Origin of the sequence: Streptomyces sp. NPDC088730, from assembly GCF_044751215.1 — a bacterium.
GTDB lineage: Bacteria > Actinomycetota > Actinomycetes > Streptomycetales > Streptomycetaceae > Streptomyces.
This window is the reverse complement of the sequence record NZ_JBIVLK010000001.1, coordinates 1-115343: the sequence shown is the minus strand read 5'-3', so window position 1 is coordinate 115343 and position 115343 is coordinate 1. Positions and strand designations below refer to the sequence as shown.

86 protein-coding genes, 1 tRNA gene, 2 rRNA genes, 1 other RNA gene and 1 pseudogene (1 of these 91 running past the window's edge) are annotated in these 115343 nt (G+C 71.0%); 28 read left to right on the top strand and 63 right to left on the bottom strand.

Translation table 11 applies throughout. From position 1 onward, the window contains the following. Positions 1 to 487: the 5' portion of a glycosyltransferase family 2 protein gene (locus ACIP89_RS00455; protein WP_371772916.1), read on the bottom strand. It extends 287 nt beyond the left edge of the window; 487 of the gene's 774 nt are visible here — the first part of the coding sequence; its start codon is at positions 485 to 487; its stop codon lies off the left edge, out of view. A gap of 144 nt (positions 488 to 631) precedes the next feature. After that, the gene (gene hppD, locus ACIP89_RS00450) at positions 632 to 1777 is read right to left on the bottom strand and encodes a 4-hydroxyphenylpyruvate dioxygenase (protein WP_402112135.1); all 1146 of its coding nucleotides are present in this window, start codon (positions 1775 to 1777) and stop codon (positions 632 to 634) included. 134 nt (positions 1778 to 1911) lie between these two features. On the opposite strand from hppD, the gene ACIP89_RS00445 reads away from it, so the two are divergent. From ACIP89_RS00445 to ACIP89_RS00410, 8 genes are all read left to right on the top strand, one after another. Further along, positions 1912 to 2385 carry an Lrp/AsnC family transcriptional regulator gene (locus tag ACIP89_RS00445; RefSeq protein WP_401922376.1) on the top strand — a complete coding sequence of 158 codons (474 nt, stop codon included), beginning with the start codon at positions 1912 to 1914 and terminating at the stop codon, positions 2383 to 2385. Positions 2386 to 2401: 16 nt separating this feature from the next. Then, the gene (locus tag ACIP89_RS00440) at positions 2402 to 3049 is read left to right on the top strand and encodes an ABC transporter permease (protein WP_311305441.1); all 648 of its coding nucleotides are present in this window, start codon (positions 2402 to 2404) and stop codon (positions 3047 to 3049) included. Beyond that, a complete protein-coding gene (locus tag ACIP89_RS00435) occupies positions 3042 to 4304 on the top strand; it encodes an ABC transporter ATP-binding protein (protein WP_402112133.1) in 1263 nt (420 codons plus the stop codon). Before ACIP89_RS00440 ends, ACIP89_RS00435 begins: the two co-directional genes overlap by 8 nt. Further along, a complete protein-coding gene (locus ACIP89_RS00430) occupies positions 4301 to 5170 on the top strand; it encodes an ABC transporter permease (protein WP_401921795.1) in 870 nt (289 codons plus the stop codon). The genes ACIP89_RS00435 and ACIP89_RS00430 overlap by 4 nt, the downstream gene beginning before the upstream one ends. An 11-nt stretch (positions 5171 to 5181) precedes the next feature. After that, positions 5182 to 6147: a glycine betaine ABC transporter substrate-binding protein gene (locus ACIP89_RS00425; protein WP_402112132.1), complete on the top strand. Its 966-nt coding sequence runs from the start codon at positions 5182 to 5184 to the stop codon at positions 6145 to 6147. 112 nt (positions 6148 to 6259) lie between these two features. Continuing rightward, complete coding sequence (locus ACIP89_RS00420) at positions 6260 to 6874, top strand: ArsR/SmtB family transcription factor (protein ID WP_402112131.1); 615 nt, start codon at positions 6260 to 6262, stop codon at positions 6872 to 6874. A 68-nt stretch (positions 6875 to 6942) separates the two neighbouring features. Beyond that, entirely contained in the window at positions 6943 to 7173 is a 231-nt protein-coding gene (locus tag ACIP89_RS00415) for a hypothetical protein (protein WP_401921789.1), read from the top strand. 3 nt (positions 7174 to 7176) lie between these two features. Next, complete coding sequence (locus tag ACIP89_RS00410) at positions 7177 to 8532, top strand: MFS transporter (protein ID WP_401921787.1); 1356 nt, start codon at positions 7177 to 7179, stop codon at positions 8530 to 8532. Here the strand turns inward: ACIP89_RS00410 and ACIP89_RS00405 are convergent. The 4 genes from ACIP89_RS00405 to ACIP89_RS00390 form a co-directional block, all read right to left on the bottom strand. Then, complete coding sequence (locus ACIP89_RS00405; RefSeq protein ID WP_401921784.1) at positions 8462 to 9250, bottom strand: S16 family serine protease; 789 nt, start codon at positions 9248 to 9250, stop codon at positions 8462 to 8464. The genes ACIP89_RS00410 and ACIP89_RS00405 overlap by 71 nt on opposite strands. A 520-nt stretch (positions 9251 to 9770) precedes the next feature. After that, a complete protein-coding gene (locus ACIP89_RS00400) occupies positions 9771 to 10412 on the bottom strand; it encodes an IclR family transcriptional regulator (protein WP_024489166.1) in 642 nt (213 codons plus the stop codon). A 337-nt stretch (positions 10413 to 10749) separates the two neighbouring features. Continuing rightward, the gene (locus ACIP89_RS00395; RefSeq protein ID WP_402112128.1) at positions 10750 to 12768 is read right to left on the bottom strand and encodes a hypothetical protein; all 2019 of its coding nucleotides are present in this window, start codon (positions 12766 to 12768) and stop codon (positions 10750 to 10752) included. A gap of 145 nt (positions 12769 to 12913) precedes the next feature. Beyond that, positions 12914 to 14539, bottom strand: a complete 1626-nt coding sequence (locus tag ACIP89_RS00390; RefSeq protein ID WP_402112126.1) for a hypothetical protein — start codon at positions 14537 to 14539, stop codon at positions 12914 to 12916. Between the two features lie 274 nt (positions 14540 to 14813). Here ACIP89_RS00390 and ACIP89_RS00385 point away from each other — a divergent pair, with 274 nt between their 5' ends. After that, on the top strand, positions 14814 to 15365 hold the full coding sequence (locus ACIP89_RS00385; RefSeq protein ID WP_401921776.1) for a hypothetical protein: 552 nt from the start codon (positions 14814 to 14816) through the stop codon (positions 15363 to 15365). Positions 15366 to 15484: 119 nt separating this feature from the next. On the opposite strand, the gene ACIP89_RS00380 is transcribed toward ACIP89_RS00385, so the two are convergent. The 3 genes and pseudogenes from ACIP89_RS00380 to ACIP89_RS00370 form a co-directional block, all read right to left on the bottom strand. After that, positions 15485 to 17266, bottom strand: coding sequence for a DEAD/DEAH box helicase (locus ACIP89_RS00380; RefSeq protein ID WP_401921774.1), 1782 nt, complete (start codon positions 17264 to 17266; stop codon positions 15485 to 15487). A 151-nt stretch (positions 17267 to 17417) separates the two neighbouring features. Next, a pseudogene (locus ACIP89_RS00375) lies at positions 17418 to 17804 on the bottom strand (type II toxin-antitoxin system death-on-curing family toxin). 76 nt (positions 17805 to 17880) lie between these two features. Further along, entirely contained in the window at positions 17881 to 19359 is a 1479-nt protein-coding gene (locus tag ACIP89_RS00370; protein WP_402112125.1) for an MFS transporter, read from the bottom strand. Between the two features lie 183 nt (positions 19360 to 19542). Here ACIP89_RS00370 and ACIP89_RS00365 point away from each other — a divergent pair. Beyond that, positions 19543 to 19614, top strand: a tRNA-Cys gene (locus tag ACIP89_RS00365). Positions 19615 to 19676: 62 nt separating this feature from the next. Here the strand turns inward: ACIP89_RS00365 and ACIP89_RS00360 are convergent. The 16 genes from ACIP89_RS00360 to ACIP89_RS00285 form a co-directional block, all read right to left on the bottom strand. Next, positions 19677 to 21107 carry an amino acid permease gene (locus ACIP89_RS00360; RefSeq protein ID WP_401921769.1) on the bottom strand — a complete coding sequence of 477 codons (1431 nt, stop codon included), beginning with the start codon at positions 21105 to 21107 and terminating at the stop codon, positions 19677 to 19679. A 114-nt stretch (positions 21108 to 21221) separates the two neighbouring features. Next, complete coding sequence (locus ACIP89_RS00355) at positions 21222 to 22079, bottom strand: M55 family metallopeptidase (protein ID WP_401921766.1); 858 nt, start codon at positions 22077 to 22079, stop codon at positions 21222 to 21224. Beyond that, complete coding sequence (locus ACIP89_RS00350) at positions 22076 to 23464, bottom strand: diaminopimelate decarboxylase (RefSeq protein ID WP_402112123.1); 1389 nt, start codon at positions 23462 to 23464, stop codon at positions 22076 to 22078. The genes ACIP89_RS00355 and ACIP89_RS00350 overlap by 4 nt, the downstream gene beginning before the upstream one ends. Positions 23465 to 23609: 145 nt before the next feature. Next, positions 23610 to 25271, bottom strand: a complete 1662-nt coding sequence (locus tag ACIP89_RS00345; protein WP_402112121.1) for a PucR family transcriptional regulator — start codon at positions 25269 to 25271, stop codon at positions 23610 to 23612. A 68-nt stretch (positions 25272 to 25339) separates the two neighbouring features. Then, entirely contained in the window at positions 25340 to 25894 is a 555-nt protein-coding gene (locus tag ACIP89_RS00340) for a hypothetical protein (protein WP_402112119.1), read from the bottom strand. Between the two features lie 35 nt (positions 25895 to 25929). Next, positions 25930 to 27651: an alpha/beta hydrolase gene (locus ACIP89_RS00335; RefSeq protein WP_402112117.1), complete on the bottom strand. Its 1722-nt coding sequence runs from the start codon at positions 27649 to 27651 to the stop codon at positions 25930 to 25932. A 2-nt stretch (positions 27652 to 27653) separates the two neighbouring features. Next, positions 27654 to 28025 (bottom strand): hypothetical protein, encoded by a 372-nt coding sequence (locus ACIP89_RS00330; RefSeq protein ID WP_402112115.1) that lies wholly within the window; start codon positions 28023 to 28025, stop codon positions 27654 to 27656. Between the two features lie 158 nt (positions 28026 to 28183). Beyond that, positions 28184 to 30529: a xanthine dehydrogenase family protein molybdopterin-binding subunit gene (locus tag ACIP89_RS00325; RefSeq protein WP_401921752.1), complete on the bottom strand. Its 2346-nt coding sequence runs from the start codon at positions 30527 to 30529 to the stop codon at positions 28184 to 28186. Continuing rightward, on the bottom strand, positions 30526 to 32238 hold the full coding sequence (locus ACIP89_RS00320) for a 2Fe-2S iron-sulfur cluster-binding protein (RefSeq protein WP_402112113.1): 1713 nt from the start codon (positions 32236 to 32238) through the stop codon (positions 30526 to 30528). Before ACIP89_RS00320 ends, ACIP89_RS00325 begins: the two co-directional genes overlap by 4 nt. After that, positions 32235 to 33131 (bottom strand): FAD binding domain-containing protein, encoded by an 897-nt coding sequence (locus ACIP89_RS00315; protein WP_401921747.1) that lies wholly within the window; start codon positions 33129 to 33131, stop codon positions 32235 to 32237. Before ACIP89_RS00315 ends, ACIP89_RS00320 begins: the two co-directional genes overlap by 4 nt. Before the next feature lie 288 nt (positions 33132 to 33419). Then, entirely contained in the window at positions 33420 to 35063 is a 1644-nt protein-coding gene (locus ACIP89_RS00310) for a beta-N-acetylhexosaminidase (RefSeq protein ID WP_401922303.1), read from the bottom strand. A 4-nt stretch (positions 35064 to 35067) separates the two neighbouring features. Beyond that, positions 35068 to 35916 carry a carbohydrate ABC transporter permease gene (locus ACIP89_RS00305; RefSeq protein WP_311305420.1) on the bottom strand — a complete coding sequence of 283 codons (849 nt, stop codon included), beginning with the start codon at positions 35914 to 35916 and terminating at the stop codon, positions 35068 to 35070. After that, complete coding sequence (locus ACIP89_RS00300; RefSeq protein WP_401921742.1) at positions 35913 to 36887, bottom strand: carbohydrate ABC transporter permease; 975 nt, start codon at positions 36885 to 36887, stop codon at positions 35913 to 35915. The genes ACIP89_RS00305 and ACIP89_RS00300 overlap by 4 nt, the downstream gene beginning before the upstream one ends. Before the next feature lie 2 nt (positions 36888 to 36889). Beyond that, positions 36890 to 38194, bottom strand: coding sequence for an extracellular solute-binding protein (locus ACIP89_RS00295; protein WP_402112111.1), 1305 nt, complete (start codon positions 38192 to 38194; stop codon positions 36890 to 36892). Positions 38195 to 38422: 228 nt separating this feature from the next. Continuing rightward, positions 38423 to 38716 carry a DUF3039 domain-containing protein gene (locus ACIP89_RS00290; RefSeq protein ID WP_073723799.1) on the bottom strand — a complete coding sequence of 98 codons (294 nt, stop codon included), beginning with the start codon at positions 38714 to 38716 and terminating at the stop codon, positions 38423 to 38425. 30 nt (positions 38717 to 38746) lie between these two features. Then, positions 38747 to 39346 (bottom strand): YqgE/AlgH family protein, encoded by a 600-nt coding sequence (locus ACIP89_RS00285; RefSeq protein WP_402112109.1) that lies wholly within the window; start codon positions 39344 to 39346, stop codon positions 38747 to 38749. 274 nt (positions 39347 to 39620) lie between these two features. Here ACIP89_RS00285 and murA point away from each other — a divergent pair, with 274 nt between their 5' ends. Continuing rightward, positions 39621 to 40961, top strand: coding sequence for a UDP-N-acetylglucosamine 1-carboxyvinyltransferase (murA, locus tag ACIP89_RS00280; protein ID WP_327337128.1), 1341 nt, complete (start codon positions 39621 to 39623; stop codon positions 40959 to 40961). 84 nt (positions 40962 to 41045) lie between these two features. Here the strand turns inward: murA and ACIP89_RS00275 are convergent, their stop codons facing one another. The 16 genes from ACIP89_RS00275 to ftsE all read right to left on the bottom strand — a co-directional run bounded on the left by ACIP89_RS00275 (position 41046) and on the right by ftsE (position 59917). Beyond that, complete coding sequence (locus ACIP89_RS00275) at positions 41046 to 41555, bottom strand: hypothetical protein (protein ID WP_401933089.1); 510 nt, start codon at positions 41553 to 41555, stop codon at positions 41046 to 41048. 184 nt (positions 41556 to 41739) lie between these two features. Continuing rightward, positions 41740 to 42021, bottom strand: a complete 282-nt coding sequence (locus tag ACIP89_RS00270; protein ID WP_003968811.1) for an HU family DNA-binding protein — start codon at positions 42019 to 42021, stop codon at positions 41740 to 41742. Between the two features lie 343 nt (positions 42022 to 42364). Further along, complete coding sequence (locus tag ACIP89_RS00265; protein WP_401921733.1) at positions 42365 to 43798, bottom strand: NAD-dependent malic enzyme; 1434 nt, start codon at positions 43796 to 43798, stop codon at positions 42365 to 42367. 428 nt (positions 43799 to 44226) lie between these two features. Beyond that, positions 44227 to 46614 carry a HelD family protein gene (locus tag ACIP89_RS00260; RefSeq protein ID WP_402112107.1) on the bottom strand — a complete coding sequence of 796 codons (2388 nt, stop codon included), beginning with the start codon at positions 46612 to 46614 and terminating at the stop codon, positions 44227 to 44229. Between the two features lie 117 nt (positions 46615 to 46731). Then, positions 46732 to 47340, bottom strand: coding sequence for a CGNR zinc finger domain-containing protein (locus ACIP89_RS00255; RefSeq protein ID WP_401933086.1), 609 nt, complete (start codon positions 47338 to 47340; stop codon positions 46732 to 46734). A gap of 115 nt (positions 47341 to 47455) precedes the next feature. Beyond that, entirely contained in the window at positions 47456 to 48040 is a 585-nt protein-coding gene (locus tag ACIP89_RS00250) for a GNAT family N-acetyltransferase (RefSeq protein ID WP_401921728.1), read from the bottom strand. 611 nt (positions 48041 to 48651) lie between these two features. Beyond that, positions 48652 to 49794: a uroporphyrinogen-III synthase gene (locus tag ACIP89_RS00245; RefSeq protein ID WP_402113428.1), complete on the bottom strand. Its 1143-nt coding sequence runs from the start codon at positions 49792 to 49794 to the stop codon at positions 48652 to 48654. Between the two features lie 128 nt (positions 49795 to 49922). Further along, positions 49923 to 51254: a nitrate/nitrite transporter gene (locus tag ACIP89_RS00240; RefSeq protein WP_402112105.1), complete on the bottom strand. Its 1332-nt coding sequence runs from the start codon at positions 51252 to 51254 to the stop codon at positions 49923 to 49925. A gap of 127 nt (positions 51255 to 51381) precedes the next feature. Further along, a complete protein-coding gene (locus ACIP89_RS00235; protein ID WP_401933080.1) occupies positions 51382 to 52797 on the bottom strand; it encodes an acyltransferase family protein in 1416 nt (471 codons plus the stop codon). Then, positions 52794 to 54989 carry a glycosyltransferase gene (locus tag ACIP89_RS00230; RefSeq protein ID WP_402112104.1) on the bottom strand — a complete coding sequence of 732 codons (2196 nt, stop codon included), beginning with the start codon at positions 54987 to 54989 and terminating at the stop codon, positions 52794 to 52796. Before ACIP89_RS00230 ends, ACIP89_RS00235 begins: the two co-directional genes overlap by 4 nt. Beyond that, positions 54990 to 55700, bottom strand: a complete 711-nt coding sequence (locus ACIP89_RS00225) for a hypothetical protein (protein WP_402112103.1) — start codon at positions 55698 to 55700, stop codon at positions 54990 to 54992. It abuts the gene before it with no gap. A 315-nt stretch (positions 55701 to 56015) separates the two neighbouring features. Continuing rightward, positions 56016 to 56403, bottom strand: a transfer-messenger RNA (tmRNA) gene (gene ssrA / locus ACIP89_RS00220). Between the two features lie 121 nt (positions 56404 to 56524). Continuing rightward, positions 56525 to 57013: an SsrA-binding protein SmpB gene (gene smpB, locus ACIP89_RS00215; RefSeq protein WP_401921711.1), complete on the bottom strand. Its 489-nt coding sequence runs from the start codon at positions 57011 to 57013 to the stop codon at positions 56525 to 56527. Positions 57014 to 57031: 18 nt separating this feature from the next. After that, positions 57032 to 58219: a S41 family peptidase gene (locus ACIP89_RS00210; RefSeq protein ID WP_401933072.1), complete on the bottom strand. Its 1188-nt coding sequence runs from the start codon at positions 58217 to 58219 to the stop codon at positions 57032 to 57034. Between the two features lie 67 nt (positions 58220 to 58286). After that, a complete protein-coding gene (gene ftsX / locus ACIP89_RS00205; RefSeq protein WP_371772885.1) occupies positions 58287 to 59204 on the bottom strand; it encodes a permease-like cell division protein FtsX in 918 nt (305 codons plus the stop codon). 23 nt (positions 59205 to 59227) lie between these two features. After that, positions 59228 to 59917: a cell division ATP-binding protein FtsE gene (ftsE, locus tag ACIP89_RS00200; RefSeq protein ID WP_024489199.1), complete on the bottom strand. Its 690-nt coding sequence runs from the start codon at positions 59915 to 59917 to the stop codon at positions 59228 to 59230. Positions 59918 to 60175: 258 nt separating this feature from the next. Between ftsE and ACIP89_RS00195 the strand changes: the two genes are divergently transcribed. Continuing rightward, positions 60176 to 60379, top strand: a complete 204-nt coding sequence (locus tag ACIP89_RS00195; RefSeq protein ID WP_024489200.1) for a hypothetical protein — start codon at positions 60176 to 60178, stop codon at positions 60377 to 60379. Between the two features lie 249 nt (positions 60380 to 60628). On the opposite strand, the gene ACIP89_RS00190 is transcribed toward ACIP89_RS00195, so the two are convergent. From ACIP89_RS00190 to ACIP89_RS00175, 4 genes are all read right to left on the bottom strand, one after another. After that, positions 60629 to 61543 carry a hypothetical protein gene (locus ACIP89_RS00190; RefSeq protein WP_402112101.1) on the bottom strand — a complete coding sequence of 305 codons (915 nt, stop codon included), beginning with the start codon at positions 61541 to 61543 and terminating at the stop codon, positions 60629 to 60631. A gap of 347 nt (positions 61544 to 61890) precedes the next feature. Then, positions 61891 to 62997: a peptide chain release factor 2 gene (prfB, locus tag ACIP89_RS00185; protein WP_401921704.1), complete on the bottom strand. Its 1107-nt coding sequence runs from the start codon at positions 62995 to 62997 to the stop codon at positions 61891 to 61893. A gap of 157 nt (positions 62998 to 63154) precedes the next feature. Beyond that, positions 63155 to 64405, bottom strand: a complete 1251-nt coding sequence (locus ACIP89_RS00180) for a serine/threonine-protein kinase (protein WP_401921702.1) — start codon at positions 64403 to 64405, stop codon at positions 63155 to 63157. Positions 64406 to 64609: 204 nt separating this feature from the next. Then, positions 64610 to 66292 carry a protein kinase gene (locus tag ACIP89_RS00175; RefSeq protein ID WP_402112100.1) on the bottom strand — a complete coding sequence of 561 codons (1683 nt, stop codon included), beginning with the start codon at positions 66290 to 66292 and terminating at the stop codon, positions 64610 to 64612. Between the two features lie 500 nt (positions 66293 to 66792). On the opposite strand from ACIP89_RS00175, the gene ACIP89_RS00170 reads away from it, so the two are divergent. The 5 genes from ACIP89_RS00170 to ACIP89_RS00150 all read left to right on the top strand — a co-directional run bounded on the left by ACIP89_RS00170 (position 66793) and on the right by ACIP89_RS00150 (position 76968). Then, positions 66793 to 70503, top strand: a complete 3711-nt coding sequence (locus tag ACIP89_RS00170) for an FHA domain-containing protein (protein WP_402112098.1) — start codon at positions 66793 to 66795, stop codon at positions 70501 to 70503. Positions 70504 to 70730: 227 nt separating this feature from the next. Then, positions 70731 to 72101, top strand: coding sequence for an ABC transporter substrate-binding protein (locus ACIP89_RS00165; protein WP_401921695.1), 1371 nt, complete (start codon positions 70731 to 70733; stop codon positions 72099 to 72101). Positions 72102 to 72105: 4 nt separating this feature from the next. Continuing rightward, positions 72106 to 73530: a carbohydrate ABC transporter permease gene (locus ACIP89_RS00160; RefSeq protein WP_401921693.1), complete on the top strand. Its 1425-nt coding sequence runs from the start codon at positions 72106 to 72108 to the stop codon at positions 73528 to 73530. Continuing rightward, positions 73527 to 74450, top strand: a complete 924-nt coding sequence (locus ACIP89_RS00155; protein ID WP_401921690.1) for a carbohydrate ABC transporter permease — start codon at positions 73527 to 73529, stop codon at positions 74448 to 74450. Before ACIP89_RS00160 ends, ACIP89_RS00155 begins: the two co-directional genes overlap by 4 nt. A 346-nt stretch (positions 74451 to 74796) precedes the next feature. Continuing rightward, positions 74797 to 76968: a CDP-glycerol glycerophosphotransferase family protein gene (locus ACIP89_RS00150; RefSeq protein ID WP_402112096.1), complete on the top strand. Its 2172-nt coding sequence runs from the start codon at positions 74797 to 74799 to the stop codon at positions 76966 to 76968. Between the two features lie 228 nt (positions 76969 to 77196). On the opposite strand, the gene ACIP89_RS00145 is transcribed toward ACIP89_RS00150, so the two are convergent. From ACIP89_RS00145 to ACIP89_RS00125, 5 genes are all read right to left on the bottom strand, one after another. Next, positions 77197 to 77571 carry a hypothetical protein gene (locus ACIP89_RS00145; protein ID WP_402112095.1) on the bottom strand — a complete coding sequence of 125 codons (375 nt, stop codon included), beginning with the start codon at positions 77569 to 77571 and terminating at the stop codon, positions 77197 to 77199. A gap of 88 nt (positions 77572 to 77659) precedes the next feature. Beyond that, positions 77660 to 79174, bottom strand: coding sequence for a methyltransferase domain-containing protein (locus tag ACIP89_RS00140; RefSeq protein ID WP_401921683.1), 1515 nt, complete (start codon positions 79172 to 79174; stop codon positions 77660 to 77662). Positions 79175 to 79260: 86 nt separating this feature from the next. Next, positions 79261 to 80412 (bottom strand): glycosyltransferase family 39 protein, encoded by a 1152-nt coding sequence (locus tag ACIP89_RS00135; RefSeq protein WP_402112093.1) that lies wholly within the window; start codon positions 80410 to 80412, stop codon positions 79261 to 79263. 357 nt (positions 80413 to 80769) lie between these two features. Next, positions 80770 to 84306: a CDP-glycerol glycerophosphotransferase family protein gene (locus tag ACIP89_RS00130; RefSeq protein ID WP_402112092.1), complete on the bottom strand. Its 3537-nt coding sequence runs from the start codon at positions 84304 to 84306 to the stop codon at positions 80770 to 80772. 318 nt (positions 84307 to 84624) lie between these two features. Then, on the bottom strand, positions 84625 to 85242 hold the full coding sequence (locus tag ACIP89_RS00125; RefSeq protein WP_401921676.1) for a TetR/AcrR family transcriptional regulator: 618 nt from the start codon (positions 85240 to 85242) through the stop codon (positions 84625 to 84627). Between the two features lie 117 nt (positions 85243 to 85359). On the opposite strand from ACIP89_RS00125, the gene ACIP89_RS00120 reads away from it, so the two are divergent. Continuing rightward, on the top strand, positions 85360 to 86301 hold the full coding sequence (locus ACIP89_RS00120) for an ABC transporter permease (RefSeq protein WP_402112091.1): 942 nt from the start codon (positions 85360 to 85362) through the stop codon (positions 86299 to 86301). After that, on the top strand, positions 86294 to 87073 hold the full coding sequence (locus ACIP89_RS00115; protein ID WP_390092898.1) for an ABC transporter ATP-binding protein: 780 nt from the start codon (positions 86294 to 86296) through the stop codon (positions 87071 to 87073). The genes ACIP89_RS00120 and ACIP89_RS00115 overlap by 8 nt, the downstream gene beginning before the upstream one ends. A 241-nt stretch (positions 87074 to 87314) precedes the next feature. On the opposite strand, the gene ACIP89_RS00110 is transcribed toward ACIP89_RS00115, so the two are convergent. Then, positions 87315 to 92348 carry an NAD-glutamate dehydrogenase gene (locus ACIP89_RS00110; RefSeq protein ID WP_401921673.1) on the bottom strand — a complete coding sequence of 1678 codons (5034 nt, stop codon included), beginning with the start codon at positions 92346 to 92348 and terminating at the stop codon, positions 87315 to 87317. Between the two features lie 428 nt (positions 92349 to 92776). On the opposite strand from ACIP89_RS00110, the gene ACIP89_RS00105 reads away from it, so the two are divergent. Continuing rightward, positions 92777 to 93343, top strand: a complete 567-nt coding sequence (locus ACIP89_RS00105) for a DJ-1/PfpI family protein (RefSeq protein ID WP_402112089.1) — start codon at positions 92777 to 92779, stop codon at positions 93341 to 93343. A 53-nt stretch (positions 93344 to 93396) separates the two neighbouring features. Here the strand turns inward: ACIP89_RS00105 and ACIP89_RS00100 are convergent, their stop codons facing one another. Both ACIP89_RS00100 and ACIP89_RS00095 read right to left on the bottom strand, forming a co-directional pair. Next, positions 93397 to 94068 (bottom strand): HAD family hydrolase, encoded by a 672-nt coding sequence (locus ACIP89_RS00100; protein WP_401921670.1) that lies wholly within the window; start codon positions 94066 to 94068, stop codon positions 93397 to 93399. A 72-nt stretch (positions 94069 to 94140) separates the two neighbouring features. After that, positions 94141 to 94647 carry a DUF6912 family protein gene (locus ACIP89_RS00095; RefSeq protein ID WP_402112087.1) on the bottom strand — a complete coding sequence of 169 codons (507 nt, stop codon included), beginning with the start codon at positions 94645 to 94647 and terminating at the stop codon, positions 94141 to 94143. Positions 94648 to 94936: 289 nt separating this feature from the next. On the opposite strand from ACIP89_RS00095, the gene ACIP89_RS00090 reads away from it, so the two are divergent. Beyond that, entirely contained in the window at positions 94937 to 95356 is a 420-nt protein-coding gene (locus ACIP89_RS00090) for an Rv3235 family protein (protein ID WP_402112085.1), read from the top strand. 507 nt (positions 95357 to 95863) lie between these two features. Here ACIP89_RS00090 and secA read toward each other — a convergent pair. After that, entirely contained in the window at positions 95864 to 98692 is a 2829-nt protein-coding gene (gene secA / locus ACIP89_RS00085; RefSeq protein ID WP_401921662.1) for a preprotein translocase subunit SecA, read from the bottom strand. A 241-nt stretch (positions 98693 to 98933) separates the two neighbouring features. Between secA and ACIP89_RS00080 the strand changes: the two genes are divergently transcribed. Next, positions 98934 to 99521 carry a GNAT family N-acetyltransferase gene (locus ACIP89_RS00080; protein WP_401921660.1) on the top strand — a complete coding sequence of 196 codons (588 nt, stop codon included), beginning with the start codon at positions 98934 to 98936 and terminating at the stop codon, positions 99519 to 99521. 53 nt (positions 99522 to 99574) lie between these two features. Further along, the gene (locus ACIP89_RS00075; protein WP_402112084.1) at positions 99575 to 100750 is read left to right on the top strand and encodes a winged helix-turn-helix domain-containing protein; all 1176 of its coding nucleotides are present in this window, start codon (positions 99575 to 99577) and stop codon (positions 100748 to 100750) included. Positions 100751 to 100783: 33 nt separating this feature from the next. On the opposite strand, the gene ACIP89_RS00070 is transcribed toward ACIP89_RS00075, so the two are convergent. From ACIP89_RS00070 to mtnA, 7 genes are all read right to left on the bottom strand, one after another. After that, positions 100784 to 101539, bottom strand: a complete 756-nt coding sequence (locus ACIP89_RS00070; RefSeq protein WP_402112083.1) for a response regulator — start codon at positions 101537 to 101539, stop codon at positions 100784 to 100786. Positions 101540 to 101724: 185 nt separating this feature from the next. Then, on the bottom strand, positions 101725 to 102414 hold the full coding sequence (gene hpf, locus ACIP89_RS00065; protein WP_401921652.1) for a ribosome hibernation-promoting factor, HPF/YfiA family: 690 nt from the start codon (positions 102412 to 102414) through the stop codon (positions 101725 to 101727). Between the two features lie 322 nt (positions 102415 to 102736). After that, positions 102737 to 103465, bottom strand: a complete 729-nt coding sequence (locus ACIP89_RS00060) for a ComF family protein (RefSeq protein WP_401921649.1) — start codon at positions 103463 to 103465, stop codon at positions 102737 to 102739. A gap of 146 nt (positions 103466 to 103611) precedes the next feature. Next, the gene (locus ACIP89_RS00055) at positions 103612 to 105381 is read right to left on the bottom strand and encodes an LpqB family beta-propeller domain-containing protein (protein WP_401923638.1); all 1770 of its coding nucleotides are present in this window, start codon (positions 105379 to 105381) and stop codon (positions 103612 to 103614) included. A gap of 85 nt (positions 105382 to 105466) precedes the next feature. Then, positions 105467 to 107497 carry an MtrAB system histidine kinase MtrB gene (gene mtrB / locus ACIP89_RS00050; RefSeq protein WP_401933033.1) on the bottom strand — a complete coding sequence of 677 codons (2031 nt, stop codon included), beginning with the start codon at positions 107495 to 107497 and terminating at the stop codon, positions 105467 to 105469. A gap of 1 nt (position 107498) precedes the next feature. Further along, positions 107499 to 108188, bottom strand: coding sequence for a two-component system response regulator MtrA (mtrA, locus tag ACIP89_RS00045; protein ID WP_187740742.1), 690 nt, complete (start codon positions 108186 to 108188; stop codon positions 107499 to 107501). 4 nt (positions 108189 to 108192) lie between these two features. Further along, positions 108193 to 109338 carry an S-methyl-5-thioribose-1-phosphate isomerase gene (mtnA, locus tag ACIP89_RS00040; protein WP_401921645.1) on the bottom strand — a complete coding sequence of 382 codons (1146 nt, stop codon included), beginning with the start codon at positions 109336 to 109338 and terminating at the stop codon, positions 108193 to 108195. A gap of 140 nt (positions 109339 to 109478) precedes the next feature. On the opposite strand from mtnA, the gene ACIP89_RS00035 reads away from it, so the two are divergent. The 5 genes from ACIP89_RS00035 to ACIP89_RS00015 are packed head-to-tail and all read left to right on the top strand — an operon-like array spanning position 109479 to position 114915. Continuing rightward, complete coding sequence (locus ACIP89_RS00035; protein ID WP_402112081.1) at positions 109479 to 110678, top strand: glycerophosphoryl diester phosphodiesterase membrane domain-containing protein; 1200 nt, start codon at positions 109479 to 109481, stop codon at positions 110676 to 110678. A gap of 4 nt (positions 110679 to 110682) precedes the next feature. Further along, the gene (locus tag ACIP89_RS00030) at positions 110683 to 111372 is read left to right on the top strand and encodes a DUF4129 domain-containing protein (protein ID WP_402112079.1); all 690 of its coding nucleotides are present in this window, start codon (positions 110683 to 110685) and stop codon (positions 111370 to 111372) included. Further along, complete coding sequence (locus ACIP89_RS00025; RefSeq protein WP_402112077.1) at positions 111369 to 112595, top strand: DUF4350 domain-containing protein; 1227 nt, start codon at positions 111369 to 111371, stop codon at positions 112593 to 112595. Before ACIP89_RS00030 ends, ACIP89_RS00025 begins: the two co-directional genes overlap by 4 nt. Further along, entirely contained in the window at positions 112592 to 113593 is a 1002-nt protein-coding gene (locus ACIP89_RS00020; RefSeq protein WP_401921637.1) for an AAA family ATPase, read from the top strand. Before ACIP89_RS00025 ends, ACIP89_RS00020 begins: the two co-directional genes overlap by 4 nt. A gap of 11 nt (positions 113594 to 113604) precedes the next feature. After that, a complete protein-coding gene (locus ACIP89_RS00015; protein WP_401921635.1) occupies positions 113605 to 114915 on the top strand; it encodes a DUF58 domain-containing protein in 1311 nt (436 codons plus the stop codon). A gap of 159 nt (positions 114916 to 115074) precedes the next feature. Here ACIP89_RS00015 and rrf read toward each other — a convergent pair. Both rrf and ACIP89_RS00005 read right to left on the bottom strand, forming a co-directional pair. Next, a 5S ribosomal RNA gene (gene rrf / locus ACIP89_RS00010) occupies positions 115075 to 115191 on the bottom strand. A gap of 79 nt (positions 115192 to 115270) precedes the next feature. Next, positions 115271 to 115343: ribosomal RNA gene (locus tag ACIP89_RS00005) — 23S ribosomal RNA — on the bottom strand; the annotation flags it as partial.

Below are 115343 nucleotides of genomic sequence, written 5' to 3'. Positions count from 1 at the left end.
TGGCGGTGAGGGCGCCGATGTAGTCCTTGACCAGCATCGCGCGGTAGTCCACGTGCGCCCGCGCGGGGATCACCCGCCCGTTCGGGACCCAGTCGGTGCTGTCGCCCGCGTAGTCGGCGTCCATCTTGAAGTACGAGGTGAACGTCAGGGGCGCGGCGCCCTCCGCGGCGAAGGCGAGCTGCTTCTCGGTCTTCTCCGGCAGCCACATGTCGTCGGAGTCGAGGAAGGCGACGTAGTCCCCGCGGGCGCGCTCGATCGCGAGGTTGCGGGCGCGGCCCGCACCGCCCCGCTCGGGCGCGGTCTCCGGCAGGACGCGCTCGTCCTGGGCGGCGAACTCGCGGAGCAGGTCCATGGAGCCGTCGGAGGACTGGTCGTCGGTGACCAGCAGTTCCAGATCGCTATGGGTCTGCGTGAGCACCGACCGGATCGCTGCCCCCAGCGTCGCGGCCGAGTTGTACACGGGCATCACTACAGACACCAGGGGCACAGCGCATCTCCTTGCGGGATCAGGAACGACGGTCCATTCAAGCACCGCATCGGGCAGGAGCTGACACGCAGGTGGCCGCCCCGCGGACCGCGACGGGCGGGCCGGAAGGAATCCGGCCCGCCCGTCGTCGTCCTACGGCATCGCTCAGAGGTTGCCGCGGCGCTCCTGCTCGCGCTCGATCGCCTCGAACAGGGCCTTGAAGTTGCCCTTGCCGAAGCCCATCGAGCCGTGGCGCTCGATCATCTCGAAGAACACCGTCGGCCGGTCCTGGACCGGCTTGGTGAAGATCTGGAGCAGGTAGCCGTCCTCGTCGCGGTCCACCAGGATCTTCTGCTCGCGCAGGGTCTCCACCGGCACCCGGGTCTCGCCGGCCCACTCGCCCAGCGTGTCGTAGTACGAGTCCGGGGTGTCCAGGAACTGGACGCCGGCCGCGCGCATCGCCTTCACGGAGGCGACGATGTCGTTCGTGGCGAGCGCGATGTGCTGGACGCCGGCGCTGCCGTAGAACTCCAGGTACTCGTCGATCTGGGACTTCTTCTTGGCGACGGCCGGCTCGTTGATCGGGAACTTGACCTTGAGGGTGCCGTCCGCGACCACCTTGGACATGAGCGCGGAGTACTCGGTGGCGATGTCGTCGCCCACGAACTCCTTCATGTTGGTGAAGCCCATGACCTTGTTGTAGAAGCCGACCCACTCGTTCATCCGGCCGAGCTCGACGTTGCCGACGCAGTGGTCGATGGCCTGGAAGGTGCGCTTGGCGGGCGGCGCGACGATGGGCTCGGCCGCCGTGTAGCCGGGGAGGTAGGGGCCGTCGTAGCCGCCGCGCTCGACGAGGGTGTGGCGGGTCTTGCCGTACGTGGCGATGGCGGCCAGGACGACCGTGCCGTGCTCGTCCTTCACCTCGTGCGGCTCGGTCAGGCCGTGGGCGCCGTGCTCGACCGCGTAGGCGTACGCGGCGCGGGCGTCCGGGACCTCGATGGCCAGGTCGACAACGCCGTCGCCGTGCTCGGTGACGTGCTCTGCCAGGAAGCGGCCGTGGTCCGTGGCCGGCTTGATGACGGAGGTGAAGACGAAGCGGGCGGAACCGGCGGTCAGGACGTAACTGGCCGTCTCGCGGCTGCCGTTCTCCGGTCCGGAGTAGGCGACCAGCTTCATGCCGAAGGCGGTCGAGTAGTAGTGCGCGGCCTGCTTGGCGTTGCCGACGGCGAAGACGACGGCGTCCATTCCCTTGACCGGGAAGGGATCGGCCTGCCGTGCACTGTCGGGGGTGCTGTGCATCGTCTCAGTCATATCCGAAGGTTCTCCCCGCTTCGCAAGGTGCGCAACAGTTTGCGGAATCACTGGGCAGTCTGTGCAGTGGTTGGCCATGATGGGCGGGCTATCTGTACATGCTGACCATCGTGACGACTTCCCGGAGGCAGACCTTGGCCATCGATCACCTGGACGGGCGGCTCATCGTGCTGCTGGCGCGTGAGCCCAGGATCGGGGTCCTGGAGGCCTCGCGCAGGCTCGGCGTGGCGCGCGGGACGGTGCAGGCGCGCCTCGACCGCCTTCAGTCGAATGGCGTCATCCGAGGATTCGGCCCGGACGTGGACCCGGCGGCCCTCGGCTACCCGGTCACCGCTTTCGCGACGCTGGAGATCAAACAGGGCCAAGGGACCGACGTACGGGCCCACTTGAGCGGCGTACCGGAGGTACTTGAACTGCACACCACCACCGGGCAGGGCGACATGTTCTGCCGGCTCGTGGCCCGCTCCAACGCGGACCTCCAGCGGGTGATCGACCTCGTTGTCGGATTTGATGGCATTGTCCGGGCCTCCACGGCCATCGTCATGGAGAACCCCGTACCCCTGCGCATCATCCCCCTCGTCGAACAGGCGGCGGAGGACATCGACTGAGCCGAGGAGTGCCGAGTTGAGCTTCTGGGAGTATCTGGGCAATCGGCACCAGCAGCTGCTCACCGACGCGTTCCAGCACGTCAGCGCCGTGTTCCAGTGCATGGTCATCGCGACGGTGCTCGGCGTCCTGATCGGTGTCGTCAGCTATCGCAGCGGCTGGGGCGGCTCCCTGGCGATCACCTCGACGGCGGCGATCCTGACCATTCCGTCCCTCGCCGCGATCGGTCTGCTGATCCCGCTGGTCGGACTCGGTGTGGCGCCGACCGTGATCACGCTGACGCTGTACGGGCTGCTGCCCATCGTCCGGAACTCCATCGTCGGACTGCGCGGTGTCGATCCGGCGCTCGTGGACGCGGCGAAGGGCATCGGGATGTCGCGGATCGCCCGGCTCTGCAAGGTGGAACTGCCGCTCGCCTGGCCCCCGATCCTCACCGGCATCCGGGTCTCGACCCAGATGCTGATGGGCATCGCCGCCATCGCCGCGTACGCCTCCGGGCCGGGGCTCGGCAACGAGATCTTCCGCGGGATCGCCTCGCTGGGCAGCGCCAACGCGATCAATCAGGTGCTCGCGGGCACGCTCGGCATCGTCGTCCTCGCCCTGCTCTTCGACGCCGCGTACGTACTGCTGGGGCGGCTCACCATCCCGAGGGGGATCCGTGTCTGAGACCGAGGCGGAAGCCGGGGAGAAACCCGTCGTCAACGCCACCTCCGGCGCCACCATCCAGCTGGAGAACCTGACCAAGCTCTACCCGGGCAACCCGAGCCCGGCCGTGGACGACGTCTCGATGGACATCAAGGCCGGCGAGACCGTGATCCTCGTCGGCCCGTCCGGCTGCGGGAAGTCGACCACCCTGAAGATGATCAACCGGCTGATCGAGCCGACGTCCGGCCGCATCCGGATCAACGACGAGGACGTCACCGACATGGACCCGGTGAAGCTGCGCCGGAAGATCGGGTACGCGATCCAGTCGTCCGGGCTCTTCCCGCACATGACGGTCGCGGAGAACATCGCCCTGGTGCCGAAGATGATCGGCTGGTCGAAGTCGAGGGTGAAGGACCGGGTCGAGGAGATGCTCGACCTGGTCGGGCTCGACCCGCGCGAGTACCACGGGCGCTATCCGCGTGCCCTGTCCGGCGGTCAGCAGCAACGGGTGGGCGTGGCAAGGGCCCTGGCCGCCGATCCGCCGGTACTGCTGATGGACGAGCCGTTCGGCGCGGTCGACCCGATCACCCGTGACCACCTCCAGGACGAGCTGATCCGGCTCCAGCACGAACTGCACAAGACCATCGTCTTCGTCACCCACGACTTCGACGAGGCCATCAAGCTGGGCGACCGGATCGCCGTGCTGCGCGAGCGCTCGCACATCGCGCAGTTCGACACCCCGGAGGCCATCCTGACCAACCCGACGGACGACTTCGTCTCGGGCTTCGTCGGGGCCGGTGCGGCGCTGAAGCGGCTCAACCTCACCCGGGTACGGGACGTGGAGATCGCCGAGTTCCCGACGGTGACGGTCGACGACCCGCTCCAGTCGGTCTTCAACAAGCTGGGCGGCGGACCGCACAACGAACTGCTGATGCTGGACCGCAGGAACCGCCCCTACAAGTGGCTGCGGCGCGGTGACCTGATGCGCGCCCGCGGTTCACTGGCCCGCGCCGGGCAGCTCGTGCACGACACGGTGACCAGGGACGCCACGCTGCACGACGCGCTGGAGGCGGTGCTGACCGACAGCGGCGGGCGGGTCGCGGTGACCGGGCGGCGCGGCGAGTTCATCGGGGTCGTCGACATGCACACCCTGATGAACTCCGTGCACGAACTGCTGGAGGCCGACCGGCTCACCGCCATCGAGCACCAGCACGAGCTCCAGGAGCTGCGCGGCCACCAGACCGTGCAGGAGCTGGAGGGCGGTGCGGACGTATGACTCCCGGCCCCCGCTCCCCCTCCGACCCCGCGTCCGACCGGGACCGCCCACCGGGCGAGCACGACGTCAAGGGCCACGCCTTCCGTGACGAGGAGGAGGATCCGCCGCCCGCCGCGGCCCGGCGGGCCCGCCGGATCACCTGGCGCAAGCTGGTGACGGTGCCCCTCGCGCTCGCGGTGGTCCTGATCGTCACCTACGTATGGATCAACAACGTCCATCTCGACGCCATCGCGGAGAACTCCCTCGCGGGCGACACGGTCGAACTGCGCTGGTGGCAGCACGTCAGGCTGACCGCCATCTCGACCTTCTGGGTGCTGATCATCGCCATTCCGGTGGGCATCGCACTGACCCGGCGGGGGCTGGACAAGGCGGCCCCGGTGGTCACCGCGATCGCCAACATCGGCCAGGCGACCCCGGCGATCGGGCTGCTCGCGCTGCTGGTCATCTGGCTGGGCATCGGCCCCTCGACGGCGATCACCGGCATGGTGATCTACGCGGTGCTGCCGGTGCTCTCCAACACCGTCGCCGGCCTGAAGGCGATCGAACCGACCCTGGTGGAGGCCTCGCGCGGGATCGGGATGTCCGCGATGGGGACGCTCTCCAAGGTCGAGCTGCCGCTCGCGGTGCCGCTGATCCTGGCCGGGGTGCGGACCGCGCTGGTGCTCAACGTGGGCACGGCGACCCTGGCGACGTTCGGGGGCGGCGGCGGGCTCGGGGACCTGATCACCTCGGGCATCCAGACCCAGCGGATGCCGGTGCTGGTGCTCGGTTCCGTGCTGACGGTGGTGCTGGCGCTGCTGGTGGACTGGCTGGCGTCGCTGGTCGAGGTCGTGCTGACACCGCGCGGACTGGAGGCGGGGGAATGAGGAGGAGGCGGATGCGTACGGCGTCGGTGGCGGCGGCCGCCCTGGCGCTGGTGCTCTCCGGGTGCGGCCTGAAGAGCGGGTCCCCGATGGTCGACGACGTGAAGCCGGGGTCCGTGGGGAAGGGCGAGCCGCTGGACGGCGCCTCGCTGACCGTCACCTCGAAGAACTTCAGCGAGAACATCATCCTGGGCCAGATGATCGGCCTGATCTTCAAGGCCGCCGGGGCCGAGGTGCTCGACCGGACGAACCTGCCCGGATCGATCAGCGCACGCGAGGCCATCCGCCAGGGCGACGCCGACGCGATGTACGAGTACACGGGCACTGCCTGGATCACCTATCTGGGTCATTCGAAGCCGATCACCAGCCCGCTGAAGCAGTGGGAGGCGGTGCGCGACGCGGACCGGAAGAACGGGGTGACGTGGCTGCCGCAGTCCACCCTGAACAACACGTACGCGCTCGCCATCAGCAAGCGGAACAACGCGAAGTACCACCTGAAGACGCTCTCCGACGTCGCCGCGCTGGCGAAGAAGAACCCCGCGGCGGTGACGGTCTGCGTGGAGAACGAGTTCGCCTCCCGCAACGACGGACTGCCGGGCATGGAGAAGGCGTACGGGATGTCCATCCCCGGCGGCAACATCAAGAAGATGGACGCCGGGATCGTCTACACCCAGGTGTCGAAGTCCAACTCCTGCCTGCTCGGAGAGGTGTTCACCACCGACGGCCGGATCAAGGCGATGGACCTCGATGTGCTGACGGACAACAAGCACTTCTTCCCCAACTACAACGCGGCGCCCGTCATCCACACCCCGACCTTCGAGAAGTACCCGGTGATCGCCGCCCTGCTGGACCCGCTCAGCGCCCGGCTGACCACGGAGGTCGCGCAGCAGCTGAACGCCAAGGTGGACGTCGACGGGGACGACCCGCACCAGGTGGCGAAGGACTGGCTGGTCGCGGAGGGGTTCATCAAGACGGGATGAGCGGAGGCGGCCCGTCCACCCGTCCACTCGTACATCGACCCATCCGGAGTTACAAAGAAAGCGATGCAAAGAACCTGTTGCAAAGCTTCCTTTGCAACTCTATGGTTGGAGCATGACAGAGAAAGAGGCCGGGGAAGCGGCCGGCCGGGACGGCGCCCCCAACTTGCACACGGTGGACGCCCGCTCCCTGCGCGGACTGGCCCACCCCCTGCGGATGCGGTTGCTGACCGCCCTCCGGGAGTTCGGCCCCGCCACCGCGTCCGGCCTGGCGGACCGGCTCGGCGAGTCCAGCGGCGCCACCAGCTACCACCTGCGGCAGCTGGCCTCGTACGGCTTCGTGGAGGACGACCCGGAGCGCGGCAAGGGCCGCGAGCGGTGGTGGAGGGCCGTCCACGGGGGCATGGCGTTCGAACACAGCGCGGACTTCCTCCGCGACCCGGACCCGGAGATCCGAGGCGCCATGGGAGTCGTCCTGCACGAGAGCGCCACCCGGCACGCCCAGGAGCTGAACACCTGGCTCGGCACCACGCACGAATGGCCCAAGGAGTGGGTGCGCTCCTCCGACCTCAGCGACTTCAAGATGCGCCTCACGCCCGAACTCGCCCTGGAAATGGCGGAGAAGGTCCACGAGCTCATCGAGAGCTACTGGGGACGGGTCCCGGAGGGCACCGAGGGCTCCGCCCTGGTCCGCACCCACCTGCACGTCTTCCCGCGCCCTGCCGAATGACCCGCCGGGAGACCGCGTCAACGACCGACCGACCGACCGGACCGACCGACCGAGGGGACCACCACGCCATGCATCCCGAGACGCACCTTCAGCTGCACACCATCCGTTCCACCGAACTCCTGCACCAGGCAGCCGACTTCCGCCTCACCCACCCCCGGGCCGGCATCGACACCGCCACCGGCCCCCACGCCCCGGGCACCGGCCTGCGCACCCGACTGGGCCTGACCATCGTCGAGTTGGGGCTGCGGCTGCTGCCGGACGGGGCCGCCGCACCGTCCCGCGCCGCCCGAACGGCGTAGTCCGTGGACGGGGGGAACAACCCGCGGAACCGGCTGCCGCTCGTCGCCACCCTGTCCGCCAACTCCATATCCACCGCCGGTACTTCACTCACCCTCATCGGAGTTCCGTGGTTCGTCCTGGAAACCACGGGAAGCGCCGGCCGGGCCGGGCTCGTCGCCTTCTGCGCGACGCTCCCGATCGTCGTCTCCGCCCTGATCGGCGGGCCCGTCATCGACCGGATCGGCCGCCGCCGGGTCTCCGTCGCCTCCGACACGACGTGCGGACTGGCCGTCGCCGCGGTGCCGTTGCTCCACTACGCCGACGCCCTCAGCTTCTGGATGCTCTGCGCCCTGATGGCCGTCAACGGGCTGTTCCACACGCCCGGCAACACCGCGCGCTACGTCCTGGTCCCCGACCTCGCCGAACACGCCGGCACCACACTCCCCCGCGCCGCCAGCCTCTTCGACGCGGTCTCGCGCGGGGCCAGGATGGTCGGCGCCGCGCTGGCCGGGGTGCTGATCGCACTGGTCGGCGCGGAGACCGTACTGCTGCTGGACGCGGCCACCTTCCTCACCTCCGCCGCGCTCATCGCGGCAGGGGTACGGGGCGTGCGCGCGGCCGAGCCGGTCAGGACCGCCGAACCGGTCTCGCTGCCCACCTACAAGCGTGAACTGCGCGAGGGATACGCCTACTTGCTCGGCAACCGGCTGCTGCTGGGCGTCGTGGTGATGGTCCTGTTCATGAACGGAACCGACCAGGGCTGGAACGCCGTCCTGCTGCCGGTCCACGCCTCGGCCGAACTCGGCGGGGCCCGGGATCTGGGACTGCTCACCGCGCTGTTCGGGGCGGGCGGCCTGACCGGGGCCCTGTTGTACGGGGCGGTGGGGCACCGGTACTCACGACGGGCCGTGTTCAGCGTCTGCGTGATCCTGTGCGGGGCGCCGAGGTTCCTGGTCGCGGCGCTGACCGGCACGACGCCGCCGCTGGCCGTGACGATGGTGCTCAGCGGGATCGCGGGCGGCGTGCTGAACCCGATCCTGGCGACGGTGATCTACGGGAGCGTCCCCGACGCGCTGCGCAGCCGGGTCTCCGGGGCGATCACCGCCGGCTGCGAGCTGGCCATGCCGGTGGGCGGTCTCGCGGCCGGGCTGCTGGTGGAGAGCGCGGGCGCCCCGGGGGCGCTGCTGGCGATGGGCGGGTGCTACCTGCTCGCGACGCTGAGCCCGCTCGTCTTCCCGGCCTGGCGGACGATGGACGACGAACCGGGCGCCGGTCCGGACGAGGCTCCGGGCCCCCCGGAGCGGCCGGTCAGCAGCTCGGGACCTTGCCCCCGTGATCCAGTGCCCGCAGCGAGGAGACCGCGCCCTTCAGGGTCGTGACCGGGATCAGCCGGAGCCCGTCGGGAAGCTCGGCGTGCGCCTCCTTGCACTCCGCCTTCGGCACGAGGAACACGCTCGCCCCGTCCCGGCGGGCCGCCTGCGTCTTCAGCGAGACGCCGCCGACCGCGCCGACCTTGCCGTCCGCCTCGATGGTGCCGGTGCCCGCGATGGTGCGGCCGCCGGTGAGGTCGCCCCCGGCTCCGTCGCCGTCCAGCTTGTCGACGATCCCGAGCGCGAAGAACAGTCCCGCACTCGGGCCGCCCACGTCGGCGAGGTGCAGGGTGACGTCGACGGAGCCGGGCTTCCTGCCGAGGTAGTTCAGCGCGGCGTCCACGGCCGAGTCCTGCGACTCCACCATGTCGTCGAGGTTGTGCTTCTCGATCTCCTTCTCGGAGCCGCCGGTCGGGTAGACGGAGTCCCGGGGCATGACCGCCCGGTCCGTACGGAACCAGCTGTCGATCACGTCACCGATCCCGACATCGGCGTCGGGCCCGGTCGCCACGATCGTCGTCATCCGCAGCTGGCCCTTGGTGGGCCGGGTGGGAGTGCCCTCGATGGTGATCACAGGGGCGCCCTTGTCGTCCCCGAGCACGTTCGCCGTCGTACCGGGCTGCGCCAGCGTGAACGGCAGCGGCGCGAAGGCGGCCACGCCGAAGAGGGCGAGCACGGGCAGGGCGCAGAGGGCGAGGGTGCGGGGGCGCGAGAGACGTGTGAGCACCCGCCCAATCTAACCGGACCGGCCTGTGCGGGGTTCTTTGGTGCGGGGTTCCGTGGTGCGGGGTTCCGTCCTCAATCGCCGGACCGGCTGGGGTGCGGGGTGCTCCGCCGCTGCGGGGTGCGCCTGCCCCGGTGGGTGGGGGGTGGTGCCCCTCCGGGGTGTCTCCTCGGAAATGGCGTGTTCACCCGGGTACGCGAGGGACCCGGGTCGTACGCCATTCCCTGCGGGGACCCCCCTGCACGTCCCCACCCCTGCATCACTCGCGCCTGCAGACGCGCGACGGCCGGGTTCGGGGGCGTGCAGGGGCGTCCCCGCAGAAAAATGGCGTACGACCCGGCCCCCGCTACGTCTCCGGTCGCCACGCCAGTTTTTGAGGAGACGCCCCGGAGGGACCCCGAACCCCCACCCACCGGGGCAAGCGCACCCCAGCGCAACGCGGAGCACCCGCACCCCGGAAAGGGGCCAGGTCCGGGGCCCCTGAGCCCAGGAACCCCGCTGCCGCCCGCTCAAGGGCCCGGCGTCAGCGAAGCGCGTCCGCTACTTCTCGGGCCGCGTCCACGACTCGGGGGCCGACCCGTTCCGGGACCGCGTCCGCGAGCATCACCACGCCCACGCTGCCCTCGACCCCCGTCACCCCCATCAGCGCGGCCGCCGCACCGCTCGCCCCGGCTTCCAGCTCACCGTGGGTGAGGGTGAACGCCGTCTCGCCCACCGGCTTCTGCCGGGCCGCGAGGATCGCCCGGCCCGCGGCGCCCCGGTCGAGCGGGTGGCGGAAGCCGGCCCGGTACGCCACGTGGTAGTCCGTCCAGGTCGGTTCGACGACCGCGACGGCCAGCGCGTCCGTGCCGTCGACGAGCGTGAGGTGGGCCGTGGCCCCTATGTCCTCCGCCAGCGAGCGCAGCGCGGGCAGCGCGGCCTCCCGGACGAGCGGGTGGACCTGCCGGCCCAGGCGCAGCACGCCGAGCCCGACTCTGGCTCTTCCGCCCAGGTCGCGGCGGATCAGGGTGTGCTGCTCCAGGGTGGCGAGCAGACGGTAGACCACGGTGCGGTTGACGCCGAGTTTGTTCGACAACTCGGTGACCGTCAGTCCGTGGTCGGTGTCGGCAAGCAGTTTGAGGACACGCAGTCCCCGGTCGAGCGTCTGCGAGGTCTCCGCGGTCACGACGCCCTCTCCTCTTTGGTGAGCGGCGGCGGCTGGTTCCCACGGATTGTGCGTCACCGGTCCCAGCGGCGACGCACGGAGAGGCCGCCGGCCTGGCCAAGGCACCGGCTGCGCTCCGCGGCGGCGTTGCCACGGGGCGTTCACATTTTTGGGACAGTAGCGAGCCAGTCCGCTCAGCGGAAGACCTCGTCCAGAATCCGGGCGCCTGCGGAAAAGCGCTTGTGCGTCGCGAGCATAAGCGCCGGTCAGCGGGGCGCCGGCCGGATGGCGCGGATCTACGCGCGTCCATGTCGGCCGACTCCCTCGCGACGCTCCGTACATCAGTTGTGAACCAGCGTTAACTCACCGTGAACAATTGCTGGACGGTTTTTCCGTTCACGAGCACTTCGCAGGCCCGGATCGACTTCGTCGCCGGGTCGCGCACGGTGAAGTTGAGGGCGAAGGTTCCGTCGAGTCCGATGATCCGGGTGACGAAGGAGTCGGAGGTCTGCTTCCCGTCCGCGGTGCGTCCGGTCACCGCGACCGTGGCGACGGGTGCGAAGCCCCGGCCGGTCACCTGGACCACCGTGCCGACCGGTCCTTCGGGCGGGGAGAGCGCGAAGGACGGTCCGGCCGGGACCGTGCCGTCCTGGACGGTGAACGCGGCCGTCTCGGTGCGCGGGTTGATGAGGACCTCGCGGACCCGGATCGCGACGGTGTCGGCCGCCTTGACGGTGAACGTCTGCGAGAACGCCCCGTCGAGGCCGACCACCTTGGTCCGCACCGGGTCGGAGGTCTGTGAGCCGTCCGCCCGCAGTCCGACGATCGACACGGTCGCGACCTTCGCGAAGCCCTGCCCCAGGACGGTGACGGCGGTGCCCTTCGGCCCGGCCGCCGGGGTGAGGACGAGATACGTCGGTGAGACGGTCAGCTGGGTGAGGGCCTGCGAGCTGCCGGCGGTGACGCGGAGCGCGTACACGGCGCGGGGGGTGGAGCCGGCGACGGTGACGGTGCCGGCCAGTTTGCCGTCGGCGGTGATCCGGAGGGTGGAGCCGCTGATCCGGGCCGCGTCGCAGCCGGTGCCGTCGGCGGCGCACAGTTCGGCGGCCGGGGTGACGCCGGACGGCCAGCCGTCACCGGAGACACCGATGGACCCGCCCGGTTTGACCTTGGCCGTGCCCGCCGAGAGTGTCGCGGTGGCCTCGGTCACGGTGAACGGCGCGGTGAGTACGGTCGCCGGGTCATTGGCCTCGTCGACCTGGACCGAGGCGATCGCCGGGTCCGAGACGGTGAGCTCCACGCGGAACTTCCCGTCGGACCCGCTCTTCACGTAGACGGCGGTGTCGTCGAGGGTCGCCCCGCTCGCGTCGAGGGCGACCGTGTTGATCCACCGGTCCTGGAAGTAGTTGCTGCCGGTGACGGTGATGACGCTGCCGACCGGTCCGCTGCTCCGGGAGAGCGCGATGGCGCGGGGCCCGTCGGGAACGAAGGCGCGGACGGTCAGCGGCGCGGTCGTCTCCTTCGTACCGTCGCCGACCTTCACCAGGTACGAGCCGTCCGGCACGGCGCCTGCCTCCGCGAGCACGGCGTTGCCGGTCAGCTGCCCGGAGCCGTCGATCGCGAGGGTCGAGGAGGCGAACTTGGCGGGGTCGCAGCCGCCGCCGTCCGCCGCGCAGAGCGACGGTACGGGGGTGGCGGACGGTGTCCAGCGGCTGCCCGACAGGGCGACCGCGGTGGACGGGCGCACCGGGGTGGTGGGGGCGATCAGGGTGGCCGGCTGTCCGGCGCTGCCCTCCACGGTCACGGTGCCGACGGACCCGCCGCCCGCGGTCACGACGCACGCCGTCTCGTAGGTGCCGCCGAGCACCTTGGTACGGGTGAGGTTGCGCAGCGGGGTGAAGGAGACCGGTCCGCTCGCGTTGGCGGGAACGATGAAGTCCCCCTCGTACGGCGGGATCTCGATGGGTTTCCCGGACGGGATGTCGAGGGAGACCTGGGGCCCGGTGACGGTCACCGTGCCGGTGGCGCCGCCGGACATGGCGAGGTCGAGGCTCGGGGTGGTGGGCACGTCGTTGAGGGTGAGCCCGCTGGTGGCGGGGGACGGGCCGAGCGTCACCTTGGCATGGACCTTGCCGCCCGGGTCGACCACGTCGGGGGTGAGTTCGACGTTCATCTGCTGCGGCCCGGTCGCCTCGCCCTGGCCGGCCGGCAGGGTGCAGTGCACGGTCGGGGTGACCGTGCCGGCGTGCGCCAGGGGCGTCAGGGCGGCGGATCCGCCGGTCCAGACGAGCAGGGTGGTGGCGCCGAGTGCGACGGCGCGGCGTAATGCCGAGCCACCCGGTCTTCTCGTACCGGCGGATCTGTGATGCGCGAACATGCGGCTCCTCCAAAGGAAGCGGAATGGGAATGACGGAATGGACTGAATGGACTGAATGGCGCGGACGCGGAACGGGAAACGCCCGTCCGCTCCATTGCCGTATGGAGCGGGCGGGCGTCCGGAAGGGCTTTCCCGGTGACCCCAGTTACAGCAGGGTCAGGGTCAGGGTGGCGCTGTAATCTCCGGGACGGGCGAATTCGGGAACGGTGAGGGCGAGATCCGCGTCGGCGTCGAACTTCCCGCCGGTGAACGGACGTGATCCGTCCGGATCCACCCGGCAGAGGCTCGCCGCCTCGCTCCCTAGCGCCGTGGGCGCTCCGGCCACCGGTGTCCCCACACTTCCGTCCTGTGCCGAGCAGGCCGGGGTCCACCGCACGGCGTAGGCCGGGATGATGTTCCCGTCGGCATTGGTGAAGCGGCTCAGGGTGGCGGTCAGCGACCATCCGCTGTTGACGCCCCGGGCGTCCTCCACCTCCACGCGGTTGAGCCGGGCCCGCTGCGCACCGGTGTCCGCGCCCAGGACCGTGGTGCCGAAGTCGACGGTGTCACCGGCCTGGGTCATGGACAGCGTCCCGGCCCTGACCTCGGTGGCCAGCCGCTGCTCGGTCGTGCCGCCGTCGTCCCCGCCGCCGCCCTCCGTGGTGACGGTGAAGGGCGCCGTGCGGACGGTCGCCGGGTCGTTGCCCTCGTCGGCCTGGACGGCGACGACGGCGTCGGAGATGACGGTGAACTCGACGGCGAAGGTGCCGTCCGGAGCGCTCTTGACGTAGACCGCGCTGTCGTCGAGCCCGGTGCCCGCCGCGTCGAGGCCGATGACGTTGATCCAGCGGTCCGGGTTGTAGTTCCGGCCGCTGACGGTGACCACGCTGCCGACCGGGCCGCTGTCCGCGGACAGCGAGATCTCCCGGTTGCCGGCCGCGACGGCCTTGACGGTGAGGGGGGCGGTGGCCTCCTTCGTGCCGTCGTTGACCTTCACCTCGTACGTGCCGTCGGGCACCGCACCGGCCTCACCGAGGGTCGCGGTGCCGGTGAGCGTGCCGTAGGAGTCGATCCGCAGGGTGTTGGAGGTGAACTTCAGCGGGTCGCAGCCGCCGCCGCTCGCCGCGCAGAGCGACGGTACGGGGGTGCTGTCCGGAGTCCACTGCGAACCGCGCAGCTTGACCGCGGTGTTGGGGCGTACCGGATCGGCCGGGGCGGTCAGGGTGGCGGGCTCGGAGGTGGAGCCCTCCGCCGTGACGGTGCCGACGCTGCCCACCTCACCGACGACGTCGCACGGCGTCTCGAAGACCGATCCGAGGACCTTGGTCTGGGTGAGGGTGCGGACCGGGGCGAGCGATATCTCGCCGGAGGCGTCCACCGGGACCAGGAAGTCGCCCTCGTACGCGGGGATCTCGATGGGCTGCCCGGCCGGTACGTCCATGGTGAACTCGGCGCCCCGCACGGTGACGGTGCCGGTGGCCCCGCCGGACATCGCGAGGTCGAGGCTGGGGATGGTCGGCACGTCGTCCAGGGCGATGGCGCTGGTGGCGGGGGACGCGCCGAGCGTCACCTTGGCGTGCACCTTGCCGCCCGGGGCGACGACCTCGGGCGACAGTTCGACGTTCATCTCCTGCGGACCGGTCGCCTCGCCCTGGCCCGCGGGCAGGGTGCAGTGGACGGTCGGGTTCACCGTGCCGGCCGCGGCCGCCGCCGTGTGGTGCGGGGGAAGCGGCGCGGCGGCCCCGACACAGCCCAGCGACAGTACGAAGCAGGCTGCGAGCAGACCGGTCACCCCGGGTCTTCGACGTCGGATCACCTGACACCCTTTCATGGCCCATTGATTGCGCACATTGAGGAGCTCTGGTGCAGAGAAGTCAAGAGAGACCGAATTGATCCTTTCGGAAATGCCCGAAAAGCATTTCAGCACGCGTTTTCGGCGCATCCGTTGACATCTTCGAAGATCACCGTTTCACTGCACCCGACATGCCGGGCCCGGCAAGCAGATCCGCAGGCTGGTACCGATCCAGCGAATCTGCGGAATTCAACCGGAAGGAGTTCCACCCGTCATGTCGATCTCCTCACGCTCCACCCGGAGCCGAAGACGCCTGCCGCTGGTGGTGGGCGTGGCGTCCGCGGTCGGCGCGATGCTCGCGCTGTCCTCCCCGACCGCCTCGGCCGTCGCCCCGCTCACCGCGACGGCGAGCTACAACTGCGGCAGCTGGGGCAGCGGCGTCGCCACCCTGACCGCCGCCGACTCGGGCACGAACAAGACCATCAAGATCACCTCCACGGCGATCACCATGCCGGCCGGCACGAGTGCCGACCCGAACAGCATCACGACGACGCTCAAGCTCACCAAGACCTCGGGCGGCGTCACCAGTCAGGTCCAGTTCTCCGCGAAGGCCAACCCCGGTCTGAGCGGCGGCAATCCGATCACCCTCGGTCCGCTGAAGCTGACCTCGGGCACACTCGCGTCCGGGAACAGCACCAACTCCACGGTGCTACCCGCTCCCCCGAGCACCACCAACTGGTCGCTGCAGATCGTGGCCTCGTCCCCGACGTCGGCCACCGTGCCGTGCGTGGCGACGACCAGCCAGTCCGCACCGTTCGTCTGGTAGCGGCGGCCTCCTCATGACACCGGCATCAGCCCGCTGAAGCCGGTCCGCTCATGACACCGGCCCGGGGCGAGGACGGCTGTCCTGTGCCCCGGGCCGGTGCCCGTGCGTTTCCGGTGGGCTCACGTCATGCGGGTGGCCCACTCCTGGACCTTCTTGATCCGCTGCTCGATCTGCCCGGCGGTGGCCTCCGCGCTCGGCGGCCCGCCGCACACCCGACGCAGCTCGGTGTGGATGACCCCGTGCGGCTTGCCGCTCTGGTGCGTGTAGGCCGACACCATGGTGTTCAGCTGCTTGCGCAGGCTCAGCAGCTGCTTGTGCGTGACCACCGGCCGGTCGCCGGCCGGCTTCTCCAGCAGATCGGCCTCCGAGGCCGGCTTCTGGCGGCTGTGCGCGATCTGCCGGGTCTGCCGCTTCTGGAGCAGCAGCTGCACCTGGTCGGGCTCCAGCAGCCCCGGGATCCCGAGGTAGTCCTGCTCCTCCTCGCTGCCCGGGTGCGCCTGCATGCCGAACTCGGCACCGTCGTACAGCACCCGGTCGAAGACCGCGTCGGATTCGAGGGCCTCGAAGGGCAGCTGCTCCTCGGTCTCCTCGTCCTCCAGCTTCTCCGCGTCGGCGAGGAGCTTGTCCTCCTCCGCGAACGGGTTCTCCTCGTCGCTGCCCTTCTTGGGCTTGTCGAGGACGTGGTCCCGTTCGACCTCCATCTCGTTGGCGAAGTCGAGCAGCATCGGGATCGTCGGTACGAAGACCGAGGCGGTCTCGCCGCGCTTGCGGGAGCGCACGAAGCGGCCGACGGCCTGGGCGAAGAAGAGCGGCGTCGAGATGGTGGTGGCGTACACGCCGACCGCGAGGCGCGGTACGTCGACGCCCTCGGACACCATCCGGACGGCGACCATCCAGCGGGAGCCGTCCTCGGTGAACGTGTCGATCCGCTTGGACGCGGCCTTCTCGTCGGAGAGGACGACGGTGGCCTTCTCGCCGGTCACCTTCTTGAGGATCTTGGCGTACTCGCGGGCGGACTCCTGGTCGGTCGCGATGACCAGGCCGCCCGCATCCGGGATGCCCTTGCGGACCTCGGTCAGCCGCTTGTCGGCGGCGCTGAGCACGTTGGGGATCCAGTCGCCGGTGGGCGAGAGCGCGGTGCGCCAGGCCTGCCCGATGGCGTCCTTGGTCATCGGCTCACCGAGCCGGGCGGCGATCTCGTCACCGGCCTTGGTGCGCCAGCGCATGTTGCCGCTGTAGCTGAGGAAGATCACCGGGCGGACCACGCCGTCGGCCAGCGCGTTGCCGTAGCCGTAGGTGTAGTCGGCGGAGGACCGCCGGATGCCGTCGTTCCCCTCCTCGTAGACGACGAAGGGGATCGGGTTGGTGTCGGAGCGGAACGGCGTGCCGGTGAGCGCGAGCCTGCGGGTCGCCGGGTCGAACGCCTCCTGGCAGGCCTCGCCCCAGGACTTCGAGTCACCGGCGTGGTGGATCTCGTCGAGGATCACCAGGGTCTTGCGCTGCTCGCACCGGTTGCGGTGCAGCATCGGGCGGACCCCGACCCCCGCGTACGTGACGGCGACCCCGTGGTAGTCCTTGCTCACGGGGCCGGCGCTGTAGTCGGGGTCGAGCTTGATCCCTATCCGGGCGGCGGCCTCCGCCCACTGCTTCTTGAGGTGCTCGGTCGGTGCCACGACGGTGACCTGCTGCACGACGTGGTGGTGCAGCAGCCATGACGCGAGGGTCAGCGCGAAGGTGGTCTTACCGGCGCCGGGGGTCGCGACGGCGAGGAAATCGCGCGGCTGCTCCTGGATGTACCTCTCCATGGCGCCCTGCTGCCAGGCTCGCAGCTTCCCGGCCGTACCCCAGGGGGCGCGGCCGGGAAAGGCGGGTGAGAGGTGGTGGGAGGCGGTAGTAGTCACGGTCTCCGGTTCGGGTCTCTCGGGTGCGTGGAGTGCTGTCCGCACGGGCCGGGACAGGCACGCACGCGATACGACAACCGGGCCACCCTACCGGGGGGCGGAGTGCGATCCGCCCTGGACGCCGCGACCCCGGGGCGAATTGCGACGGCTCTCACACGTGACCGGTGACCAGGTCGCGCAGCCCCCGGGAGATGGCCTTCACCTCGTCCGTTTCACCTGTGGCGACGGCGATGACCAGGCGCTCCGCCGCATCGATGCCGGGGCGAAGACCGACGCCGTTCACGGCGAGGAAGGCACGCACGACAGCCGGGCGGTGCGCTTGTCGCCGTCGAAGAGCGGCCGCTTGACCGCCAGGGACTGGAACAGTGCGTCCACCTTGTCCACGACGTCCGGATACGCCTCCTCACCGAGCATGGCCGCGGACGGCCGGTGGGCGGCCGACGAGGAGCCCGGCGTCGCGGACCACGATCCGCATGTCGGGGCGGGCGTGTCCGGCGATGACGAGGACGTCTTCGGAGGACAGGCGGATACAGCTCACCTGAGCCGCTCCATGAGCTCGCCCCACTTGGCCACCACCAATCCGGCACCACTACGTGGGGCCGGATTGGTACCACTCACCGCTCGCGCACCCGCGTAGCCACCCATGCTCCCACCAGCGCGACCCCCGCCATCGGCAGGAACACCACCGCGAACGCCCCCGGGTGCGAGGCGGAGGCTCCCGCCTCGACGGCCTCGTGCACGGCCCCCACCGCTCCCCCGCCGAGCGCGCCGAACGCCGCGCCGCCGGCGGCCAGCAGCAGGGCGTTGGAGAGCCCGTCCGAGATCTGCAGGGCCGCGGAGTTCGCCCCGGCCTCGTGGGGGGCGGACAGCTTCAGCAGCAGCACGCTGGTCGACGCGGTCACCGTGCCCATGCCGAGGCAGCCGACCGCCCAGGCCACCGCGACCGTCCAGACGGGCACCCCGTCGATCAGCACCGAGGGCGCGGCCGCGATCGCCACGGCGACCAGCACCATGCCCGTCACCATCAGCCGCTCGCGGTGCGGCTCCAGGCGCGGCCGGGACTGCAGGAACGAGCCCAGCGCCCACGTCCCGCCGCCGGCCGCGAGCGACAGCCCGGCCATCGTCGGGGACAGTCCGCGCTGGGTGACCAGCATCAGGGGGACGAACGACTCGGCGGCGATGAAAGACCCGGCCGCCAGCCCCCGCAGCAGCACCACGGAGGGCAGCCCGCGCGCCGCCCGGCCGGTGCCCCGGGGCAGCAGACCGCGCACCGCCGGAACGAGCAGGGCGATACCCGCGACGGCCGGCAGCAGCGACAACCAGTTCCGCTCCTGCCCGGCGTACTGGAGCAGCCCCGCGCCCAGCGAGATGCCCAGCGCGAGCACGACGCGCCGGTGGTCGAACGGCTCGACGGGCGCCGCCGGGTCCGCGGACCCGGACGCCATCCGCCGGATCGCGGGCAGCGCGAGCGCCAGCGGGAAGACCACCAGGACCGGGATGCCGACGAAGACCCAGCGCCAGCCCAGGTGTTCGGTCACGCTCCCGGCGGCCAGCGGCCCGACGACGGACGGGATCACCCAGCTCGCGGCGAACCCGGCCAGGATCGCGGGCCGCAGCGGCTCCGGGTAGGCCCGGCTGACCACCACGTACAGGGCGACGATCACCAGCCCGCCGCCGAGCCCCTGCACGGCCCTTCCGGCGATGAACATCCACATGGTGCCCGCGGTCCCGGACAGCAGCAGGCCCAGCCCGAAGGCGCTGATCCCGGCGGCGAGCGGCCCCAGCGGACCGCGCCGGTCGGCCCACTGGCCGGAGAGCACCATGGCGAAGAGGCTGGTGGTGAAGTACGCCGAGAACGCGAACGCGTACAGCGGGACGCCGTGCAGCTCACGGGCGGCGACCGGCATCGCGGTCCCCACGGCGGTGGCCTCGAAGGCGATCAGGAACACGACGGAGACGATGCCGATACTGAGCGCCCGGTAGGTCCGCCCGAGCACCCCTTCCGGCGTGCCCGCGACCGCGGTCCCGTGCGGGTCGTCGATGTCTTCGGGGCGGGCCGAGACCTCGGCGTCACGCGGTTCCAGGGCGGTCATGAACCCTAGGGTAAGGGGCAAAATCCACCCTGGCCCCTGTCGCGGGTCGCTCCCGTTCTGGTCCCTTGGTCGTAGGACCGGACGGCTGTTCGTGAACGGGGTGTGGCAGTCGCGTTGCGGGACGGCCCGCACCCTTGGCGGCGGTGGTCACGGGCGCCTACGGTCGGTACCGGAACAACGCACGGCCGTGTGCCCGAGAGGCTTAGGGGCTCGACTGCAACTCGAGTTACACCGGTTCGATTCCGGTCACGGCCTCGGTATACGAGAACCGCCCGCCCCGTCCTGAAGACGCGGGGCGGGCGGTTCCATGTGACGGGTCAGCCGGTGACCCCGGCGTCGGGGACCGGACGGCTGCCGCGCGCCCTGCGCACCGCGTACGCGACGAGGACGACGGCCAGGCTGCCGAGGCTGGTGAAGAGCTGGGTGCGCTGGTCACCGATGACGGCCATGGCCACCAGTACCGCGGCGAATCCGGCCATCACCACCCAGGTCAGATACGGGAAGAGCCACATGCGCAGGGTCAGCCGCTCGGGCTCCTCGCGCTCCATCCGGCGCCGCATGCGCAGCTGGGACACCCCGATCATCAGGTACATGAAGATGGCGATCGCACCGGAGGAGTTCACCAGGTAGGTGAAGACGGTGTCCGGCGAGAGGTAGGCCAGCAGCACCGAGATCCAGCCGACCACGGTGCCGGCCAGGATCGCGCGGGCCGGGACCTGGCGCTTGTTCGTCGCCACCAGCCAGGTGGGGGCGTCGCCGTGGGTGGCGAGCGCCCGCAGCATCCGCGAGGAGACGTAGACCGAGGAGTTGAGCACGCTCAGTACGGCCGTGAGGATCACGATGTCCATCACGACGCCCGCGCCCGGTAGCCCGATGATCTTCCAGGCCGCGACGTACGGGCTGGCCAGGACCTTGGCGCTGTCCCACGGAACGATGGTGACGACCAGGACGATGGAGCCGACGTAGAAGAGGATGATCCGCCAGATGATCCCGGTGGTGGCGCGGGCCACCGAACGCTCGGGCTCCTTGCTCTCGGCGGCGGCGATGGTGACGATCTCGGCTCCGCCGAACGCGAAGATGACCACGACGATCGCGGAGAAGATCGCGGTGAAGCCGTTCGGCGCGAAGCCGCCGTGCGCGGTCAGGTTGGAGAAGTCGAAGGACGAGCCCGGCCAGCCGCCGAAGACGTAGAGACCGCCGACGATCAGGAACGCCACGATCGCGGCGACCTTGACGGAGGAGAACCAGAACTCGAACTCACCGAACGACTTCACGGAGAGCAGGTTGGTCGCGGTCATCACGACCATCAGGCCCATGGCCAGCACCCAGAGCGGCAGCCCGATCCACGCGTGCAGGATCGCCGCGCCCGCGACGGCCTCCACGGCCACGATGATGACGTAGTAGTACCAGTACAGCCATCCGATGGTGAAGCCCGCCCACGGCCCGATGGCGGTACGGGCGTAGTCGGCGAAGGAGCCGGAGGAGGGCCTCGCCACGACCATCTCACCGAGCATCCGCATGGTGCACAGCACGAGTGCGCCGGCCAGGCAGTAGGACACGATCGCGGCGGGCCCCGCGGTCTTGATCACCGAGCCGCTGCCGACGAACAGTCCGGCGCCTATCGCGCCGCCGATCGCGATCATCGACATGTGGCGGTTGCGCAGCGAACGGCTGAGTTCCGGCTGCGGGTTCTGCCGCGTTTCTTGCTGGGTCTTCCGCGGCGTTCTCTGCGGTACGGAGGAAGTCATGGCAGCTCCAGGTCATGGGCAACGTCGTACAAGGCGTGGGAAGCCCCTGGGGGCGGGGGCGTGCGCGCCGTCGGAGCGGCGTTCGGGCGGTACCGGCACCGGACCGCCGGGTCCTCAGGTCCAGTCGCCTTCGCGACCGCCGCCGATCACCCAGCTGAGCGCCCGGAAGCGGCGCAGCGCCGTCATGGCGTCCGGGGTGTCCATACGGACGGTGCGGGGGCCGGACAGTTCGACTCCGGACAGTGCGCCCGCGCGGTCCGCGAGGTGCGGGCTGTCCACGTCGACCTCGACCACGCGCGGCACGGGGCGCGCGACGGGCCGGGGCGGGGGCGCCGAGAGGGCTGCCGCGGCCTCGCGCCGGATGTCGGCGCTCGTGACGGCCGGGGTGCGGCAGACGGCGGCGTGCCGGGAGATCGCCCGCTTCACGGTGACGGTCCGGCAGCCGGGCGCGTACCCGGCGGCTTCGCGACAGGTCACGTCGTCCCCGGTGACGAGGACGACCGGGACGCCTGCTTCGGCGGCGACCAGGGCGTTGAACCCGCCCTCGCCGACGGGCTCGCCGTCGATACGGACGCCGAGGATGCTGTGGGAGAGGTAGGTGTGCGCGAGGACGCCCTGTTCGCCGGCGCCGGTGTGGTAGCCGACGAACGCCACCGCGTCGGGGCCGTCCGTCAGGCCCTCCAGCATGCCGAGCGGCTTGTGCCGGCCGACGATCAGGACGGCGCGCGGGTCGAGTTCCTCGATGAGGACGTTGTCCATGCCGCAGTGCGCGTCGTTGACGACGATCTCGTCCGCGCCGGCGTCCGCGAACCCGGCGACGGCGGCGTTGACGTCCTGGGTGAGCAGTCGGCGGAAGCGTTCGTAGCGCGGTGTACCGGCTTTGACGTCCGCCGGGGAGACGGTGCCCGTCGCCCCTTCCATGTCGGCGGATATGAGAACACGCTTCACCCCGCCACCTCCTTCTCCGGTCATTGCCCCGGGCCGTCCGCGCGCAGCGCCACGAGCGCGTCCGCGTGGGAGAGGCCGCTCTCCTCGACGACTTCGCGCACGCTCTGGGCCTCGCGGACCAGGGCGAGGCGGACCTGACCTGCCGAATCCGTGCGATACCCGTATACAGCGGGTCTGGGCAGGGAATTGTATGAGAAGTGCGACGAGAAGTAGTACGCCCCGGTGTCGTACAGCGCGACCAGGTCCCCGGGCTCGACCGCCGGGAGTTCGCGGGCGCTCGCGGTCAGGTCCCCGGCGAAGCAGCACGGCCCGGCGATGTCCACGACCTGGAGCGGCCCCTCCTTGGGCCGGCCCGAGGAGTCGAACACGCCGACGCGCAGGGGCCAGGAGTCGGGCATGAACACGGTGCGGGTGGCCACCTGGGCACCGGCGTGGGTCACCGCGATCCGCCGGCCGCCGGCCGACTTGGTGTACTCGACGACCGAACCGATGGTGCCGCTCTTCGCCAGCAGCGAGCGGCCGAACTCGGTGACGAGGGTGTAGCGGCCGTCGAAGAGGCCGGGGGCGGCGGCGCGCAGTTCGGTGACGTAGTCGGTGTAGGTGGGGCGATCGTCCTCGCTGTCGAAGTTCACCGGCAGGCCGCCGCCGATGTCCAGGCCGGTGATCCGGGCGTGCCCGAGCAGGGTGTTGATCCGTTCCGCCAGTTCGTACGCGGCGCCGACCCCCTGCGCGATGAGCGGCAGCGGGCAGCCCTGGGAGCCGACGTGCGCGTGCAGGCGGTTGAGCCAGGGGCGCGTGGTGAAGGCCTCGATCACCGCGTCGACGGCTCCCGGGTCGCGCAGCGCGACGCCGAATTTGGACGTGGCGGTGGCGGTGCTCATCGCCCCGATGGCCCCGGCCCCGACCTGCGGGTTCACCCGGAGGCCGATGGGTCCGGCGGGCTCCCGGCCGGCCAGCAGGCGGTCGACGCGCGCAAGCTCCTGGAAGTTGTCCAGGTTGATCGCGATGCCGTGCTCAAGGGCGAACTCCAGCTCCTCGACGGTCTTCGCGGGGCTGTCGAACACCAGCCGGTCGTGGCTGAACCCGGCGGCGAGGGCCTGTTCCAGCTCGCCGGGCGACGCCACCTCGCAGCCCATCCCGGCCTCCGCGAGCAGCCGGAGCACCGGCACCAGTCCGCACGCCTTGGCCGCGAAGGTGTGGTGGACCGTGGCCGGTCCCTCGAACGCCTCGTTCAGCGCGTCCACCGCGGCCAGCACCCCGTCGACGTCGAGCAGGCCGACCAGGGGCGAGCCGGGGCCGAGCAGTCCGTCCTCGACGGCACGGGCGAGCGCCGCCTCACGGGCGCGCTTGCGCTGGGGGGCCGGACCGGAAGTCACCTGAACCACACTCCTACGTGATGGGTCGCTCATGCACCGCGGCCCGTCGGACCGCGGGCCGTTGTGCCCAGCTTCGGTGCGCGGAGCCCGGCATGTCTTCGTCGCCCAGGACCAGGACCGGCCGGTGTTCCTGTCCGCTCCGACAGCTAAACGATCATCAAGGGGGTTCGGTCCGGAATCAGGAGCGGGGCCGGGCGGGCCCGAGACGCAGACCGATCTCCGCCAGGAACCGCACCGCCGGATCGGCCAGGTCGACCCCGAACAGCTCCCGCGCCCGGCGCAGCCGGTACCGCAGCGTATTCGGGTGCACGTTGACCTGTCGCGCGGCGGCGGCCGTGTCGCCGAAGGCGTCGAGGTACGCGGCGACGGACTCGCCGTACCGCGCCCCGTGCGACCGGTCGTGCTCCAGCATCGCGTGCACCGGCCCCGATATCTCCTGCCACAGCGGCTCCACCCGGTCGAGCAGCCGCAGCACCGCCGCCTCGGCCACGACCTCCGCGTACGACGCCACCGCGGACCCGGCCCCGGCCGGGGTCAGCCGCGCGGCGCGCTCCCGCAGCACCCGCACCACCAGCTCCGCGGCGTCCCGCGAGGCGGGCAGTTCCGCGGGCTCCGACACCACGGGCCCGGCTCCGGCGAAGACCACGCCCCGGGGCACGGAACGGGCCGTGGCCAGCAGGGTGCGCGCGGGGTCGCTCTCGCCGTCCGCGGCCGGCACCAGGACGTACAGCCGCTGCCCTGACCGGGCGGTCACACACCCGGGACGGTAGGCCGCGGCCTGGAGCGCCAGAACGTCGAGCACCCGCTGCACCCGCTGTCCGGCATCACCCGGCGCGGGCTCCGGCCCGTCGTAGGCCTCCGCCACCAGCACGGCGTACGGCCGCCCCCGGACGAGCCCCACGTCGTGCGCCGCCTGCCCGTTGCCCGACAGGAGCGCGTGCACCGAACCCTCGCGGGCCCAGGCCGCCGCCCGGCCCCAGGTCCGGTGGTGCGACAGATGCGGGACCGCGGCGCGGGCCGCCGTCCGCAGCGCCGCCACCGCGTCCTCGGCCAGCGGCCGCCCGTCCCCCGCCGCCCAGATCGAGCCGAGCACCTCGGAACCGTGCCGCACCGCGACGGCCAGCCGCTCGGCGTACCGCTCGTCGGCGGGGAGCCGCACCACGTCGTCGGTGTTCCACAGCGCCTGGAAGAAGCCGCTCTCCCGCAGCTGGACGACCCGCCAGCGGGGCACCTCCTGGCCGAGGATCGTGAGCCGCCGCATCGGGTCGGGCTCGTGGTCCATCCGCGAGTAGGCCAGCACCCGTGACTGCGGGTCCTCGATGGTGATCGCGCCGCCGACGAGGTCCGCCACGGTGTTGGCCAGCCCCGAGAGATCGCCCAGCCGCAGCCCGTCCACCCCGGCCGCGCTCCCCGACCGGTCCGGGACGCTGTGCACCAGCGCGGTCCGCAACTGCCCGAGCACCTCGGTCCAGCCCTGCCCGGCCCGCCGGGTCAGCAACGCCGTACGCCCCCGCTCCGCCGCCTCCAGCAGCGCCGCCCGCGGGCCCCGCGCACCACGCCGCATCACCACGGCCGCCGCCCCGGCACGGTCCGCGGCGCGCAGCACGTCGACCGCCTCGGGCGAGGCGACCTCCACCCCGACCGCGAGCAGGACCAGCCCGACGGCTGCCCAGGCGTCCTCGTCCCCCTCCTCACCGGGATCGTGCAGCACCACATCGGACACGGGTACGCCGGTGCCGCACGGCGCCACGACGACATCGAGCGTCCCGGCGGCGATCAGCGCGAGCAGCTGCGCCAGCGTGGGACCCGGGTCGGGCCGGTCCGTCTCTGAGATGTGCATCCGCCCATAGTCGCCCCGCACCACCACGACCTGCCATGTCCCCGGTCACTACGGGGCAGCGCTCCGGGCTACTTCCGACGCGGGTCGCCGGAGGACCAGAATTCCGATTGCTCCCTCGGCGTCAGCTCTGCCTTGTTCGGGCCCCCGGGCTGGCCGGGTGTCCCGGGCGGATAGGTCATCGCGGAGTCCTCGACGCAGCTCACCCCCGCTTCGACGAAGACGTTGCCGATACTGCCGACTTGCAGGATGACGGCGAATCCGTCAGCGGTCCTGGCCCGGAGCCGTGGCACATCCCTGTCTGAAAATACGCTGAAATCCCGGGCGCCCTGCTGTTCCCAGTAACGCCGGACCTGCTCCAACAACTCACCACGCCGCTCCTTCGAGACCACGGTGAGAATGTTCCTGCTGCGGAATACGGTCGTGGTGCCGGTCGGCCGGTTGAGACCGGTACTGCATGCCGTTTCCGAAGTGGTACCGTGAACCCATTTCACCGACGGGTGGATCGCCGCCATCGTGCCGTCGAGAATCACCTCCGCACGCTGCCCGGCCTGCTGCATATCCATCGTGGGTCTCTCCTTTTCCTTGTTGTCCTGACAAGCCGCAAGCACCACCACCAGCAGCACACAACCCAGCAATCGCACCGGTCTACTCACAGGCATCACCGGGGGTCCACCGTCGTGATCTTGTCGCCATGACCGGCCACAACGCTCGCAATGTTGTTCAGGGAATCGCCGCCGGCGTCCTTGTCGAAGTAGATCGAATGCGCGGGCAGATCGCCGGTCACGAGCCCCGTGAGGCCGGTGTCCTCTCCGGGGGCGACACTGAAGTGATGGCCGCCGAAATGGTCGTCGGCCGGATCGGTGCCGAACCAGTTCTCCTTGGGGCCGTACTCGCTGCCCGGCGCGACGTACCGCAGAGGGTTACCCGTGGGCAGGTTGCTCACCTGGTCGTTCTCCGCCGCTCCGACGTAGACGTGTTCGGCGCCCACGCCGAGGTCAGCGGCTCTGTCGACGCCGACACCCGGACTGCCTACGAGGATCACGTCGTCGGCGGGGATTCCGCCGGGCTGCTGGGTTGCCTCACCCACGGTCAAGGAGCCGTACGAGTGGCCAATGGCCGTCACATGCGGTGACCCGGATTCATGGGTGGCCCGAATTCCGTTCAGAAAACTGTTGTACGCCGGGGCTCCGGCCTTGGCGTCATCGTCCCTCATGACGTCGGTGGCCGACCACTTGACACCATCCAATTGCGGTGCGTCATAGCCGAGCCAGACCACGGAGGCACTGGTAGTACCTGGATACATTCCGTTCGCGGCGTCTGCCACATCTCTCGCCCGCTTCAGATCCGCCGAAGCGAAGTGCCCGCTCAGCTTCGTGTTCAGGCCCGGCACATAAGCGGAGACGTTCTTCGAAGTGTCCGGGTTGCCGAACGAGACGATGGCGCGGCCGTTGCCCTGCGAGCCGAGGCCGAGCAGGTACGGGCGGGGTTCGCGCCCCCGGTCCAGTTGCTGCTGGATGCCCTTCACGCCGTCGATCTTGTCCTTGAGGGCCGCCGCCTCGCCCCCGGTCGCGGATGCGTAGTCGGACTCCAGGCTGCTCAGCAGCATCGGCAGGTAGGTCCGGTTGGCCCGGTCCCGGTCGGCCATCGGTACGCCGTCCCGGTTGCCGATCTCCTGCGGGTAGTCCTGGATCAGCTCGGCCTGGAGGCCGGGGGAGAGCCCCGCCCACCACGCCTGTACGGCATCGGGCGACGCCTTTCCGTCCGGCATGCCGAGCTCGGACAGCAGCTCGGTATTGAGTGCGTCAGCTGTCGCCAGTTCCAGCAGGCCGGCGCTCCAGTCCCCCTTGGCACACCGGTTGGCCGCCTCGGTGAAGAGCTCGATCGCCGCCGTGTACTCCTTGTCCGCCGCCTGCGCCGCGTGCCAGGCGTCACCGATCCGGTCGGCGTACCCCTGTGCGCGAGCGGCCTGGTCCCGGTGCATGATCGCGATGTCGCCCGGCATCATGCCGTCGGCGCCGACGGTCGGGGCGGTGACCGTGCCGTCGTCGGCGACTTTGTATCCGGCGTCCGTGGCGTCCGCGACGGCGTCCGCGAGTCGGCCCTGGTAGGTCATGAGCGCTTCGCCCCAGGCCCTCAACACTTCGCCGACACCGTCGAGTTCCTGCTTGGCGATGTTCAAGTCCCGCTGCATCCGGCCGAGTCGGTCGGCGGCCGACTCAGCGGTGACACCGCCCCAGGCACCCTCCTGGGTGAGGGGGCGGTGCAGATACTTGCCGAAGTCACCGGCATGAGTGGTGAACTGCTCCGCCAACGCGTCCCAGGCATCGCCCGCGTCGGTCAGCAGGAGTGGCTTGGCATCACGGAGTTCCGAGACCCGCATGCTCAGTAGCCCCCGTTCGCGGAGTAGCGGCTCGGCGGAGTGGCGCCCGGAGCGTAGGGGCCCCGGAACGCCTTGCGACGCTCCTGGTCCTCGTCCGTGAAGCTCTTACCGGAGCCGCTGACCGCGTCCGCCGCGCTTCCCACCATGCCCGCCAGTGACCGCAGCGCCTTCGTCCACGCCTCCAGGCAGTCGTCAATCGCCTGGGCGGACTGGAAACCCATCAGCCCGGCGACGGCCGTATCCGTCGGTGTGAACAGGGCTTTGACGTCTTCCGGTAGGTCGTGGGAAACCTTGCGAGCGGCCTCGGCCGCCTTGTGCACCTCGCTCGGTTCGATCCATAACCCTCGCGTCGCACCGCCGATCGGTGTGGACATGAGTTCCCCCCGTGGTCGCTTGGTCGCTTGGTCGCTGGCGATCCACAGGCTAGAGACACGTTCGTCCCCGGTCCTGAGTACACGTACTCAGGACCGGGGACGAACGGTCGCGAAGTGCCGTGCCCCCGTGAGGGCGCGGGCTCCGTGCCCCGCAGGGCTCAGGACCTGGTCGCCGCCACCGCTGCCTGCGGCCGGATCGGGAGGCGGTTGACCGGGCGGCCGGTCGCCGAGCGGACCGCGGCGGCCACGGCGGCCGGGGAGGTCACCACGGGGACCGCGGAGGCGGGTTTGGCGCCGAACGGGGCCACCACGTCGCGCTCCTCGACGAGTCGGACGATGCGGATGTCCGGCGCGTCGAGGGAGGTCGGCAGGGCGTAACCCGTGAGGTCGGGGTGGCGGATGAGGCCGCGGGCGGTGCGGAGGTTCTCCGTGAGGGCGGTGCCGATGCCCTGGGTGATGCCCGCCTCGATCCGGGTCGCCAGCTGGGACGGGTTGAGGACCCGGCCGACGTCCTGGGCGACGGCCATCTCCACGACGCGGACCGAGCCGAGCTCGATGTCGACGTCCACCACCGCACGGATCGCGCAGAAGGCCAGGCCGACGAAGGCGTCGCCCTGGCCGGACTCGTCCAGCGGTTCCGTGGGGTGGGGGCGGCACTGGGCGGTGGCCCAGAGCTCCTTGCCGTCCATCGCCTCCATGACGGTCGTCGAGAGCACCCCGTCGTAACTGGTGATCTTGCCGTCGGCGATCTGGAGCAGTTCGGTGGACATGCCGAACTGGTGGGCCAGCGGCTGGAGCAGCTGGGTGCGGACCATCTTCGCGGCGCGTTCGACGGCTCCTGCCGAGACCCAGGTGTGACGGCCGTGCGTGGCCGGTCCCGCCGGGGGCTGGTCGGTGTCGACGGAGGCCACGTGCACCTCCTCGATGCCCAGGGTCTCCTGGACGACCTGGCGGGCCAGGGTCGAGAAGCCCTGGCCCGTCTCGACGGCGGCGCAGATGACGGTGGCGACCCCGTCGTGGACCCGGACCGTGGCCGTGGAGACCTCGTCCGCACCCTCGGCGCCGAGCATGTGGACCATGCCCAGCGCGTAGCCGACCCCGCGCCGCACCGCGCCGGGTTCGCCCGCGCCTTCCGGGCCGCCGGGCAGCAGCCAGTCGTCCTCCGGGGAGTCCTTGGGGAGCGAGGGGAGCCTGAAGTCCCTCACCGCGCCCAGGAGTTCCGCCACGGGGGCCGGGCAGGTCACGGTCTGCCCCGTGGGCAGGATGTCGCCGGTGGACAGGGCGTTGCGCAGCCGCAGTTCGGCCGGGTCGATGGAGAGCCTGGCGGCCAGCTTGTCCATCTGGCCCTCGTACGCGGCGCAGACCTGCATCGCGCCCTCGCCCCGGACATGGCCGGACGGCGGGTTGTTCGTACGGACGGCCCAGCCCTCGATGAAGGCGTGCGGGACGACGTAGGGGCCGCAGGCGAACGCGACGGCGGCGGCCAGCGATTCGGACGAGTCGTCGGCGTACGCGCCCGCGTCGAGGAGGATCTGCGCCTCGACCTTCACCAGCCGGCCCTCGGCGTCCGCGTGGTGGCGGTAGCGGAGCAGGGTCGGGTGGCGGTGCGCGTGGCCGAGGAAGGACTCCTCGCGGGTGGCGGCCAGCTTGACCGGGCAGCCGGTGCGCAGGGCGAGCAGCCCCAGCGGGAGCTGGAATCCAGGGTCCTCGCGGTCGCCGGTGGCGCCGGGGACGCCGGTCACGACGACCTTCACCCGGTCCGGTTCGAGGCCGAAGCAGGCGGCGGCGAGGTCGCGGTCGGTGTGCGGGTCGGTGGAGGCGGTGTAGATCTCGACGCCGCCGTCCGGGCGGGGTACGGCGAGCCCGGCCTCCGCACCGATCGGCGCCGGGTCCTGACGGCCGATGCGGTACAGCCCCTCGACGATGACCTCGCCCACGACCTCCGGGTCGCCGTAGCGCAGCGGGATGTGGCGGATCAGATTGCCGTCGGGGTGCAGCGGTTCCGCGGCGAAGGCCTTCTCCGGGTCGGTGACCGGTTCCAGCACCTCGTACTCGACGGCGATGGCGGCGGCGGCCAGCCTGGCCGTGTCGGGGTGGTCGGCGGCGACGGCGGCGATCGGCTCGCCGTGGTGGCGGACCAGCTCGGCGGCGAAGACGGGGCGGTCCACGACGCGGCGTCCGTAGGCGCTCTCGCCGGGGACGTCCTCGTGGGTGACGACCGCGCGGACGCCCGGCATCTCGACGGCGGCGGAGGTGTCGATCGACAGGATGCGCGCGTGCGGGTGCGGCGAGCGGAGCACGGCCGCCCAGAGCAGTCCCTCTGCCCACAGGTCGGCGGCGTACGGGAAGGTGCCCTCGGTCTTGGCGCGGGCGTCGGCCGGCGGCAGCGAGGCGCCGAGGCCGAACACCGGCTGCTCGCTCCCGGGGCCGTCGGACCCGTCCAGTGAGGGGATGCTGATCGCCGTGTGGGTCGCGCCGCCCGCGGTGGCTGCGTCGTTGCTCACGCCATGCCTCCGTCCTGCAGATGGGCCTGCACACTACCCGCGCCGGGGGGCGCCTGGTGCGGGATGCGTGCCTCGTCCTGTTTCGCGGACTGTTCCGCGGATTCCGGTGCGGACGCCGAGGCCGCCTCACGGCCCGCGATCACCTCGTTCACGGCGTCGAGCACGCCCCGGTACCCGGAGCAGCGGCACAGGTTGCCGCAGAGTGCCTGCCGGGTCTCCAGCTCGCTGGGGGCGTGGTTGCCCTCCAGCAGGTCGTGGACGGTCATGGCCATTCCGGGGATGCAGAAGCCGCACTGGACGGCGCCGCAGTCGGCCAGCGCCCGCTGGACGTCGGACGGTTCGCCGTCGACGGCCAGGCCCTCCACGGTCCGCACCTCGCTGCCCGCCGCGGTGGCGGCGGGGACCAGGCAGGAAGCGACGAGCCGGCCGTCCACCTGGACGTTGCAGGCACCGCACTCGCCCTGCGAGCAGCCGTCCTTGGCCCCGGCGAGGCCGAGGCGCTCGCGCAGCACGTAGAGCAGCGACTCACCGATCCAGGCGTCGGTGACGGGCCGGTCGACGCCGTTCACGTGCAGCGCGTACGAGACGGAGGGGTGCTCGCTGGGCAGGTCGAGCCGGGGGGCCGGGGCGGCCTCGGGGCCGGCGGAGTCTGGATCGGCGCCGGAGTCGGTGACGTCGGAGTCGGTCACGTCGGGGGCGAGGTCGGGGCCGGGGTCGGTGACTCCGGGGGCGGTGACGTCGGGGCCGGTGACTCCGGGGGGCGTGGCGTCGGCTTCCGCGGACGTGTCCGTCGCGTCCGGCGCCGGGACATCGGTGTCCGGTGCCGCTTCGGCATCCGTGGTCCCGGTGTCCGGCGCGTCCTCGGCAACCGGCTCCGCGACCCGGTCCGCAGCAGGGTCCGCAGCAGGTTCTGCCACCGGCTCCGGGTCCGGCTCCGCGACCGGTCCGGCCGGTCCGGGGTGCTCCATGGCGGGGTGCGACGCGTCCTGGAGGGCTGCCTCCGGCGGGACGTCGTGCGCGTCCGCCCCGGCGTCCGGCGCGTCCGGTGTCCCGTCGTGGTCCGGCCCCTGCGGCGGGGCGCTGTCCCCGGCCGGGGGCTCCGGCTCGCGGGTCGCCCAGGGGGCGGGCGCACCGCCGGGCAGGGTGGCCGGCGGGGTCCGGTCCGCGTACCAGGCGGCGGCCGCGGAGGGGGAGAACTCGCCGGACTCCTCGGGGAGATCGCCGTCGGCGACCGGGATCTGCCACTGGCCGGTGTGCCCGGCCGGTTCCGCGGACTCGGCGGACTCGGCGAAGTTCCACTGGCCGGTGGCGGCCCGGTCCTCGCGGTACCGGTCCGGGTACTGCTCACCCGGCGGGTGCGGCTGGTACGGGGTCTGCGGGTATCCGTACGGCGCCTGCTGCTGGTTCGGGTCGGGCCAGTGCACCGCCTCGGGGGCGGGCCGCTCCGCGTCCGGGGCGTGGTTCTGCCCGTCCTGCCCGTCCGGCGTCCGGACGGCCCAGCTGCCGGTGGCCGCGGGGTCGATCCCGGCGGCCGGGGTCAGCGGGAGGATCATCGGCGGGACGTAGCCCTGGCCGGGCGCGGCCAGCGGGATGTTCGCCAGGTCCTCCGGCGGCAGGTGGACGAAGGCGGTCGACTCGCCGTCGTAGTCGCCGTTCTGGGGGATCGGCTCCCATCCCCCGTGCTGTTCGGTGTGGTCCTCGTTGCTCACGACAGTGCCCTCCCCAGCGCGCGTCGGGCCAGCGCGGCGACGGTGCGCCGCAGGTGCAGTACGGCGGGGGTCAGCGGTGGCGCCTCTCCCCCGTCGGCGGGCGGTGGTTCGTCCGGGATGCACGCCGCGGCGACGTACTCGCCGAAGGCGGCCAGCGCGTCGGGCGCCAGGCCCCGTTCGCCGTCCCAGTCGATCAGCGAGGCGATCCAGCGTTCGGCCTCCAGCGGCCTCAGCGGCATCGGCGCGATGGCGCCGACCGCGCAGCGCACTCCGCGCCGGGCCGGGTCGAGGACGATCGCGACGGAGGCGGTGGCACGGCCGGGGCCGGTGCGTCCGGTGGCCTTGAGGAAGACCTGCGGGGCGTGCAGCAGGGGCACCCGGACGAAGCCGATCAGCTCCGCGGGCTCCAGCATCTCGCGGCCGGCCAGCAGGTGCGAGACCGGGATCTCGCGGCGGGCGCCGCCGGGGCCCGCGATGACCAGCTCGGCCTCCAGCGCGGCCAGGACGGGCAGGGCGTCACCGGTCGGCGCGGCGGTGGCGATGTTGCCGCCGAGGGTCCCGGCGTTGCGGATCTGCGGCGGGCCGGCGGCGCGGGCCGAGGCGGCCAGGGCGGGGATGAGGGCGGCGAAGTCGGGGCGGCCCATCCGGGCGTGGGTGAGTCCGGCGCCGAGGAGGGCGTGGCCGTCCTGGTAGTGCCAGCCCCTCAGTTCGCTGATCCGGCCGAGGCCGACCAGTCCGGAGGGGCGCAGGAGGCCCTTGTTGACGGCCGACATCAGGTCCGTGCCGCCCGCCACGGGGACGGCGGCAGGCATGGCGCCCAGTGCCGCCACTGCCTCGTCCAGCGAGGCAGGCAGCGTGACGGACTGCGTCGCCTGCGGTGCTTGCGTGGTCAACCCAGCTGCCCCTTCCCGGTGTCCCGGCTGTCCCGTCTGTTTCGCCGTACGGTACGTGCTCAAAGCCTGGACGTGGCAACTCTGGCACATCTTCGGACCGGCCCGACGCGAGGGTCCGCGAAGGGAGTATCCGTCCCTGGCCAGGGGGATGATCCCGATTCGCACCTCTTCTGAGCAGAGTACGAATTGCCACTATTCAGCGAGCTTGTACGACTTATTCCGTTCCACGGAAGAGTTCAACGGAAGTGTTCAGCGGGAGAGTCCTGGAGCACCGGGAAGGGTGAGGTCTCACACGCGCGGGGGCGTTCCCTCAAGCGGGCGGCCGAGGATGCCGGGCCGCCGCTGCCACGGCAACGGGCCGCTCGACGGGCGGTAGTCGACACCCAGCGCGTCGAGTCGCGCGTAGTGCGCGGCCATCCGCCGCTCGAAGCCGGCGAAGTCCCGGTCCTCGGAGTCGGGCAGGGTCGACCAGGCGACCTCGGCGAAGGCGGCCAGGCGCGGGAAGACCTGGTAGTCGACCCGGGCCCGGTTCTGCATGACCTCGGTCCAGACGTTGGCCTGGGTACCCAGGACGTGCCGGGCCGCCTCCGCGGAGAGGCCCGGCGGAACGGGTTCGAAGCGGTAGACGTCCTCCAGGGTGCGGACGTATCCGATCGGCATCGGCTCGTCGGGACCGCCGTCCTGACGGTGGTCCAGGTAGACCTGCTGCTCCGGGCACATCACCACGTCGTGCCCGGCCTCTGCGGCGGCGATGCCGCCTCCGTAGCCGCGCCACGAGGAGACGGCGGCGCCCTCGGCGAGTCCGCCCTCCAGGATCTCGTCCCAGCCGATCAGGCGGCGCCCCCGTGCGGTGAGCCAGCTGTCGAAGTGCCGGATGAACCAGGACTGCAGCTCGTCCTCGTCGGCCAGGCCGAGTTCCTTGATGCGGGCCTGGGCCGCGGGCGAGCGCTTCCACTGGTCCTTGGGGCACTCGTCGCCGCCGACGTGGATGAACGGCGAGGTGGTGGCGGGGAAGAGTTCGAGGAGCTCCTCGAAGACGCCCTCGAAGAAGCGCAGGGCCTGCTCGGTGGGGGCGAGTACGTTCGGGGAGACGCCCCAGTCGTCCCAGACGGTCATGGCGGTGGTGTCCACGACGTCGGTGTTGCCCAGCTCCGGGTAGGCGGTGATGGTCGCCTGCGAGTGGCCCGGGATGTCGATCTCGGGGACGACCCGGATGTGCCGGGCGGCGGCGTACGCGACGATCTCGCGGATGTCGTCCTGGGTGTAGAAGCCGCCGTGCGGGGTCTCGTCCCAGAGTTCGGAGGCCCGGTGGCCGTGCTTGGTGCGCGAGCGCCAGGAGCCGGTCTCGGTGAGGCGCGGGTAGCGCTTGATCTCGACGCGCCAGCCCTGGTCGTCGGTGAGGTGGAAGTGGAAGACGTTCAGCTTGTGGGCGGCGAGGAGGTCGAGGTAGCGCAGGACGTCGGTCTTGGGCATGAAGTGCCGTGCCACGTCGAGCATCATGCCGCGCCAGCCGAAGCGCGGGGCGTCCTCGATGTCGGTGAACCCGAAGCCGGGCCGGGCGGCGCCGTCCACGGGCGCCCGGCGGAACGCCTCGGGGCCCAGCAGCTGACGCAGCGTCTGGGCGCCCCAGAAGACCCCGGCGGGGCTGCCGCCGGTGATCGCGACGCTGTTGCCGGGCAGCGTGGTCAGCCGGTACGCCTCGGGTTCCAGGGCGGGATCGGTCAGCAGCCGGACGGACTGCTCCGCGCCCTCGCCGGCCGGGGCGAGCGACAGGCCGAAGGCGGCGCCGAGCGTGGCGCGCAGCCATCGTTCGGTGGTCTCGGTGCCGGGTGCCGCGCTGATGGTGGTGGACGCGTCCAGGACGAATCCGCACCTCCCCTGCTCACCGGGGCCACCGGCGCGCACGGGGGCCGGGATCAGATCCATGTCCATGAGGTCAGTCCTTAACCGCTCCGCCCAGTCCCGAGACCAGGCGTCGCTGTACGAGTACGAAGAAGACCAGCACGGGGATGGTCATCACCGTCGAGGCTGCCATGATCCCTCCCCAGTCGTTCTCATCGGGTTTGAAGAAGACCAGCAGCGCCATCGGCAGCGTCGACTGGGAGGTGTCGCTGATGATGAACGACTTCGCGAAGAGGAAGTCGTTCCAGGTCGAGATGAACGAGAAGACGCTCGTCGCCACCAGTCCCGGGAAGACCAGCGGGAAGAGGATCTGCCACAGGAAGCGGGCCCGGCTCGCGCCGTCGATGTACGCCGCCTCCTCCAGCGCGTCCGGGACCGCCTTGACGAAGCCGCGCAGCATCCAGATCGCGAACGGCAGCGAGAACGCCAGGTGCGGCAGGATCAGCGAGCCGAGCGTGTTCAGCTGGCCGAAGTCGCGCATCAGGAAGAACAGCGGGATCGTCAGCGCCTCGACCGGCACCATCTGCGCGACCAGGAACATGATCAGCAGGGTGGTGCGGAAGCGGAACCGGAACCGGGTGACCGCCGTCGCCGCCAGGAAGGCGATCAGCGCGGAGACGATGACGACCGTGCCCGCGACGATCAGGCTGTTGAGGAAGTAGCGCCCGAAGTCCTGCTGCTGGAAGACCCGGCGGAAGGAGTCCAGGGACGGCGACAGCGTCCACGGCCTCGGGTGCGCGGACTGGACCTCACCGGCCGGCTTGAAGGCCGAGAGCACCATCCAGTAGAGCGGGAAGGCCACGGCGGCGGCGATCAGCAGCGCCGCCGCCTCGGCGGCGAGCCGGCCGGGCCGGCGGACGCGCGACAGGGACGGCAGGCTCACAGTTCCTCCCCCTGGCGCCTCACCAGGCGCAGATAGACCAGCGTGACCGCCAGCAGGATGACCAGCATCACGACACCGATGGCCGAGCCGAGGCTGTACTGCGAGGACGCGAACGCCTTCTGGTAGGCGTACACGTTGAGCACCAGGTTCTGTCCGGCGATGCCGCCGCCGTTGGTCATGACGTAGATCTGTGTGAAGACCTTGAAGTCCCAGATGATCGACTGGATGGTGACGACGATGAGGATCGGGCGCAGCATCGGCGCCATGACGGACCGCCAGATCCGCCACTGCGAGGCGCCGTCCAGCGCCGCCGCCTCCAGCACCTCGGTGGGGATCGCCCGGATGCCCGCGTACACGGTGACCATCACGAACGGGAACGAGCACCACAGCACTTCGAGGAGCACCAGCGCGAAGGCGCTGTAGCGCCCGTACGTCCAGGAGAAGTCACCGAGCCCCAGTACCCGGTTGACCGGTCCGAAGTCGGGGTCGAAGAGGAAGACCCAGACGGTCGAGCCGGTGATCGCCGGGGTCGCCCAGGCGCCGAGCGCGGCCATCATCAGCGCGAGCCGGGGCAGCGCCCGTATCCGGGTCAGCAGGACGGCCAGGGCGCAGCCGACCAGCAGGGTGGCGAGCACGCAGAGGGCCGCGAAGACCACGGTGGCCGCCAGCACCTGCCAGAACTGGCTGTCCTGGAAGAGCGTCGCGTAGTTGCCGAACCCCTGGAAGGTGGCCGGTTCGCCGCCGCTCACCTGGGCCTGGGTGTACTCCAGGAAGGAGATCAGGCCGAGCTGGTAGATCGGGTAGACCAGCAGCCCGCCCAGCAGGACGAGCGCGGGCAGGAGGTAGAGCCAGGGGGTCCAGCCGGACCGCCGGGCCGGGGAGGCCGGGGGGCGGCGCCGGCGCGGGCGGGGGACGGCTCCGCCCGTGCCGGGTGCGCCCGGCGCCTTGTACGCCGTGCTGTTCGCCGTCATCGTCAGCCCGCGTCGGCGAACGCCGCGTCCATCTTCTTCGCCGCGTCGTCCGAGGCGCCGGCCACGTCCTTGCGGCCGCTGACGATCTCCTGGAACATCGTCGGCAGGATCAGCGAGGAGTCGATCTGGCCCCAGGCGGCCGAGGCGGGGACGAACTTGGCGCCCGCGCCCAGGGTCCTGACGAACGGTTCGACGAACGGCTCCTTCTTCGCGGCCGCGGCGAGCACGTCCGTGTACGTCGGCAGGAAGCCCATCGCGTCGAACATCCTCGCCTGGGTCTCCTTGCCGGTCAGCGACTTCATCAGGTCGACGGCGAGGGTGCGGTGCTTGCTGCTCTTCAGCACGCCGATGTTGTTGCCGCCCGCGAACGCCGGGGCGACGGAGCCCTCGGCCACGCCGGGGAGCGGCACGACCGCGTACGCGCCCTTCACCGTGCCCGCCTCGACGGCCGCGTGGCTGAAGTCGCCGCCGATGGCCATGGCGGCCTTGCCGGAGGCGAAGGCGGTGACGGTCGCGTTGCCGCCCATGGCCGCGCACTTGGCGGCCGGGCAGTTGGCAGCGCCGAAGAGCGAGGTGTAGGCGGCGATGCCCTTGCGGGCCTTCTCGCTGTTGATGGCCGCCTTGTACGAAGTCCCGCCGCCCGTGGCCAGTTCGCCGCCGTGGGCCCAGATGAACGGCATCGCGCCGTAGGTGTACGCGCCGCCCACCGCGAGCCCGTAGAGGTCGGGCTTCTTCTGGTGGATCTTCTTGGCGGTGGAGATCAGCTCCGCCTGGGACTTGGGCGCCGCGATCCCCAGGTCCTTGAAGACGTCGGTGCGGTAGTACAGCGCCCGGACGCCGACGAAGAGCGGGGCCCCGTAGATCCTGCCGTCGACCGTCACGGACTGCTTGGCCGTCGGGTCGGTGTCCTTGGCGTCCGCCCACGCGCCGAACTCGGCGCTGACGTCGGCCAGTCCGCCGTCCTTCACGTAGCCGGCGGTGTCGGTGTTGCCGTACTCGATCAGGTCCGGGGCGCTCTTGGGGTCGTTGAACGCGGCCTTGACGCGCTGGGCGCGGGTGTCGACGGGTATGTACTCGATCTCGACCTTCGCGTCCTTGTGGGCCTTCCGGAAGTCCGCGACCGCGGCGTCGACGACCTTCTCCTTGGGCTTGTTGCCCACCTCCTGGAACAGCCAGACGCGCAGTGTGCCGGTCTTCTCGTCCCCCTTGGCCCCGGTGTCGGAGGTCTGCGGTGCGCAGGCGGTGGCGGTGAGACCCGCCAGTACAAGCGCCGCAGCCGGGGCGGCAATTCGGGCAGAAAGCTTCATCCGGGACCCCTACCGGTAAGCGTTGCAACATACGCAACGAGCGTTTCGTTCTGCACAACTGGCAGGAGGGTAGGTCTAGACGAAGTCTCCGACAAGTGGTCTCAACCACTCTGTGACCCGGGGAAGCAGCCCGTGCAACGCGGCCCGCTCCGGACGACGAAGAACCCCCGGGGCGCGCGGCTGCGTGCCCCGGGGGTTCTCCCGGGAGGTCGGTTCTGCTGCTGCGGACTACTTCTTGTCCTTGCCGCCCTTGCCCTTGTCCTTGTCGCCGCCGGCGCCCATGGACTCGTAGATCTCCTTGCACATGGGACACACCGGGTACTTCTTGGGGTCGCGCCCCGGTACCCAGACCTTGCCGCACAGCGCCACCACGGGGGTGCCCTCCAGGGCACTCGCCATGATCTTGTCCTTCTGGACGTAATGGGCGTAGCGCTCGTGGTCGCCGTCGCCGTTCGACACCTGTGGCGTCGGCTCCACGAGGGTTCCCGTACCTGCCCCGCGATCGGGCTCAAGAGTGCTCATAACCGCCAAGCGTACTGAAAGCCCGGCGGATCAGTTCAGCGAAGGGTCGTCCGGGTACGTGGCGACCATGGCCAGTTCGCTGCGCTGACGGCGCAGGACGGCCCTCCAGAGGCCCTCCGGGCGCGGGGACGAGACATCCCCCGGCTCCGACTCGACGACGTACCAGGCGCCCTCGGAGAGTTCCGCCTCCAGCTGCCCCGGCCCCCAGCCGGCGTACCCGGCGAAGATCCGCAGCGAGCCGAGGGCCGGGGCCAGCAGCTCGGGCGGCGCCTCCAGGTCCACCAGGCCGATCGCCCCGTACACCCGGCGGAAGCCGATGGGGTCCCCCCTGTTCGAACGCGGCCGGGAGCTCGGGGAAGGGCCCTCGTCACCGGGGATCACCGCCACCCCCAGCGCCGAGTCGAGGGAGACCGGGCCGCCCTGGAAGACGACACCGGGTTCGCCGGCCAGCCCGGCCCAGGAGATGAGGATGTCGGCGACGCCGACCGGGGTCGGGCGGTTCAGGACAACGCCGAGCGAGCCCTCCTCGTCGTGGTCGAGGAGCAGCACCACCGCGCGGTCGAAATTCGGGTCCGCCAGGGCGGGTGCGGCCACGAGCAGCCGCCCTGTGAGCGAGGACACCTCGGTCATGCCAGAAATGATCCCGCATCTTCGGCGTTCGTGGGGGCGAAGTGGCCCGGCCGTCGCCCTGGCCGCCCGAGCGCAGCTCAGGGCGCACGGGTGCACGGGGAGCGCACGTCCGGGCACCCATCCGGACGGTAACCCTCCGCAAGATCCAGGACGCGGAGCGTGTTGTGGCGGATTCATGACGTTCGCGTACCCCCCGCTTTCTTACGGAAGGGGGGTGCGCGGCCATTACCCTTTCGATTGGCCCCCTGCCCGACCACTCCGGAACGCGAGATTCATGACCGGCACAGACGATGTCCTGCTTGTCCACGGCGGAACCCCGCTGGAGGGCGAGATCCGCGTCCGAGGCGCCAAGAACCTGGTGCCGAAGGCAATGGTCGCCGCGCTGCTCGGCAGCGGGCCCAGCCGGCTGCGCAACGTGCCCGACATCCGCGATGTGCGGGTGGTGCGCGGGCTCCTGCAGCTGCACGGCGTGACCGTCCGTCCGGGTGACGAACCGGGCGAGCTGATCCTGGACCCCACCCACGTCGAGAGCGCGAACGTCGCCGACATCGACGCCCACGCGGGCTCTTCGCGCATCCCGATCCTCTTCTGCGGCCCGCTGCTGCACCGGCTGGGCCACGCGTTCATCCCGGGGCTCGGCGGCTGCGACATCGGCGGCCGGCCGATCGACTTCCACTTCGACGTGCTGCGCCAGTTCGGCGCGACGATCGAGAAGCGGGCGGACGGCCAGTACCTGGAGGCCCCGCAGCGGCTGCGCGGCACCAAGATCCGGCTGCCGTACCCGTCGGTGGGCTCCACCGAGCAGGTGCTGCTGACCGCCGTACTGGCCGAAGGCGTCACCGAGCTGTCCAACGCGGCCGTGGAGCCGGAGATCGAGGACCTCATCTGCGTACTGCAGAAGATGGGCGCGATCATCTCCCTGGACACCGACCGGACCATCCGGATCACCGGCGTCGACCGGCTGGACGGCTACACCCACCGGGCCATCCCGGACCGCCTGGAGGCCGCCTCCTGGGCGTCCGCGGCGCTGGCGACCGAGGGCAACATCTACGTCCACGGGGCGCAGCAGCGCTCGATGATGACGTTCCTGAACACCTTCCGCCGGGTCGGCGGGGCCTTCGAGATCGACGACGAGGGCATCCGGTTCTGGCATCCGGGCGGCGCGCTGAACGCCATCGCGCTGGAGACGGACGTGCACCCCGGTTTCCAGACCGACTGGCAGCAGCCGCTGGTCGTGGCGCTGACGCAGGCCGCGGGCCTGTCGATCGTGCACGAGACGGTGTACGAGTCGCGGCTCGGCTTCACCTCCGCGCTGAACCAGATGGGCGCGCACATCCAGCTCTACCGCGAGTGCCTGGGCGGCTCCGACTGCCGCTTCGGCCAGCGCAACTTCCTGCACTCCGCGGTCGTCTCCGGGCCGACGAAGCTGCAGGGCGCGGATCTGGTCATCCCCGATCTGCGCGGCGGTTTCTCGTACCTGATCGCCGCTCTGGCGGCGCAGGGGACGTCCCGGGTGCACGGGATCGACCTGATCAACCGGGGCTACGAGAACTTCATGGACAAGCTGGAGAAGCTCGGCGCGAAGGTGGAGCTGCCGGGCGGTTCACTCGTCTGAGCGGCGTACCTGGCAGACACCGGGGCCGGTGACCGGAGGCGACGTCCTCGGTCACCGGCCCCGGCGCGTCGGGGCGCCCCCCGCTCAGAGGCGCTTGCAGTTGATCACGGAGCCTTTGCCGCCGCCCCTGGACAGCGTCAGCCGGACGTCGCGTCCCGTCACGCGTATGTGGAGGGTGTCCGCCGACAGCCCGTCCCAGCCGGGCGCGTACGCGCAGTCGCCGTCGAAGTCAGACGGGATCGCTCCCGGGAAGCCGCTGACCGACAGTGCGGACATCTCCTCACGGGACTCCGCGAAGCCGTTCGGCGCGTCCACCGACACGCCGTCGCCGTCGGAGTCCCACGTTCCCGTGATGCCGTCCCACTGGTCGCTCTCCCAGGTTCCGTCCTTGTGGACGGTGAGCGTGGCGTCGGCGCTGGTGCCCTGCGCCCGGTAGTGCCACCTCCCCACGACGAACGCCTTGACCGCCTGCCGCCTGGGCCCGCCGTCGGCCCCGTTGCCCCCGCAGGCGGAGACGAGTGACGCGGCGGCCCCTATCGCCAGGTAGCGCAGTGCGGTCCGGCGGCGGATGTGCAGCGTGGTGTGTCTGGACACGGTCGCCCCTACATTGAGCCCCCGTCCGGGGCCGGGGGCTCAATGTAGGGGCGCCGCCGCCGCTCCGGTAGCCCGGAATCGGCCGGTGTGCCGTGGAAGGCACAGAACGGCCCTTCTGCGGCCCGTACGCCGAAGGGCGGCCACCCTGGTCGGGGTGACCGCCCTTCGTCGTACCAGGGGGTTGTTACTTGCCCTTGGCGGCTTCCTTGAGCTTCGAGCCCGCGGAGACCTTCACGCTGTAGCCGGCCGGGATGTTGATCGGGTCGCCGGTCTGCGGGTTACGAGCGGTGCGAGCGGCACGGTGGGTGCGCTCGAAGGTCAGGAAGCCGGGGATGGTGACCTTCTCGTCGCCCTTGGCGACGATCTCGCCGACGGTCTCGGCAAGGGCGGCCAGCACGGCGTCGGCGTCCTTGCGAGTCACCTCGGCGCGGTCGGCCAGGGCGGCCACCAGCTCACTGCGGTTCATGTTGTTACTCCCGTGTTCTTCTTGCCTGTGAGGCGTGAGATCGAAGCCGATGCTGCCAGGGCCCTCGGACAGTCCCCGGACTCGGGTCCGTGTGAGAACCCTCGCGCCCCGTGGGGGTCTCCCCCCGGACGAAGTCCTTGGGAAAGTATCCTGCCCCCACCTGCGGCGGGAAAGCCAATCCGGCACCCTCCGGAGTCACACGAAAAGCGCCACTGCCTCGTCGTGGTGACGTTCCGTCGACTCCCCGAAAGCGGTCCGCAGCGGTTGCGGGGCTCTACGGGACGCGTCGCCCGCCCACCCTAAAGGGGCGTTTGGGGCGCCGCGACCCGCGACGCGCCGGACATCAGACGGACGTGGGGCCCGTCACAGTCGCGCCGGCCGCCTTGGCGGCGTCCCGGACGGCTCCCGCGACCGCGCCGGCGACCTTGTCGTTGAAGACCGAGGGGATGATGTAGTTCGCGTTCACCTCGTCCTCCGCGACGACACCGGCGAGGGCGCGTGCGGCGGCGAGCATCATCTCGGTGTTGACGGTCCTGGACTGGGCGTCCAGCAGTCCGCGGAAGACGCCGGGGAAGACCAGGACGTTGTTGATCTGGTTGGGGAAGTCGGAGCGGCCGGTGGCCACGACCGCGGCCGTCTCGCGGGCGACCGCCGGGTCGACCTCGGGGTCCGGGTTCGCGAGCGCGAACACGATCGCGCCGTCCGCCATGGCCGCGACGTCGGTACCGTCCAGCACGTTCGGGGCCGAGACGCCGATGAAGACGTCGGCGCCCACGACGGCCTCCTTGAGGGTGCCGGTGACGGACTCCGGGTTGGTGTTGTCCGCGATCCAGCGCAGCGGCGAGTCGGCGTCGGCGGAGACGAGGTCCTCGCGGCCGGCGTGCACCACGCCGTGGATGTCGGCGACGACCGCGTGCTTGACGCCCGCGGCGAGGAGGAGCTTCAGGATGGCCGTGCCGGCCGCCCCGGCACCGGACATGACGACCCGTACGTCCCCGATGGCCTTGCCCACCACGCGCAGCGCGTTGGTCAGCGAGGCCAGTACGACGATGGCGGTGCCGTGCTGGTCGTCGTGGAAGACGGGGATGTCCAGGGCCTCGCGCAGCCGGGCCTCGATCTCGAAGCAGCGCGGCGCGGAGATGTCCTCCAGGTTGATGCCCGCGAAGCCGGGGGCGATCGCCTTGACGATCTCGACGATCGCGTCGGTGTCCTGGGTGTCCAGGCAGATCGGCCAGGCGTCGATGCCGGCGAACCGCTTGAAGAGGGCCGCCTTGCCCTCCATCACCGGGAGCGCGGCCATCGGGCCGATGTTGCCGAGGCCGAGCACCGCGGAGCCGTCCGTCACGACTGCGACGGAGTTGCGCTTGATGGTGAGCCGGCGGGCGTCCTCGGGGTTCTCCGCGATCGCCATGCAGACCCGGGCCACACCGGGGGTGTAGATCATCGAGAGGTCGTCACGGTTGCGGATGGGGTGCTTCGACTGCATCTCGATCTTGCCGCCGAGGTGCATCAGGAACGTACGGTCGGACACCTTGCCGAGGATGACGCCGTCGATGCCGCGCAGGCCTTCGACGATCTCGTCGGCGTGCGAGGTGGAGGAGGCGGCGATCGTGACGTCGATCCGGAGCTTGTCGTGACCGGAAGCGGTCACGTCGAGGCCGGTGACCGAACCACCGGAGGACTCCACGGCCGTGGTGAGCTGGGAGACCGCTGTGCCGCTCGCGGGCACCTCCAGCCTGACCGTCATCGAGTACGAGACGCTGGGCGCCGTTGCCATGGCCGAGTCCTTCGCTTTCCTTAGCTTCATTGCTACGCGGCCGGGTCCGAAATCAGGAACAGACCCGCACACGCCTTCAGATATTCGCACCTACCGGTGGGTAGCCGGTAATGACTGCCGCACTTCGGAAAGTTGTTTCCACCATACGAGATATGAGGGGTCCAGCGGAACCCCTGAAGGCGCACCTCCGGGATGCCGGTGGGCCCGTAAACAGAAACAGACCCACGTCACCGGGGGGTGACGCGGGTCTGTCTTCTTCGGTTAAGCGGCACCGGCCCGCCATGCTCGCCTCGCGGCAAGTGGTCGCTCGAAGCGACTAAGGTTGGGCCCGGGGGCTTGGATCGAGCCGATGCCGACTCCAGGCTAACAAACACCCCGGAGAAGTGATTCCCTCCGCGCGGGTTGACTCCGAAGAGGGCCGCCGGGCGTCAGTCCCTCAGCAGGTCCGGCACCCCGTCCTCGTCGGGCAGGTCCCGCTCCCCCGAGACCACCGTGAGCTGCTGCGTCGCCCGCGTCAACGCGACGTACAGCACCCGCAGCCCCGCCGGGGACTCGTCCGCGATCTCCGCGGGCGAGACGACCACCGTGGCGTCGTACTCAAGGCCCTTCGCCTCCAGGCTGCCGAGCGCGACCACCCGCTCGCCCAGCTCCGCGAGCCACTTGCGCGCCTGCGCCCGCCGGTTCATCGCGACGACGACGCCGACGGTGCCGTCCACCTCGCCGAGCAGCCGCCGCGCCTCCTCGCGCACGGTCCCGGCCAGATCGCCGTCCCGTACGGTCTCGAAGCGCGGCCGCACGCCGGTGGACCGGACGGCGGCCGGTGACTCCATGCCGGGCATCGCGAGCGCGAGGACCTTGGCGGCCAGCTCGGCGATCTCCGCCGGGTTGCGGTAGTTGACGGTCAGGGTGAAATTCCGGCGCGGGCGGTTGCCGAGCGCCTCGTCGCGCGCCGCGGCCGCCTCGTCCGGGTCGGACCAGGAGGACTGCGCCGGGTCCCCGACGATCGTCCAGGTGGCGTGCCGGCCCCGGCGGCCGACCATCCGCCACTGCATGGGCGTGAGGTCCTGCGCCTCGTCGACGATGACGTGCGCGTACTCCGTGCGCTCCGCCGCGAGCCGCTCGGCCCGCTCCCACTGGGTCTCCTCCCGCTGCGGCATCAGCTCCTCCAGACCGGTGAGGTGGTCCAGCGGATCGAACTCCCGCTTGCGCTTGGGCCGGTTCGGGGTGCCGATCAGGTGCTGCAACTCGTCCAGCATCGCCACGTCGTGGACGGACAACGGCCCCTGGCCCGCGCTGTCGAGGCGTTTCAGGGAGCGCGCGAGCCGGCGCACCTCGCCCTGGTTGAGGGTCCGCCGTGCCCAGCGGGCGAGCCGCTTCTCGTCGGACATCGCGGCGAGCACCCCGCGCGGGGTCAGCTCGGGCCACCAGGCGTTCAGGAACGCGATGAACGGCGCCTCGGTGGAGACGTCCTCGTCGAACGACGAGCGCAGTTCGACGGCCAGCTCCGGATCGGTGTAGCGGCCCCGGCCGGACGACCTGCTCCACAGCGCGTCCAGCAGCAGTTTGCGGGCGCGCGGGCGCAGCAGGTTGACCGGTGCGGTTCCGCTGAGGACGTTGTTCCGGATGCGCCGGAGCTCGTCCTCGTTCAGCTCGACCCGGGCGCCGAAGGCGACCACCCGGAGGCGGGTGGGCGTGGCGGCCTCCTGAGGGGTCTCCTCCGGTGCCTCCTCACCGAACGCCAGCTGGCCGTCGTCCCCGGCGGCCGGCCTGACCACCGGCTGCTCCAGCGCCCCGCGGGCCGCCTTGCGCAGCACGTGCAGGATCCGGGAGGAACCCTTGATCCAGGCGACGGCCGGTTCGTCGTAGGTGGTGGCGCCCTCGATGCCCGCCGCCTCGTCCGACAGCGAGCCGACCGCGCGGATCGCGACCTGGCCCTCCTCACCGAGCGAGGGCAGCACCCCCTCGGTGTACGCGACCAGCAGCGGCGTCGGAGAGACGACGAGGATGCCGCCCGCGTACCGCCGCCGGTCCTGGTAGAGCAGGTAGGCGGCCCGGTGCAGGGCGACCGCGGTCTTGCCGGTGCCGGGGCCGCCCGAGACCTCGGTGACCGAGGCGGCGGGGGCCCGGATCACCTGGTCCTGCTCGGCCTGGATGGAGGAGACGATGTCCCGCATGGTGTGGCTGCGGGCCTGCCCGAGCGCCGCCATCAGCGCCCCGTCCCCGACGACGGGGAGCTTCTCGCCCTCCAGGTAGCCGGTCAGCTCGGGGCGCATCAGGTCGTCCTCGACGCCGAGGACCCGGCGGCCCTTGGAGCGGATCACGCGGCGGCGTACCACCCGGCCCGGTTCCTTCGGCGTGGACCGGTAGAAGGGGGCGGCGGCCGGCGCCCGCCAGTCGATGACCAGGGGCGCGTAGTCGGAGTCGAGGACCCCGATCCGGCCGATGTGCAGCGTCTCCGCGATATCGGCGGTGCTGTCCTCCCGTACTGCGTCGTCGGCCGGCTCCACGGAGGTGAAGGCGCCGTCGGGGCCGCGCTCGCCGTCCTTGCCGAGCAGCAGGTCGATCCTCCCGAAGAGGAAGTCCTCGAACTCGCTGTTCAGCCGGTTGAGGTGGATTCCGGCCCGGAACACCTGGGCGTCGCGTTCCGCGAGTGCTCCCGGTGTCCCGACCTGGCCGCGTTTGACGGCATCACTCATGAGAAATTCCGCCTCGTGGATCTTCTCCTCAAGGCGGTGGTACACACGGTCGAGATGTTCCTGCTCGACACCGATTTCCCGGTCCCGCAACGAATCGACAGCGGCATCCTGCGCGGCCACCGAGACCCCCTTCTGACGTGCATTGGGCAGCCGTCAACCCTATGCGACGCGGAGCCCGTCGCGCACCTGCCACGAGCATGTGATCTCGCCGGTGCCCGGACAGGGGCCGGAGGGGCGTCACGGCGCCGTGGGCCGCCCGGCCGGGTCCGCGTTGCGCCGCCGGTGCCGGGCGACCCGTTCGCGGTTCCCGCACACCTCGCTGGAGCACCAGCGCCGGCGCCGGCCGCGCGAGGTGTCCAGGTAGATCCGGCGGCAGTTGTCGCCCTCGCAGCGGCGCAGGCCGCCCAGCGCCACCGGGTCGGTGAGGAGCTCCACCGCGTCGCGGGCCACGGTGGCGAGCAGCGCCCGGCAGTCGGGTTCGGTGCTGAGCCCGCGCACCAGGGCGCCGCTCCCGGTGCGCACGGCGCGCACTCCGGGCGGCGCCCCGGCGGCGAGCGCGTTGACGCGCTCCAGGGCTCCCTCGGCTCCGCGGCCGCCGAGCTGGGCGGTCAGCAGCCGGTCGACGGCGGTCCTCAGCTGGCGGAAGAGCAGCAGCCAGTGCTGGTCCACGGCGGTGAGCCGGGTGCCCTGGGGTACGGCTCCGGAGGCCATCAGCCAGTGGGCGAGCCGCTCGGGCCGGTCCAGCGGGTCGGGGGCGTCGGCGCGGCCGGCCCCCGTCGCCACCAGGTCCAGGCAGAGCCGCCCGGCGTCGAACCGCCAGTCGCACGATCCCTTGCGCGTTGCCATGCGCATGTCACCGCCTTGGGTCCGGCCCGACGTCCCCACCAGAGTGCCCCTCCGGGACCCCGCCCGTAACCCCTGCCGCCGCGCGGACACCGTACGGGCCGCGCGGGGCGGGGGCTCAGGCGCCGGGCGCGGCCGGTGCGCCGGTGACCGGGCCGTCGTGCAGGATGCGCTGGAAGAGCCGGTGGTCGCGCCAGTCGCCGTCGATGTGCATATAGCGCGGGACCGTCGCGAACTCCTCGAAGCCGCACTTGGTGAGCACCCGCTGGGAGGCCGCGTTGTGCAGCAGCGTTCCCGCCTGGATCCGGTGCAGCCGCAGCTCGTCCCGCGCCAGGTCGCAGATGAGCCGCACCGCGGTGGTGGCCAGGCCCCGGCCCGCGCACTCGACGTCCACCCAGTAGCCGAGCGTGGCGCTGCGGAACGGTCCGAGCACGATGCCGTCGAGGTTGAATCCGCCGACCGCCCGGTCCTCCTCGTCGGCCAGCACCCAGGACCGCGCACGCCCCGCCGCCTGGTCGGCCAGGATTCCGGCCAGCCGCTCGCGCTGCCCCTGCTCGGTGTAGAAGGTCTCGGGCCGCCGGGGCTCCCACGGGCTCATGTACGTACGGCTGCGGGTCAGCGCCGCGGCGAGGGAGGCGGCGTCGGACTCGGTGACGGGACGGAGCCGTATCCCGGGGTCGAGCCGGTGGATGTCATTGATCATCCCAGCACGGTAACCCGGCCCCGGACGCCCACGCGCAGGGAGCCGCGCGCCTGAGCGACGGAGCGGGAGCGGCCGCGCGAACCGTCTGGGACCATGGCGACCAGCCAGGCCGACCGGCCGCACCGCGCCCTCCGCCGCCTCGTCCCCGGCGCCGCCGCCGGCACCACCGGACTCCCCGCGGGCACGTTCCACGTCTTCTCCTGCGTGGTCACGCCCGCGCTGGGCCGCAGCGAGGACCGGGCCTTCACCGAGGTCACGCAGAACATCAACGACGTCATGGAGACCCGGTGTTCTTCGCCGGATTCTTCGGCGCGCTGGTCCTCACCGCGGTGGCCGCCCGGCAGCGGCGCCGCTCCCCGGACCGCGCGGGTGGCTCCTCGCCGCGCTCGCGGTGTACGCCTTCGCCTTCCCGCTCACCTCGGGCGTCAGCGTCCCGCTCGACGACGTGCTCGCGCGGGCCGGCCACCCGGCGCGCATCGCCGGCCCGGCCACCGTGCGGGACCGGTTCGAGGACGCGTGGGCCGCCCCGGACCGCCGTGCGGGCGCTCCAGTGCACCGCGGCACTGGCCCTCCCGCCGCGGGCCCCGCACCCTGACGGTGCGCCACCTCCCTCAGGAGTCCGAGTACTTGGCGTCGGCGGCCGGGTCCAGGGCCAGCCGGTAGCCCCGCTTGACGACCGTCTGGACGATCCTGGGCACCCCGAGCGCGGTGCGCAGCCGGGCCATGGCCGTCTCCACCGCGTGCTCGTCCGTGCCGCTGCCCGGCAGCGCGCGCAGCAGTTCCGCGCGGGCCACCACCCAGCCCGGCCTGCGGGCCAGGGTGTGCAGCAGGGCCATCCCGGCGGGCGGCACCGGGCGCAGCTCGTCGTCGACCAGGACGGCATGGCCCCGGATCTCGACCCGGTGGCCCGCGATGGGCAACGCCCTGACGCGGGACGGCAGTTCACGGCAGAGGGCCTGGACGAGCGGGCCGAGCCGGAAGCGTTCCGGCTGGACGGTGTCGAGCCCGTGGGCCTGCAACGGCAGGGCGGTGACCGGTCCGACGCAGGCCGATACGACGTCCTCCCGCAGCGCGCCCAGGAGTTCGGGAAGCATGCCGCGCTCCTCCGCCCGGCGCAGCAGCGAGGCCGCGGCGGGGGCGCTGGTGAAGGTGAGCGCGTCCAGGCCGCGGGTGGCGGTGAGGTCGAGGAGCCGGTCGAGCGGGGTGATGTCCTCGGGCGGCATCCAGCGGTAGACGGGGACGCCGATGACCTCCGCGCCCGCCGCCCGCAGCGACTCGACGAAGCCGGGGAGCGGTTCGCCGTGCAGCTGGAGGGCGATGCGGCGGCCCTCGACGCCCTCCGCGAGCAGCCGTTCCAGTACTTCGGCCATGGACTCGGAGGCGGGTGACCACGCCTCGGTCAGCCCGGCGGCCCGGACCGCGCCCTTGACCTTGGGGCCGCGCGCCAGCAGCTCGACGCCGCGTAGCCGGTCCAGCAGCCGGTCCCCGATCCCCCAGCCGTCGGCCGCCTCGATCCAGCCCCGGAAGCCGATCGCGGTGGTGGCGATGACCACGTCGGGGACGCTGCCGATGAGCTCCTCCGTGGCGGCGAGGAGTTCGCTGTCGTCGGCGAGCGGCAGGATCCGCAGGGCGGGGGCGTGCACCACGGTGGCGCCGCGCCGCCGCAGCAGCGTGGCGAGCTCCTCCGCCCGCCGCGCGGCGGTGACGCCGACCGTGAAGCCCGCGAGGGGCCCGTGCTGTTCGTCGTCGTGCATATGGTCTACCCGGCTCTCGTCCCGCTGCTCGATGGTGCGGAGGACCGAGACTGTCAACGCCGCGTGACAGGCTCGGTTCGCCCGTATTTCCCGCCCGTTACGTCACCCGGCAGGGCCCTGGGCCATCATCACACCTCGGCGTAGCTGAGCTGCGGCTTCGCCGGCACCGGAGCCGTGCGGCGAAGGTATACCGCCCAGGTGAGTACGGAACACACCCCGTAGAAGGCCAGGAAGGACCAGAAGGCGGACGTCCCGGTGCCCGCGTTCTGGAAGGACTGCCGGAAGGCCAGGTTGATGCCGAGCCCGCCGAGCGCCCCGACCGCGCCGATGAGCCCCATGGCCGCGCCGGACAACCGCCGCCCGTGCGCCGCGGCCGCCTCACCGCGCAGGCCCCGCGCGATCGCCTTGGCGTGGAAGATGCCCGGGATCATCTTGTACGTCGATCCGTTGCCGAGGCCGCTCAGTACGAAGAGCGCGGTGAAGCCGGTCAGGAAGACGGTGAGCGATTCGATGCCGGAGGCGTATACGACGACTGCGGTCGCGGCGGCCATCGCGACGAAGTTCCCCGTGGTGATGCGGGCGCCGCCGTACCGGTCGGCCAGCCGGCCGCCGACCGGCCGGATCAGGGAGCCCAGCAGCGGGCCGAGGAAGGTGAGCGAGGCGGCCTCCAGCGGGGTGCGGCCGAACTGGGTCTGGAGCACCAGGCCGAAGGCGAAGCCGTAACCGATGAAGGAGCCGAAGGTGCCGATGTAGAGCACCGCCATGATCCAGGTGTGCGGGTCGCGGACAGCCTCCCGGGCGGCCCCGGTGTCGTTCCGCACGGGCGCCAGATTGTCCATGAGGTACGCGGCGCACAAGGCGGCGGCGACGATCAGCGGGATGTACGCGCCGAGCACGATCCGCGGATGCCCGGCACCCGCCGTCCCGATCACCAGCAGCCCGGCGAGCTGCACGACGGGCACCCCGACGTTGCCGCCGCCCGCGTTGAGCCCGAGCGCCCAGCCCTTCTCGCGCAGCGGGAAGAAGGCGTTGATGTTCGTCATCGAGGAGGCGAAGTTGCCGCCGCCGACGCCGGTCAGCGCCGCCACCACCAGGAACGTGGTGTACGAGGTCCCCGGCTCCATCACCACGCAGGCGGCGACGGTCGGCACCAGCAGGGTGAACGCGCTGAACACGGTCCAGTTCCGGCCCCCGAACCGGGCCACCGCGAAGGTGTAGGGCACCCGCACGACCGCGCCCACCAGGGTCGCGGTCGAGATCAGGAAGAACTTCCCGGCCGGGTCCACCCCGTACTCCGGTCCCATGAACAGGACCATCACCGACCACAGGGTCCAGACCGAGAAGCCGATGTGCTCGGAGAGGACGGAGACCCACAGGTTCCGGCGGGCGATCCGCTCGCCCCTCTCCCGCCAGAACGTCTCGTCCTCCGGCTCCCACCGCTCGATCCAACGGCCAGCCATCACGCGCCTCCACAGGGGGTCGGGGTGTTGTCCCGAACCTAGGGAGCGCGCGTTTCGGCGTGGTGCCGTGAGGTGACCGGTGCGCAACCTTGCTCTCACCGGGGCACGGGCGCCCCGGTGAGGGAGGTCACCGGCCGCGCCGCCCGGGGGGCCCGGCCGGTTCCGGTGTGCCGCGTCCGGCGGTCCGCTCCGGCCGGCCGTTGGGCCAGAGCCGGGGGCGCCGCTTCGCCGCGACGTCCTCGACCCAGCCGACCGCGACGATCATCACCCCTGTCAGCGGCCAGATCAGGATCAGCATCAGCACGTTGTAGGACGCGTCGATGTAGGTGCCGAGGTGGTCACCGACCCACGGGACGTTCCACAGCTGGTCGATGATCGGCATCGTCGCCATGAACAGCAGGTTGTGCCAGAGGTAGATCGTCACGGCCCGGTTGTTGGCGAGGGTGATCGGGCCGTCCCAGTCGGCCAGCCGGCCGGGCAGCTGCTTCCACGAGGGCGCGTACTGGAGCAGGATCGCGCAGAAGCCGAGTGACCAGGTGGCCTGGGCGAGCGGGATCTCGTCGAGGTTCCAGCCCTCCTCCGTGAGGTGTCCGGACGCCCACCAGAGACCGAAGGCCATGACGACGGCGGCGGAGGAGACCGTGATGTAGCGCGGGACCTTCTTCAGCAGCCCGTCGTTGTGGGCGAAGCCCAGGATCCAGCAGGCGCCGAACGTCCCGAAGTCGACGAGCGCCTCGCCGGTCGCCCCGTCCACGGTCACCAGGCCGGTGCCGATGACGGCGGTCAGGCCGATCGGCGCGAGCATCGTCACCCGGGGCAGCCTGCGGAACGCCTTCAGGAGCAGCGGTGAGGCCAGCACGAACCACAGGTAGGCGCGGATGTACCAGAGGGGGCCCGCCGCCTGCTCGGCCCACGACTGTTCGAGGAACCCGCTCTCGGAGCCGCTCTCCCAGGGGAACGGCGGCGAGCCGACCGGCAGGATGTAGCAGCCGAGCTTCAGGAACCACCAGATGCCCTCGTCCCGTACCGGCTTGAGGCCCATCACGAACATCATCGGTACGACGAGCGCGGCGAACGCCCACATCGGCGGCAGCAGTCTGCGCAGCCGGCCGCGGATGACGCTCCGGGCGGGGCGGGCCAGCGACCGGGCCATCAGGGAGCCGGCCAGCGCGAACATCACGCCCATGGACGGGAAGAGGATGGTCAGCCAGGCCCAGCCGAAGAGGTGGAAGACGACGACTCGGACCAGCGCGACGGCCCGGAGCAGATCGAGGTAGCGGTCACGGCCGCCCGCCTCCGCCGGGGCGTCCGCCTTCGCCGGGGCGTCCGCCGGCTCCGTCGGCCGCTCCCCCGGCGGCTCCTCCGCGGCTGTCTCCGGAGGCAGCGCGTACCGGCCGCCGGCGGGCTGGTGCGGCACCTGCGCCGCGGGCGGGTACGGCCCCTGCTTGGCGGGCGGGTACGGCGACCGCACCGGGAACGGCACCGTGTGCGGCTCCCCGGGCGGCTGCTGCGGGTACGCGGAGGGATGGCTGGGGTGGGTCATGCGACGGGCCTCCGGTCGTTGCTGCTGCCGCGCCGCTGGCCGGTCATCGCGCCGGGCGCCTCCACGACACCGGTGCGGCGCAGCTTCTGCCAGCGCAGCCGGCCGCCGGTGAGAGCGGTGATCCAGGACTGGAGCAGCACCACGTACATGAGCTGCCGGTAGAGGATCTGCTGGAGGGGCAGCGAGATCAGATGCGTCATGCGTTCCCGGTCGAGCCGGAAGGCGTACGCGGCGCAGACCGCCTGTACCGCGAGGACGCCGAGCCAGGCGACGATCGTCTTCTGGGTGGGCCCGAAGACGATTCCGTACAGCAGGAAGACGTCGATGAGGGGGGCGAGCAGCGGGGCGACGACCATGAACAGGGCGACGAACGGCAGCCCGACGCGGCCGAAGCGGCCGGAGGGGCCGCGCTCGATCACCGCGCGGCGGTGCTTCCAGATGGCCTGCATCGTGCCGTACGACCACCGGTAGCGCTGCGACCACAGCTGCTGCACGGTCTCCGGCGCCTCGGTCCAGGCGCGGGCGTTCTCCGCGTACACGACGCGCCAGCCGTCCCGGTGCAGGGCCATCGTGACGTCGGTGTCCTCCGCGAGGGTGTCCTCGCTCATGCCGCCGATCCGGTCCAGCGCCTCCCGGCGGAACGCCCCGACCGCGCCGGGGATGGTGGGCATGCAGCGCAGCAGGTCGTACATCCTGCGGTCGAGGTTGAAGCCCATCACGTACTCGATGTGCTGCCAGGCCCCGATCATCGAATCCCGGTTGCCGACCTTGGCGTTGCCCGCGACGGCCCCGACCCCCGGGTCCGCGAAGGGCTGTACGAGCTCGCGGACGGTGGACGGCTCGAAGACGGTGTCCCCGTCCATCATCACGATGATGTCGTGGCGGGCGTGCGCGATGCCGTTGTTGAGGGCCGCGGGCTTCCCCGCGTTGCGCTGGCGCACCACCCTCACGTTCGGCAGCCGCATCGCCTCGACGATGTCCGCGGTGCCGTCGGTGGAACCGTCGTCGATCACGATGACTTCGACCGGACGGTCACTTGCCATCAGGGAGCGCACCGTGTTGGCGATGCACTCGCGTTCGTTGTACGCGGGCACCAGGACGGTCACCGGGCGGGCCACCGGTTCGCCCCGGCCGAAGCCCCGGCCGCGGACCCGGCGCGCGTGCGCGAAGGAGAGCAGCAGCATCAGCCCGAAGCGGGCGATGACCAGCACCCCGATGACGGCGAGACCGGCCACCATCACATCGGTGATGTGGTCCGCGACGCCGACGGCGTGGACGAACGCCCTGCCCTGCCACAGCGCGATCCCCGTGACGGGGGTGTGCGCGCTGGGGGCGCCGAGGGCGGCGGTGAGGTTGGTGAACTCGTAGCCCTTCCCCCGCATCCCGGGCAGGAAGCGGTCGAGCGCGGCCACGGTCTGGGAGCGGTCGCCGCCCGAGTCGTGCATCAGGACGATGGCGCCCTTGCCGTGCTTGGGGGTGGCGTTCTCGATGATGGCGCGGACGCCGGGGCGCTTCCAGTCCTCGCTGTCGGTGTTGTTGACGACGGTGAGGTAGCCGAGGCCGCCGATGTACTGGGTGACCGGCCAGGACCTGTCGTCCATGGCATCGGCGAACGAGGAGTACGGCGGCCGGAACAGCGAACTGCGGATTCCGGCCGCGCCCGCCAGCACCAGCTGGTTCTGCGCGAGCTCCCAGTCCACGCGGGTGTGCGACTGGTAGGAGAGGTCGGGGTGGTTGAAGGTGTGCAGCCCGACCTCGTGCCCCTCGTCGACCATGCGCTTCACCAGCTCGGGGTAGCGCGAGGCCATGGTGCCGGTGACGAAGAAGACGGCGTGCGCGTGGTGCTCCTTGAGCTTGTCGAGCACGCGCGGGGTCCACTCCGGGTCCGGGCCGTCGTCGAAGGTCAGCACGATGCGGTGATCGGGGATGCGCAGGGACTTGGCCGGTTCGCCCGCGCTGCGCGCGTCGATGACGGGTCCGCCTTCGAGGACCTGCTCGGGCACCGTGCCGGTCGCCGCCGGTGGCCGGATCCGGTGGTCGGCCAGGATTTCGCTGTGCACGTAGCCGCGCAGCATCAGCATGGCGAGCAGGGCGACGAGGAGCAGGAACGGCAGGAGATAGCGCATGGGAAGCCTGCGCCGCCGGGTCCGCTTCTCGCGGTTGTGCCTGCCCCGTGTGACGGGGGTGGTCATCTAGTTGGCGCCTTCTTGCTCTGCCACGGGAGGGTCGGCGGACTCGGCGGGAGGCGGCGTCGTGGTGGTGTCCGACGGCTCCGGCTCCGGCTCCGCGGGAGGCGTTTCGGTACCGGTGGCGGGCGGCGCCGATGCCGTGGTGCCGGCGGACGACGCGGTGCCGTCACCACCGGTGGTGGCCTCCGCGCGGTCGCCGGCCGGTACGACGGCGGCGGGTGCGGGTGCGGAGGAACCGGTGCCGGGGGCCGTGGAGCCGGCCGCGGCGGAGCTGCCCGGCAGTACGGGGGCGCTGCTTCCGGCCACCGGTGCGGCCGGCGAGGAGCCGGCCGGCGTGCCGGGCACCGCGGAGACGTCCGCGCTCCCGGCCGGCGCGGGCGGCACCCGGACCTCGTCCGCGTTCCGGTGCTCCTCCCGGCCGGAGAGCGGCAGGAACGGGGCGCTGGAACTGCCGCCGAGGACGGTGCCGACGAGCGTCACCGCGAAGCAGACGCAGACCGCCGCGACCACCCAGCCGAACCGCCGGAACGTCTTGCTCCGGCGCCCGCTCTCGTCGACGAATACGGGGCCGTCGGAGCCTTCCGGAGCGCCGGGTTCCGGCAGCAGCTCGGAGAGCTGGCGTCCGAGACCGTCAAGTTGGACGGTGACTTCGTTCGGCTCGTGTGTGTGGCCCGTATGGGCACCTTCACGCCAAGTTTCCACTGTTGTACGCACTTCCCCCACTCAAGATCGGGTGCGCGCAACTGACCGGTTATCTGCCGCCGGACCGGGCCCCCACCCTGTCCGCGCGCCCCCCTGCCACGGTTCACCCGGGCGATGAACGTAGCTCAGCCCGAGGGGACCGTGACCCCACTCTCCGGTGTCGTTCATCAAGAGGGGTGTACCTGATGCGTACCCGTCGCGCGTGCGCCAGAACACGCGCCCCCGCACGCCCCCGCACGTCGGCCATGGCCTGCGGCGGGCCTGCCCGCAGACACAGAAACGAGGACCCCGTTGCCGGTGGCAACGGGGTCCTCGTTCACATGGGAATTGTGGAGATGGCGGGAATCGAACCCGCGTCCAACGGTGCGGAATCAGGGCTTCTCCGAGTGCAGTTCGCTACGCTTTTCTCGGCCCCGGAGGTCACGCGAACAAGCCTCCGACAGGCCCAGTCACTGTTTGATTTCCTTCAGGGCCCCGTGACCGGGCCTAGAAGTTTAGATCCCTTAATGATGCCAGGATCCGGGTCGGGATCACCCCCGGGCTGACACTCCGCAGAGTCTTCGCTTAGCTGCTAATTAGGCAGCGAGGGCGAAGGCGGAGGAATCGCGCTTGGAATTGGCGATTATTGGTTGCGACATATGGTTAACGAGATCATTGCCGCTTCCTCGACTCGCTTCCCCTGCTTCGACATCCGCTGTCGAAACCGATCATCCCCATGTTGATTTTTCAAAGGTGGTACACACCCCGTGGGGTGCAGTGCCATCGTACGTGACCAACGTACGCCGATGCCAGCGTATTCCCGGCGGACCGGCCGCCGGCCGCCGGGACCGGCCCGGTCAGGCGGCCCGCTGGCGGCGGCGCGCCGCCGAGATCGCCCGGTTCGTCTCCCTGGTGTCCTGCTTCTCGCGCAGCGTCTGCCGCTTGTCGTACTCCTTCTTGCCCTTCGCCAGCGCGATCTCGACCTTGACCCGGCCGCTGCGGAAGTACAGGGCGAGCGGCACGATCGTGTGGCCGGTCTCCGCCGCCTTCGACTCCAGCTTGTCGATCTCGGCCCGGTGCATCAGCAGCTTGCGCTTGCGCTTGGCGGAGTGGTTGGTCCAGGTGCCCTGGACGTACTCGGGGACGTGGATGTTGTGCAGCCACGCCTCGCCGCCGTCGATCTGCACGAAGCCGTCCACCAGGGAGGCCCGGCCCATGCGCAGCGATTTGACCTCGGTCCCCATGAGTACGAGGCCGCACTCGTAGGTGTCGAGGATGGTGTAGTCGTGGCGCGCCTTCTTGTTCTGCGCGATGATCTTGCGCTCTGGGTCCTTTTCCTTAGCCATAGTGCGGCCATTTTCGCACTACGACCCACCCCCGAGGCCACTCAATACCGTCTCGGCCCTCTTCTGGGCCCCCGAGCTCACCGCGAGGTCCGGTGTGATGCCCCGGTCGTCGACGCTGCGGCCCGCCGGAGTGCGGTAGTGGCCCACGGTCAGCTCGGCCACCGAACCGCCCGCGAGCCTGCTCGGCATCTGGACGGAACCCTTGCCGAAGGTGCGCGAACCGACCGTGACCGCGCGCCCCCGGTCCTGGAGCGCGCCGGTCAGCAGCTCGGCCGCGCTCATCGTGCCGCCGTCTATGAGGACGACGACGGGGCGCTCGGTGTCGCCCCCCGCGTCCGCGTACAGGGCGCGCTGCTCCCCGTGCACGTCGTAGGTGGCGACCAGGCCGCCGTCCAGGAAGGCGGAGGCGGCGGTGACGGCCTCCGTGACCAGCCCGCCGGAGTTGCCGCGCAGGTCCAGCAGCACACCGGCGCCCGCCGGTGCCTTCCGGACGGCGTCCCGGACCCGGGTGCCGGAGCCCTTGGTGAACGAGCCGACCTCGATCAGTACGGCCGCGCCGGAGTCGGGCCGCTCCGGCCCGAGCCGCCGCACGGTGACCGCCTCCGTGGTGAGCCGGGCCCTGCGCAGCGTCTCGGTCCGGCTGACGGAACCCCGCTGCATCCCGAGCACCACGGCGCTCCCCTCGGGCGCGCCCTCGCGGTCGCCGCGCAGCAGGGCCACCACGTCGGAGACCGGGCGCCGGTCGACCCGGCTGCCGTCGACCGTGCGGATCAGGTCGCCCGCGCGGACACCGGCCCGGTCCGCGGGGCTGCCCGGCTGGACCCGGGCGACCGCGACCAGCCCGTCGGCGGAGCGTCTGGCGGCGATCCCGACGCCCGTGTACGAGCCGTCGAGGGCCCGCTCGAACTCCTGGTACTCCCGCTCGTCGTAGACCGCGCCCCAGCGGTCCCCGCTGCGGCTGACGACCTCCTCGGCCGCCTCCGTACCGGACTTGCCGTCCGCCACCGCGTCGGCCGCGGCGTCGGCCACCGCGTCGCGGTCCGCGACGGAGGCGACGGACCGGGTCTCCGCGTCCCGGCTCCGCCCGTCGCCGCGGGGCAGCGAACCGGTGGCGGCGCCGGTGGCGAGCACACTCGCGAAAACCAATGTCAGGGCAGCCCCGCGGCAGAGGCCGCGGGGCCCTGGACGCTGCACGGGGCCGGACATGTCGCCTAGCCTAGGACAAGGCTCCGGGGCGCACGGGCTGTTGGCCGTGCGCCCCGGGAGGTGATCGTCATACCTTGAGGTACTTGCGCAGCGCGAAGAGTGCGGCAACCGCGGGCATCAGCAGGCCGATCGCCAGTACCAGCGGGAGCTTGGTGAGCACCGCGTCCCAGCCGATGAAGTCGATCAGGTTCAGCTTGTCCTTGAGCGCCAGGCCGCCGTCGATCAGGAAGTAGCGCCCGGCCAGCAGCATGACGCAGGCCAGTACACCGCCGATCAGCCCGGCGAACGCGGCCTCCATGATGAACGGCATCTGGATGTAGAAGCCGGAGGCGCCGACGAGCCGCATGATGCCCGTCTCCCGCCGTCGGCTGAACGCGGAGACCCGCACGGTGTTCACGATCAGCATCAGCGCGATGACCAGCATCAGCGCCATCACGAACAGCGCGGCGACGTTCATGCCGTTCATCAGGCCGAAGAGGTTGTCCAGGATGCTTCTCTGGTCCTGGACCGACTGCACCCCGTTGCGTCCGGCGAACGCGGTCGCGACGACCTTGTACTTCGTCGGGTCGTGCAGCTTGACGCGGAACGACTCCGGCATCTGGTCCGGCGTGATGTTGCCGGCCATCGGGGAGTCGCCGAACTCCTCCTGGTAGTGCTTGTACGCCTCGTCGGACGATTCGTACGTCACCGTCTCGACGACGTCCATCTTCTTGAGATCGCCCTCGATCTCCTTCTTCTGCTGCGCGGTGACAGCGCCCTTGGCGCACTGGACCACCGTCTCCGCATCACCCTTGCCGCAGAGGTAGATGGAGACGTTGACCTTGTCGTACCAGTAGTCCTTCATCGTGCTGACCTGCTCGCGCATGAGCAGCGCGCCGCCGAACAGGGCAAGCGAGAGGGCGACGGAGACGACGACGGCGAAGGTCATCGTGAGGTTGCGACGGAGGCCGACGCCGATCTCCGACAGGACGAACTGGGCGCGCATGGCGTCCTTTCAGTACTCGGTGCTCAGTGCTGGTAGCCGTAGACGCCGCGCGCCTGGTCGCGTACGAGACGGCCCTGCTCAAGCTCGATGACGCGTTTGCGCATCTGGTCGACGATGTTCTGGTCATGGGTCGCCATGATCACGGTGGTGCCGGTCCGGTTGATCCGGTCCAGCAGCTTCATGATGCCGACGGAGGTCTGCGGGTCGAGGTTGCCGGTCGGCTCGTCCGCGATCAGCAGCATGGGCCGGTTCACGAAGGCCCGCGCGATCGCCACGCGCTGCTGCTCACCACCGGAGAGCTCGCCGGGCATCCGGTCCTCCTTCCCGCCGAGACCGACGAGGTCGAGGACCTGGGGGACCGCCTTGCGGATCTCGCCGCGCGGCTTGCCGATCACTTCCTGGGCGAACGCCACGTTCTCCGCGACGGTCTTGTTGGGAAGCAGCCGGAAGTCCTGGAAGACGGTGCCCAACTGGCGCCGCATGTGCGGCACCTTCCAGTTGGACATGCGCGCGAGGTCCTTGCCCAGGACGTGGACCATGCCCTGGCTGGCGCGCTCCTCACGGAGGATGAGTCGCATGAAGGTGGACTTGCCGGAGCCGGAGGAGCCCACCAGGAAGACGAACTCGCCCTTCTCGATATCGAGAGACACATCCCGTAGAGCGGGACGGCTCTGCTTGGGGTAGGTCTTGGAGACGTTGTCGAATCGGATCACGGATGCACCACGGTCGGCCGGGAGTAGGTGAGCGTGACCATACGCGAACCGGACTGACGCGTGCAGGCGCGCGTACCGGGATGGGTGATTTATGCCGGAACGCAAGCGGACGCGAACCGGGAGCTTCCGTTACCTGTCCGGCGGGCCGCGCCGAAATCCTCGCGAGCTGGCACAGTGGTAGGGGAACGGTCGCGTTTCCGTGAGCGTTGTGCGGAGGGACAGCTTGTGCGGCTCCGCCGCGCGGGAGGAGGAAAGCGCATGACCTATGACCGATTGGTGTGCGCGAACTGTGCGGCGCCCGTGGCCGAGGGCCGCTGCCCCGTCTGCCGGGCCAGCCGGGCACGGCTGGAGCAGCAGGGACAGGGCCAGGGTCCCTTCGGCGGGATGAACCCCATGATGCTGATCGCCCTGCTGGTGGTGCTGCTGTGCGCCTTGGCGCTGCTCGCGCACCAGGCCGCGTGACCGAGAGCGCCCCTCCCATTACCTGAACTCCGCCGAAGACCGGTACGGACCGGTCGGCACGGACGCCCTCCGCGACCGGTCGCGGCACTGCACGGAGGCCGGTGGGCAGATTCCGTGGGATTCCGTGGTGGCTCGCGCCGAAGGGGCCCTCAGGGGCGGGGAAGGGCCTACACGCACTGCACGCACTGGGACCCGGTCCGCCGAGGCGGACCGGGTCCCAGTCGTCGTACACGTACCGCTTGCGGACCGTCAGGCGGCCGTGCGGCCGTTCACCAGGCGCGGGAGGATCCGGAAGCCGATGCCTCCGGCGATCATCGTCGCGGCACCGACGAGCAGGAACGTGGTCTCGGCCGCACCGGTCTCGGCGAGCTCGTCCTTGCCCTTGCCCTGCTCGGCCGGCTGGTTGCCGACCGAGTCGGTGTCGGTGTTGTCGGCGCACTCGGCACCGTTCAGGTCGACGGTGCAGTTGCCGCCGCCGTTGCCACCGTCGGTCCCGGAGCCGGAGCCGCCGGTGGTCGTGTCGCCGCCCGAGGCGTTGCCGCCACCGCTGGAGTCGCCACCGCCGACAGCCGCGTCGCCACCACCAGCGGCAGCGTCACCGCCACCCGCAGCGTCCTCACCACCAGCGGCAGCGTCACCGCCACCCGCAGCGTCCTCACCACCAGCAGCAGCGTCACCGCCACCCGCAGCATCTTCACCACCAGCAGCAGCGTCACCGCCACCCGCAGCATCCTCACCACCAGCAGCAGCGTCACCGCCACCCGCAGCATCCTCACCACCAGCAGCAGCGTCACCGCCACCCGCAGCATCTTCACCACCAGCGGCAGCGTCGCCACCGCCTGCGGCGTCCTCACCACCAGCGGCAGCGTCACCGCCACCCGCCACGTCGGCGCCACCGGCGACATCCGCGCCACCCGCGACGTCGGCACCGCCGGCCGCGTCGCCACCGCCGGCCGCGTCTTCGCCGCCCGAGGCGTCGCCGCCACCGTCCTCCTCGCCGCCGACGCCGATGTTCACGACGTCGTTGTTGGCCGCGTCGTTGACGCCGATGCCGACGCCGATCCCAACGGCCTGCGCCGCACCCGCGGCGGTGAGCGAGGCGCCTGCGGCAATGACCGCACCCGCGGCTATCCGCGCGACGCGTACTCGCGTCTTCTTCGTCATGTGCTGCTACCCCCAGTAGCTGTTCTCGTCAATGGAGCAGCCATATGCGGGGCCACGGCCCTGCGGGGTTTGCTCCGAGCACCGGCCGACATCGTGCCGCGGCCGTCCCGCCCGCCCCCGATCACACCCGTCCCAGACATACGCATGCTGCTGAAGCAGCCTGTCCAGAGTTAAGGACTACGTCAAGGCCGATCCGTGCAATGTGCGGTGCTTTGAAGGCAATTGGCCTTCATTCGGCATCAGGACTGTGACGCAGTCACCACGCCGTCCCCCCAACTGCCCGGCCGGAACACGAAGGAGCCCGGACGGTGATCGCCGTCCGGGCTCAACCGCTTCACAGGAGCAGGCTACTTCTCGTTCTGCTTGCGCCAGCGGATACCGGCCTCGACGAAGCCGTCGATCTCGCCGTTGAAGACCGCTTCCGGGTTGCCCATCTCGAACTCCGTACGCAGGTCCTTGACCATCTGGTACGGGTGCAGGACGTACGACCGCATCTGGTTGCCCCAGGAGTTGCCGCCGTCGCCCTTGAGGGCGTTCATCTTCGCCTGCTCCTCCTGGCGGCGGCGCTCAAGGAGCTTCGCCTGGAGGACGTTCATCGCGGACGCCTTGTTCTGGATCTGCGAACGCTCGTTCTGGCAGGAGACGACGATGCCGGTCGGCAGGTGGGTCAGCCGGACCGCGGAGTCCGTGGTGTTGACGCCCTGGCCGCCGGGGCCGGAAGAGCGGTACACATCGATGCGGAGCTCGGACTCGTCGATCTCGACGTGGTCCGTCTGCTCGACGACCGGGAGCACCTCGACGCCCGCGAAGGACGTCTGTCGGCGGCCCTGGTTGTCGAAGGGCGAGATCCGGACGAGCCGGTGGGTGCCCTGCTCGACGGAGAGCGTGCCGTAGGCGTACGGCACCTCCACCGCGAAGGTGGTCGACTTGATGCCGGCCTCTTCGGCGTACGCCGTCTCGTAGACCTCGGTCTTGTAGTTGTGCCGCTCGGCCCAGCGCAGGTACATGCGCTGGAGCTTCTCCGCGAAGTCCGCCGCGTCGACGCCGCCGGCCTCGGCCCGGATGGTCACCAGGGCCTCCCGCGCGTCGTACTCGCCGGACAGGAGGGTACGGACCTCCATCTCGTCGAGCGCCTTCTTCACGGAGGCCAGCTCGGACTCGGCCTCCGCGAGCGCGTCGGCGTCGCCCTCGTCCTCGGCGAGCTCGAAGAGGACTTCGAGATCGTCGATGCGGCCGCGCAGGGCCTCCGTCTTGCGGACCTCGGCCTGCATGTGCGAAAGCTTGCTGGTGATCTTCTGCGCCGCCTCCGGGTCGTCCCACAGGGACGGAGCGGCAGCCTGCTCCTCAAGGACGGCGATGTCACCCCTCAGCGCATCCAGGTCCAGGACGGCCTCGATCGACCCCATGGTCGAGGAGAGGGACTTCAGCTCTTCGGAAATATCGACGACTGCCACGGGTCCAGCGTAACGGCTGTCGGCGCGGACGTTCCTCGGGCCGCGTGATCGCGGCCCGCCGCCCCTTCTTTCCCGGCCCGCCGCGCCTTCTTTCCCGGCCCGGCGCCGCCCTGTTCCGCAGGGGGCGCCGGAGGCTCTCAAGGGGGGCCGGGGGCTCTCAAGGGGCGCCGGGGGCGGAGCTGCCGGTGTCCTGCGGGGTCTCGCCCGCGTCGTCACCGCTCATCGCCAGCCAGCCGCCGACACCGAGTGCGGCGACGAGTATCAAAGCCACCGCGCCCAGAGTGAGGCGGCGCTTGCGGATGGCCGCCGACTTGTTGCGGGCCGAGCCGGGGCGGGGCCGGCCGGGGGCGCGCGGGGCGCGGGCGGTGCCCCTGGGGCCGCCGGAGAGCTCGTCGGGGGCCGGTACGCGCATGCTCGTGTGGGTGTCCCGGTTGGAGTCGGGGGACGAACCGGGGACCAGCGGCACCGCGCCCCGGCGGCGGGGCTCCTCGGCGGCCGGGGTGTACTGCTGCTCGTCGTAGCTCTGCCCGTGCGGCTGGGGCTCCGGCTCGTCGTCCGGCTCGTCCACGTCCAGCGGCGGGATGCCGGCGAGCTGCGGGAGCTGTTCGCGCAGCCGGGCCGCCAGCTCGGAGGCGCGCAGCCGGGAGGCCGGGGCCTTGGCCAGGCACTGGACCAGCAGCTGCCACAGCTCCTCCGGGATGCCGGGGAGCGGGACGACGGTCTCGGTGACATGGCGGCGCAGTACGGCGCCGGGGTGGCCGCCGCCGAAGGGCGTGAAGCCCGCGAGGAGCTCGTACAGCACCGTCGCCAGGGCGTAGATGTCGACGGCGGCGCGCGGCGGGAGGCCCTCGACGATCTCGGGCGCCAGGTAGTCGGGCGTCCCGATGATCTTGGTGGCCTTGGTGCGCCGCGGGGTGTCGATCAGCTTGGCCACGCCGAAGTCGGTGAGCAGCGCCGGGTGGGAGTTGCCGGGGCCGAGCGGGCCCTCCATGTCGAGCAGGATGTTCTCCGGCTTGACGTCGCGGTGGACGACCCCGGCGGCGTGCGCGGCGGCGAGGCCGTCCGCGACATCCGCGACGATCGCGACGGCGGCCTCCGGGGCCAGCCTGCGCTCGCGGTCGAGCCGGGTGCGCAGGTCCGTGCCGCGTACCAGGTCCATGACCAGCGCCAGGTCGTTGCCGTCCACCACGAGGTCGCGGACGGCGACGATGTGCGGATGGTCGAGGCCGAGCAGGGCGGTGCGCTCCTGGACGAACCGGCCGACGAGTTCCTGGTCGGACGCGAGGTCCTCGCGGAGCAGTTTGATGGCGACGGGCCCCTCGGGCCCGTCGCCGAGCCACACCGTGCCGGCGCTGCCACGCCCCAGGATCTGGTGGGCGGTGTACCGGCTGCCGATATTCCGTGCCAAGACTGCTCCCTCAGCGGCTGGCGATTGGGCCCTCGCGCAACAACCCCCGGTCGACAAAGTTACGCGGCGATCGGGGGGTTGCGTGCCCTGGATGGCGCCAACCTTCACTTCTGCGTACGAATTGCCAGCGAATTGGTTCGCAGAAGTCGATATAGCTACAGAATTGACGGGGCGTCCAGTCGGACCGGCGGCGCCCCGCTCCCGTCAGTTACCGCTGTCTCCGCCCAGCGCCGAGACCCAGTCGCTGATCTTGCCCGCGGCGTCACTGATCGCGTGCCAGTAGCTCTGGCCCTGGCCGATCCAGTCCTTCAGCGGAGTGAGCTCCCAGATCAGCCAGCTCGCGACGACGAGAAGGACCAGCGTGAACAGGCAGCCCTTCAGGCAGCCGAGGCCGGGGATCTTCATCGGGTTGGCGCTGCGCTGCCTGGGCTCGCGCGGCGCGCGCTGAGCAGGCTGCTGCGGCTGCTGCGGCTGCTGCGGCTGCTGCGGCGGCGCGTACTGCTGACGCTGACGCTGCTGCTGCGGCTGATACTGCTGCTGCTGCGGCTGATACTGCTGCTGCTGGGGCTGGTACTGCTGCTGCGGGGGGTACTGCTGCTGAGGCTGCTGCCGGTTCTGCGGGGGGTACTGCTGCCCGCGCGGCTGCTGTTGTTGCTGTTGGTGCTGTTGCTGCTGGCGCTGGGGGCGGCGGCGCAGCGGGTCCTGGCTCGGGTCGAGGTACTGGACCTGCGTCTGGTCGTTGCGGTCGCGAGCGGCCTGGAGCTGGGACTGCCAGGGGTGCGGTCCGTCGGGCTGCGGGGCGCCCGCGGGCTGCGACGGGACGGGCGGCATGACCGCGGTCGGGTCGGGGTGGCCGCCCTGCCCGGCGTTCTGCTGCATGACGCTGGTGGCCGCGTTCGGGTCGTACGAGCCGGCGTTGCTCGGCAGCACCTGTGTCGGGTCCGCCGCGCCGGGCGTCTCCGGGACGGCGGTGGGCGCCGGGTCGGGTGCCAGCAGGACCGCCACGCCGTCGGCGGCGGCGATCTGCGCCGAGTTCGCGTGCACGCCGATGCCGGCGGCGACGGTGCGCAGCGCGCGGGCCAGGTTCTCCGCACTGGGCCGCCGGTCCGGGTCCTTGCTCAGGCAGCGCTCTATGACGGTCCACAGGGGCGCGGGGACCGTGCTGGGGCGGCGGGGCTCCTCGCTGAGGTGCCGCTGGAGGACTTCGAGGGCGGTGCCCCCGGCGAACGGCGGACGGCCGGTGAGCAGCTCGTACAGCAGGATTCCGGCGCCGTAGATGTCGACGGCGGAGGTCTGCGGGCGGCCCTCGGCCGATTCGGGCGCCACATAGGCCGGCGTGCCGACGAACTCGTGGGTCCGGGTCAGCCCCGGGGAGTCCGCGAGCCGGGCGATGCCGAAGTCGGTGAGCATCGGGTGCATCTGGCCGTCGCGCTCGGAGACCAGCACGTTGGCGGGCTTCAGGTCGCGGTGGACGACGCCGTCGGCGTGGCTGGCGGCGAGCGCGTCCGCGATCTGCGCGGTGAGCAGCGAGGCGGCGACCGGGCTGAGCGGGCCGTTGTCGCGCAGGTAGTGGTGCAGGTCGGGACCGTCGACCAGGTCCATCACCAGGGCGAGGAGGTCTCCCTCCACGACCAGGTCCCGGGTGCGCACGATGTTCTCGTGGGTCAGCCGCAGCAGCACGGAGCGCTCGCGCAGGAACCGCATCACGACATCCGCGTCGTTGGCGAGCTCCTCCTTGAGGACCTTGATCGCGACGAGTTCGCCGGGCTGGCCGGTGACGGCCGCCTCGGCGCCCGCGGCCTCGCGCTGGCGGGCACGCCAGACGGTGCCCGTGGCGCCGCGTCCCAGCGGCTCCTCGAGCAGGTACTTGCTGCCTACCGGCCGCACGTCATGCGCTCCCTGCTGATCGTGGTGCTTGCGGTCCCCCGGATTGCCTCCAGGAGTTTCCGGCCCACTCTAGAGCCTGTCCGGGGCTGGGTGACCGGCTCCGCCTGGTTGCCGCTTTGTCCGGAATTCCCCGAGGGGGCGGGTCTCGGCGCCCCGGGGTGCACCGGTTGCGGAGGAAGACGCCCACTTCGTACGGATGGTTGCCGCACCGGGGGGGCGCGCGATTCCCCGGGGCTCCGGCGCGGACCGGATCGGCCGTGCCGGGAACGGGCCAAGCAGGCACTTTTGTACGCACAGCAGACCTTTCAAGATCACTTAGCGGTGACCCCCGGGCGTGTTGTCAGTGGCAGGTGCGAGGATGCCTCCAGCACGGAACCGTGGGTCGGGAGCCCCGCGGTACGTGACGAACCTGTACCGGACGACGCGTCCGTGCCGGGTGGGGGGAATCACAGGGCTTTTCCCCTGCCGGGCACCCCGCGCAGAAGGGACCGCTGACGGCGATGCAGATCCGGCTGACCGTCCTCGCGCCGCGCAGCGGCCAGACCCCGGCGCGCGCCTGCGATGTGCTGGTCACCGCCCCCGTGGGGACGGCGCTGGCCACTGTGGCGTCCGGCCTGGCCGCGGCCGTCTCCGGGCCGGACGGCTCCCTCGGCAGCGGCGCGGTGGTGCTGTTCGCCGGACGGGAACGGCTCGACGCACAGCGCAGCGCCCTCGGTGAGCCGCCCTTGGTCGACGGAGCGGTGCTCTCGCTCCAGGTCCCGGGCGAGGACGAGTCGACGGACGACACCGTTCCGGCGCGGCTGCACGTGATCGCCGGACCGGACGCGGGCGGGGTCCACCTGCTGCACGGCGGGCAGATCCGGATCGGCCGCTCGGCCGAGGCGGATGTGCCGCTCGACGACCCGGACGTCTCGCGGCTGCACTGCGCGGTGACCGTCTCCGACGACGGCCGGGTCTCGGTGGCCGACCTGGGCTCGACCAACGGCACCTCGCTGGACGGCGCGGAGGTCCGCGACCGGCCGCTTCCGCTGCAGCCCGGTGCGCTGCTGCGGCTGGGCGAGTCGACGCTCCGGCTGACCTCTGGGGCGCGGACGCCGACACTGGCGACGGCGCCGGACGGCGAGGGGCATCTGCGGGTGGCCGGCGCCCCGGCCGGCCCCGGTTACGGGGACGGCTCCGCCCACGCGCACGGCGCGGACGCACGCCGCGGGCCGGGTTCCGACGACGAAGCCGCCTTCCACGAACGCGGAGACGGACACGGACATGCACACGGACACGGACACGAACACGGGCACGGACACAGCCACGAGCACGGCGCGGACGACGACGGGCGCGGGCAGTCCCGGCCCCGGCCCGGCTCAGGGGCCGCCGGCCGCCACCCGGACGAGGAGCCGCCCCGGCGCGGCATAGGCGCCTGGGCCCGCCGGCTCACGGGCGGCAAGGGCGATCCGGTGCACGAGAGCGCGCCCGACGAGACGCCCGCACCGGTCCCGGCCCCCGCCACCTTCACCGCGCTGCCCACCGCTCCGGAGGGCACCTGGCCCGATCCGGCCTCGGTACTGCTGACCGCGCTCGGCCCCGGCCCCCGGCTGTGGGAGCGCGACACCGCGCATCCGGAGGCGCTGGTGGTCCGGCTGGGCACCACGGAGCGGGCCGAGCTGCCGGCCGTGCCGGTGACCGTGGGACTGCGGGAGGCGGGCTCACTGGGGCTCGCCGGACCGCGGGACCGGCTGTCCGGACTCGCCCGCTCGGCCGTGGCGCAGCTCGCCGCCCTGCACTCCCCCGCCGATCTGGAGATCGTGCTGATCAGCACGGACCGGGCGCGCGGTCTCGACGAGCGCAGGCGCGAGTGGTCCTGGCTCGGCTGGCTGCCGCATCTGCGCCCGATGCACGGCCAGGACTGCCGGCTGCTGCTCGCGTACGACCGCGAGCAGGCCGCCGCCAGGACCACGGAGCTGGTCCGCCGCCTGGACGACGGGCCGCTGGGCCCCGGCTGGGCGAGCCTGGACCGCGCGACGGTCGCCGAGGCCTCCCGGCACTACGAGGGTCCGTTCACGGTGGTGATCGTGGACGGCGACCCCGGCTCCTCCGCACTGCGTGAGAGCACCGCCCAGCTGGCCTCGGCGGGCGCGGCGGCGGGCATCCACCTGATCTGCCTGGCCGAGACCCCGGCCGCCACCCCCACCTCGCCGGTCGCGGCGACATACGAAGCGGCGTGCCACGCCTCCATCGCGTTCCGGGAGTGCGGGGCCGTGGCGATGCTCAGCGGTGACGTGGCGACGGCCCTGCGGCTGCTGCGCACGGCGGGCGGGCGCGCGGCGGGCCACGGCACGGTCGCCACGGTGGACGCGGTCTCCGCGCACTGGGCGCAACGATTCGGCAGGGCGCTGGCCCCGCTGCGCGCGGAGGGCCCGTCCGGGCTGCCGGGCCGGCCGGCCACGGTGGCGCTCCCGCCCTCCGCCCGGCTCCTGGACGAACTGGGCCTGGCCCGCGCCACCCCGGCCTCCCTGATGGCCCGCTGGGCCTCGACGGCGGACGACCAGCCGGGCGCGACGGTGCGCGGCTCCGGCGGCTGGACGGGCACCCGCGCCCCGGGCCCACGCGTGGGCGCCCAGCGCACGAGCTCCGAATCAGCCCGCACGGACGGCCCCGGCTCGGGCCGTACGCCGTACCCGGACCGCTCCGGCACCCACGACAACAGCACCTCCGGCCGTACGCCGTACCCCGACCGCTCCGGCACCCACGACAACAGCACCTCCGGCCGTACGCCGTACCCGGACCGCTCCGGCACGTACGACAGCAGCACCTCCGGCCGCACCCCGTACCCCGACCGCTCCGGCACGTACGACAGCAGCACCTCCGGCCGCACCCCGTACCCCGACCGCTCCGGCACGTACGACGGCAGCACCTCCGGCCGCACCCCGTACCCCCGGGTGGGCGGGGAGCGGTATGACGCGGGGGCCGGGGAGCCGCAGAGTTCGCGCACCCTGCCCGGCTCCGACACCCGTGGCTGGGACGGGTCCGCGGATGTGCGGGGCGGTGACAGCCTGCGGTCCGCGGGTTCCGGGCGCTCCTCCGGCCGGGTCAGCGGGCCGCGTCAGGGCGACGCGCCCCGCGTCGCCACCGCGGACACCGGTGCCCGCCCGGCGGTCCGTCCCGACGAGGGCGCCGCGTTCGCCGGGCGGCCCGTCGTGGTGCTCGGGGCCGGTCCCCGGGGCCCGGTCAGCGTGGATCTCGCCGACGAGGGGCCGCACCTCCTGATCGAGGGGCCCGGCGGCAGCGGGCGTACCGAACTGCTGAGGGCCGTCGCCGCGTCGCTGGCGGCCGCCGCCCGGCCCGACCGGCTCGGCATCCTGCTGGTCGACGGCGCCGGGGGCGAGCGCGGCGAGAGCCTGCGCCCCTGCTTCGAACTCCCGCATGCGTTCACGCACTTGGTGGCTTCGGACCCGGTCAGGATGCGGGAGTTCGCGCAGGCGCTGGGCGCCGAGGTGAAGCGGCGGGCCGAGCTGCTCGGCGGGCTCGACTTCGCCGAGTGGCACAGCCGTTCGGATGCGGCACGGCGGTCCGCCGGTCAGCGGCCGCCCAGTTCGACCGGCGGAGAGCACGGCGACGTGGACTCCCAGATGACCGGCACCCTGCAACTGCGGCCGATGGCCCGGCCGCCGGAGCCGGGCCCGTCACCGCTGCCCAGGCTCGTCGTGCTGGTGGACGACTTCGACGCGCTGATCGCCCCCGCCCTCGGCAGTCCGGGCCGGCCGGCCGCCGGTTCGGTCGTCAGGGCGCTGGAGACCGTGGCCAGGGAGGGCGGCCGGCTCGGCGTCCACCTGGTCGCGACGTCCGCACGGCCGGACCGCACGCAGGACACCGACCTGGCGCACGGGGCCCGGCTGCGGGTCGTGCTCGATCCGCCCGCCGTTCCGCCCTCGCCGGACGCCCCGGCGCCGGGCCGGGGCCGGCTGGGTCATCCGGACGGGAGGGTGACACCGTTCCAGGGCGGCCGCGTCACGGGCCGCATTCCGCGTACGGCGACGCTGCGCCCCACGGTCGTACCGCTGGAGTGGGAGCGGATGGGCGACCCGCCGACCCGCCGGCCGGTGCGCGAACTGGGCAACGGGCCGACCGACCTGGCGCTGCTGGCCAGCGCGCTGGAGCGGGCGGCTCGTTCGGTCAACGCCCAGCCGCCGGCTCCGCTCGCGCCCGTTCACCCCTGAGTGCGACCGGCCCGCGGGTACGGGCCGGTCGTCCCCAATCTCCGTATACCGTCACTGACTTGACGTCACGAGCCCACAACGATCACCGACTTGTGCCCGATCCCGGTATTGCGGCACCCGGATGCCGGGCGTAGGACTGTGCGCACACGACCACGTGAAGAGTGACCGGAACCGTCGGAGTCCGGCGGTTCCGATCGGTGCACGCGCACAGGAGAGACGGGGCAGGGATGCGCACAACGCTTCGGATTCGCAGGGCCGCCATGGTCTTCACAGCCATCGGAGCACTGGCCCTCACCGGCTGTGGCGACGACGGTGACGGCGGAAAGGGCAAGGCCGACGGGGGCGGCTCCGAAGGTGGCAAGGACAGCGCGTCGAGCGTCGTCCTGCCGAAACTGGACGGCGAGAAGATCTCCGTCGCGGCGGTCTGGACCGGTCCGGAACAGGCCAACTTCGTCAAGGTCCTCAAGGAGTTCGAGAAGCGCACGGGGGCGACGGTCACCTTCGTCCCGGCGCAGGACCCGATCGTCAACTTCCTCGGTACGAAGATCGCGGGCGGTCAGCCGCCGGACGTCGCGATGATCCCGCAGGTCGGCGCGATCCAGCAGGCCGTCGCGAAGAAGTGGGCGAAGCCCGCCGGGGACGGGGCGAAGGCTCAGCTGACCAAGAACTACTCCAAGGTCTGGCAGGACCTGGGGGCCGTGGACGGCACCCAGTACGGCGTGTACTTCAAGGCCGCCAACAAGTCGCTGATCTGGTACAACGCCAAGGCGTTCGAGAACGCCGGGGCGAAGGAGGCGAAGACCTGGAAGGAATTCCTGGCCACCGCGGAGACGGTGTCCGCCTCTGGTGTCACCCCGGTCTCGGTGGCCGGTGCGGACGGCTGGACGCTCACCGACTGGTTCGAGAACATCTACCTCTCCCAGGCCGGCCCGGAGAAGTACGACCAGCTGGCCCAGCACAAGATCAAGTGGACGGACCCGTCCGTCAAGGACGCGCTGACCACGCTCGGGCAGCTGTTCGGCAAGCCCTCCCTGATCGCGGGCGGCGCGGACGGCGCACTCCAGACGGAGTTCCCGGCCTCGGTCACCCAGACCTTCACCGGCGGTGACCAGCCCAAGGGCGCGATGGTCTTCGAGGCCGACTTCGTAGGCGTCAACATCCAGCAGACCAAGGCCAAGATCGGTACGGACGCCAAGGTGTTCCCGTTCCCCGCGGTCGGCGCCGAGTCGCCCGTGGTGACCGGCGGGGACGCGGCGGTGGCGCTGAAGGACACCAAGGGCGCCCAGGCCCTGCTGACCTGGCTGGCCTCCGCCGACGCCGCGAAGATCGCGGCCGAGCAGGGCGGGTTCATCTCGCCCAACAAGGCCCTGGACGTGGCCGCCTACCCCAACGAGGTGCAGCGCACGATCGCGAAGGCGCTGATCGCGGCCGGTGACGCCGTCCGGTTCGACATGTCCGACCAGGCCCCGCAGTCGTTCGGCGGGACGCCCGGCAAGGGTGAGTGGAAGAGCCTCCAGGACTTCCTCAAGAACCCGAAGGACATCGCGGGGACCCAGGCCAAACTGGAGTCCGACGCGGCCAAGGCGTACAAGAGCTGACGGGATGACGACAGCCGCAGCGGGGGGCGCCGAAGAGGCGCCCTCCGCCGACACCGGATCCCGCGGCGGGACCTCGGTACCCGCCCCCAGAAAGCCCGGGGACGGGCAGCCGCCCGTCCGCCGGGTGCCCAGCCGCAAGAGCGTGACCGGTACCCGCAGGATCTTCGCGGCGCTCTTTCTGCTGCCCGCGCTGGTCCTGCTCGGCGCGCTCGTGGTCTACCCGATCGTGTACTCCGTCTACCGGTCGTTCCTCGACCAGGCGGGGACCGGATTCGCCGGACTCGACAACTACAAGGCGCTGTTCTCCGACGACACCATCCGTACCGCGATCAAGAACAACGCGATCTGGGTCGTCCTGGCACCGACCGTCTCCACCGTCCTCGGCCTGATCTTCGCCGTGCTGACCGAACGGATCCGCTGGGGAACGGCGTTCAAGCTGATCGTCTTCATGCCGATGGCGATCTCGATGCTCGCGGCCGGCATCATCTTCCGGCTGGTCTACGACCAGGCGCCGGAGCGCGGGATCGCCAACGCCGTCGCGGTGGGCGTGCACGACACGTTCAGCGGGTCGACCGGCTTCCCCAAGGCGCATCCGCTGCCCGTCCACCCGCTCAAGGCGGCCGGCGGCGGGTCCTTCGTGACCAGGACGCCGGTCCGGGCCGGGGAACCGGTCCAGCTGCCGCTGGTCGGGGTGGCGCCCGCGAAGATGCCCGGCGACGCGAAGCCCGCGCGGACCCCCGCGAAGGCGGACGGCGGGAAGATCACCGGCACCGCCTGGCTGGACTTCACCAAGGGCGGCGGCGGAAAGCCCAACGTCATCGACCCCTCGGAGCTCGGCCTCAAGGGCATCAAGGTCGAGGCCGTCAAGGGCGGCGAGGTGGTCGCCTCGGCCACCGCGGGCGCCGACGGCACGTTCACCCTGCCCGCGGCGGCGGACGGCGCCGAACTCCGGCTCCCCGCCTCCAACTTCAGGGAGCCGTACAACGGCGTCGACTGGCTCGGGCCGAGCCTCGTGACGCCCGGCATCATCGGCAGCTACGTCTGGATGTGGGCGGGCTTCGCCATGGTGCTGATCGCGGCCGGCCTGGCGGGTCTGCCGCGCGAACTCCTGGAAGCGGCCCGGGTCGACGGGGCCAACGAGTGGCAGGTGTTCCGCCGGATCACGGTGCCGATGCTCGCCCCGGTCCTCGCGGTGGTCCTGGTGACGCTGATGATCAACGTCCTGAAGGTCTTCGACCTGGTCTTCATCATCGCGCCGGGCTCCTCGCAGGACGACGCGAACGTGCTGGCGCTCCAGCTCTACCGGTCCTCGTTCGGCACCGACGCGGACCTGGGGATCGGCAGCGCCATCGCGGTACTCCTGCTGCTGCTGGTGGTCCCGGTGATGCTCTTCAACATCAGGCGGATACGGAAGGAGGCGCGCCGATGACGGCACCCACGGCCACGGCGCCGCCCGCCGGGGCGGGCGGCGCCCCGGACACCGGCACGGCGAAGGCCGGGCGGTCGCTCGGCGCCCGGATCGCGGCACGGGCCGGCGGCGGCGTGATGCGCGTCGTCCTGATCCTGGTGGCCCTGTTCTGGCTGATGCCCACCATCGGGCTGTTCCTGTCCTCGCTGCGCAGTGCGGACAGGATCGCGGCGACCGGCTGGTGGAAGATCTTCACCACCCCGTCCGAGCTGACCTTCGACAACTACCAGCGGCTGCTGGATAATTCGACGATCACCGACTCGCTGTTCAGCACGGTGATGATCACCGTGCCGTCGACCGTTCTGGTCGTGGTGATCGGCTCGCTCGCCGGATACGCCTTCGCCTGGATGGAGTTCCCGGGCCGCGACTGGTGGTTCCTGGTCGTGGTGGGGCTGTTGGTGGTCCCGGTTCAGGTGGCGCTGATCCCGGTCTCCAAGCTCTTCGGCACGGTCGGCATCTTCGAGACGACCTTCGGCGTGATCATCTTCCACACCGCCTTCGGACTGCCGTTCGCCATCTTCCTGTTGCGCAACTTCTTCGCGGAGATCCCGCGAGAACTGCTGGAGGCGGCGCGGCTCGACGGGGCGGGCGAGATCAGGCTCTTCACCCGGGTCGTGATGCCGCTGGGCGGTCCGGCGATCGCCTCACTGGGGATCTTCCAGTTCCTCTGGGTGTGGAACGACATGCTGGTCGCACTGATCTTCGCGGACTCCGACTCGCCGCCGATCACGGTCGCACTCCAGCAGCAGGTACGGCAGTTCGGCAACAACATCGATGTGCTGGCGCCCGGCGCCTTCGTCTCGATGGTGATTCCGCTCGCGGTGTTCTTCGCCTTCCAGCGCCAGTTCGTCTCCGGCGTCATGGCGGGTGCGGTCAAGTAGTCACCGGGCGGGAGCCGCGCCCCGGGGCGCGCACGTCAACGCGGGGCAGTCCGGCCGGTCACCACGGACTGCCCCGTACGCGTGCCGGGGACGCCTCGGTCCCCGGCGGAGGACCGGGAATACCACACACCGTGCGCCCCGGGAGGCCCAAGGTTCACTTAAGGGTGTGCGTAGTATGATAAGTGGGGCCTCCATCAGCCGCGCGGCCGACCACCGCGGCCGCCCCAGCGGGGCCCCACCCTTCCCCTCCCCCGCTCGCACCGTTGCCAGCCCCATGCCCGTTCCACTGGGCACTCCGCAGTAATCTGTCTGCGCCCCAGTACGCACAGTCCGAGAAAGAGTCTGTATGCCCCGGCTGAGTGTCATCATCCCCGTCCGCCGCGCCCGGGGAAGCCTGCGCGAGTGCCTGGAGTCGGTGCTCTCGCAGTCCTTCACGGACATCGAGGTGATCGGTGTGGATGACGGCGCTCCGGACGGCTCGGGGCTCGTGCTGGACGAGTTCGCCGCGCTCGACAACCGGGTCCGGGCGATCCACCTGCCCGCGGGCGCGGGAGCCCACGGTCGGCGCAACGCCGGTGCCGAGCGGGCCACCGGGGACTACCTCCTGTTCCTGGAGGGCCACTACATCTACCTGCCGAACGCGCTGCGGGACATCGTGGAGCGGCTGGACGCCACCGGCGACCCCGATGTGCTGGTCTTCGGCCACCGCAAGCGCCCGTTCCGGGGCAAGACCCGGGCGACCCGGTCGCTGGAGCTGCTGAGCGGCATGCCCCAGGGCCCGCACACCCTGGCCGAGCGCAAGGACCTGCTGGACATCGCCCCCGTCTCCTGGAACCGGGCGGTCCGCCGCACCGTCGCCGAGCGCGAGAGCCTGGCCTTCGGCCCCGGCCCGCACGGTGAGCGCATGTACGCGCTCCTGACGCTCGCCGTCGCCGGCTCCGTCGCCACGCTGGGCACCGCCTGTGTCGAGCACCGCCAGCAGCGCTACCTGCCCGGCCTCGCGGACGAGGCGGAGCCCACGGCCGGCTCGACGCCGCTGGAGCTGATCGACGCGTACGGGGACCTGATGACCTCCGTCGAGGCCCGGCCGGCCCTGAGCCCCGTACGCGCGCTGCTCTTCGACCGTGCCGTCCAGGAGCTGCTGTCCGCGTACCCGGCGGTGACCAAGCGCCGCAGGCAGTACGTCAGCGCCGTCGCCGCGTTCCACAGCGCCCACCGCCCCGACGGCTTCACGTTCCCGGGCGGCGCGAAGGGGCTCCGGCCGCAGCTGATGAGCGGCGGGAAGTACGCCGCGCTCGGCGCCCTGGACACGGCCCTGGCCACCCGCCGCGGCCTGCGCTCGGCGCCCACCACGGCACGGGCCAAGGCGAAGAAGTCGTTCACCGCGCGCTACTACAAGGCGCAGCGCAAGCTTCCGCTCGACCCGAAGCTCGCCGTCTACGCCGCCTACTGGAACCGCGGCGTGAGCTGCAACCCGGAGGCGATCTACCGCAAGGCCCAGGAGCTGGCCCCCGATGTGCACGGGGTCTGGGTGGTGTCGAAGAACCAGGTGGACTCGCTGCCGAAGGGCATCGACTACGTGGTGCCCGGCACCCGCCGCTACTGGTCGGTGCTGGCCCGCGCCACGTACTTCTTCAACAACGTCAACTTCGCCGACCACCTGGTCAAGCGTCCGGGTCAGATCCACGTGATGACCCACCACGGCACCCCGCTGAAGATCATGGGGATGGACCAGCAGAACTATCCGGCGGCCGCGCAGGGGCTCAACTTCGACCGGCTGCTCAAGCGGGTCGACCGCTGGGACTGGAGCGTCTCCGCCAACCCGCACTCGACCGAGGTGTGGTCCCGCGCCTACCCGAGCGCCGCGCGCTCGCTGGAGACGGGTTACCCGCGCAACGACGTCTTCGCGACGGCGACACAGGAGCGGATCGACACGATCCGCGAGGGCCTCGGCATCCGCCCGGGACAGCGCGCCCTGCTGTACGCGCCGACCCACCGCGACTACGAGGCGGGCTTCACCAGCCGTCTCGACCTGGAGCGGTTCTGCGCGGCCGTGGGCCCGGACACCGTGGTCATGGTGCGCGCGCACTACTTCTACGGCGGCGCGGGCCTCCCGGAGAACCCGCAGATCATCGACGTCAGCGACCACCCCCGGATCGAGGACCTCTGCCTCGCGGCCGACGCGCTGGTCACGGACTACTCGTCGGTGATGTTCGACTACGCGCACCTGAACCGCCCGATCGTGGTGCACGCTCCGGACTGGGAGACGTACCGCACGGTCCGCGGTGTCGTCTTCGACCTGCTGTCCGGCAAGCCCGGCGAGACCCCGGGCGCCGTCGCGACGACCACGGACGAGCTGGCGCGGGCGTTCACCGACGGCAGCTGGAACAGCCCGGCGAACGAGGCGCTGCTGAAGGCGTTCCGTGAGCGGTTCTGCCCGTACGACGACGGCCGCGCCGCCGAGCGCGTGGTGCGCCGCGTCATCCTGGGCGAGGAGCCCGCGCCCGGCACGGCCTGAGCCGCCGCGCACGGCGAAGGGCCCGCCACCGGAGCGTTCCGGTGGCGGGCCCTTCGCCGTGCGCGGCCGGGGTCTTCCGTGTGGATCGGGCTGGATCAGGGAGCGGGGTCCGGTGCCGTGCGCCGCGAGGCGGAGGGTCGGGGCAACGCGGGGCGTTGTCGGCTGACGGCAGCGCCGCGAGGTGCGGTGCCGGGGCACGCGAGCCCAGCATGGTCCGAACGAGAGGCCTCAGCGCTGCTGGCCCGCCATGACCGTGGCGAGGCCGACGACCACGAGCACCGAGCCGCCCCAGGTCCACATCGAGGTCCGCTCGTGCAGCACGGTCGCCCCGGCCAGCACGATCAGCAGGTAGCCGAGCGCGTTGAACGGGTACGCGATGGAGAGCGGCACCTTGGCCAGGGTGGACATCCAGGCGAGGGCGGAGACCGCGAAGATCACCATCCCGACGACCACCCAGGGGCTGGTGGCGGCCCGCAGGGCGACGGAGCCGCCGTGCTCCCCGGCGGCCGCCGCGGCGCCCTTCATCCCGTGCTTGAGCATGATCTGGCCGCCCGCGGACGAGAACACGGCGAACAGCAGCAGCATCAGACTGGGAAGGGACAAGACCTTGCTCCTGACGGCGGCGGCCGGGTTCTCGGACGCGTGGGCTGCGGTGGGTGGGGGGACGGTAGTGGGTGGGGGGACGGTCGCCTCAGACGCCGACCCGGTCGGCGGGGACGTACTGTCGGTTGAGGATGTCCTGTACATCGACGTGCTCTCCAGCGATGATCGTCTCGGCCGCATGCGGGGTGAGCAGTGCGACGTGCTGATAGCCGAACAGCGTCGGCCTGATCCGGGTCAGCAGCCTCGAAAGACCGCCGAGTACCGCCGCGAGCGGGCCGCGCCCGAGTAGTGACCAGAACGGCGCCCCCGTCGAGGCGATGTCCAGGACGTCGTAGCCCGCGGCGCGCACCGTGCGGCGCAGGCTGGCCCGGGTGAAGAAGCGCAGATGCGTTTCGTCGAGGATGCCCCGGCGGTCGTAGTCGAAGGCGCCGACCGCGACCCGGATCCGTGAGTACCAGTGGCTGAAGTTCGGCACGGACAGCAGCACCTGGCCGCCGGGCCGGAGCACGGTGGCGACCTCGGTGAGCACCCGTTCCGGTCGGGAGAGGTGCTCGATGACGTCCCCGGCGACGACGTAGTCGAAGTCGGCGCCGAGCTCGGGCGGCAGTCCCTCCTCCAGGTTGGCGAGGTGGAAGTACGTGCACTTCTCGCGCACCCCGGGCACCTCGACGAAGTCCACCCCGGTCACCTCGTGGCCGAGTGCCTCCAGCCGCTGCGCGAACAGTCCGCCGGAGCAGCCGAGGTCCAGCACCCGGCCGGGCGGCAGCTTGCGCATCTTCTCCAGGATGACCGCGTGCGAGGAGCCGTCGCCCTCCTTGAAGGCGTACTCGACGGGCTTCGGGATCCAGGCGCAGGTGCCGAACCCCTTGACCGCCAGGCGGTATTCGAGGACGTCCTTGACGACGTCCTTGGCGTACTTCATGCCGTTGACGTAGCAGATCTCGTCGCCGTAGTACGTGGGCACGGGGATCTCCTTGATCCGCATTCCCGCGTCGAGCAGCTGGACGATGATCTGGGTGTCGAAGTCGAAGGCGTCGGTGTTCCGGTCGACCGGCAGCTTCTTGAGGGCCTCGACGCTGTAGGCACGGTACCCGGAGTGGAATTCGGTCAGCTGAGAGCCGAGGAGGCCGTTCTCCAGCCGGGTGAGAATGCGGTTGCCGAGCCATTTGTAGAGCGGCATACCGCCCTTGAGGGCGTTTCCGGACTTCATCATCCGGGACCCGAACACCGCCTCGCATTCGCCGCGTTCGATGGGCGCGACCATTTCGGGGAGCAGTTCCGGGGCATACTGTCCGTCGCCGTGCAGGAGCACGATGATGTCCAGTCCGTGTGCGGCCGCCAGTGCGTATCCGGCTTTCTGGTTTCCGCCGTATCCGAGGTTCTTGGTGTGCCGCATCACCACGGTGCGCGGCATTCCCTCCGCCTGCGACCAGCGGCAGCCGGCGGTGAAGGTCGCGTCGTGGCTGGCGTCGTCGAGAATGAGAATCTCGTCGACCCTGGACCGGAAATCCTCCGGAATCCGGTCGAGCGTCTTCTCCAGCGTTGTCTCCGCGTTGTACGCGACCACCAGGATGCCGATCCTGGGACTCGGGCTTTCCTTCACGGGGCGTTCTCCAGTTGCGCTCGGTGCTCGTTGCTGGGGTCGGGAACAGGTCGGTGTGTGGGGGGCCGCGGCCCTGGTGTGCGCGGTCAGTTGACGGCGGTACCGGAACGCTGCGACGTACGGGGAACGGCGAGCGGCGGGCAGGCGGCGGGGTGCCCGGCGGGTGTGTCCGGCCGGGTGGCGAGGATGCGGCGGACGCCGGTGACGAGTCCGGCCGCGAGGACGATCCATCCGGCGGCGCCCAGCTCCAGCACCGGCTCGCTCCAGCGCACCGCGGAGCGCCCGCTGTAGCCGAGGACGGTCGTCAGCCCGACCGCACAGCTGTACGCGAGCCCTTCCCAGAACCCGAGGACGAACGTTCCGGCGGCCGCCCAGGTCAGGTACTGGAGGCCGGAGGCGGTGGACAGGAGCAGCAGCAGGCCCAGCGTGACGGCGACGACCCCGGGCAGCTGCGCGGGCCGCAGCCACGCCAGCCAGACCCCGGCGGCCGCGCAGACCAGCACGAAGAGGAAGTGGCCGCCGCCCTGCATGAACGTGATGACGGACTCCGGCAGCCCGAGTACGTCCGCGAACCGGACGAGCCCCCAGAGCCGGTAGCTGCCGCCCTCGTACTCCAGGACGTTCTCCTTGAGCTGCTGCGGCACGGTCACCAGGGCCGGCCCCCAGACCAGCGCGAACAGCGCGCCGAATCCGGCGGCGAAGCGGACCAGCACCGGCCGGCCGCCGCGCAGCGCGGCGACGAACAGCGCCGGGACGACCACCACCGGAACGAACTTGACGCTGATCGAGAGCGCCGCGGCCACCCCGGCGGCCAGCGGTGACTTCCGGTCGGCCAGCAGATGGGCCGCGGCCAGGGCGAACGCGATGGCGACCGCGTCGGTGTTGCCGTGGTAACCGGAGGTGGCGATCAGTACCGGGCTGACGGCGACTCCGACACCACACAGCATCGCCGTCGTCCGGGCGGCCCGCCGCCGGACGATCTCGAAGACGAGAATCGCGCAGCAGAAATCCGCGAGGGACGCGGGTGAACGCATGAGGGTGGCGAACGACATTCCGAGTTCGGAGAGACCGTTCAGACCGAGCAGCATCCAGCCGGCCAGGGGCGGATGGTTGTAGACGGGCAGTCCGGGCAGCGGGTGCCCATAGATCCGGACGGGTCCGTACACGGTGACCGCCTTGGCGAATCCCGCGAAGATGCGTACATCGGCCGGGCCCGGCGAATTCGCCGCGATGACCATGCGAGTCAGGAGACCGACGGCCGCGGCAATGAGCACAACGGCTCTTGCGCGTCGCACGTCCCAGGATTCGCATCGCATTCGGATACCCATGAAAACAGAACGTAGCAACCCGGCGACGCTATGCAACGCACCGATGAGCACACTTTTACGGCGCACGGCTCGAATGTGCCGCGAGCCGGCGCAAACACCGGGAACGGAGAATCACCCGAACGGTTCAAACGGTCCGTGCCGTCCGTACGCCGGTTTCCGCTCACCGCGGCGGCGTCCGGGGGTTCACCACACGCCGGTGCCCGGCCGGTACGGGTACCGGCCGGGCACATGTGCCCCGCGGGGGCGGCGTTTCGCGCGGCGCGCGGACTACAGCATCCGGTCGACCACCCGGGCGGTCGCACGGCCGTCGTCGAGGTCGCAGAAGTCCCGCTTGAATGCCTCGTACGCTTCCGCGTGTCCCGCGATGGCCCGGACCGGGTCGCGCAGGGCCTCGATCAGCTCTTCGGAGCCCGGGATCAGCGGACCGGGGGCACGCTCCTCGAATTCGAAGCTGAATCCGCGCAGCGTGTCGCGGTAGTGCTCCAGGTCGTAGGTGTGGAACAGCATCGGACGGCCCGTCTGGGCGAAGTCGAACATCAGCGAGGAGTAGTCGGTGACCAGCACGTCGCTGATCAGCATCAGCTCGCCGACGTCCGGGTAGCGCGAGACGTCGCGGACGAATCCGGTGCCGCTGTCCGGCAGCCGGTCGGTGACCATGTAGTGACGCCGCACCAGCAGCACGGTGTCCGCGCCCAGTTCGCGCTCCGCGGCGGCCAGGTCGAGCTGGAGGCCCAGCGAGTAGCGCCCCCCGCCCAGCTGCTGGTCCTCGCGCCAGGTCGGCGCGTACAGCACGACCCGCTTGCCCTTGGGGATGCCGAGCCGCTCCCGTACCGCCTCCGCGACCTTCGTCCGGTCGGCGGCGTGGAAGAGGTCGTTACGGGGATAGCCGCACTCCAGCACCTCGCCCTCGAAGCCGAACGAGCGGCGCAGGACGGGGGTGGAGAAGGTGTTCGGGGAGACCAGGAAGCTCCACTGCCGGGCGCGTCCCCTGAGCGTGCTGATGTAGGCGGCGTTCGACTGGACCGTGCCCGCGAGCTCCAGGCCGATCCGCTTGAGCGGGGTGCCGTGCCAGGTCTGGACGACGGTCTGGTCCTCGCGGCGCTCGAACCACTCCGGCAGCTGCGTGTTGGTGACGACGTACCGGCTGCGGGCCAGCGCCTCGTGCCAGGCGGCCGAGCCGTGCTCCACGGCGACGGCGCCCGCGGGGATGACGGCCTGCTGGTCGCGGACCACCCACAGGTGCTCCAGCTCGGCTCCCCTGGAGACCAGTTCCTCGTAGACCGCCCGCGGCGAGTCGGAGAACTGACGGCCGTCGAAGGTGCTGTACAGGGCGGCCTCGCGCAGCGGCGCGCTGCGCTGCTGTGCGTAGGCGTCGCTCAGCAGCTTCTTGGCGCGCGGGCCGCGCTCGGAGGCGGCGAGCACCGGGGCGGAGACGACCAGGAGCTGGTCTCCGAAGCGCCGCGCGACGGTGTAGTCGCGGCCGGTGAGGGTGCGGGTGGCGGGCAGGGTGCTGAAGGCGGAGGCGGGGATGCGCAGCGCGATGTCGCCGCTCTCGTCGGCCGCGCCCTTCGCCCGGAAGAAGAAATACCAGTTGCCCTCGCCCAGCGGGAGCGGGCCGCCGGGTCCCTCGACGGCGTCGGGGCGCAGTTCGGCACGGAAGCGCCGGGCGTCCCCTTCACCGGAGAACTCGACCGGGAAGGTCGCCTCCTCGCGGTGAGCGCTGTTCTGCACCACCAGCTCGACGGGGTGTTCGCGGTCCTCGGGGAACGTGCCCTCCAGGCGGAGGGTCCCGTCGTCGGTCCAGCCGGCCAGCTCGACGTGGGGCTGCACGGTGCGGTCGCTGATCAGCAGGTTCCCGCGTGCGCTCGTGACGAAGGCGAGCTCGCGGCGTACGCCCGCCTCGCCGTCACCGAGCGGGTAGCGGCCGGGCAGCACCGGGCCGGGCACGTCGATGGGCGTGCGCTGGTCCTTGGGGCCGACCAGGTGGACGCTGTAGCCGAGGCTCTTCGGCGTGTCCTCCGCCGCCGGGCGGGCCTCGGTGACGGCCGCGAGCGGGATCTCGGCGGTGAAGCGGCGCCAGCCGGCGGCCGAGGACTCGGCGCCCTCGCCCACCGTGACCGGGAAATCGCAGGCGGCCTCGGTGGCCTTGTGGGTGAGGCCGAGCCGCAGTCCGCCCTTGGCGAGGCGGTCGCGGACCATGCCGGAGACGAGGACGGTGCCGGCGGTGTCGCCCGCGCGGTGGGTCTCGAACCGGGCGTCGATGCGCTCCGCGTGCAGGACCAGCTTGTCGCCGTCGAAGGCCGGGGCGATGCGGTGGTCGCCGTCCGGGCGGTGGACGGGCGGTGCCACGGTGGCCTCGCGGACGGAGGGGAAGGAGCGGCGCAGCAGGCCGTTCCTGGCGACGCCGATCTCCAGGTTCCAGTTGAGCTGCTTGGGGGTGCCGTCGGCGCCGATGCGGAGCTTCGCCGGGTCGACGACCGCCTCGAAGCCCGCTCGGTCGTAGTCGTGCAGGCTCTGCCGGGAGCGGGCGGTGGCCTCCGGCTCGTCGGTCCTGCGCAGCCGCAGCGGCACCACGTTGCGCCGGCCGGCCCGCAGCCAGCCGATCCGGAACTCGCCGCGGCCCGAACCGGCGGGCAGGTTGCGGACGTAGGCGTACCCCGTGAGGTGCAGCTTGCCGTCGCGCCACTGGGCGTCCCGCAGCCGGGCGGCGAGCGGGAGGTCGCGGTCGGCCACGCGCAGCACCTGGGCCGGCACCGGCGCCTTCAGTACGGGGTACTCGGCCTGCCGGCGGCGCATGCCGCGTGCGATGAAGGCACCGGGCTCGCGCTTGTCGTAGGTGAGCAGCGCGAGGAGTTCCTCCATGCGGTGCTCACGCACCAGGTACCACATCACGCGCAGCCGCAGCGGGAGTCCGTCCAGGACCTTCGGGTCGACCTGGTCGATGAACGCGTTGCAGTGCGTCAGGAAGGCTTCGCGGTAGTCCTCGTCGCCGTCGGGGAGGACCTCCATGAAGTACCAGAGGTCGTTGGCGAGGGCGTGTGCCTCGTAGTGGTTCTTGTCGGCGGCCGGGCGGTTCTCCGCCAGGAAGGTGGAGACCCCCTGGACGTGCGCGACCCGGTCGCGGACGCCTCGGACGACGGCCCGGCTGGTGGTGATCGAGCCCGGCCGGTCCCGCCAGTGGTAGACGGGGTCCTTCACGATGTCGACGGAGCCGGCCAGGAAGTGGGCCGGCAGCACGACGGGGATGTCCTCGTAGAGCGCGCCCACCGGGAAGGCGAACTCGTGCTTGTCCCAGAAGGAGCGGCGGAAGACCTTGTTGCAGGCGATCCGGTCCCCGAGGAGCTCCGGATCGCGGGAGACGTGGGTGCGCATCCGGGTCGTCGCCATCGGCTTGCGGAACATCGGCGACTGCTGGAGCTTGCCGTTGGCGCGCAGCCGCAGCACGTTGCCGGACGCGAGGTCGGAACCGGTCTCCTCCAGCGCCCCGACGAGCAGTTCGTACGCGTTCGGCGGGATGATGTCGTCGCTGTCGACGAAGGCCAGGTAGCGGCTCTGCGGATCGCAGTTGCGGACACCCGTGTTACGGGCGTGCCCGAGGCCGCCGTTCTGCTGGCTCACCAGACGGAAGCGGTCGTCCCGCGCGGCGAACTCGGCCGCCAGCGCCGCACTGCCGTCGGTGGACCCGTCGTCGACCATCACCACCTCAAGGTCGGTCATGGTCTGCTCCGCCAGGGACTGCAGACAGTCCGTCAGGAAGAGTTCCACGTTATAGACGGGGACAACGACACTGAGCCGTGGCGGCATGTTGAGCACGTCCGTTCATCGGGGGCCTGGCTGTCCGTATGGCTCAACCGTGGATACGGTCGGGGGTCACCGGTTACGGTCCCGAACGAGTGACTACGCCTGCCCCGCGCTTGCCCCGCGGGCATGGCCGATCGGGGTGACGGCCGTGCCCGGGGCTTCGCCCGGACGGCTCCGGAGCACATTCGGCGCATGCTCCGGAAGGCCCGGTGGGGCGGCCCGCCAACCACAGTAGCGGATGGCCGGGGACCCCTGAAAAACGTGCTGGGACACCCGTACGGGACATCAGGCCCGTGTGCGAACACCGCCCCGGGTCCGGATTCAGCGGGTGAGCGCGGCCACCGCCGAGACCGCCAGGTCGTCCAGGTATCCCGCGGGCAGCTCACCCCTGACCACCGCGAGGCGCCAGTAGAGCGGGCCGACGATCAGGTCGAGGGCGCGGTCGGGGTCGCTGTCCTCCGGCAGTTCCCCGCGCGCCACCGCGTCCCGTACGACGACGGCGGCGATGCCCTGCTGCGGGTCGAGCAGGGCGGCCTTGATGGTGGCGGAGATCTCCGGGTTGCGGGCCGCCTCGACGAGCAGGTCCGGGATGACCTGGGAGGCCAGCGGGTGGCGCAGGGCGTAGGCCGCCAGTTCGAGCACGGCGCGCACGTCCCCGTACAGCGAGCCGGTGGCCGGGGCGGGCATGCCCTGCACCGCGACGGCGGAGACCAGGTCCAGCACCAGGTGCAGCTTGGACTTCCAGCGGCGGTAGACCGCGGTCTTGCCGACGCCCGCGCGCCGGGCGATGCCCTCGATGGACATCCGGGCGAAGCCGACCGCGGCCAGCTCCTCGAAGACCGCGCTGCGGATCGCGTCGGTCACGTCCTCGCGCAGCACGGCGGCTCCGGCGGGGGCACGGCGGCGGCTTCCCGGCTCTGTGGTCATGGCCCGAATCATAGTCCGTGACGACGAAACGGTTGCGTTGCGACGCCACTGCGTCCTACCCTCGGCGTTGCGACGATACGGTTGCGTCCCGTCGCACGTGTGTGTTCCCGCCCCTCGACGAAAGCGATCGTGGTGAGCCAGACAACAGCCCCGGCGGCCCCGGTGGTCACCCCGCCGGCCGCGTCCCTTCCCGTGTACGCGCCGGGAGAGCTCGCCGCCCTCGCCGCCCGGCACGGGCTGACCGTGAGCGGCGCCCGGCCGTCCCTTCCCGCGTACGTAAGGGAGCTGTGGGGGCGGCGGCACTTCATCACGGCGTTCGCCACCGCCAAGCTGACCGCCCAGTACAGCCAGGCGAAGCTCGGCCAGATCTGGCAGATCATGACCCCGCTGCTCAACGCGACGGTCTACTACTTCATCTTCGGCGTCCTGATGAAGACGAAGCACGGCGTCCCCGACTACGTGCCCTTCCTGGTCACCGGCGTCTTCATCTGGACCTTCACCAGCAGCTCGATCACCGCGGGCACCCGCGCGATCAGCGGCAACATCGGGCTCGTCCGGGCGCTGCACTTCCCGCGTGCCTCGCTGCCGGTCGCGCTGGCCCTGCAACAGCTCCAGCAGCTGATCTTCTCGCTGGGCGCGCTGGTGCTGATCCTGCTGGTGTTCGGCCAGTACCCGCAGCCCTCCTGGCTGCTGGCGCTGCCGGCCCTCGCCCTGCAGGCCGTCTTCAACACCGGCATCTCGATGGTCATGGCCCGGCTCGCCGCGCGCACCCCGGACATCGCCCAGCTGACACCGTTCATCCTGCGCACCTGGATGTACGCCTCGGGCGTCATGTGGAGCATCGGCACGATGCTCCAGGGCGACCGGGTCCCGCACGCGGTGAAGCTGGCCCTTGAGGTCAATCCGGCCGCCGTCTTCATCGACCTGATGCGGTTCGCGCTCATCGACAGCTTCGACGGCGGTCAGCTGCCCCCGCACGTGTGGCTCGTCGCCACGGGCTGGGCGCTGGTCTGCGGCGTGGGCGGGTTCATCTACTTCTGGCAGGCAGAGGAGAGTTACGGACGTGGCTGACAGCACTTCGCCCGGAGTACCGACGGTCGTCGTCGACGACGTCCACATCACGTACAAGGTCAACGGCGCCCGCACCGGCAAGGGCAGCGCCACCTCGGCCCTCAGCCGGCTCGCCTCGCGCCGGCAGTCGCCCGGGGTGCGCGAGGTGCACGCCGTGAAGGGGGTCAGCTTCGCCGCGTACAAGGGGGAGGCGATCGGCCTCATCGGCTCCAACGGCTCGGGGAAGTCGACCCTGCTGAAGGCCATCGCCGGGCTGCTGCCCGCCACCAGGGGCCGCGTCCACACCCAGGGCCAGCCCTCGCTGCTCGGGGTGAACGCCGCGCTCATGAGCGATCTCACCGGCGAGCGCAACGTCGTACTCGGCGGACTCGCGATGGGCATGACCCGCGCCGAGATCCGCGAGCGCTACGAGGAGATCGTGGAGTTCTCCGGCATCAACGAGAAGGGCGACTTCATCACCCTGCCAATGCGCACGTACTCCTCCGGCATGGGCGCCCGGCTGCGCTTCTCGATCGCCGCCGCGAAGAACCACGACGTCCTGCTGATCGACGAGGCGCTGTCCACGGGCGATGCGAAGTTCCAGCGCCGCAGCAAGGACCGGATCATCGAGCTGCGCCAGCAGGCCGGCACGGTCTTCCTGGTGAGCCACAACAACAAGTCGATCACCGAGACCTGCGACCGGGCGATCTGGCTGGAGGCGGGAACGCTGCGGATGGACGGCCCGGCGAAGGAAGTCGTCGCCGCCTACGAGAAGTTCACCAAGAAAAAGTAACGCCCCCGCCCGAGCCCTCTGGCCCTCGCGCTCCGCTCGGGCTCTCTCACGCCGCCCGAGCCCTTTCACCACGCCCAGGCGCCCACTACACCCCCGAGCCCTCCCCCGAGCCCTCTCACCACGCCCAGGCCCTCTCAAGCCCGTCCGGCGTTTGAGGACACCCCCGAGCCCGTCCGGTGATTGAGGACGAGGCGGCCACCGGGTCCGCACCCGGCAGCCGCCTCGCCTCACCACCGCACCGCTACACGTGCGTACGCAGCAACGTCCGCATCGTCCGCATCGCCACCGACAGGTTGGCCAGGTCGAACGCGTCCGACCCCTGGATCTCCTCCAGCGTGGAGCGCGACCGCGTCAGGATCGCCGCGTTCTTCTCCTCCCACGCCTCGAACCGCTCCTGGGGCGTCGCGGAGTCGCCACCGACGCTCAGCACGTCACCCGTGAGCGCCGCGTGCGCCGCGTACAGGTCCTCACGGATGGAGGCACGGGCCATCGACTGCCAGCGGTCGGCCCGCGGCAGCTCGATGATCCGGTCCATCAGCTGGGTGATGGACAGCCGGTCCGCGAGGTCGTAGTACACCTCGGCGACGGACAGCGGGTCCGTCCCCGTCCGGTCCGCGATCGCCACGATGTCGAGCGCCGGGAAGGCGGACGAGAATCCGGCGACGCGTTGCGCCAGCTCGTCCGGGACACCCGCCTCCGTGAGCTCGTCCAGGATCGACCGGTACCACTCCTGGTCGGCGCCCATCAGCATCTTGGGCAGCTCGGCCCAGACCTGCTCGACCCCGGTCCGGAAGAAGTCGATCGTCCCGGCGATCTCCAGCGGCTGCGGCCGGTTGCCGAGCAGCCAGCGCGAACCGCGCTCGACGAGCCGCCGTGAGTGCAGCCTGATCCGGGTCTGCACATCGGCGGCCACCCGGTTGTCGAGCGCCTCCACGGCGTCCCACACCTTGGCGAGCCCGAAGATCTCGCGGGCCGCGACCTGCGCCCGCACGATCTCCTCGATCGAGGCCCCGGTCTCCTCCCGGAGACGGTGCAGGAACGTTGAGCCGCCGCTGTTCACCGTGTCGTTGACCAGCACCGTGGTGATGATCTCGCGCCGCAGCGCGTGCCCGTCGACCGCCTCGGGGAACCGCTCGCGCAGCTGCCGCGGGAAGTACGCGTGCAGCAGCTTCTGCAGGTACTCGTCGTCCGGCAGGCTGGTTCCGATGAGCTCCTGCGCCGCGGTGATCTTGGTGTAGGCGAGCAGCACGGCCAGCTCGGGCTGACTGAGCCCCTTGCCGGCGCTGAGCAGCTCGCGGACCTGCCGGTCGGTGGGCAGGAACTCCAGCGCCCGGTCGAGATCACCGTCGCGCCCGAGCCGGCGCATGAAGCGCTGGTGGGCGTGGAGCAGCGAGGGCGCCTGGGCGACCGCGTTGGCGAGCGCCGTGTTCTGCGCGTAGTTGTTGCGCAGGACCAGGTGGCCGATCTCCTCGGTCATCTCGGCCAGCAGCTTGTTGCGCTGCTTGACGGTCATGTCGCCGTCCCGCACCAGGCCGTTGAGCAGGATCTTGATGTTCACCTCGTGGTCGGAGGTGTCGACGCCGGCGCTGTTGTCGATCGCGTCGGTGTTGATCCGGCCGCCGGTACGGGCGAACTCGATCCGGCCGAGCTGGGTGGCGCCGAGGTTGCCGCCCTCGCCGACGACCCTGGCCCGCAGGTCCTCGCCGTTGACGCGGATCGCGTCGTTGGCCTTGTCACCGACGTCCGCGTTCGACTCGGCGGAGGACTTGATGTAGGTCCCGATGCCGCCGTTCCACAGCAGGTCGACGCGCGCCTTGAGGATCGTCTGCATCAGGTCGGCGGGCGTCATCTTGGTGACTCCCGGCTCGATGCCGAGCGCCTCGCGGATGTGCGCGTTGACCGGGATCGACTTGGCGCTGCGCGGGTGGATGCCACCGCCCGCGGAGATCAGCTCCTTCTTGTAGTCGGCCCAGGAGCTGCGCGGCAGGTCGAAGAGGCGGCGCCGCTCGGCGTACGAGACGGCGGCGTCCGGCTTCGGGTCGATGAAGATGTGCCGGTGGTCGAAGGCCGCGACGAGCCGGATGTGCTCGGAGAGCAGCATCCCGTTGCCGAACACGTCGCCCGACATGTCACCGACGCCGACGACGGTGAAGTCCTCGGTCTGGGTGTCGTGGCCGAGCTCCCGGAAGTGCCGCTTCACGGACTCCCAGGCGCCCCGGGCCGTGATGCCCATGCCCTTGTGGTCGTAGCCGGCCGAGCCGCCGGAGGCGAACGCGTCACCCAGCCAGAAGCCGTACGCGACGGCGACCTCGTTGGCGATGTCGGAGAACTTCGCGGTGCCCTTGTCGGCGGCGACGACGAGGTAGGTGTCGTCCTCGTCGTGCCGGACGACACCCTTGGGGTGCACGACCTCGCCGGCCACCATGTTGTCGGTGATGTCGAGCAGCGCCGAGATGAAGGTGCGGTACGAGGCGATGCCCTCGGCCAGCCAGGCGTCGCGGTCGACGGCCGGGTCGGGGAGCTGCTTGGCGACGAAGCCGCCCTTGGCGCCGACCGGCACGATGACGGTGTTCTTCACCATCTGCGCCTTGACCAGGCCGAGGATCTCCGTACGGAAGTCCTCTCGCCGGTCCGACCAGCGCAGACCGCCGCGGGCGACCTTGCCGAACCGCAGGTGGACGCCCTCGACCCGGGGCGAGTAGACCCAGATCTCGAACGCCGGGCGCGGGGCCGGGAGGTCCGGGATGGACTGCGGGTCGAACTTCATCGACACGTAGTTGTGCGGCTTGCCGGTGTCCGCGCGCTGGAAGAAGTTGGTGCGCAGGGTGGCCTTGATGACCGTGAGGAAGGACCGCAGGATCCGGTCCTCGTCGAGCGAGGCGACCTGGTCCAGGGCCCCGTCGAGCTCTTCGAGGAGTCCGTCGGTCAGCTCGGTGCCGGCGCTCTGGCGCTCCGGCGACATCCGGGCCTCGAAGAGCGAGACCAGTAGCCGGGTGGTGTGGACGTTGTTCTGGAGAGTGCTCTCCATGTAGTCCTGGCTGAAGGTCGATCCGGCCTGGCGCAGGTACTTCGCGTAGGCGCGCAGCACCATCGCCTGCCGCCAGTTCAGACCGGCGCTCAGCACCAGCGCGTTGAAGCCGTCGTTCTCGGCCTCGCCGGTCCACACGGCGGCGAACGTCTCCTGGAACCGCTCGCGGGCGTCGTCGGCCAGGTAGCCGCCGTTGCCGGTGGTCTGCGGCATCCGCAGCCCGAAGTCGTAGATCCAGGCGTGCGTGCGGTCCGCGCAGCGCAGCTCGTACGGGCGCTCGTCGACGACCTCGACACCGAGGCGCTGGAGCGCCGGGAGGACGGCGGACAGGGAGACCTGCTCCCCGGTCCGGTAGATCTTGAAGCGGCGCTCGCCCGGGGCGGAGCCGACGGGCTCGTACAGGCTGAGGGCGAAGTCCCGCTCGTCCTCCTTGAGGGCTTCGAGGCGGACCAGGTCGGCCACGGCGGCACGCGCCGAGTGGTCGGCCTTGTAGCCCTCGGGGAACGAGTGTCCGTACTGGCGCAGCAGCTCGGCCGCGCGCTCCTCGCCGCACTCGGCGTTCAGCGCCTCCTGGAACCCGTCGGCCCAGGAGCGGGCGGCCTCGACGAGCCGGGCCTCGATGCGGTCGGCCTCGGCGTCGGTGAGGGTGGTCAGCTCGCTGCCGGGGGCGACCCGGACGACGAAGTGCAGCCTGGAGAGGATCGACTCGGTGTTCCAGGCGGTGAAGTCGACGCTGGTGCCGTTCAGCTCCTCCTTGAGGATGTCGATCAGCCGGAGGCGTACGCCGGTGGTGTAGCGGTCGCGCGGCAGGTAGACGATCGCGGAGTAGTAGCGGCCGTACTCGTCCTGGCGCAGGTAGAGCCGGAGCCGGCGCCGCTCCTGGAGGTAGAGCACCGAGGTGACGATGGAGCGCAGCTGGTCGGGCGGCGTCTGGAACAGCTCGTCGCGCGGGTACGTCTCCAGGATCTGGAGCAGGTCGCGGCCGTCGTGGCTGTTGTACGTGAAGCCCGCGCCCTCCAGCACCTCCGCGACCTTGCGGCGGACGACGGGCACCCGGCGCACGGACTCGGTGTAGGCGGCGGACGAGAACAGTCCGAGGAAGCGGCGCTCACCGATGACGTTGCCCTCGGCGTCGAACTTCTTCACGCCGACGTAGTCGAGGTAGCTGGGGCGGTGCACGGTCGCCCGGCTGTTCGCCTTGGTCAGGATGAGGAGCTTGTGCTCCCGGGCCTTGGCGCGGGCGTCGGCGGGCAGCCGGTCGAAGGAGGGACTGACCGGGTGCGCCTCGTTCTCGGTGTGGTGCGGGTCGGAGCGCAGGATGCCGAGGCCGGTGCCGGGTACGGCGGCCAGCGCGTCGGAGTCCTTCAGCTCGTACTCGCGGTAGCCCAGGAAGGTGAAGTGGTCGGCGGCGAGCCAGCGCAGCAGCTCCCTGGCCTCGTTCACCTCGTCGTCGGCGAGGTCGTCGAGCGGTTCGCCGGGCAGGTCGTCGGCGATGCGCAGCGCGGCGTCCCGCATCTTCTCCCAGTCCTCGACGGTCTCCCGTACGTCGGACAGCACGCGCAGCAGGTCGGCCTGCATCTGCTGGAGGTCGGCGCGGTCGGACTCGCGGTCGATCTCGACGTGGATCCAGGACTCGACGAGCGCGTCGTGCGGGAGCTCGGCCTTGGCGTCCTTCGCTCCCTTGGCGTTCTTGCGCCCGCTCTGGGGGCCGGTGGAGACGCCGGCGCCGTCGGTGAGGACCTCGATCAGCTTGCCGGCCACATCGCGGCGGACGATGACCTGCGGGTGGATCACGACGTGGATGCCGCGCCCCTGGCGGGACAGCTCATTGGTGACGGAGTCGACCAGGAACGGCATGTCGTCCGTGACGACCTCGACGACCGTGTGCGTGCACGTCCAGCCGTTCTCCTCGACGGTCGGGGTGTGCACCCGGACGTTCGCCGTGCCCTGCGGGCGGTTCTCCGCCAGCCGGTAGTGCGAGGAAGCGGCGCCGAAGACATCGACCGGGTCCCGGCCGCCGATGTCCTCCGGAGCGGTGTGGAGGTAGTAGCGCTGGAGGTAGGCGAGCAGTACGTCCTGGCCCGGACGCTCCTGCCCGGCCCCGTCGCCGTTGTCAGCCCCGGTGGCGGCGACGTGCACCCGGGGGGAACCCCCCGGGCCACCGACACCACCGCCCGGACTGTTGTCAGCTACCTTGGCGGCCCGTGCGAGCAGCTCGGCCTTGGCTTCGTCCAGCTTGGTCTGCATGTCCTCTGGCTCCTGTCGCGCGCCGTTGCGTGACGTAGGTGAAAAAGACGACGTACCGCCACGACACGGGGTTTCCGGTCTGAGTCGACGCTATGCCGCAATGAGAGACGCCCGGGACCTTATTGGCCATTTTTGGCAGTCGGACCGGGCTGAGGGGATCAGTCGGGGCCCGGGTGCTGTGGCACTCCGGGCGCAGGCCGGGGGCTTCGCTGCCCCCGAGGGCTATCGCGCTGATCACGGGGTCCAGGCTATCTCGCCCGCCCCGGTAACCGTCACGAGCCGTATGTGTACAAAAGAATGCCCCGGACTTTGACACTCTGGACAGCGCGTCGTGCCGCTGTCCCGCACCCTGGTATCCGGAACCGGAGCCCGGAACAGGTAACCGGAACCGGCACCGGAACAGGCCGACGACCCGTGGGAGCCCAGCCATGGCACCGAAGATCCTGATCGTGACCGGCGACGCCGCCGAGTCCCTCGAAGTCCTCTACCCGTACCAGCGGCTGCGCGAGGAGGGCTACGAGGTCCACATCGCCGCCCCCACCCGCAAGACGCTCCGCTTCGTGGTGCACGACTTCGAGCCCGGATTCGACACGTACACGGAGAAGCCCGGCTACACCTGGCCCGCCGACCTGGCCTTCGCGGAGGTAGACCCGGACGACTACGTGGCCGTGGTCGTGCCGGGCGGGCGCGCTCCCGAATACCTCCGCAACGACGCCCGGCTGCGCGAGATCCTCAAGGCCTTCTTCGACACGGACCGCCCGGTGGCCCAGATCTGCCACGGCCCGCTGATGACGGCCGCGGCGGGCGCGCTGAAGGACCGCCGGGTCACGGCCTATCCCGCGCTGGAACCGGACATGGAGTCGGCCGGGGCCGCCTTCCAGGACACCGAGGTCGTGGTGGACGGCACCCTCGTCTCGTCCCGCGCCTGGCCGGACCACTCGGCCTGGATGCGTGAGTTCCTGACCGTGCTCCGCGCGAAGACCCCGATCGCCTGACGACGGGCCGCGCGGGCGTCGCCGCCGCTCCCGGCCGCCGCTCCCGCCGGCTCCTACGCGACGAGCCGCTCGGCCAGGGCCGCCGCTTCGGCCAGGGTGTCCACGACGGGCACCCCGGCCGCCTCCAGGCTGGTCCGGCTGTGCGAACCGCCGGTGTAGAGCACCGCTCTCGCGCCGACGTGGGCGGCGGCCACCGCGTCGTCCAGCGCGTCACCGATGATCACCGCGTGCTCGGGGGATATCCCGTCCAGCGCCGCGAAATGCCGCTCCATGTGCTGCGCCTTGCTGCCGCCGGAGCGCCCGGTGCGGCCGTCGACGCGCACGAACCGCGGCTCGATGCCGTATCCGCGCACCACCGGGACCAGCTCGTCGTGCCCGTACATGCTCAGCAGGGACTGGCTCCGGCCGGCCTGCTGCCACCGCGCGAGCAGCTCCGCGGCCCCCGCCGTCAGCCCGCAGCCCGCGCGCTGCTCGGTGTAGTGGCGGTGGAAGACCAGATCCATCTGGTCCCACTCGGTCTCGGTGGGGAGCCGGCCCATCAGCCGCTCGTAGAACCGGGGTATCGGTATGCAGTACATCTCCCGGTACTGCTCCAGGGTGATCGGCGCCACGCCGACCTCCCCGAAGGCGGCGTTGGTCGCACCGACGACCGCGAGGTTGTCGTCGAGCAGCGTGCCGTTCCAGTCCCAGACCAGATGTGTGCGGTGTTTCCCCTGCGTCCCCATGCCAAGAAAAATACCCGCCGCCACCGACAACCGGCGAGACAGCCGCTTCCTCGGCGGCTCCCGGCCTCTCCCTCAGCCGATCAGGTTCGGAATCTCCTGGATCCCGAACCACAGCAGCTCGTGGTCCTCCGCGCCGTCCACGGTGAACTGGGCGTCGTCGTCACCGATGTCCGCCGCGCCCAGCGCGGCCGCCGCCGCCGTGACGTCCTTGTCGGCCTCGTCCGAGTCGACGTGCACCGCGGCGGCCTTCGCCAGCGCCACCGCGGAGGCGATCGTGACCTCACCGAGCGAGGAGGCGTCCAGGATGTGGTCCGGGTCGGCGACCGCGTCCCCGTCCGGCACATCGACCGCGACGACGACCCGGCGGCGGGCGGCGCCGGGGTCTCCCGCGATCAGCCGCAGCGAGGCGGACGCGGCCCGGTTGAGCGCCGCGTACTCCAGCTCCTCGATGTCGTCGGACACGTACCACTCGCGCAGCCCGGGGGTCACCGCGTAGGCGGTGAGCGGGCCGGGGCCCAGTTCGCCCGCCCGGTGCGCCGCTGCGAGACCGGAGAGGGTCAGGGGGACGTACACGCGCATGGGGTGGCCGCTTTCGTAGTCGGAGACGTCCTCAGGATACGTGCGGCATCCCCCTTTGGGATTACCTCTACGGGCCCCGCCCCGTCCACCCGGCAACCGCCGCTCACCCTGCCCGCCCCGTCCCCGCTCTCCGCTCCACACCTGGTCCGCCACCCGGATAGGTGAATTCCGGGCCCGCTTCCCCGCGCCCTCGGACGCTTGCGGCCGGTCCGCCGCCCCCGTAGAAGGTCCACAGCAGAAGTTACCGCCCGGTATTTGCCGGGCCTCTGAAGCACGGGGGCGATGAGCAGTGACCATGAACAGGACCCGGCCCGCCGGACGGCACGACGCACGCAGGCCCGAGACCGTCCCCTCGCAACGCCTCCGGACACCCCGGCGCGTCCGCCCCCACCAGTGGTTCGCGGAACGTCTCCTGGCCGTCCTCAGCGGCCAGCGCCCCGTCCACTGGATGCTCGGCCACACCATCGGCGAGGCCTACGACCAGCTGGCCGAACTGGCCCCCGCCACACCGCTCAGGAGCCACGGCGCCCGCCCGGTGATCCGCATGTGCCGGGGCGCCCAGCCGGTCCCGGGCGTGGTGGAGGCCTGCGCGAGCGTCGCGGCGGGCGAACAGGTCCGGGCCATGGCCTTCCGCCTGGAACAGGGCCCCGACCTCCGCTGGCGCTGCGCAGCGGTGGAACTGGGCAGCACCCCGGCCCGCCACCCCTGACCGAAGGAGCCGCCCCCTCTGCCCGCCCCCTCCGGCTCGAAGGGAGCGGGCAGAGGGGGCGGAGGGGGTCGGAAGAGCGATATGCGGGCCTGTGAGAGCTTGTGGCGGCTCGCTGGTGCTGGTTTGACGGCGAGGAGTGTGATCGGGCTCGTACGGGCCCTTGGCGGGGGTGTGAGGGTGGTTGGGGTGGGCCGGCTTGGGGTCGGCCTGGTTGTGCGCCGGGTTGCTCGGGGGTGGCTCGGTCCGCGTCCCGGCGGGGCCGACGGTGGTCCCGGTCAACTTCAGTGCGGGTCGGACCAGGCCTCGACCGGCCCGACCCGGGGTCCGGGGTGGAGCCCGGTTACGGGAAGGGGCGGGCAGGGGAACAGGCCCGCCGCAGGCGCACCCACCCCACTCGCCGCACCCACCACATCCGCCCCACCCCACCGCCATACACAACGGCCGGGGCCGGGCACCCGAACGGTGCCCGGCCCCGGCCGTCATCCAGAATCCAGCGGTCAGCGCGCGCTACTTCTTGCGGCGCCGCCCACCCCCGCCACTCTTCTGCGCCTTGCGCCGCTCAGCCCGAGTAAGCCCGTCGGACTCACCGGCCCCCGCACCAACCGCGTCACCGTCGACGTTGGAGAAGTCGCCCTCGACGACACCGCCCTCCCCGTCCACCGTGGGAGCGGAGAAGTGCAGCCGGTCGGGACGCTGCGGAGCGTCGAGCCCCTTCGCCCGGATCTCCGGACGCGCCGCCGGAACGGCGTCCTCCTTGGTCAGCGAGGTCGCCGCCGAGTCCTGCACCGGCACCTCCTCGACCTGCTGCTCAACCTGGACCTCCAGGTTGAACAGATAGCCGACGGACTCCTCCTTGATGCCCTCCATCATGGCGTTGAACATGTCGAAGCCCTCGCGCTGGTACTCGACCAGCGGGTCCTTCTGCGCCATGGCCCGCAGGCCGATGCCCTCCTGGAGATAGTCCATCTCGTAGAGGTGCTCACGCCACTTGCGGTCCAGCACGGACAGCACCACACGGCGCTCCAGCTCGCGCATGATGTCGGAGCCGAGCGTCTTCTCACGCTCGTCGTACTGCTCGTGGATGTCGTCCTTGACGGACTCCGCGATGAACTCGGCTGTGACCCCGGCGAGATCCCCGGCGGCCTCCTCCAGCTCGACGACCGTGACCTTCACCGGGTAGAGCTGCTTGAACGCGCCCCACAGCCGGTCCAGGTCCCACTCCTCGGCGAACCCCTCCGCCGTCTCCTGGCGGATGTAGTCGTCGATCGTGTCGTCCATGAAGTGACGGATCTGGTCCTGGAGGTCCTCGCCCTCCAGCACCCGGCGCCGCTCGCCGTAGATGACCTCACGCTGCCGGTTGAGCACCTCGTCGTACTTCAGGACGTTCTTACGCGTCTCGAAGTTCTGCTGCTCGACCTGCGACTGGGCCGACGCGATCGCCCGGGTCACCATCTTGTTCTCGATCGGGACGTCGTCCGGCACATTGGCCATCGACATCACGCGCTCGACCATCTGCGCCTTGAACAGACGCATCAGGTCGTCACCCAGCGACAGGTAGAAGCGGGACTCGCCCGGGTCGCCCTGACGGCCGGAACGGCCGCGCAGCTGGTTGTCGATACGGCGCGACTCGTGCCGCTCCGTGCCCAGGACGTAGAGCCCGCCGAGGTCCTTGACCTCGTCGTGCTCCGCCTTCACCGCCAGCTCGGCCTTCTCCAGCGCCGCGGGCAGCGCGGCGGCCCACTCCTCGACGTGCTCGACCGGGTCGAGCCCGCGCTGCCGCAGATCCGCCTCTGCCAGATCGTCGGGGTTGCCGCCCAGCTTGATGTCCGTACCGCGGCCCGCCATGTTCGTCGCGACCGTGACGGCGCCCTTGCGGCCGGCCTGCGCGATGATCGGCGCCTCCCGGTCGTGCTGCTTGGCGTTGAGGACCTCGTGCTGCACACCGCGCTTGGAGAGCTGCTGCGAGAGGTACTCGGACTTCTCGACCGAGGTGGTACCGACCAGGATCGGCTGGCCCTTCTCGTGCTTCTCCGCGATGTCGTCGACGACGGCGGCGAACTTCGCGACCTCGGTGCGGTAGATCAGGTCCGACTGGTCGGCCCGGACCATCGGCCGGTTGGTCGGGATCGGCACCACGCCGAGCTTGTAGATCTGGTGGAACTCGGCGGCCTCGGTCATCGCCGTACCGGTCATGCCGGAGAGCTTGCCGTAGAGGCGGAAGAAGTTCTGGAGGGTGATCGTGGCAAGGGTCTGGTTCTCGTCCTTGATGTCCACCCCTTCCTTCGCCTCGATCGCCTGGTGCATGCCCTCGTTGTAACGGCGGCCGGCGAGGATACGGCCGGTGTGCTCGTCGACGATCATGACTTCGCCGTCGATGACGACGTAGTCCTTGTCCTTCTTGAAGAGTTCCTTGGCCTTGATGGCGTTGTTGAGGTACCCGACGAGGGGGGTGTTCACCGACTCGTAGAGGTTCTCGATGCCGAGCCAGTCCTCCACCTTCGCGACACCGGGCTCGTGGATCGCGACGGTCCGCTTCTTCTCGTCGACCTCGTAGTCGCCGGTCTCCTCGATGCCCTTGAGCGGGTTGCCCGCCTCGCCCTTGGTCAGCCGGGTGACCAGCTTGGCGAAGTCGCCGTACCACTTGGTGGCCTGGTCGGCGGGGCCGGAGATGATCAGCGGTGTACGGGCCTCGTCGACCAGGATCGAGTCGACCTCGTCGACGATCGCGAAGTTGTGACCGCGCTGGACGAGCTCGTCCTGCGACCACGCCATGTTGTCGCGGAGGTAGTCGAAACCGAACTCGTTGTTCGTGCCGTACGTGATGTCGCAGCCGTACTGCTCGCGGCGCTGGGCCGGAGTCATGTTGGCGATGATGCAGCCGACACTCAGTCCGAGGAACTTGTGGACCCGGCCCATCATCTCCGAGTCACGCTCGGCCAGATAGTCGTTGACCGTGATCAGGTGCACGCCCTTGCCGGAGAGCGCGTTGAGATACGCGGGCAGCGTGCCGACCAGGGTCTTGCCCTCACCGGTCTTCATCTCGGCCACATAGCCGAGGTGCAGGGCTGCGCCGCCCATCATCTGAACGTCGTAATGGCGCTGTCCGAGGACTCGCTTGGCGGCCTCACGGACGGTCGCGAATGCTTCGGGAAGCAGGTCGTCCAGGCTCTCGCCGTCCGCGTACCGTTCCTTGTACTCGTCGGTGAGCGCCCGCAGCTCGGCGTCGGAGAGGTTGACGAAGTCCTCTTCGATGGAGCTGACCTGGTCCGCGATGCGGTGCAGTTTGCGCAGGATCTTGCCTTCGCCTGCACGCATGAGCTTGTTGAAGACGGACACTGAGGCTGGTCTCCTTGCCGGTCGGGCCTGGCACTGGGTCGTGTTATGGACTCTGGCGCGGGCACGGCAGGTGGGCCCCACCGCAACGGCCATCGTAAGCGAGGACCCCGCCGCGCCGGGAGGGCTGCCACCGCCTTGAGCTCGCAGTGCCCTCCCGGATCAACGGACGAAGGGCGCCGAAGGTGCCGGGAAGGGCGAAAAGTGCTCGCCTCCCGCCCCGGCCGGTCAGCAGAATCCGTACATGGAACCGATCACCCTCACCACCGACCGCCTGCTGCTGCGCCCCTTCGCCCCCGGCGACGCGGCCGAGGTGTACGCCGCCTGTCAGGACCCCGACATCCAGCGCTGGACGGTCGTCCCCTCGCCGTACAGCCGCACCGACGCGGAGCTCTTCACCGGCCGGTTCTCGCCCGCCGGCTGGCAGGACGACTCCATGTACAACTTCGCCGTCGTACTGCGTGACGGCGGGGCGCTGACCGGTGCCCTCGGCATCAACCGGGGCACCCAGCCGGGCACCTACGAGGTGGGTTTCTGGATCGCGGGGGAGCACCGCGGCCGCGGCTACATGACGGAAGCGGTCCGCCGCGCCGCTCACTGGACCTTCACCTCGCTCGGCGGGGACCGGCTGGAGTGGCGGGCCGAGACCGGCAACGTCCCCTCACGGGCCGTGGCGCTGCGGGCCGGCTTCCTCATGGAGGGCGACCAGCGCTCCGGGCTGCTCAACAAGGGGGTGCGCCGCGATACGTGGACCGGCGCGCTGCTCCCGTCCGACCTCGGGCTGCCGGGGACCCGCGCCTACCTTCCGGCGCACGCCCCCGCCCGTCCGTGAGCACCGCGGAGGCCGGGCGGGAGTTGTCAGTGCCGCCCTCTAGGGTTCGAGGCATGACGCCTGTGCAGCCTCCCGCAGTCGAACTCTCCGCCGATCAGGCCCGCAGGATCGCCCTGCGCGCCCAGGGCTTCCTGGGCGCGCCCGACCGCCGGGCCGGGGTGCCGGGCGTGCTGCGGCATCTCGGCGCCGTCCAGCTCGACACGATCTCGGTGCTCGCGCGGTCGCACGAGCTGATTCCTTACGCACGCCTCGGCGCGGTCGGCCGTCGCCGGGTCGAGGAGGCGTACTGGTCGGGCGGCCGCGCCTTCGAGTACTGGTCGCACGCGGCATGCGTCCTGCCGGTCGAGGAGTGGCCGCATTTCGCGTTCCGCCGCCGCGCCTACCGCGCTCGCCCGCAGTGGCACCACGACCTGCCGGACGGCGCGTACGACACGGTCATCAAACAGCTGCGTACCGAGGGACCGCTGACGGCCACGGAGCTGGGCGGTGCGAACAACGGCGGGGAGTGGTGGGACTGGTCCGCCTCGAAGGTCGCCGTCGAGCGGGCCCTGATGTACGGCGAGGTGGTGTGCACGGAGCGGCGCGGCTGGAAGCGGGTCTACGACCTCGCGGAGCGCGCCCTGCCCGCCTCCGTGCTCCACGACGATCTGGACGACGCGGAGTGCGTGCGCCGGCTGGTGGCACTCGCCGGGCAGTCGCTGGGCGTGGGCACCCGCGCGGACATCGCCGACTACCACCGGCTCAAGGCGGAGCAGTTCGACGCGGTGGTCGCGGACTCCGGCCTGGTGCCGGTGGCGGTGCGGGGCTGGACGAAGCCGGCCTGGGCCGATCCGGCGGCGCTGGCCTCCGAGCCGCGCGGCCGGCACCGTACGACGCTGCTGTCGCCGTTCGACTCGCTGGTCTGGGAGCGGGCACGCACCGAGCGGATCTTCGCCTTCACGCACCGGCTGGAGGCCTATGTCCCCAAGCCCAAGCGGGTCCACGGCTACTTCGCGATGCCGCTGCTGGCGGGCGGCAAGCTCCAGGGCCGGGTCGACCCGGCGCGTGAGGGCACGACGCTGGTCGCCCGGCAGGTGTCCCTGGCGGGACCGAAGGCCGTGCCGCCGATGGCGGAGGCGCTGGTCGAGGCGGCCTCCTGGGTCGACTGCACGGACGTCCGCCTGGAGCGGGTCGACGCACCGGAGCTGCACGGACCGCTCACCCGGGAAATCGCCCGCCTCCTGGCATAGCTCCAGGCATTCCCAGGTCTTTACCCGGCCCGGTCACCTGATCTCAAGGATCTTCTCCCGCATGGCATAGACCACGGCTTCCATCCGGGAGTGCAGCTGGAGCTTCTCCAGAATGTTGCGGACGTGGTTCTTCACGGTGTTCTCGGAAATGAAGAGTTCCTTCGCGATATCGCGATTGTTCATGCCCGTGGCGACCAGTTTGAGGACTTCGAGCTCACGCTCGGTGAGCCGGGGCGCCGGTACCAGCCGGCGTTCGTCGGTCCGCTGGATCATCGACTTGAACTCGGTGAGCAGTTTCGACGCCATGGAGGGGCTGATCTGGGACTGCCCGTCCGCCACGGCACGGATCGCCGTGGCGACCTCGTCCGTGGAGATCTCCTTGAGCAGGTAGCCGGTGGCACCCGCCTTGATGGCGTCGTAGAGGTCGGCCTCCTCGTCGCTGATCGTCAGCATGATGATCTTCGCGCTGGGGGCCACCTCCTTGATGGCGGTGCAGGCCTCGATGCCGCCGCGTTTGGGCATCCGGACATCCATCAGCACGATGTCGGGCAGCAGATCGGCCGCCTTGTCGACGGCTTCCGCCCCGTCTCCGGCCTCACCGACGACCTGGATGTCCTCCTCCTGCGCGAGGACGATCTCCAGCCCTCTGCGGAAGAGGGCGTGGTCGTCGACCACGAGGACCCGGATCGGTTCCTTGCCGGAACCGCCCTCATCGTCCGTTCCGGTGCGGGCACCGGAAGCAGCGCCGGCATCGTTCGCATCGCGCACGGGCCCGAAGGTGTCCGCCATCGTTCCTCCCCCTGAAGGCCACGGCCTGAAGTTCACAAACTGTCCGCCAACGGCAGTTCACCCAGCACCGATTGGCTTGGGCCGCCATGATTTCATGCCTGGACGTCAGAGCGGTGATCCAGTGGTCGCACGCGGGTGCCCCGGGGGCGCACAAAGCGCTCCAGGGGCACCACGGAGCGGAGGTGTCAGCCGCCGAGCGCCCCACCCGCGCCGCCCGCCTCATCGGCGGCCAGCGGGTCGGTCCTCAGGTGGATGACGCCGTAGTCGTACGCGTGCCGCCGGTAGACGACACTCGGTTCCTTCGTGTCGGAATCGACGAACAAATAGAAGTCGTGTCCGACCAGTTCCATCTCGTAGAGCGCCTGGTCGAGCGACATGGGTGCCGCGACATGCGTCTTCTCGCGCATCACCAGCGGTCCTTCGCCCTGCACCTCGAGCGAGCCGATCCTGGTGGTGGGCACGGACTTCGTACCCTCGTCGGCGATCAGCTCGCCGTCCCCGTTGAACGAAGCCGCCTCCGGTACCACTTCGCCGACCTCGGCGGCCGGGGTGCGGCCGGAGCCGCGACGGCTGTAGCGCTTGTCGTGCTGCTTGCGCAGCCTGGCCTCCAGCTTGCCGGTGGCCAGATCCAGCGCTGCGTACGGGTCGCCTGCGGCCGCTTCCGCCCTGATGACCGGTCCACGCGAGCGGAGCGTGATCTCCACCCGGTCGGAGCGGTCGGCCTGACGGGGATTCGGCTCCTTGGACACCTCCACGTCGAGGCTGATCACCTTGCCGTCGAACTTCTGGATCTTGTCCAGCTTCAGCTTCTCGGCCACGTGCTTGCGGAACCGCTCGGGCACCTCGGTCTTGCGGCCCTTGACGACGATGTCCACGCAGAACTCCGTTCCCGGATCGCTCCGCTCGATGGCGGAGCATCTCCCTTTTGCACCAGGCCCCGGTGGTGACCGGAGCCGCGGACTCGGTGGGTTCGACCTCCTCCTCCCCCGACGGTGAGGTCTGCACCCCACCGAATTTCCGGATTCCGAACCGCTGGTGGGTCACCTGCCCGAAACCTGGTGGTGCATTCGCCGAGGTCTGGCATTCACCATTCCTCACAACCGAACATAGCCTGCTCGGCCGTCTGTCGGCACCCGCTACTCGCACGTACCTCCGTTCAGGTCTTTTTACCCACTCACTACCTGCAACGATGCAGGTTCAGTTCCAGTTCCGGTTTATTTCGAAGGCGGACGGAGATACTGCGACAACGGCCGCCTGGCGCACCCCGGAACCCGTGCGTTCCGGCCCTGCCGCCCGGTCGATCGCGCGTGCCGCCTCGGCCAGTGAGGCGCCTGTCGTGAGCAGGTCGTCGACCAGCACCACCCGCCCGGTGTCCAGCAGCCGACCGCCTCCGGCCACCACCCGCAGCGCCCCCGCCAGGTTCGCCCGGCGGTCTTCCGCGCCGAGCCCCGACTGGTCGGCCACCGGACGCCGTTGCCGCAGCACCGCCGCCACCCCGGCCGGGGTGCCCGAACGCCGCAGTTCCGCCGCGGCCGCCAGCGCGATCCGGCGCGTCGGATCGTGTCCGCGCGCAGCCACGGCCCGGCGCGACGACGGCACGGGCACGAGCAGCAGCGGCCGGGGAACGGACGGCGGGCCCGCCCCGGCCCTCACGGCACCCGCCAGCGCTTTGCCGAGCGTCCCCGCCAGGCCCAGCGCGCCCCGCTCCTTGTGGGCCAGGAGCAGCGCACGTACCGCGTTCTCGTAGCGGGCGGCGGCGTGCACCGCGGGCAGACCGGGCGGTTCGGGATCGGGGCGCACCCGGCGTGGCGGCCCGCCGTGGAGCTCGACGGCGCACTCCTCGCACACTTCGGTCCGCGGTCTGCCGCAGCCCCCACAGGCCACCGGCAGAACCAGTCCGCTGATCTCCCGCCACCACCCGCGCACAACTCCACTGTGCCCCCGCCGGGGCCGTCGGACCACCCCTGTGGAAAACCTCCCGGGACCGGCCGGCGCGCCCAGCCCGGAGACTCGCACGCGGTATCCGCGTCAGCCCGGGTGGACCAAGGGGTCAGCCCGGCGAGACCAGGCCGTCAGCCCGGGTAGACCAGCGCCGAGCCCTCCTTCAGGACCGTCTGCCAGTTGTCGCCGGGCAGCAGCTTCACTATTCCGTCGCCCTGGGTGTCCGCCATCAACGGCAGCTGCTCGTCGTCCGCCGCGGCGATCGCCCGCACCTGGTTCACCCCGGGCAGCACGCCGGAGGACGGTGTCGAGCCGTCCGCCTGCACGTAGCGGACCTGCTGCACGCCGCCCTGCTCCTTGCCGACCACCACGAGGCGGCTGCCGCCCGACCACGACATCGCGGTCACGTCCGCCAGCTGCGGGGCGGCCTGCCGCAGGTCCACCACGGATATCCGCTGCTTGTCCTGCGGTCCGTGGCGCTCGATCCGGCCGATCTTGAGCGTCGTATGGCCGTCGCTCCTCAGCAGCAGCGCGATGCGCACCCCGTCCGAGGACAGCCGCAGCCCCGTGATCCGGCTGCCGTTCAGACTCGGCACGGTGACCTCCTGCGGTTTGCCCGCACCACCGGCCAGCCGCAGCAGTCTGGGATTGTCCGGGTCCCGGTCGGCGACCCATAGGTCGCCCCTGCCGTCCCAGCTGGGCGCCGTCAGCCGGCGGTCGGCACTACTGGCGCCGCTCGTCACCGCCGGGGCCGGCAGCTGGCCGTCCTCGGTGATGGACGCCACGTAGAGCGCGTCGCGATGCTGCGAGAGCGCCGCCGCCAACTGCTCGTCTCGGGCCACGCCGACCTCGCTCACCCGCGCCGGACCCGCGCCGAACGGTCCGGGCACCGGCTCCGGTTCCCCGCTGCCCCGGGTGCTCCCCGGGATGCGCTGCACATGCCCCTTGGCATCGACGAAGTACTGGCTGTCGGGCCCGCCGGAGGAACCGTCCGGGGCGTACTCCTCCGCCTGGTCGGAGCCGAGCACGCACAGCGGCGAACCGTCCGAGCGCTGGAGCTCCACCTGCTCGACCCGGGCCGAGGTCAGGTCCCGGAGAGTGAAGAGCACCTGCGACGCCATCATCCGGCAGGAACGCTGGCCGACCCCGTCCGCTTTCTTGTCGAGCGGGACCTTCAGCACGTTGCGGTCGTCGGGCGTCAGCGAGATGACGTCCTTCCGCAGCTTCGTCCCGGCGGGGAAGCGCGATCTGACCACCGGCCGCAGCCAGTCGGTCGGGCCCCCCAGGAGGCTGCGGACCGCCTGCGTGACGGTGTCCATCCCGGTGGTGGGGTCCGTCCGGTTACGGATGTAGACGGGGTCGGCGACGAGCGTGGACTCCGCCTCGGAAAGCCCGGTCGCGAAGTAGAACTTGTTGACGGAACGGTAGAGCCGCTTGAAGTCCGACTGCCCGAGCACCAGACCGTCCGGCACCGTGTCGATGCGCCACTCCTTGCCGTCCGGCCCGTTCCGCCGCACCAGATGGAGGGCGCCGGAGTACTCCGCCGGGGCCAGCGGCTGGTACGCGTTCTGCTCGTCGACCGTCGCCACCTTCTCGCCGGACAAGGTGTAGCTGACCTCGGTGGTGGAGCGGTCGCTCTCGTGGACCGGGCGGTCGCTGCGGTTCGGCGCCTTGGCCAGCACCGTGGTGAGCGCACTCGGCTTCCAGGACTTCGACGCCTTCGGTGTGAGGTATTTACGCGTCGTCTGAAAATCGGAGTCGTCGCTGGTCATCGACTCCAGGAAGCCGTCGACCACCTCGTTGGGAGTGGCGCCCTCACGCGGTGCGACCGCGTACACCTGGACCTGGGAGTCGCCGGGCTGCGAGGCGTCCACAGCCTTGACGTCCCCGGTGACGGGCATCGAGCCGCACGCGGTGAGCAGCAGCGCGCCGCATCCCAGCAGCACGGTCAGCCCCGCCGCCCGTCCGCGGCCGCCCTGATGACGGTCAGTGCCCACGAGTCGTGTCCTCCAGCCCGGGATCCTGTCCCGGGGAGTCGTTGGCGCCGGTCCGCTCCCCGGCGGGGCGCGGCACCACCCGTGCGCCGTTGCCCGGCAGCGCGGCCGGGTGCACCGAGACCGGTGCGGTCCGGGAGGGCGCGGGGGCGCGGGCGGGGACCGGCAGCGGTGAGCGGTCCGTGCCCGGCGTCTGGGAGGGGACCGCCATCAGCCGGTGCTCGCTGCCCGCGGCCTGCGCGGGCGCCGCCGCGGCCCGCTCCCGGCTCTCGCGGTTGCGCCGCGAGTCCTCGGGCTCCAGCGGTATCGGTGAACCACGCAGCGGTTCGTCCGCCGTGCGCGGCAGGGTCAGCCGGAACTGCGAGCCGCCGCCGGGTTCGCCCCAGGCCTGCAGCCAGCCGCCGTGCAGCCGGGCGTCCTCGACGGCGATCGACAACCCCAGTCCGGTGCCGCCGGTCGTCCTCGCGCGGGCCGGGTCGGCCCGCCAGAAACGGTTGAACACCCGGGTCGCCTCGCCGGGCTTCAGGCCCACCCCGTAGTCCCGGACGGCAACGGCGACCGCACCGCCGGCCACTCCCATCCGCACCACGACATCACGGCCCTCACCGTGCTCGACGGCGTTGACGACCAGGTTGCGCAGGACCCGCTCGACGCGTCGCGCGTCGGCCTCCGCTATCACCGGCTGCTCGTCACCGACCACCCGGATCCGGGTGCCCTTGCGCTCGGCCAGCGGCTCGGCACCGCCGATCACTCGCCGGACGACCTGCCGCAGGTCTATCGGCTCGGCCTCCAGCGCCGCGGCCCCCGCGTCGAACCGGCTGATCTCCAGCAGGTCGGAGAGCAGCGACTCGAAGCGGTCGAGCTGATCACCGAGCAGCTCCGCGGAGCGAGCCGTGACGGGGTCGAAGTCGACGCGTGCCTCATGGATGACATCGGCGGCCATCCGTACCGTCGTCAGGGGCGTGCGCAGCTCGTGCGACACGTCGGAGACGAACCGCCGCTGCATCCGCGAGAGCTCCTCCAGCTGCTGGATCTTCAGCTGAAGGTTCTGCGCCATCTTGTTGAAGGCCTCGCCCAGCCGGGCGATGTCGTCCTCGCCGGTGACCTTCATCCGTTCCTGGAGCCGTCCGGCCGAGAGCCGTTCAGCGATCCCGGCCGCCATCCGTACGGGGGTGACGACCTGGCGCACCACGAACCAGGCGATGGCCCCGAGCAGTACGACCACGAACAGACCGGCGGTGGCCAGCGTGCCCCTGACCAGGGTCAGCGACTTCTCCTCCTGCGTCAGCGGGAAGAGGTAGTAGAGCTGGTAGGGGTTGCGGTCGATGTCGTACAGCCGCTTGCCGACGACGAGACCGGGCTGTGAATCCTGTCCGTTCGCGTACCGGATCAGGGAGTACGTCTGGAACGCTCCGGGGCCCTTGTTCACGGACTCACGGAGACTCTGCGGGATGCTCGCGGCCTCGACGCTGCCCGAGCCGCGGGGTGCGCGGGAGCCCTCGTCGGCGCTGAGTGCCACGACGTTGAAGGCGTTCTTCCCGCCGCTGGCGAGCTGGTCGACCAGCTCGGTCCGCCAGGAGTTGTTGGCCGTGGTGCCGTCCGCGGCGTCGCCGCCCTGGCCGGGAGTGGGGGTGAGCGGTGCGTTGGCCTTCTCCTGGGCGGCGGCGAATCCGCCCGCGGCCTGTGTCTGGGCCGCCTTGCCCTTCGCGTCCAGCAGACCGTTGCGCACCTGCCCGATCACGACCAGGCCCAGCAGCAGCACCACACCGAGCGACATCAGCAGCGTGCCCGCGACGACCCGCAGCTGGAGGTTGCGCCGCCACAGCCGCACGGCCGGCAGCAGCGGACGCCGCACCCAGCGCATCACCAGTCGGGGCACCGGCCCGCCGGGCGCCCGGTTCTGGAACAACCGGCCGCCCTGCAGGATGAGCCCGACGTGTGACGACGCGTGCCCTGAACCGGCAGCCCGCTCCGCACGGACTCCCGGCTCCCCGGGCTTCGGAGCAGCGCTACCCAAGGACATGTCAGCTCGGTCCGGCCTTGTAACCGACGCCCCGGACGGTCACCACGATCTCCGGCCGCTCCGGGTCCTTCTCGACCTTGGAGCGCAGACGCTGGACGTGCACGTTCACCAGCCGGGTGTCGGCGGCGTGGCGATATCCCCACACCTGCTCAAGCAGTACCTCACGGGTGAAGACCTGCCACGGCTTACGGGCGAGCGCGACCAGCAGATCGAACTCCAGCGGGGTCAGGGCAATGGACTGCCCGTCCCGCTTCACCGAGTGCCCGGCCACGTCTATGACCAGGTCACCAATGGTGAGCTGCTCCGGTGCCGGCTCCTCGGACCTCCGCAAACGTGCCCTGATCCGGGCAACCAACTCCTTAGGTTTGAACGGTTTGACGATGTAGTCGTCGGCCCCGGACTCCAGGCCCACCACCACGTCAACCGTGTCGCTCTTGGCAGTGAGCATGACGATCGGCACACCTGACTCGGCCCTGATCAGCCTGCAGACCTCGATGCCGTCCCTACCGGGCAGCATGAGATCCAGGAGAACCAGGTCCGGCTTCGCCTCACGAAATGCAGCAAGTGCCTTGTCGCCGTCCGCTACGAACGACGGCTCGAATCCCTCACCACGCAGCACAATGCCGAGCATCTCGGCCAGTGCGGTGTCGTCATCGACGACAAGGACGCGTCCCTTCATAATCGACATCATCCCATTAGCTAATCGTTATCTGCGATGACCTGGCACACAGCTCTGCCAGCCCGACCCCTGTGACCGGGGAGATTACGCCCTCCTCCGTGACGATCGCCGTGACCAGCTCCGGCGGCGTGATATCGAAGGCGGGGTTGTACGCCGGGGATCCCTGCGGTGCGACGATCACACCGCCCGTTTCCCGGCCGGCCGGGCCGGACCGAGAGAATGTGACCTCCGTCACCTCGTGCCCGGGTCGCTGCTCCACGGTGATCGACGCCCCGTCCGCGGTGTCCAGATCCACGGTCGTGGTCGGGGCCACCACGATGAACGGTACGTGGTGATACTGCGCGAGCACCGCCAGCGGATAGCTCCCCACCTTGTTGGCCACTGATCCGTCCGCGGCGATGCGGTCCGCCCCGATGAGTACAGCATCCACCTCGCCCGCCGCGAACAGCGATCCTGCGGCGTTGTCCGTGAGCACGCTGTACGCCATACCGTTGCGAGCCGCCTCGTACGCGGTCAGCCTCGCTCCCTGGAGCAGCGGGCGGGTCTCGTCCACCCACAGCCGCCTCAGCCGGCCGGCCCGGTGCGCGCCGAGTGCCACCGCGAAGGCTGTCCCCTCCCCGCCCGAGACGAGTGCCCCGGTATTGCAGTGGGTCAGGAGCTGATGACCGCCGTCGGGCAGCAGCTCGTCCAGGAGCGCGAGCCCGAACCGCGCCATACGGCCACTGGCCGCGGCGTCCTCCCGGTGAAGGGCCCTGGCCTCCGCCAGCGCCTCCGCCGCCGCCTGCTCCGGGCCGGCCCCCTTCCCGGCCGCCGACCGGTACGCCCCGGCAGCCCGCCGCACCCCGTAGCCGAGGTTCACCGCGGTGGGCCGCGCCTGCTCCAGCAGTTCCGCGGCAGCCTCCACATCCTGGCCCCGTACCGCGGCGAGAGCCACGCCGTAGGCCCCCGCGATGCCCAGCAACGGTGCTCCCCGTACCGCCAGGACCCGGATCGCCTCGACCAGTGCGGGCACATCGGCGCACACCAGCTCGGCTTCCTCCGCGGGCAGCCGCGTCTGGTCGAGCAGCACCACCGCAGGGCCTTCCGGAGGCTCGTCCCAGCGAAGTACGGAGAGGGCCGAGGGGGCGGTGCCCACCGGCGGTTGCGCGTCCTGATCAGCCATCCGCCCAGTCTGCCCGGTGAGCCGCCCAGAAATGAAGGTACGAAGGAGACGGAACACCAGGACCGGACCGGTGCGACGCGTGACACGATGGCTGCCAACCTGCCGCCCCGATGAGCGGACAGGACCGTTAAGGAGCGAGAATGAACGACACTCCGGGCTGGGCCTCGCCCGGATCTGCCCCCTCCGACGGCCAGGAGACCGGGATCCCCCGGCCCTCCGAACCTGTCGACAGCAGCGGACCTGCGGGAAACTGGTCTTCCACGCAGCCGCCCGCGGGGCAGTGGTCCCCACCAAGCAGTCCCGGCACCGGTCCCGGCGCACCGCCTCCCGCTCCTGGCTGGGGCGGCCGGCCCCCGGGCCCCGGCTGGGGCAGGCCGCATGCGGCCCGGCCCGGCGTCATCCCGCTCCGGCCACTGGGCGTCGGCGAGATCCTGGACGGTGCCGTATCCACCATGCGCGCCCACTGGCGCACGGTCCTCGGCCTCACGCTCGCCGTCTCCGTGATCGCGCAGACCGCGATCATCCTCGTACAGCGCTATCTGCTGCCCGAGCCCCCGTCGATCGACGCGAACGCCACGGGCTCGGAGGCCCTGCGCCAGGCGGCCGACTCGTTCCAGGCCAGCATGCTGGAACTTGGCCCGTCCCTGCTCATCACGATGCTCGCCACCATCTTCACCACAGCGGTGCTGACCGTGGTGATCAGCCGCTCGGTGCTCGGCCGCCCCGTCACCCTCGCCGACGCGTGGACCGAGGCCCGGCCCCGCCTGCTCCCGCTGCTGGGCCTGACACTCCTGCTCGCTGTCATGGCCGTGGCCATCATGGCCGTCGGGCTCCTCCCCGGCTTCCTGCTCGGTGACACGGCAGGTGTCGGTCTCGCCTTCCTCGGGCTTCTCGCCGCCTGTGTCGTGCTGGCCTGGCTGATGGTCCGCTTCTGCCTCGCCTCGCCCGCGCTGATGCTGGAACGGCAGTCGATCACCGCCTCGATGCGACGCTCCGCCAAACTGGTGCGGGGCGCCTGGTGGCGGACCTTCGGCATCCTGGCACTCACGTGGCTGCTGACTGTCATCGTGGCCGTGGTGATCGGAATTCCGTTCGGCCTCATCGCGATTGCTGTGGACGGTGGCGGGATGAGCGCGTTCCTCACCGATGGCGCCAACAGTTTCGGCTGGCCGTTCCTGATCGTCTCCGGAATCGGTGACGTGGTCGTCGCGATGATCACCTACCCGCTCTCCGCGGGAGTCACGGCGCTGCTCTACGTGGACCAGCGCATCCGGCGCGAGGCACTCGACCTCGAACTCGCCAGGGCAGCCGGCCTGCCGGGCTACGACAACAGGAGTTGACGCCGTGTCGGGGGCGGGCGGCACGGCGGCCACAGAGCTGCTGATCCGGGCCGGCGGCGGCATACCCGTGGACACCCCGCGGGTGCCCGCCCGCGAGGCGGCACGGCACGAACTGTCCAAACCGATGTACCACGAGAACGACCCGAACGTCCTCCAGCGGGCTCTCGACCACCTGTGGAAGTGGGTCGGTGATCTCCTCTCGTCCGCCTCGGACGCCGCCCTCGGCGGTCCGGCGGGGCTGGTCGTACTGGTACTGATCGTTCTCGCCCTGGCCGCCGCACTCTGGTGGCGTCTGGGGACCCCGCAACGCGGTCCGGGACCGGCGGACGCCCTCTTCGAAAGCGGTCCCCGCAGTGCTGCGGAACACCGCACCGCCGCCGAGGCCCACGCCACCGCCGGCCGCTGGAACCAAGCGGTCCAGGAACGGATGCGGGCCCTCGTCCGCTCCCTCGAAGAACGCGCCCTCCTGGACCCGCGCCCCGGCCGCACGGCCGACGAAGCCGCCGCGGAGGCCGGACGGCCGCTCCCCGCACACGCCACGCGACTGCACGCGGCGGCCCGGCAGTTCGACGACGTCACATACGGCGGCCGCACCGCCGGCCAGCAGGCGTACCGGACCCTGGTCGCCCTCGACCTGGAGCTCGAATCCACCAAGCCCCAGCTGACCGGTGCGTTCCCGGGAGCCGTCGGGTGACCGTGGCCACCGCCGCTCCCTCCTCGGCCTCCCCCACCGCTCGTCAGGTCTGGATCCGCACACGAGGGCTGCTGCTCGCCGTCCTCGTGCTCGTCGCCGCCGGCATCGCCTTGGCCGCCACCCACTCCGGCGACCGGCACGGACGGCTCGACCCCCGCTCCGCCGACCGTTACGGCAGCCGGGCCGTCGCCGAACTCCTCAAGGACCGCGGCGTCTCCGTCCGGGTCGTCACCACACTCAAGGACGCCACGTCGGCGGCGGGACCCGACACCACCCTGCTCGTCACCGCACCCAACCTGCTGACGCCCGGCCAGCAGCGCATCCTCCGCACGGCAACCACCGACACCGTCGGCCGGACCGTGCTCCTCGCTCCAGGACCTCCCTCGGTGGACGCACTGGCCCCCGGTGTCCGAGCCAAATCCGCCGCACCGGTGACCACACGTGCCCCCGGATGCTCCCTGGACGCGGCCCGGCTGGCCGGCACCGCCGAAACGGGTGGGCTGCGCTACTCCACGGACAGACTCGACGCTCTCGCCTGCTACCCGGCCGACGGCCTTCCCTCGCTGCTGCTCCTCCACCACCCCGCAGCGGGCGACACTGCCCTCCTCGGCTCCCCCGACATCCTGTACAACGATCGTCTGGACAAGCAGGGCAACGCCTCGCTGGCCCTTCAACTCCTCGGCTCCCAACCGCATCTGGTCTGGTACCTCCCCTCGCTCGATGACCCCTCCGCCGCAAGCGGCGGCGAACACGATGACGGCGGCACGGGGGACGGAAGCGCGGGCGGCGAGAGCAGCTTCATCAGCCTGATCCCCTCGGGCTGGCTGTGGGGCGCCCTGCAACTCGCGCTCGCCGCCGTACTTGCCGCCGTCTGGCGGTCACGACGCCTGGGCCCCGTGATCGCTGAGCGGCTGCCCGTGGCCGTGCGTGCCTCCGAGTCCACCGAGGGCCGCGCCCGCCTCCACCGCAAGACCAACGCCCGTGACCGGGCGGCCGCCGCACTGCGTCACGCCTCCCGCACCCGCATCGCCCCTCTCGTCGGCGTCTCCCCGCGGGACGCCCACTCCCCCGTCTCCCTCCTGCCCGCCGTCTCCGCGCGCCTCAGCACGGCCGACGACGGCCTTCGAGAACTGATCTTCGGCTCGGCTCCTTCCGACGATGCCGCGCTCGTCCTTCTGGCAGACCAACTCGACTCCCTCGAAAGGGAGGTTCGTACCTCATGACCGCCCCGCCCCCCGTTCCCGCCGGGACAGCCGACACCAACCGGACCGACGACACGGCGCGCGCATCTCTGGAAGCCCTGCGCTCCGAGATCGCCAAGGCCGTGGTCGGGCAGGACCCGGCGGTCACCGGCCTTGTCGTCGCACTGCTCTGCCGAGGCCATGTCCTGCTCGAAGGCGTGCCGGGCGTGGCCAAGACCCTCTTGGTCCGTGCCCTCGCGGCGTCGCTGGAACTCGACACCAAACGCGTCCAGTTCACCCCCGATTTGATGCCCAGCGATGTCACCGGGTCGCTCGTCTACGACGTCCGCACCACCGAGTTCTCCTTCCAGCGGGGGCCGGTCTTCACCAACCTCCTGCTCGCCGACGAGATCAACCGGACACCGCCCAAAACCCAGTCCTCCCTCTTGGAGGCGATGGAGGAGCGTCAGGTGACCGTCGACGGAACCCCCCGGCTCCTCCCCGACCCCTTCCTCGTCGCAGCAACCCAGAACCCGGTGGAGTACGAGGGCACATACCCGCTCCCCGAAGCCCAGTTGGACCGATTCCTCCTCAAGCTGACGGTGCCTCTGCCGTCCCGCGAGGACGAGATCGACGTCCTGACCCGCCACGCCGACGGCTTCAACCCCCGAGATCTCAAAGCAGCGGGCATACGCCCGGTCGCGGGACCGGCCGATCTGGAAGCCGCTCGCGCCGCCGTCGCCAGGACCAGCGTCTCCCCCGAGATCGCCGGCTACGTCGTAGATATCTGTCGTGCCACGCGTGATTCCCCCTCGCTCTCCCTCGGGGTCTCACCCCGAGGTGCCACTGCTCTGCTCTCCACCGCACGAGCCTGGGCCTGGCTCACAGGCCGCGACTACGTGATTCCGGACGATGTGAAAGCCCTGGCCCTCCCCACGCTCCGCCACCGCGTCCAGCTCCGGCCCGAGGCGGAGATGGAAGGTGTCACCCCCGACTCCGTCATCACCGCGGTCCTCGCTCAAGTCCCCGTACCCCGATGAGGCGGTGAGTCATGGCCCTCACCGGACGAACCGTGCTGCTCGCCGCCCTGGGGTCACTCCCCGTAGGCATCCTGGCCCCGAGCTGGACGGGCTTGCTCGCGGTCAATGCCCCGCTGTCTCTAGCAATTCTGTGCGACTACGCCCTGGCTGCGCCAGTGCGTTCGCTCCAGTTCACCCGATCCGGTGATACAAGCGTTCGACTTGGTGACGGCGCGGAAGTGCAACTCACCGTAGTCAATCCTTCCCGCCGGCGTCTGCGGGCACACCTCCGCGATGCCTGGCCTCCCAGTAGCTGGCAAGCCGGCGCGGAACAGTCCGCATCCCGCCACAGACTGACGGTCCCACCGGGTGAACGCCGCCGTGTCACCACGCTCCTGCGCCCCACCCGCCGCGGCGACCGAAGGGCCGAGCGGGTCACGGTTCGCTCGTTCGGCCCGCTCGGTCTCGCGGCGCGCCAGGGCGACCATCAACTGCCTTGGACGGTCCGGGTCCTACCGCCGTTCACCAGTCGCAAACACCTGCCGTCCCGTCTTGCCAGACTACGAGAACTCGACGGCCGCACCAGTGTCCTGACCCGTGGCGAGGGTACGGAGTTCGACAGTCTTCGCGCCTATGTCCCGGGCGACGACACCCGCTCGATCGACTGGCGGGCCACCGCCCGCCAGTCTGCCGTCACCGTCCGGACGTGGCGCCCCGAGCGCGACCGTCACATCCTCGTCGTCCTGGATACGGGGCGGACATCGGCTGGGCGGGTCGGTGATGTGCCTCGCCTGGACGCGGCGATGGACGCGACACTGCTCCTGACCGCTCTGGCCACCCGAGCGGGCGACCGGGTTGACCTGGTCGCCTACGACCGCCGTGTGCGCGCCCTAGTTCAGCGCCGGGCAGCCGGAGAAGTCCTGTCTGCCATGGTCGGTGCGATGGCACCGCTCGAACCGGAGCTGGTGGAAACGGATGCGCGAGGCCTCAGTGCCATGGCTCTGGCGAACGCCCCTCGCCACTCCCTGATCGTGCTTCTGACCAGTCTCGACTCGGCCCCCGTGGAGGAGGGTCTGTTGCCAGTCCTGTCCCGCCTGACCCGGCGGCACACCGTGCTGCTGGCGGCTGTCAGCGATCCTCATATTGAGGAAATGGCCGGCGCGAGAGGAACGGTGGACGCGGTCTACGAGGCGGCTGCCGCTGCCCAGGCCAAGGCCCGACGTCGCAGAACAGCAGATCGGCTCCAACGACACGGAGTTGTTGTCGTCGACGCCTCTCCCGATGCCCTCGCGCCGGCTCTGGCCGACGCATATCTGGCTCTCAAAGCAGCAGGTCGTCTGTAGCTGGGCCACAACCCCCGTGGATGAGGTCCGAGTCCGGTATTTCGCGATGTGGCAGACGTGCCGGGCTGGGATCGGATCAAGAACACAGGCCAATTCTGGTCCGGGAACGCAGAAGAGCCCCGTGCCACAAGGGCACGGGGCTCAACTATTTTAAAAGGAGTTCGGCGGCGTCCTACTCTCCCACAGGGTCCCCCCTGCAGTACCATCGGCGCTGAAAGGCTTAGCTTCCGGGTTCGGAATGTAACCGGGCGTTTCCCTAACGCAATGACCACCGAAACACTATGAAATTAACCAACACCGGAGATAAACACGGCCGTTCGTTATTTCAGAACTAACACAGTGGACGCGAGCAACTGAGGACAAGCCCTCGGCCTATTAGTACCAGTCAGCTCCACCCGTTACCGGGCTTCCACATCTGGCCTATCAAC

Coding starts and splice junctions, on each gene's coding strand:
- ACIP89_RS00370 (WP_402112125.1), bottom strand. CDS start 19,359: ATGACCGCCCTGGAACCGCGTGACGCCGAGGTCTCGGCCCGCCCCGAA.
- ACIP89_RS00165 (WP_401921695.1), top strand. CDS start 70,731: ATGCGCACAACGCTTCGGATTCGCAGGGCCGCCATGGTCTTCACAGCC.
- ACIP89_RS00070 (WP_402112083.1), bottom strand. CDS start 101,539: ATGGCGGACACCTTCGGGCCCGTGCGCGATGCGAACGATGCCGGCGCT.
- ACIP89_RS00270 (WP_003968811.1), bottom strand. CDS start 42,021: ATGAACCGCAGTGAGCTGGTGGCCGCCCTGGCCGACCGCGCCGAGGTG.
- ACIP89_RS00125 (WP_401921676.1), bottom strand. CDS start 85,242: ATGATTCGGGCCATGACCACAGAGCCGGGAAGCCGCCGCCGTGCCCCC.
- ACIP89_RS00240 (WP_402112105.1), bottom strand. CDS start 51,254: ATGGCTGGCCGTTGGATCGAGCGGTGGGAGCCGGAGGACGAGACGTTC.
- ACIP89_RS00160 (WP_401921693.1), top strand. CDS start 72,106: ATGACGACAGCCGCAGCGGGGGGCGCCGAAGAGGCGCCCTCCGCCGAC.
- hppD (WP_402112135.1), bottom strand. CDS start 1,777: ATGACTGAGACGATGCACAGCACCCCCGACAGTGCACGGCAGGCCGAT.
- ACIP89_RS00310 (WP_401922303.1), bottom strand. CDS start 35,063: ATGGACATGGATCTGATCCCGGCCCCCGTGCGCGCCGGTGGCCCCGGT.
- ACIP89_RS00055 (WP_401923638.1), bottom strand. CDS start 105,381: ATGCCCGTCACCGGGGACGTCAAGGCTGTGGACGCCTCGCAGCCCGGC.
- ACIP89_RS00285 (WP_402112109.1), bottom strand. CDS start 39,346: ATGACCGAGGTGTCCTCGCTCACAGGGCGGCTGCTCGTGGCCGCACCC.
- ACIP89_RS00425 (WP_402112132.1), top strand. CDS start 5,182: ATGCGTACGGCGTCGGTGGCGGCGGCCGCCCTGGCGCTGGTGCTCTCC.
- mtrA (WP_187740742.1), bottom strand. CDS start 108,188: ATGATGTCGATTATGAAGGGACGCGTCCTTGTCGTCGATGACGACACC.
- ACIP89_RS00415 (WP_401921789.1), top strand. CDS start 6,943: ATGCATCCCGAGACGCACCTTCAGCTGCACACCATCCGTTCCACCGAA.
- ACIP89_RS00300 (WP_401921742.1), bottom strand. CDS start 36,887: ATGACGGCGAACAGCACGGCGTACAAGGCGCCGGGCGCACCCGGCACG.
- ACIP89_RS00360 (WP_401921769.1), bottom strand. CDS start 21,107: ATGACTTCCTCCGTACCGCAGAGAACGCCGCGGAAGACCCAGCAAGAA.
- ACIP89_RS00430 (WP_401921795.1), top strand. CDS start 4,301: ATGACTCCCGGCCCCCGCTCCCCCTCCGACCCCGCGTCCGACCGGGAC.
- ACIP89_RS00250 (WP_401921728.1), bottom strand. CDS start 48,040: ATGATCAATGACATCCACCGGCTCGACCCCGGGATACGGCTCCGTCCC.
- ACIP89_RS00075 (WP_402112084.1), top strand. CDS start 99,575: ATGACGCCTGTGCAGCCTCCCGCAGTCGAACTCTCCGCCGATCAGGCC.
- ACIP89_RS00100 (WP_401921670.1), bottom strand. CDS start 94,068: ATGGGGACGCAGGGGAAACACCGCACACATCTGGTCTGGGACTGGAAC.
- ACIP89_RS00110 (WP_401921673.1), bottom strand. CDS start 92,348: ATGCAGACCAAGCTGGACGAAGCCAAGGCCGAGCTGCTCGCACGGGCC.
- ACIP89_RS00195 (WP_024489200.1), top strand. CDS start 60,176: ATGACCTATGACCGATTGGTGTGCGCGAACTGTGCGGCGCCCGTGGCC.
- ACIP89_RS00245 (WP_402113428.1), bottom strand. CDS start 49,794: ATGCACGACGACGAACAGCACGGGCCCCTCGCGGGCTTCACGGTCGGC.
- ACIP89_RS00235 (WP_401933080.1), bottom strand. CDS start 52,797: ATGACCCACCCCAGCCATCCCTCCGCGTACCCGCAGCAGCCGCCCGGG.
- ACIP89_RS00330 (WP_402112115.1), bottom strand. CDS start 28,025: ATGTCCACACCGATCGGCGGTGCGACGCGAGGGTTATGGATCGAACCG.
- ACIP89_RS00395 (WP_402112128.1), bottom strand. CDS start 12,768: ATGTTCGCGCATCACAGATCCGCCGGTACGAGAAGACCGGGTGGCTCG.
- ACIP89_RS00095 (WP_402112087.1), bottom strand. CDS start 94,647: ATGCGCGTGTACGTCCCCCTGACCCTCTCCGGTCTCGCAGCGGCGCAC.
- ACIP89_RS00190 (WP_402112101.1), bottom strand. CDS start 61,543: ATGACGAAGAAGACGCGAGTACGCGTCGCGCGGATAGCCGCGGGTGCG.
- ACIP89_RS00105 (WP_402112089.1), top strand. CDS start 92,777: ATGGCACCGAAGATCCTGATCGTGACCGGCGACGCCGCCGAGTCCCTC.
- ACIP89_RS00170 (WP_402112098.1), top strand. CDS start 66,793: ATGCAGATCCGGCTGACCGTCCTCGCGCCGCGCAGCGGCCAGACCCCG.
- ACIP89_RS00385 (WP_401921776.1), top strand. CDS start 14,814: ATGTCGATCTCCTCACGCTCCACCCGGAGCCGAAGACGCCTGCCGCTG.
- ACIP89_RS00290 (WP_073723799.1), bottom strand. CDS start 38,716: ATGAGCACTCTTGAGCCCGATCGCGGGGCAGGTACGGGAACCCTCGTG.
- ACIP89_RS00420 (WP_402112131.1), top strand. CDS start 6,260: ATGACAGAGAAAGAGGCCGGGGAAGCGGCCGGCCGGGACGGCGCCCCC.
- ftsX (WP_371772885.1), bottom strand. CDS start 59,204: ATGCGCGCCCAGTTCGTCCTGTCGGAGATCGGCGTCGGCCTCCGTCGC.
- ACIP89_RS00035 (WP_402112081.1), top strand. CDS start 109,479: ATGAACGACACTCCGGGCTGGGCCTCGCCCGGATCTGCCCCCTCCGAC.
- ACIP89_RS00150 (WP_402112096.1), top strand. CDS start 74,797: ATGCCCCGGCTGAGTGTCATCATCCCCGTCCGCCGCGCCCGGGGAAGC.
- ACIP89_RS00130 (WP_402112092.1), bottom strand. CDS start 84,306: ATGCCGCCACGGCTCAGTGTCGTTGTCCCCGTCTATAACGTGGAACTC.
- ACIP89_RS00155 (WP_401921690.1), top strand. CDS start 73,527: ATGACGGCACCCACGGCCACGGCGCCGCCCGCCGGGGCGGGCGGCGCC.
- smpB (WP_401921711.1), bottom strand. CDS start 57,013: ATGGCTAAGGAAAAGGACCCAGAGCGCAAGATCATCGCGCAGAACAAG.
- ACIP89_RS00335 (WP_402112117.1), bottom strand. CDS start 27,651: ATGCGGGTCTCGGAACTCCGTGATGCCAAGCCACTCCTGCTGACCGAC.
- ACIP89_RS00210 (WP_401933072.1), bottom strand. CDS start 58,219: ATGTCCGGCCCCGTGCAGCGTCCAGGGCCCCGCGGCCTCTGCCGCGGG.
- ACIP89_RS00135 (WP_402112093.1), bottom strand. CDS start 80,412: ATGGTCATCGCGGCGAATTCGCCGGGCCCGGCCGATGTACGCATCTTC.
- mtnA (WP_401921645.1), bottom strand. CDS start 109,338: ATGGCTGATCAGGACGCGCAACCGCCGGTGGGCACCGCCCCCTCGGCC.
- ACIP89_RS00345 (WP_402112121.1), bottom strand. CDS start 25,271: ATGCACATCTCAGAGACGGACCGGCCCGACCCGGGTCCCACGCTGGCG.
- ACIP89_RS00080 (WP_401921660.1), top strand. CDS start 98,934: ATGGAACCGATCACCCTCACCACCGACCGCCTGCTGCTGCGCCCCTTC.
- mtrB (WP_401933033.1), bottom strand. CDS start 107,497: ATGTCCTTGGGTAGCGCTGCTCCGAAGCCCGGGGAGCCGGGAGTCCGT.
- ACIP89_RS00230 (WP_402112104.1), bottom strand. CDS start 54,989: ATGACCACCCCCGTCACACGGGGCAGGCACAACCGCGAGAAGCGGACC.
- ACIP89_RS00015 (WP_401921635.1), top strand. CDS start 113,605: ATGGCCCTCACCGGACGAACCGTGCTGCTCGCCGCCCTGGGGTCACTC.
- murA (WP_327337128.1), top strand. CDS start 39,621: ATGACCGGCACAGACGATGTCCTGCTTGTCCACGGCGGAACCCCGCTG.
- ACIP89_RS00295 (WP_402112111.1), bottom strand. CDS start 38,194: ATGAAGCTTTCTGCCCGAATTGCCGCCCCGGCTGCGGCGCTTGTACTG.
- ACIP89_RS00355 (WP_401921766.1), bottom strand. CDS start 22,079: ATGACCGGAGAAGGAGGTGGCGGGGTGAAGCGTGTTCTCATATCCGCC.
- ACIP89_RS00020 (WP_401921637.1), top strand. CDS start 112,592: ATGACCGCCCCGCCCCCCGTTCCCGCCGGGACAGCCGACACCAACCGG.
- ACIP89_RS00265 (WP_401921733.1), bottom strand. CDS start 43,798: ATGGCAACGGCGCCCAGCGTCTCGTACTCGATGACGGTCAGGCTGGAG.
- ACIP89_RS00255 (WP_401933086.1), bottom strand. CDS start 47,340: ATGGCAACGCGCAAGGGATCGTGCGACTGGCGGTTCGACGCCGGGCGG.
- ACIP89_RS00350 (WP_402112123.1), bottom strand. CDS start 23,464: ATGAGCGACCCATCACGTAGGAGTGTGGTTCAGGTGACTTCCGGTCCG.